Below are 115343 nucleotides of genomic sequence, written 5' to 3' on the forward strand. Positions count from 1 at the left end.
AATATTTCATTAGATATTATTCGCGCCCTAAAAATTGAGGGTGGCTGTAACGTACAGTTAGCACTTGATCCATATAGCTTCAATTACTATGTAATCGAAGTAAACCCACGTGTATCACGTTCATCAGCGTTAGCATCAAAAGCAACAGGCTATCCAATTGCCAAGCTAGCAGCAAAAATCGCAGTTGGTTTAACATTAGATGAAATCAAAAACCCTGTAACAGGTTCTACGTATGCTTGCTTCGAGCCAGCTTTAGACTACATCGTGGCGAAAATCCCACGCTGGCCGTTCGATAAGTTTGAATCAGCAAAGCGTAATCTAGGGACACAAATGAAGGCGACTGGTGAAGTGATGGCACTTGGTCGTACATTTGAAGAAGCTATGCTAAAAGCAGTGCGCTCTCTTGAAACAGGACAAGTTCACTTAGAGCTGAAACATGCAGAAGAAAACACGGATTCTTGGATTGAAAAACGTATCCGCAAAGCAGGTGACGAGCGTCTATTCTTTATCGGTGAAGCACTTCGTCGCGGTGTTACAATTGAGCAAATCCATGAATGGTCTGCCATTGACTTATTCTTCTTAAATAAATTCAAAAACATCGTAGATATGGAGCAAACACTTGCTGACCATAAAAACGATAAAGATGTGTTACGTACAGCAAAACGTCTAGGCTTTGCAGATAAGAAAATTGCCGAGCTTTGGGAAACAACTTCAGAAGAAGTATATGCGTATCGTAAAGAAAATGGCATTATTCCAGTATATAAAATGGTTGATACTTGTGCAGCGGAGTTTGAATCTGAGACACCATACTTCTATGGCACATATGAAGATGAAAATGAATCAATTAAATCCGATAAGCCGTCAGTCGTGGTACTTGGTTCTGGTCCAATCCGCATTGGTCAAGGGGTAGAATTCGACTATGCTACAGTACACTCAGTATGGGCAATTCAAGAAGCAGGTTACGAAGCAATCATTATTAACTCGAATCCAGAGACCGTTTCAACTGACTTCTCGATTTCAGACAAATTATACTTTGAGCCATTAACAATTGAAGATGTTATGCATATTATCGACTTAGAGCAACCAATTGGCGTAGTTGTACAATTCGGTGGTCAAACAGCTATTAATCTGGCTGATAAATTAGCTGCCAATGGTGTGAAAATCTTAGGTACATCACTTGAAGATATCGACCGTGCGGAAAACCGAGACAAATTCGAGCAAGCATTACGCGACTTGGACATTCCACAGCCACAAGGTGAAACAGCTGTATCTACGGAGGAAGCTCTTGCTATAAGCGATCGTCTAGGCTTCCCTGTACTAGTTCGTCCTTCATACGTACTAGGTGGACGTGCGATGGAAATTGTCTACAACCGTGAGGAATTACAACATTATATGGAGAACGCAGTAGAAGCATCTCCAGATCACCCAGTATTAGTTGACCGCTACTTAACTGGTCAAGAAATTGAAGTTGATGCCATTTGTGACGGTGAAAATGTATTAATACCAGGTATTATGGAGCATATCGAGCGTGCAGGGGTCCACTCTGGTGACTCTATCTCTGTATACCCACCACAAAAATTAACACAAGCGCAAAAAGATACGTTAGTGGATTATACAACTCGCCTTGCAAAAGGTCTTGGCATTATAGGCTTAATGAACATTCAATATGTCATTTCACAGGGCGAAGTATATGTCATCGAGGTTAACCCTCGTTCATCTCGTACAGTACCGTTCTTAAGTAAAATTACAAATATTCCGATGGCAAACATTGCAACGAAAGCGATTCTTGGTAAATCAATCGTAGAACAAGGCTATCCAACAGGTTTAGCGCCAGAGCAAAAAGGTGTCTTCGTGAAAGTACCAGTATTCTCATTCGCTAAATTACGTCGTGTTGACATTACACTAGGACCTGAAATGAAATCAACAGGTGAAGTAATGGGTAAAGATGCAACATTAGAAAAAGCACTTTACAAAGGCTTAGTTGCAGCAGGTATGGAAATTCGTACAGAAGGCACAGTATTGTTCACAGTTTCAGATAAAGATAAAGAGGAAGCCATTGCACTTGCAAAACGCTTCTCAACAGTAGGCTATCGTATTGTTGCTACTGAAGGTACAGCTCAAGCGTTTGAAGCGGCTGGCGTACGCACAGATGTAGTTGGTAAAATCGGTGCAAAAGGTGAAACATTAATCGATTTAATTCAAAACGGTGAGGCACAGCTTGTGGTCAATACGTTAACGAAAGGTAAACAGCCGGCACGTGATGGCTTCCGAATTCGCCGTGAGTCTGTAGAAAACGGTGTACCTTGCTTAACTTCATTAGACACAGCAGAAGCGATGGTCCGTGTTATTGAATCAATGACATTCACAGCAGAACAAATGCCAAAAGCGGAGGTAGTACATTAATATGATTCGTCAAGAGAAAATGACGGTCGTCTCTCAAAAGCAAATAGCGACAAACATTTTCGAATTGACACTTCGTGGAGAACTGGTTCAGGATATGACACCTGGCCAGTTTGTCCATGTAAAGGTGTCAGATTCATTGGAGCCGCTTTTACGTCGACCAATTAGTATTGCAAACATAGATAAAGACAACAACAAATTTACAATGATTTATCGTGCGGAGGGTCGTGGAACAAGCGTGTTAGCGACAAATCGTGAAGGGCAGCTTGTCAATGTCCTTGGTCCAATCGGTAATGGCTTCCCTGTAGAAGCAGTAAAAGAGGGAGGCACAGCCCTACTAGTTGGTGGGGGAATTGGGGTACCTCCATTACATGAGCTTTCTAAGCAATTGAACGCACGAGGTGTTAAAACAATTCATGTGCTAGGCTTCCAATCGGAAGATGTATGCTTCTATGAAGAAGAATTCAGCGCCCTTGGAGAAACACATTATGTAACAGTTGACGGCTCTAAAGGAACAAAAGGCTTTGTCACAAATGTTTTAGAGTCACGAGCACCCGAATTCGATGTCTTTTATTCTTGTGGTCCGCTACCGATGTTAAAAGCACTTGAAGGCTTTTATCCAGAAAAAGAAGGTTATTTATCATTTGAGGAGCGTATGGGCTGTGGTATTGGTGCTTGCTTTGCATGTGTATGTAAAACAACAGATCAAGTAGCAAAAGACTATGTCAAAGTATGCTCTGACGGTCCAGTTTTCCCGAAAGGTACGGTGGCATTATGAGTCGTTTAAACATTCAATTACCAGGCTTAGACTTGAAGAATCCAATAATGCCAGCATCCGGCTGCTTTGGCTTTGGACGTGAATACGCACAGCTTTATGATTTATCAAAGCTCGGCGCTATTATGATTAAAGCTACGACTGTAGAAACACGTCCCGGCAATCCAACTCCACGCGTCGCAGAAACAGCAGCAGGGATGTTGAATGCCATTGGTTTACAAAATCCCGGAATCGAAAAAGTAATGAATGAAGAATTAAAGTTTTTAGAAGCGTATGATGTGCCAATCATTGCAAATGTTGCGGGTACGGAGACAGCGGATTACGTAGAAGTAGCGCAACGCATTTCTACTGCACCAAATGTGAAAGCATTAGAGCTTAACATTTCTTGTCCGAACGTTAAATGTGGTGGTATTCAATTTGGTACAGATCCTGCAACTGCACGAGAGCTAGTGAAAGCTGTGAAAGCTGTTTCAGAAGTGCCTGTATACGTGAAATTATCGCCAAACGTTACGAATATCGTAGAAATTGCACAAGCTGTTGAAGCCGGTGGTGCAGATGGCATTACCATGATTAATACACTAATTGGCATGCGTTTAGACGAGCGTACAGGTAAGCCAGTGATTGCCAATGGTACAGGCGGCTTATCAGGTCCTGCCGTAAAGCCAGTTGCAATTCGTATGGTCTATGAGGTGTATAAGGCTGTCAATATTCCGATTATTGGTATGGGTGGGGTGACAGAAGCGCAGGACGTTATTGATTTTATGTCGGCTGGCGCATCTGCAGTTGCTGTTGGAACAGCAAACTTTGTCGATCACTTCGTTTGTCCAACTATTATTGATGAACTACCAGCAAAGCTCGATAAATTAGGCGTAGAGCATATTTCAGAAATTATCGGAAGGAGCCATCGTTCATGAATACAAAACCAATACTTGCACTAGATTTCCCTGGAGAAGCAGAAGTATTCAGCTTTCTAAAGCACTTTAATGAACCTCTTTTCGTGAAAATTGGTATGGAATTATATATGCAGGAAGGGCCAGATATTGTACGCAAGGTAAAGGATCTAGGTCATGATATTTTTCTAGATTTAAAATTACACGATATTCCTAATACAGTGGGCTCTGCTATGAAAGGCCTAGCAAAATTAGGCGTAGATTTAGTCAACGTTCACGCGGCGGGCGGTCGTCAAATGATGGAGGCAGCACTTGAAGGACTTGAAGCGGGTACTCCGGCAGGGCGTGAACGTGCGGCATTAATTGCCGTAACACAGCTAACTTCTACAACAGAAGAGCAAATGCAGGTGGAGCAAAAAATTGCGTTATCTTTACAAGAATCTGTATTACATTATGCAAGCTTAACAAAACAAGCTGGTTTAAACGGTGTAGTCTGCTCCGTACATGAAGCAAAAGCAATTGCTGAAGTGTGCGGTGAAGATTTCTTACGTGTGACACCTGGTATCCGATTAGCGGGTGGCGATGCACACGACCAAAAGCGCATTGCAACACCAGATGGCGCAAAACGTGACGGTTCTTCGTTAATCGTCGTTGGACGTGCCGTTACAGGTGCACAAGATCCAGTAGCAGCATATAAAATCGTAAGTGAATTATGGGAGGCATAACTATGACATTACAAAATGAAATCGCACACGCTATGTTAAAAGTAGGCGCAGTAGAATTAAATCCAACTGAACTATTCACATGGGCATCAGGCATTAAATCACCAATCTACTGTGATACACGTCTAACAATCTCTGACCCTGTAATTCGTAAGCAATTAGCAAACGGTCTAGCATCTCTTATTAAAGAACACTTTGGCGCAACAGAAATTGTAGCAGGTACTGCAACAGCGGGTATCCCACATGCAGCTTGGGTAAGTGATATTTTAGAGTTACCTATGGTTTACGTACGTTCAAAAGCAAAAGAGCATGGCCGTGGTAACCAAATCGAAGGGAAATACGCAGCAGGTCAAAAAGTCGTAGTCGTAGAAGACATCGTTTCTACAGGCGGCTCATCGATTACAGCTGTAGAAGCCTTACGTGCAGTAGGATGTGAAGTACTAGGCGTTGTGTGCGTCTACACATACAATCTTCCACGTGCTGAACAAGCATTTGATGAGGCGGGCATTAAATATGTATCTCTAACAAATTTCGATTATTTAATTGAAGCAGCAAATGAATCCGGTGCTATTAAAGAAGAAGATATTCCATTCTTAAAAGACTGGCATGGGAAGTTAAAAGCAGGAGAGCTTTAATTAAAAAGAGGGTGGTATGATAATTTTTCATACCACCCTTTCATTTGTTGAAAAACTATTGTTTCAAAGAAATTAAGGTGTCCTATTAAATAAAGTGTAGTTCTTGTTCAAAACGAGGGGTTGATTTCCGTTCCGGCTGGCGCTTTGTAGCTGACGCTGCGCTTTCGCTACAGAAAACATTTGCCGCTGACGCTGCGCTTTCGCGCAGAGCAGAGCTTCCTGGGGGCGTCGGGGCAACACGATGTTGGTCACGAAGGCGTTATCACAGGACGTGATGTTCTTAGCCTTCGTTCCCCTATCGCTAATCCCCAAGGAGTCGCCAGCCTCCACTCCAATCAACAATTCACATGACATGCGTTTTAACAAAATGACATTCAACTTTTTAGTTTTATCGAAACACTTTCAGGAGTTATCGCCCAACTTTCACGTTTTATCTACCAACTTCTGAATTTTATCTACCAACTTTCACGTTTTATCACCTAACTTTTCATTTTTATCGACATCCACCTTCCAAAGGGCAAAAAAGGATTCATACACAAAACTGTGTGTGAATCCTTTTACTTTTACAGTCTTTTTTAATCATTTTTACAGCAAAGGAGAAATGAGTCGCGTAAGAGATTCAAGCATGCGTTTTTGAATACTCCGCTTTTGGAAGGACGCCCATGTAATTTCTATGGAGTCTTTAAAATCCTGTTCAAAATCATTTTTAATATTTAGAACCGTGTTAGATTCATAGAGGACCGCAATGATTTCATAATTAAGCTCAAAACTACGAATATCCATATTGGCTGTACCAATGGATGCAACTTCATCATCAACCAGTACAATCTTGGCGTGCATAAAAGCATCTTTTAAGCGGTAAATGGAGACACCCGCTTTTAAAAGTGGTGTAAAGTATGATTGGGATGCTTGATCACTAATGATACTATCGCCTTTTCCAGGATATAAAATACGGACATCTACCCCAGAAAGTGCACTCAAACGTAATAATGTTAATGTTTCCTGATCAGGAATAAAGTATGGCGTAGCAATCCAAATGGATTTTTTTGCGGAGCTCATCATTTTCAATAACGCATTGCGAATATTTGTATCATCTGAGCTAGGTCCACTTGCAACGATTTGTACGGCACCTTCAGCCTGATGGATTCCTTGGCTTGGAAAGTATGTGCTATCCATAAAATGATTCCAAGACTCAGTATTTAAACTACTAGTAGCATAGAGAAAATCTTCTAGGAAAATGGCCTGCAGTTTATATAATGCTTTTCCTTCTATTTTTAAATGACTATCTCGCCAAATAGGAAACTTCTTTGAACGACTAAGATATTCATCTCCAACATTGAGTCCGCCTGTAAACCCAATTGTCCCATCTACAATAACAATTTTACGGTGGTTACGATAATTGACGGTTTCTAATAGCCAAGGGGAAAGAATTGAATCAAACTCGACTACTTCAATTCCTACATCTTTCATTGGTTGTAAGAAACTTCTTCGTAATTTATTACTACCGAGTCCATCATAAAGAAAGCGGACGATAACCCCAGATTTTGCTTTCTTTATTAAGGCATCGCGAATTTCTGTACCGATTTCATCTGATCGATAGATATAGTACTGAATATGAATGTGATGTGTGGCATTTTCAATTGCTTGTATGATTTCAGTAAATGTTTCATCCCCGTTTGTTAAGAGCTTTGTTGCTGTTTCATTCGCAACAGGACCGCCGCCAAATTTTTGGATAACATGTGTTAAATAGGTGGATCGTTCATTTAAAGGAGAAGACATTTCCAAATGAAAACTTTTCCCTGCTAAAATTTCACGGAATAACATCCTTTGTTCTTCGGAACGGCGTAAATGTTTCTTTCTTCTCCAGCGACTTCTTCCAAATAGTAAGTACAGAAGTAAACCGATACCGGGGAGAATGGCTAATATTAAAAACCATGCTAATGTACTTTGTGGGGAACGATTTTCAATAAAAATAATGAAGGCAATCCCTATAATTGTGATAGGCATGATAAAGCCGATTAAAGTATAGAAGGAAATAACAGATTTATTTAAGACTATGAGTATAATTGCTGCAATTGAAATGACGAATAGCAACTGGGCAACGCGATTTTTCATATGTATACATTCACCTATTCTATAAGATTCTTGGGAGGAGACTATAATTTAATAGTTTTATGATAGATTGTTTTCTTCTTTTTTACAATATAGACATTTCTGCACACTTTTCCCGCGCTAAATACCAAAGTTTCTTCATTAATTTCTTCAGTAAATCAAGTTCTTGTTAAATACTCCCATATAAAATAGTGTTATTCCGTTTTAATAGTTTTTTATTTGAAAGTTTTAGAATATATCACCTTTGCTGTTGCATATACTTTTTATAAAGCTAATTTTTTTAGGAACAATATAATTAAGAGGTACGTAAAGGGTTAGGTAAATAAAAATGAAAAAATTAATTTTTTAGTATATTGAAATTTCCGTTTAATTTTTAACACTTTAAACGAAAAAACTATTTTTAAAAAATAAATAGTTTGGATTTCAATTTCCTTATTTTTAAAGAGAATTCATAATTATTAGCTGTTATATAAAACAAGATTATTATAAAAATATTATATTTTAAAAATAAAAATAGAAGAGTATAGATAGAAGGTTGAAAAAGGAACAAGCAATTAAGTAAAGAAAAAATTAAGTTTAAAAAATTATTTTGTAAAGATGTATGGAACTTATTTGTTTGTATCTTTGTAATATTCCGAAAAATTTGCTTGATTTAATGTATTATTTCCATATAAAATAATATCACAGTTAATTTTCAGACAATTCAATTAGCGATTGTAGTTGTATGAAAAAGTAAAAAAACAGTAAAGGTATCAATAAATATTATTGGAGGTGTAAATGAATCTTTCAATAAAATATAATTCTGAAATACATTTTAAAGTGAAGTACAATCATTTTTCAGAATATTGAATATAGGAGGGGGAGATTGTTTGGATACAGCAAATGACCTACTAACAATTAGAAATCTAACTACCAGTTTCCGCATTAAAGAAACTTACCACGCTGCTGTAGAGGATATCTCACTTTCGCTTAAAAAGAATGAAGTATTAGCAATCGTTGGGGAATCGGGTTGTGGTAAAAGTACGCTAGCAACTAGTATTGTAGGCTTGTACAATCCTGTAAATACAAAAGTTTCAGGCGAAATCTTTTATAATAATCAAAATTTAACGCAACTAAATGACGAACAATTTAATAGTTTGCGTGGCAATCATATTGGTTTTATTTTTCAGGATCCTCTGTCAGCTCTTAATCCATTAATGCGGATTGGAGAACAAATTGCAGAGGGGTTAATGTATCATACAAAGCTCTCAAAGCAACAGCGCGGTAAAAGGGTACTAGAATTATTGAATCAGGTGGGCATCGCTAAACCAGAGCGTGTGGCAAGACAATTCCCGCATCAATTGTCCGGAGGGATGAGACAGCGTGTTGTGATTGCCATTGCATTATCGTGTAAACCGTCTATTTTAATTGCGGATGAACCGACAACAGCTTTAGATGTAACGATCCAAGCTCAAATACTGGACCTACTAAAAGCACTACAGTCGGAAACCGAAACAGGCATTATTTTAATTACCCATGATTTAGGTGTCGTGGCAGAAATGGCTGATCGAGTTGCAGTCATGTATGCAGGTGAAGTAGTAGAAGAAGCACCTGTTCAAGAATTATTTACGAACGCTAAACATCCTTACACGCGTTCTTTATTGAATTCTATTCCACAAACACATAGTGAAAATGAACGACTTGAAGTGATTCAAGGTATGGTGCCATCGTTGATGAATTTGCCTCGGGAAGGCTGTAGATTTTCAGCACGAATACCCTGGATTGATGCAGCTGCACATGAAAGCAAACCACAATTACACGAAATTGCACCAGGTCATTTGGTTAGATGTACCTGCTGGAAACACTTTCATTTCGAAGGTGAAGAAGGAGGCGGGACTGTATGAGCTTTATGCAAATTAGCGATTTAAACGTTCATTACCCAATTCGAGGAGGCTTTTTTAATACTGTAGTCGATAAGGTATATGCGGTTGATGGTGTCTCAATGGAGTTTGAAAAAGGAAAAACATACGGTTTAGTAGGAGAATCAGGTTCTGGAAAATCAACAACAGGGAAGGCCATTATAGGTCTAGAGAAGATCACGTCGGGTCAAATTTTCTATGAAGGTGAGAATGTTACTAACCAACGCAGAAATCGTGATTCAGCTTATAACAAAGATATTCAAATGATTTTTCAAGATTCCCATTCAAGTATGAATCCTAGAAAACGTGTTTTAGACATTTTAGCAGAGCCTATTCGGAATTTTATGAAGCTTAGTGATCAAGAGGAACGTAAGCGCATTAAAGAGTTACTAGCGATAGTAGGTATGTCGGAAGATGTATTGTTAAAGTATCCACATGAATTTTCAGGTGGTCAAAAGCAACGTCTTGGGATCGCGCGTGCGGTTGCTTGTAATCCAAAAATGATTATTGCTGATGAACCTGTATCTGCACTAGATTTATCTGTACAAGCACAAGTGCTAAATTTTATGAAAGACATTCAGCGTGAATTTGGCCTTAGTTATTTATTTATTTCGCATGATCTTGGTGTCGTGAAGCATATGTGTGATCACATAGCTATCATGTACAAAGGACGCTTTGTTGAAACAGGTACTCGAAATGATATATACATGAATCCACAACATATTTATACAAAGCGCCTATTATCAGCTATTCCTAATATTGAGCCAGAAACACGTTTGGAGCGTAAAGTAATACGTCAAGATGTCGAAGCGAATTATCAAAAAGAGCAGCATAAATATTATGACGAGCATGGCAAAGTATACCCATTAAAATCCATCTCGGATACGCATAAAGTAGCGATGTCTGACATTGAACGGGGGGGTATATAAATGTGGAAAACAATAGTTAGACGTGTATTACTGATGATTCCTCAGCTTTTTATATTAAGTCTCTTTATCTTTATATTGGCAAAACAGATGCCGGGAGATCCATTTACAGGGCTTATTACACCAGAGACAGACCCTTCAAGGATTGAGGAACTCCGTATAAAAGCTGGTTTCTATGACCCTTGGTATGTTCAGTATTACCATTGGATTACAAACGCTTTTCAAGGTGATTTTGGACGAAGCTATACATATAAAATTGCAGTGTCCACACTTATTGGTGAGCGCGGATTAAATACATTTTGGCTTTCATTACTCAGTGCAATTTTTGTTTATTTGATTGCGATTCCACTTGGGGTGTTAGCAGGTCGTTATCAAGAATCATTTTTAGATAAATCTATCACCCTGTACAGTTTTATAAGTTATGCTATTCCAACTTTCGTATTATCACTAATATTCGTCTATATATTCGGATATAGACTCATGTGGTTCCCAACTAGTGGAACTGTTGATGTAGGTCTTGAATCAGGCACAATGGAATATTATTGGAATAAAATCCATCATTTACTACTACCTGCTATCACGTATGCTATTTTAGGCACAACCGCTATTATTCAGTATTTACGCTCAGAAATAATAGATGCAAAAACTCAGGATTATGTGAAAACGGCTCGAAGCAAAGGGATCCCAATGCGAAAAGTCTACACTAGACATATTTTCCGTAATTCTCTGCTACCAATCGCAGCCTTTTTAGGGTTTACAATAACAGGTTTATTAGGTGGCTCAATTTTCATTGAAACAATTTTTGGTTTCCCAGGAATGGGTCAGTTGTTTATCAATTCAATCATGAGTCGAGATTATAGTGTTATTACGGCACTAGTTATGCTTTATGGCTTCTTAACATTATTAGGTAGTCTACTGTCTGATATTATTATGAGCATTGTTGATCCACGTATCCGCATAGACTAATGACTAAAATAATGTTTAAGGAGAGGTGAATTCAAATGGAGCAACAAAATAACGAAATGGTCAAATTTGATAACTCTCCACCGACGGGGATACAAGTCGTTTTGCGAGAGTTTAAAAAAGATAAATTAGCGATGATTTCCTTTTTAGGGATAACTTTTCTTATCATTGGATTTCTAGTCGCTGCCATGCTTTTAAATCAAGATGAAGTGTTAAAGATTAAACTGTTGGAGCGTTACACGGAACCCGGTGTAAATGGTTATACACTTGGAACAGATGAAGCAGGTCGTGATATGCTGGGGCAACTAGTAATAGGGGCAAAAAACTCTATTTTAATAGCATTTGCCATTACGATTATTACTAGTATTGCAGGGATAGGTCTTGGTATTGTCATGGGTTATTATGGAGGATTTATTGATAATTTGTTTATGCGAATTACTGAATTCTTTATGACATTACCTAATCTAATGGTGATCATTGTTTTTGTTACTATCATTCCCAAATATGGCATACTTGAATTGATTTTGATCATCAGTTTATTTCAATGGATGAGCACCGCCCGCTTAGTCCGAAGTAAAGCACTATCGGAGGGGCGAAGGGATTATGTGAGTGCTTCTAAAACAATGGGGACAAGTGATTTCGCTATTATGTTTAAAGGCATTTTACCAAATTTAAGTTCTATTTTAATCGTTGAACTAACGTTGAACTTTGCTGGTAACGTTGGGATCGAAACAGGATTGTCCTTCTTAGGATTTGGTTTGCCGCCATCGACTCCGAGTTTAGGAACACTTGTAAACTATGCGAGAAATCCAATCGTTTTGTCAGAAAAATGGTGGGTATGGTTGCCCGCATCAATATTAATTTTAATCTTGATGCTTGGTATAAATTATGTCGGTCAAGCACTTCGTCGTGCAGCTGACGCAAAACAAAGAATGGGATAAAGGGGAGGATGTACTATGAAAAAAAATTGGTTATTACTATCCGTTATTTTTGCAGTGATGTTTGTCTTAGCAGCCTGCAATAACGAGGGTAAAGAGGCAGCTAAAACTGGGGATGGCAACAAAGAGAAACCGACACAAACTGAAACAGATGCAACTAAGTTTCCAATGGAAATAACAAATGAAGGGGACGCTATTAAAGGTGGTACATTAAAGGTAGCGCTTGTAACAGACACTCCTTTTAAAGGGGTTTTCATTCCGGAATTATCTGATGATGCCTACGATAGTACAATCTTGGATTACGCAAAAAATGAAATTTTTGAATTGGATGGGGATTTCCAAGTAAAAGATACAGGTATTGCAAAATTAGAGGTTGATAAGGACAATAAGAAAGCGAAGATTACTATTCAAGGTGACGTTAAGTGGTCTGATGGTCAACCTTTGACAGCTGAGGATTTAATTTATCCATACGAAATTATTGGTCATCCTGATTACGACGGAAAACGCTACGATGACGATTTCCAAAATATTGTTGGTGCAAAAGAATATCATGATGGAAAAGAGAAAACAATTTCTGGTATTAAAAAAATTGATGAAAAATCCATTGAAATTACGTTCAAAAAAGTATCACCAGCTATTTATTCAGTTGGGGATGGGTTATGGGGTTATGCAGCACCGAAGCATCAGCTAGAGTCAATCCCTGTTAAAGATGCCCTAATTGCTTCAGATGCAGTTCGTAAAAATCCTGTAACACTGGGTGCATTTAAAATTGATAAAATTGTAAATGGAGAGTCAGTTCAGCTTGTAGCAAATGAACATTATTTTAAAGGCAAGCCGAAATTAGATAAAGTGGTAATCGAAGTTGTTCCTTCAAGTTCAATCGGTGAAGCTTTGAAAACTGGGAAATATGATATTGCAGAACATTACCCAACAACTCAATTTGATAGCATCAAGGATTTATCCAATATAACAATTGCAAGCCGTCCAGAGATGTCATACTCTTATTTAGGGTTTAAAGTAGGGAAATATGATAAAGCAAATCGTATTAATATTTTTGATAAGAAGTCAAAAATGAATGATGTAAATTTACGTCAAGCGATTGGCTATGCGATGGATATTGAGTCTGTTACAGAAAAGTTCTATCAAGGTCTACGTGTAAGAGCAAATTCATTAATTCCACCAGTGTTTGCATCTTACTATGATGGTACATTAGAGGGTTATCACTATGATCCTGAAAAGGCTAAGGAATTACTAGATAAAGCTGGCTATAAAGATGTAGATGGGGACGGAATCCGTGAAGATAAAGACGGCAAGAAATTCACAATTCGTTTAGCATCTATGGCTGGTTCAGATACTGATGAAGCAATTGTTGAGTACTATCGTCAAAACTGGAAAGAAGTTGGATTAAATGTTGAACTGACTACTGGTCGTTTAATAGAATTCAACAGCTTCTATGATAAAGTTGAGGCTGATGATCCAGAAATCGATATGTATATGGCTGCATGGAAAACAGGTACGAATCCATCTCCGGTAGGTTTATATGGTGAAGGGGCAGAATTTAACATGAGTCGTTACGTTTCTGCTGATTTAACAAAAATGTTAAAAGACATTGATTCGGAAAAATCGATGGATCCAAAACATCGTGCAGAAGCATTCCGTAAATGGCAAGAATACATGAGCAAAACAGCAACGACAATGCCAATGTACTTCCGTACAGAGCTTTTCCCAGTCAACAAACGTGTGAAAAATTTCAATGTTGATTATGCAAATGAAACAAAATCAGAACTTCAAACTATTGAATTAACAGCAGATGCTCCAGTAAAATAAGCTAATCACTGACAAAACAGTCTTTCTTCATATAGGGGAAAGGCTGTTTTTCATAACTGATTTAGTTATACGTTCTGATATCGAATACCGTGATAGGGGGATTGGAGTGGAGGGACAAACTTGACGATTACCTTGTAGCGAGCAGAGGAAAGGGATCATATCGTGTGATAATGCCTTCTTGACCAATGATCAAAGTTTCTCATCGGATCCCAAGAAACACTCAGTGATGAGCTGTATTCATAGAAAAAATCCACCCACTGTAAAATAACAATGGATGGATGTATAAGTTATTATCGATTAGCAACCCAAGTTTTCGCAAGATCTGCAGTACCATAAACATAATGCTGATCGCCTACTTCATGGTATGTTGCGCTATCGTCAACTTCCGTATGCTTGTACGGAATACGTTGACGGTGTTTTTCTGACATTGGGTCAGGAAGTGGAATTGCTGATAATAATGATTTTGTATACGGATGAACAGGGTGATTGTAAATATCATCTGCTTTACCGATTTCCATAATTTTACCACGGTACATAACAGCGATACGGTCACTGATATACTTAACCATTGATAAGTCATGGGCAATGAAAAGATATGTTAAGCCTCGTTCTTTTTGCAGTTGTTTTAATAAGTTAACAACTTGCGCTTGAATCGATACGTCAAGTGCAGAAATCGGTTCATCGGCGATAATAAACTTAGGATCTAAGCTTAGCGCACGGGCGATTCCGATACGTTGACGTTGACCACCGGAAAATTCGTGTGCATATCGGTTTGCGTGCTCTTTGTTTAAGCCAACAGCCTCTAGTAGTTGATTAACTTTTTCACGACGCTCTTTTTTATCTTTGTAAAGACCGTGAATCGTAAAGCCTTCACTAATGATTTCTCCAGCTGTCATACGCGGATTTAATGAAGCATATGGATCTTGGAAAATCATTTGCATTTGACGATTAAATTTCTTTAAATCATTTTTAGATTTCTTCCCATGGACATTTTCACCATCGAAAATGATTTCACCATCTGTAATGTCGTACAGGCGGATAATGGAACGACCAGTTGTCGATTTACCACAGCCCGATTCTCCAACAAGACCAAGTGTCTCACCTTCGTATACATCGAAGCTAATACCGTCGACAGCTTTAATAGGGTTACCTGCTGAACCGAAATGCTGCTTTAAATTTTTAATTTCAAGAATTTTTTTTGCGCCCGATTTAGTCATTTGAATGTGCCTCCTTTGCTAAATATCCTTCAATACGTTTAGCAACCGCATCTGGAAGCGGAATTTTTGGCGCGTCAGGATGCATCAACCAAGTTTTTGCGTAGTGTGTTTCACTTACTTGGAACATCGGTGGCTCTTGCTCATAATCAATAGCCATTGCAAATTCATTACGAGCGGCAAACGCATCGCCCTTTGGAGGGTTAATAAGATCTGGTGGTGAACCAGGAATTGTGCGTAATAGCTCATCCGTATCGTTATCTAAGTCAGGCATTGAACCAAGCAGACCCCATGTATATGGATGCTTAGGATTATAGAAAATATCATTAACAGTACCGTATTCAACGATTTGTCCGGCATACATAACGGCAACTCGGTCAGCAATGTTTGCAACGACACCTAAATCGTGAGTAATGAAAATGATAGATGTTTTCGAATTTTTTTGGATTTCTTTCATTAGCTCTAAAATTTGCGCTTGAATGGTAACGTCTAATGCTGTTGTTGGTTCATCGGCAATTAGAAGCTTAGGATCAGCTGCCAGTGCAATGGCAATAACAACACGCTGACGCATACCGCCTGAAAATTCATGCGGGTATTGGTTATAACGTTTTTCAGGGAAGGGGATACCTACCTGCGTTAAAAGTTCGATTGCACGTTTTTTAGCATCGGCTTTTGATACTTTTTTATGTTGTAAAATCACTTCAGTTATTTGACGTCCGACCTTCATCGTCGGGTTTAAGCTTGTCATTGGATCTTGGAAAATCATTGCAATTTCATTTCCGCGTACTTTTGACATTTCTTTATCACTTAAAGGTACTAAATCACGGCCATTAAATAAAATTTGTCCTGACTCATAAATACCAGGTGGCTGTGGAATTAGTTTCATTAATGCGTTACTCGTAACACTCTTACCAGAACCGGATTCACCAACGATTGCGAGTGTTTCACCTTCTTTTAAGTCAAAGGTTACACCACGAACAGCATGAACAAGCCCTGCATAGGTTTTAAAATTTATTTTTAAATCTTTTACTTCTAAAATTGTTTTACTCATTTTCGGCCACCTCCTTATTTACGTAGTTTTGGATCTAATGCATCACGTAAGCCGTCACCAACTGCGTTAAACGCAAAGATTGTTAGTGAAATGAACAATGCTGGGAAAATTAAACGCCAAGGAGCATTTGTAATTGCACCATTACCTTCAGAAGCCATTGTTCCCCATGATGCAAGTGGAGCAGGAACTCCAAGACCTAAATAACTAAGGAAAGACTCTGTAAAAATAGCAGATGGCACTGTTAATGTCATGGTTACTAAAATTGCACCAAGTGCATTTGGCACTAAATGTTTTAGTATTAAATGTCCTGTTCTTGCACCTAAAGTACGCGCAGCCAAAACATATTCTTGATTTTTAATAGATAGTACTTCACCACGTACAATACGAGCCATATTAATCCAGCCTGTAATGGATAATGCGATAATCATTGGTACGATACCTTGTTCTAATACTACTAATAGCACGATTACAACTAAAAGGTAAGGTATAGCTGTTAGGACATCGGCAATACGCATCATAATATTGTCAACTCGACCGCCTGCTAAACCAGAGATACTTCCCCATAATACGCCAATGATTAAGTCAATGATGGCAGCAGCAAACCCGATGAATAAAGAAATACGAGCACCAGCCCATATTCGAACGAAAATATCCCGACCTAAATCATCTGTACCAAACCAAAATTCTGACGATGGTGGAGCGTTAAAAACACCTAATTGGTCTTTATAGTGGTATTGAGAAAACATCGGCACAAAGATAGCCATTAAAAAAATAGCAATTAAAGCAATTAAACCGAAAATCGCCATTTTATTATGGGAAAAACGCATAAATACTTCCTTCCAAAAGGAGACTGATGTATCAGCTAATTTTTCAGTTGCTTCATGATTTCCGCCAACGATTTTAAACTTATCTTTTTCGATTTGTTGCTGTGTCATTACTTTTTCGCTCCTTTCAGCTTAATTCGCGGGTCGATTACGCTATATAAAATATCTACGATGAAGACCGCAAATAAAAGAATGATTGAGAAGAACACAGTTGTTCCCATAACAACTGTATAGTCACGGTTCGTAATACTTTGCACAAAGTGTTTACCTAAACCAGGAACCGCAAAAATTTGCTCTACAATGAAGCTACCTGTAACAACCCCAGCTGATAATGGAGCTAAATAAGTAACGACTGGTAAAAGGGCGTTTCGTAAAGTATGGCGGAAAACGACTGTCCATTTGCCTAAACCTTTTGCTCGAGCCATTTTAACGTAATCACTATTATTTTGTTCAAGCATACTTGAACGTGTCAGTTTAGCAATAAAACCCATATGCGTTATTGCAATAGCTAAGGCTGGCAATATACTATAACTAAAGCCTTTCCATCCGCTAATTGGGAATAACTGAAGTTTATAGGCAATGAAATACTGCATGAGTCCAGCTAAAATAAAAGATGGAACGGAAATTCCGAGCACCGCAAAAGTCGTTGCCAAATAATCTGGGAATCTATTATGATAAAGCGCTGCCACTACACCGATTAATACTCCCAATCCAATCGCTAGTAGCATCGCTTCAATTCCTAATGTTAAAGATACAGGAAAGCCTTCTGCAATCATATCATTCGTAGAACGCGCTTTATACTTCATAGATTCACCGAAATCAAAAGTGGCCGCATCGATTAAATAATCTTTGTACTGAATATACCAAGGGTTATTTAATCCATACGTTTCGTTTAACTTTTCCTCTATTTGAGGAGGGAAATTACGCTCAGATGCAAATGGGTTACCAGGTGCAAGACGCAATAGGAAAAACGTAGCCGATACGATGACGAAAAGCGCGAGAAGTATATACATCAGCCTTTTCAAAATATAATTAATCACATAAAACTCCTCCTTCTACTTGTCAATTATCTGACAAATAAGTGCTTTCGTATTTTAAAAAGAGCTGACCCGCGCCGTGGCTACGAGGCAGCTCTTCGCTTTAGAGCTTTAAACAATTATTTCATTTTTACATATTTAAGGTGAATATCACCAGTATCGTTAGGATCTAAGTTTTCAATACCTTTTTTAACTACTGAAGGGTGTGTATAGTAGTAAATAGGCGCAACTGGGAATTCAGTCATAATGATTGATTCTGCTTTTTTTAGATACTCAAGACGTTTAGCTTCATCTGCTTCAGCAACAGCCTTATCTAAGAAGCCTTTGTATTCAGCGTTTTCCCAACCAGTATCGTTGTTACCGTTTTTAGCAGTATCGTACATTTCAAGGAATGTATATGCGTCTAGATAGTCTGCTACCCAACCATAACGACCAGCTTGGTAGTCACCAGTGTTTAGTTTGTCAAGATAAACTTGCCATTCTGAATTATCAAGCTTAACATTAATGCCTAGATCTTTGCTCCATTGTTCTTGAACAAATTGAGCGACTGCGGCATGTGCTTCAGAAGTATTAAATGAAATGTTAATTGTGATATCTTTAGGATCCTTAATGCCAAGTTCTTTCATACCAGCTTCAAGAGCAGCTTTTGCTCCTTCAACATCATTGTCCTTAAAGTAACCACGATCTTTTTCAAATCCAGGAACTACGATTGGAACCATACCTAGAGCTGGTTTTTGGTCCGCTTTCGTTACGTTGTCAACTAATTTTTGACGATCAATTGCTAGAGTTAGAGCTTTTCGAATATTTACATTAGCCATAAGTTTGTCTTTTTTTGTATTGAATTTATACATATAAACACTTGCTTGGTCCTTGTTACTTAAAGAACCATCTTTTTTGAATTCATCAAGAGCATTAAGGTCTACTGTTTGGAATGGCGCACCAATATAGTCAAGCTCGCCACCTTTAAACTTAGTAGCAACAGTTGCTTCTTTTTCAACCATAGAAATATTTACAGTTTTAACATCAACATTTGATGCATCCCAATAGTCTTCATTTTTTGTAAGAACGATAGAATCACTATGTTTCCAATCACTTAATTTATAAGCACCATTTGTTACGTAATTTTCGCCTGCGTCTGCATACCATTCTTTATTAGCTTCAGCCGCTTTTTTGTTAATTGGTAAATAAGTTTTGAATGCTGCTAATTCTAAGAAATAAGGTGTTGGGTTTTCTAAAGTTACGACTAAAGTTTTGTCATCTTCAGCTTTGATACCAACATCATCTACAGAACCCTTTCCATCGTTGTATGCTTGAGCACCTTTAATTGGGTAGAAAATTGAAGAATACTCTGAAAGGTTTTCTGGGTTTAACACCCATTTCCAAGCATATTCGAAGTCTCCTGCTACAACTGAATCGCCATTTGACCATTTTGCATCACGTAAGTGGAAAGTATAAGTCTTTTTATCATCACTTATATCCCACTTCTCAGCCATACCTTCAGTAAGGTTACCTTCATTATCTACAACTGTTAGACCTTCGAAAACGTTAAGTAAGATTGCACTAGATGTAGTATCTGTTGCAAGCCCTGGGTGTAAAGATGGTGGTTCTGAAGCGACTGCTAATCTAAGCTCTTTAGCTTTTGAACCAGAATCTTTTGCGCCGTCTGAAGATGAAGAATTATCAGAATCTTCACCACCGAAGCCACATGCAGCTAATACTAGTGAAAATACTGCAAGGACAGTTAATAATAAAAACTTTTTGTTTTTAATCATGTGAATCCCCCTTATACAATTTTAAGCCTTTTGTGAAGCTCTTATTTAATATACCAAAAAATCATTGTGTACAAAATAAAAAAGATTCAAATTTATATAGTATTATCTGACATTTAAGAGGATGATAATTTTTTTCGATTCATTACATTGAAGAGAGAAAGCGCTTTCGTAGTAAAAAAATGATGTTTATTTGTTCGTGATATCAAAAAAGAATTAAAAACAGAGAAATAACTCACTAGAATGAAAATTCGTATTCTTCAGATAATGATATTATTATCAGAAAAATGAGTCAAAGGTCCTTGAGGTGATGCTTGTAAGGGGTTTGTATAAATTTGTAGAAAATTGAGGTAAAACTGAGTGATTTATATTCTTGGGCGGGCATTTTTTTTTTGTAATTTATAATCTCGAAGAATGATTGTTTGTATCTAATAATGATATATAAGAATCTTGTTTTGTATTTATTTATGATTACCGAGTATAAGAGAGAAAAAAGAAGAATTAGAGTAAAATGTGCCTTTCTTACAGAATAAATGCACAGCATTTAAGTAAAGTATATTTTTTTGAAATAATTTACACATTACTTGAATATACGATAATGTATAAAAAAATAGTACATATATGAGTTTGAAGTGAATGGAAGAAAATCTTATAGGTTGTTGTGATGTTGTTTAATGTAGAAATCCATTTGTATCTCTTAGGAGGAAAACTTCTACATATAATTACTAAAAAATAAGGAAGTCGAACTTGCTTCATTTCGTTGTGTGGTCAATTTTACCATATTTTTACGACCAAGTGGTAGTCTTCCTAAAAATAAACAGTAGTTAAAGATAAACATTTCCTAAGAAATGTGAAGGTATCGTGGTGCTATAAGATGTTTCTTTCTAATGCTACGTACCGTTGCACTGACGCTTTCACTATCAGGAATGATGAAAACATAAATAAAGCAGAGCATGTCGATATGCTCTGCTTGAATGTTTAAAGCTTGAATTGATTAATTTCAGTTTGTAAGTCCGAGGATTTTCCGCTTAAATCTGTAGCAACATGATTTACTTGTTGAGGACAGATTAGGTGGTAATCACCACAAAAAAAGGAATACGATATAGTTCATACCGTATTCCACTCTTTAAGACTGTTTTTTTAACTGTAAAATGACAGCCTCATCTGGATCCATATATAAAGTCTTTTGTTCGAAGTAAATAACAAAACCAGGTTTAGCGCCATTTGGTTTTTTTACCTGACGTATTTCTGTGTAATCTACTGGAACAGAGGAAGAGTCTCTTGCTTTAGAAAAATAGGCAGCAAGTGTTGCAGCTTCTCGTAATGTTGTTTCGTCAGGTTCACTTGTATGAATGACAACATGTGAGCCTGGAATATCTTTTGTATGCAGCCAAATATCTGTGCGTTTAGCCATTTTAAAGGTAAGCATGTCATTTTGTTTGTTGTTTTTCCCAACAGAGATTGCTACACCTGTAGAAGAGACATAACGTTCGGGCTCAGGCTTCGCTAGTTTTTTCTTTTTTCTTGAATGACGTAGTTTCAGATAACCTTGTTCTGCTAATTCTTCGCGAATTTCTTCTATATCTCCTGGTGCAGCCTGTTGTACCTGCTGAGCAAGCATTTCGAAATAGGCTATTTCTTCCTTCGTTTTTTCTAACTGTTCTTGAACCATAATTAGGGCATTTTTTGCTTTTGTGTATTTTGTGTAATAGCTTTGTGCATTTTCAATAGGTGTTTTACGTTCACTTACTGGAATGGTGATTTCTTCATCTCCTGTTTCGCTATAATAGTTCGTAACAGTTACTTCCTTTACACCTTTTTCAAACGCGTAAATATTCGCCATCAGCAACTCCCCATATAATTGGAACTGATCTAGCTTAGACGCACGTTCGTAGTCTTTATTTAACTTTTTAGTTTTTAATAGAAGTTTGTCAATTTCATTTTGCAGCCATCGTTCTAAATCACCTGCCTGCTGTTTGACACGATCACGCTCAGCTCGAGCAAAGAATACGCGGTCAAGTAGCTCGTGAACATTTGGATAAGTTGTTATATCCCCTTGTAAATGTGTTAGCTCGATTGGTGAGAAGTAAGTTTTATTATTTGCATTTACATACATCGGCTTTGTTCCACCGTTATTAAAGGAAGCTATAAAATCTTTAAAGCAACTAACACGATCAGCAGTGTTGGTTAATCGGAATAATAGTTCCTCGGCATGTATAGGTGAGAAACCAATAAATTGCGAAACAACTTCCTTAGCCGTTTTAGGTTCAGAGAAAAACAGTGCTATCTGTTCGTCCGTTACTGCTAGAGGGTGCCATTTATTCTGTGCGGGCGGTGCGATATAAGGCTGACCAGGTAAAACTGTACGGAAACTATTCACGGAAGGCGGCAAATGTTTTAAGCTGTCGACTATTTTTCCCTGTTCCTTATCTATTAACAACAGGTTACTGTGACGGCCCATAATTTCAGCATGTAACTCCCTTACAATAGGGTCCCCAATTTCATTTTTACTTTCGATTTCTACTATTATAATACGATCAAAATCGTGCTGTTTAATAGAAGAAATAAAACCACCCTCTATATGCTTTCTCAACAGCATACAAAACATCGGGGGTTCTGCTGGATTGTCAATTGAATGCTCAGTAAGGTGAACGCGTGCGTAAGAAGAATGAATCGAAAAAAGTAATTTATGATTGCTTCCGTTCGCACGGATATGTAGTACGACTTCCTGAGCGTTTGGTTGATGTATTTTAGTGATCCGACCTGATACTAATTGTTGTAGGTCGGCTGTCATTGAATAAGTAAATAAGCCGTCAAATGCCATATGAATCCCTCTTTCCAACGATATAAGCATCCTTGGTACTTTCGTATTTTTTATTTTAACAGGTGCATTGATTAACCGTTTTTATCTACACAAATTACATAGAAGGTGCAGATTTCCGTTACGGGCTACTTGCTTTGTTGCTGTCTCTACGCTTTCGCACAGAGCAAAGCTTCCTGCGGGCGAGCGTCGAGCCGCTTCCTCCGCTTCGCTCCGTGCAGGGTCTCGTCTGTCTCGCTTTCCCGCGGGAGTCAAGTAGCCCTTCACTACAATCAGCTGCAAAATAACAAAAAAAATCACTCGATAGCAAAACGAGGTTTTCTTAATCAACACACCTTATAGTTAAATCCATTTATATGCTCATCACAATAAAGTGTGGTTGATTCCGTTCCGACTGGGCGGTATGTGGGGAACTCCAATGTGCCGCTAATCCCAAGGAGTTACCTAGTCGTAACGAAAATCAACTTCTAGATAGGGCGTACATTTTAACAAACACCAACTATATCTTTTAGTAATGGGCTTTTCTTATGTTTATCATAGCATTTTTTAGGTGAATATTAAAATATAGCTTCTATTGTGGTAGAATTAGCTTTTGCTTTATCTTCATTCAGTGGATGTCGTGGATTTTGAAAGGAATGAATTGTGCGGGCACAAATCAAAATCCGGACGCAATTACACCAAGGCGAAATTGATCTATTTTTTACGTCATAAATGACAGAGCTTATGTTATAATAATCCCAGTATGCAAAGAAGGGTGTGACGAACCTTGGTGCGTAGTATGACTGGTTTTGGCAGAGGTGTCACAACAACAAGAGACTTTCAATTAACCGTAGAAATGCGCTCGGTCAACCATCGATTTTTAGAAATTAATGCAAAGTTCCCGAAAGAATGGCTTGAAGCAGAAATTTTTGCTAAAAAATTAATTTCGCAAGATTTGTCACGTGGCAAAATTGATGTGATGGTTTATGTTAAGGATTTAGAGAACGTCGAGCAATCTATTGAAATTAATTGGTCATTAATTGAAGCGTATCGTAAGGCAAAAGAGCAATTAGCAAATAAAGTACCATTAGAAGAAAAATGGACAATGCAAGAAGTACTATCGCTTGAACAAGCACTTGTACAGAAAAAGCCACAGCTTACACCTGAGGATTTACTCTATGCTGTTGAAAAGGCTATATCACAAGCACTTGAACAGCTAATACAAATGCGTGAGCGTGAAGGGCAAGAATTGCATGATGTTGTTGTACAATATAAAGAACAGTTAATAGAACAAGTGAACCAGATTCGTTCATGCGCTTCTCATGCTGTTGCAAAATATCGTACACGATTATCAGAAAGAATTACTGAAGTGGCGGATGGAGCGTTGTTAGAAGATCGTCTATTTGCTGAAGTAGCGATATTTGCTGAACGTGTGGACATCACTGAAGAATTAGATCGATTAGATAGTCACTTTCATCAACTGGAAGAAACATTACAAGAAACAATTTCAGTTGGCCGTAAATTAGACTTTTTAATGCAGGAAATACATCGCGAGATCAACACGATTGGTTCAAAAAATCAATCAACAGAGGCGTCCGTTGCAGTCGTTCAGGCGAAAACAATTTTAGAAAAGATGCGCGAGCAAGTTCAAAATATCGAATAGCTTGCTTGTATCTGTTATAAATTAAGGGAGATATAGAGAATAAATGATAAAAGAACGTGGATTATTAATTGTTCTGTCTGGCCCATCTGGTGTAGGTAAAGGGACAGTGCGAAAAGAATTATTTTCTCAGCCGAATACGAATTATGAGTATTCCATCTCGATGACAACACGAAATCCTCGCGAAGGTGAAGTAGATGGTGTAGACTATTTTTTCAAGACACGTGAAGAGTTTGAAGCGTTGATTGAACAGGGTGGCTTATTGGAGCATGCTGAATTTGTAGGGAATTATTACGGAACTCCGTTAGCCTACGTAAATGAAACACTTGATGCAGGACGTGATGTGTTTTTAGAAATCGAAGTGCAAGGTGCTGCGCAAATCCGCAAAAAGGCACCAGATGCATTATTTATTTTCTTAGCCCCACCAAGCTTAACGGAATTAAAAGATCGTTTAGTTGGTAGAGGGACGGAAACAGCAGACGTAATTGCGAAGCGTATTGCAACTGCAAGTGAGGAACTCGAAATGATGAGTCTTTATGATTACGTAGTTGAAAATGATGAAGTGACAAATGCTTGTGATCGTATCAATGCGATCATAAAAGCGGAGCATTGTCGTAGAGAACGTGTTGAAAAAAGATATTTGTCAATGTTGAGAGGAGAATAAACCTATGTTATACCCATCAGTAGATACATTAAAAAAAGAAATCGATTCAAAATACTCTTTAGTAAGCCTAGCATCTAAACGTGCTCGTCAAATGCAAGAGGAACAAGACACTGAACGCTTACACAAGTATGTTTCCCATAAATACGTAGGGAAAGCACTTGAAGAAGTAGCAGCAGGTGTACTTACGAAAGTGTCACAGGATGAGTCAACTGTGTACGAAGACGAAATCTAACATTGATATAAAGAAGCTTTTGCGAAATTAATGTTAACGTCTGCAGTGGATTTTTGATTATACAGAATGTCGAGAGCTCCCGAGGAATGTTCCTTTGGGAGCTTATCATTTGAAAGGACGATTGTGCATGAATAAAAATATTTTACTTTGTGTTTCAGGTGGTATAGCGGTTTATAAGGCCGTTGCTCTAGTTAGCAAGCTATCTCAGGCAGGAGCAAATGTAAAGGTTATCATGACAGCATCAGCAAGACAATTTGTGAATCCGCTGAGCTTTCAAGTTATGTCCAAAAATGATGTTTTTTTCGATACTTTTGATGAAAAGGATTCGAGTGTTATTGCCCATATTGAGTTGGCGGATTGGGCAGATTTAATTTTAGTTGCACCAGCTACAGCAAATATTATAGGAAAACTGGCGAATGGAATTGCAGACGATATGGTAACAACGACCTTGCTTGCAACAACAGCCCCTGTATGGCTTGCACCGGCGATGAATGTACATATGTATGACCATCCAGCGGTAAAACGAAATTTAGCACAGTTACAATCTGATGGCTATCAATTTATTGAGCCTTCGGAAGGATTTTTGGCATGTGGCTATGTTGGTAAAGGCCGTTTAGAGGAGCCAGAAAAAATAACGGCGATCGTGCAAGAATTTTTTTCAGAGAAGCTTAAGCCTTTAGCAGGTAAAACGGTAGTGATTACAGCTGGAGCGTATTATGTTCCATTGGACGAGCACCATGTGATTAGCACACAATCAAATAGTAGAATTGGTCAGGCAATAGCAGAGGAAGCAAAAACGCTTGGGGCAAATGTAGTCCTTATAGATAAGAATGAAACAAGCGTGTATAAGCTCTTTGATCAGCTTGCAGATTATAAAAAACAATATCCATCTGCATTTTTTATCCATGCAGCAAATACACCTACAATTGAAGGAGCACCAATATTATCCGTTGAAGGAATGACCTCAATCACTTTTGGGCAAAAAGTGATTGGTAAACCAATGCTAACAATCAAGTCTGACACGTGGATTGATTTTAGTGACACAGCGGAAGTAAAAGGTCAATTGTGGGATACGACAAATGCCATGCAGTTTGCGCAAGCATTTTGGACATATGTATTACAGGGTGAGAAGCAATGATTGCTGAGGTTATAGTGGATGTTTCAACTTACCATGTGGATCGTCCATTTGACTATGAAGTGCCTACAGAATGGACGCATATTATCGAAATGGGATGTCGCGTAAAAGTACCGTTTGGGCCAAGAAATGTTCTAGGATTTGTGGTTGGGTTAAAAAATGAAACAGATGTACCATCTAATAAATTAAAGTCGATCGCGCAAATTTTAGATATAGAGCCTGTATTAACAGAAGAAATGCTATTAATGGCAAAGTGGCTGAAAAACGAAACGATTTGCTATGAAATTGATGCCTTACAGGTCATGCTCCCATCAGCGCTTCGTGCGAAGTATGAGAAAATCATAACGCTACTAGTGGAGAAAGATGCTTTGCCAGATGAGGCTCAAGCTATTTTTGGGAAACGACAACAGGTTAATTTCAAAGAATTCGAGCGTGCTGAGTCACTTCCGTTATTAAAACAACTTATCACTAATAAAATTGTAAAAATCGAAAATGTTGTTAAGCAGCAAGGGAATGTGAAAGAAATACGGATGGTCAAAATTTCAGATAATCAGCAAGATATCGCTAAGGCTATGGAAGGTGCAGCGAGAGCAGCTAAACAACGCCAGCTGATTGAATGGATGGGCAGGCACCTAGGAGAGGTGCTATTGCCACAAAAAATCTATGAGGAAACAGGTGCATCCTCCGCGGTATTACAGTCAGTTATTGAAAAAGGAGCCGCCCATTTTATACAAGAAGAGGTGTATCGTGACCCCTTTACGAAGGAGGTTTCCCGAACTCAATCTTTACAATTGACGGATGAGCAGTACAATGCATTAAAGGCTATTACAAGTTCAATGGAAAATCAGACAGCGCAAACTTTTTTACTACACGGCGTCACGGGAAGTGGTAAAACTGAAGTGTATTTGCAAGCGATACAAAAGGTGTTAGATGAAGGTAAGGAAGCCATTATGTTGGTGCCTGAAATATCATTAACACCACAAATGACAGAACGTTTTCGTAGTCGTTTTGGTGAGATGGTTGCTGTAATGCATAGTGGTTTATCTGTCGGTGAAAAATATGATGAATGGCGTAAAATTCAGCAAGGAAAGGTGAGCGTCGTTGTTGGGGCACGCTCGGCAATTTTCGCACCTTTTACAAATATAGGTCTTATTATTTTAGATGAAGAACATGAATCGACATACAAGCAAGAAGATTCACCGCGTTATCACGCTAGAGATGTAGCGATATGGCGAAGTGAATTTTATAAATGTCCTGTTATTTTAGGTAGTGCAACGCCCGCGCTTGAGTCATTTGCGAGAGCAAAAAAGGACGTGTATAGTTTGCTATCGTTAAGGCAACGTGCTTTGCATCAACCATTGCCAACCGTTTTTATTGCTGATATGCGAGAAGAGCTTCAAAAAGGGAATCGTTCTATGTTTTCGGAGCAGCTTGTTGAGGCTATACGTGTAAGACTTGAGAAGAAAGAACAGATGGTGCTCTTTTTAAATCGTCGTGGCTATTCTTCTTTTGTGCTTTGTCGCGATTGTGGAACGGTTGTACAATGCCCGAACTGTGATATTTCGTTAACGTATCATCGAACAACAGAGAAATTAAAATGTCATTATTGCGGATATGAGGAGCATGTTCCTCAAATATGCCCACAATGCCAAAGTGAGCATATTCGTTATTTTGGTACAGGAACCCAAAAAGTCGAAGAAGAAATTTATAAGCTATTTCCTGAGGCAAGAGTTCTCCGAATGGATGTTGATACAACAAAGCACAAAGGTGCACATGAAGAAATTTTACAAGCATTTGGGGAAGGACAAGCAGATATTTTGCTAGGGACACAAATGATTGCTAAAGGTCTTGATTTTCCTAATATTACGCTTGTGGGTGTACTTAGTGCTGATACATCACTGCATTTACCAGATTACCGTGCAGCGGAGCGTACATTCCAATTATTAACGCAGGTTAGTGGTAGGGCTGGACGTCATGAAAAGCATGGTGAGGTGATTATTCAATCGTATACACCAGAGCATTATGCAATTGAATTGGCAAAAATACAAGATTATGAGCCATTTTACGAACGTGAAATGTTTTTACGCCGCCGTTCAAGCTACCCGCCGTATTATTATGTAGCACTTGTTCAACTATCTCATGAGGATGTTATGATGGCGGCAGAATATGCTGGACGTGCGGTGGATTGGCTAAGGGAAAACTTATCTAACCGGGTAGCAATTATTGGTCCAACAACCGCAAGCATTAGTCGTCTCCAAAATAGATATCGTTATCAATGTTTGATAAAATATAAAATTGAACCAAATCTCATTCCTGTATTACAGCGCCTTCTAGCGATGTATCGAGCGGAATGGATTAAACAGGGTATATTAATGACGGTAGATTTAGATCCGTCAACTATATAAAATAGTTCATCTCCATATTGGACATGACATTTTGTTAAAACGTATGCAATGTATAATAGTTGATTGGAGTGGAGGTTGGGCGACTCCTTGGGGATTAGCAATAGAGGAACGAAGGCTAAGAGCATCACATCCTGTGATACCGCCTTCGTGACCAACCTCGGTGCTGCTGCCGCTACGTTAGCACTACGCTTTCGCGCAAAAAACATCTGTTGGCCCGAGACCCTGCAGCGAAGCGAAGCGGCTCATCGTATGCCCCCAGGAAGCTTTGCTCTGGGCGAAAGCGAAGCGGCAGCAGCAAATGTTTTCTGTAGCGAAAGCGCAGCGTCAGCTACAAATGTTTTATCTGCGCGAAAGCGAAGCGGCAGCAGCAAATGTTTTCTGTAGCGAAAGCGCAGCGTCAGCTACAAAGCGCCCAGCCGGAACGGAAATCAGCCCCACATTATGACGTAGTGTTACAAATAGACAAGGTATAAGCCTTAAATATAGAAATGAGGAACATAATATGGCAATTAAAAAAGTTGTAGAACATCCAGCAAAGGTACTATCAACGCCGTGCGCGGAAGTAACAGAAATTAATGAAGAAATTATTACATTACTAGATGATTTATATGACACAATGGTTGAATACGATGGCGTTGGTATTGCAGCCCCACAAATAAATGTAGGATTACGAGTTGCAATCGTTGAGCTTGGCGAGGAACGCGATATTTTAGAAATGATTAATCCAACTGTTATTAAAACAGATGGTGCTGAAGTAGATATTGAAGGATGTTTAAGCTTTCCGGGATTATACGGTGAGGTTGAACGACCTGACTATGTGAAAATTGAAGCGTGTGACCGTGAAGGACGTGTATATGAGCTAGAAGCGGGAGGCTTTGATGCACGAGCAATTTTACACGAAATCGATCATTTAGATGGCGTTCTATTTGATTCAAAAATCAAACGTATTCTAACTGAAGAAGAGCTTGAAGCATTGTACGCTGAAGAGGAGGAATAATATGACTTCAATAATTTTTATGGGAACACCTGATTTCTCCGCACCAATTTTGCGTATGCTACATCATGAAGGTTATGACATTAAAGCTGTAGTTACACAACCAGATCGTCCAGTTGGGCGTAAGCGTGTGCTAACACCACCACCTGTGAAAGCAGCAGCGATGGAGTTAGGTTTACCTGTTATTCAGCCTGAAAAGCTACGTGGTTCTGAGGAATTACAGCAAATTATTGATTTACAGCCTGACCTAGTCGTAACGGCTGCTTTTGGACAAATTTTGCCGAAAGAATTGCTAGATGCACCACCTCTTGGTTGTATTAACGTCCATGCGTCACTTTTACCGAAGTATCGTGGTGGAGCACCTATTCATCAAGCAATTATTGATGGTGAAAAAGAGACTGGCGTAACGATTATGTACATGGCGCAAAAGCTTGATGCAGGTGATATTATTTCTCAAAAGGCTATTCCAATCGAAGAGGATGATCATACGGGTGGACTATTCGATAAGCTAAGTGTTGTAGGTTCTGATTTATTAAAAGCTACACTTCCTTCTATTATAAATGGAACAAATAATCGTACCGTGCAGGATGAAGCACAAGTAACATTTGCCAGCAATATTTCGCGTGAACAGGAACGTATTGATTGGACAAAGGATGCTACAACTTTATACAATCAAGTGCGTGGTCTTCACCCTTGGCCAGTAGCCTACACAACATTCGAAGATGGCAATTTTAAAATTTGGTGGGCACAGGTTGGCAACACGAAGCATGATGTTAAAACTGGTGAAGTTGTTGCGATTGCAAAGGATCATTTTGAAGTTGCAGCAGGAAATGGTACAACACTTGCCCTGTATGATGTACAACCAGCTGGTAAAAAACGCATGACAGCAGAGGAATATTTACGTGGTACAGGTTCTAAATTACAGATTGGGGACCAGTTTAAATGAGTAAAAAAAGCGTAGTAATTTGGGATGGAAATGTGCGTGATGCTGCACTTTCTATTCTGCTAGCAGTAGATAAAAATCAAGCCTATAGTAATTTACTTTTAAATGAAACGATCAAGCGACATAAAATTGAAGCGAAGGATCGTGCGCTTTTAACAGAAATTACGTATGGGACACTCCAATATAAAATGACGCTTGATTACTATTTAGAGCCATTTATTCGTGGTTCAGTGGATCATTGGGTGCGCTGGCTTTTACGTTTATCTTTATATCAAATGCATTATTTAACACGTATTCCACCACATGCAGCCGTAAATGAAGCTGTAGAAATTGCTAAGCGTCGGGGTCACCAAGGTATTGCCTCAATGGTAAACGGTATTTTACGATCTATTTTACGTCAGGGTGTAGCTTCTACCGATGACATTAATGATCCAATCGAGCGCCTTGCTATTGAAACGAGTCATCCCGAGTGGTTAGTGCAACGCTTTGTCGATAACTATGGTATTGAAGTAGCTGCTGAAATGTTACATGAAAATAATGTGCCTCCTGTGCAAACTGTACGTGTCAATACAACGAAAGCAAGTGTTGATCAAGCGATTGCTAGTATAGAAGCGGAAGGTTTAACAGCGAAAAAAAGCGACCTAATGCCTGAATGCTTATATGTAACAAACGGTCAGCCCGCTCGGACAAAGGCATTCCAAGAAGGACTTATTACCATTCAGGATGAAAGCTCAATGATTCCTGCGAATGTTTTGCATCCATCTCCAGGTATGCGCGTCTTAGATATGTGTGCAGCTCCAGGTGGAAAGACAACACATATAGCTGAAATCATGAAAAATGAAGGTTCGATTTTAGCGACTGACCTTCACCCTCATAAATTAGATTTAATCGACCATAATACGGAACGTCTAGGGATTGATATAGTAGAGACTGCTCCGATTGACGGGCGTAAAGCTCCAGATTTTCTAAAAGCAGAATCATTCGACGCTATTTTAGTCGATGCGCCATGTAGTGGTTTAGGTGTTATGCGTCGTAAGCCGGATATTAAATATACAAAACGGGAGGAAGATTTAGCAAACCTCCAAAAAATACAATTGGCGCTATTAGATGCTGCAACAAAAGTATTGAAAATAGATGGCAAACTTGTGTACAGTACATGTACAGTCGATAAAAAAGAAAATGAAGGCACTGTAGAAGCCTTTTTATCAGCGCATCCAGAAATGGAAGCTATACAACTAGAATCTTTACCAACAAAATTAGCGGAAAAGCAAGCAAATGGCATGCTTCAAGTCTTTCCACAAGACTTTGGCAGTGACGGTTTCTTCGTTGCCGCCTTTCGTAAAAAAGGAGAATCCAACTAATGGTGGATCAAGAGAAATTTAATGAGCGTATAAACGACTTAGTTGACGAAGCAGAAGAAAAGCCAGTTCGACGTGCGAAAAAAGAAAAACCAAATTTAAAGGAATCGGTCTATTCATTACAGCCGAAACAGTTAGAAGAATGGTTAAAGGAAAATGATGAAAAACCGTTCCGAGCAGCTCAAATTTATGATTGGCTTTATAATAAACGTGTCAAAACATTTGCTGAAATGTCTAACCTTTCAAAAGGATTACGCGAAAAACTTGAAGCAAGTTTTTCATTAACGACATTATCAACAATTATTAAACAGGAATCTAAAGATGGTACGATCAAGTTTTTATTCCAGTTACAAGATGGCTATTCTATTGAAACTGTATTAATGCGACATGAATATGGGAACTCTGTTTGTGTAACGACACAGGTAGGCTGCCGAATTGGCTGTACGTTTTGTGCGTCAACTTTAGGTGGGTTAAAACGTCACTTACTAGCAGGGGAAATCGTGGAGCAAGTTGTTAAAGTGCAGCAAACTTTAGATGAAGTGGGCGAGCGTGTTTCACATATTGTCATTATGGGTATTGGAGAACCTTTCGATAATTATGATGCGATGATGAACTTCTTAAAAGTCATCAACAATGAAAAAGGATTAAATATTGGTGCGCGTCATATCACTGTATCAACATCAGGGATTGTTCCAAAAATTTATCAATTTGCAGATGAACAGCTCCAAATCAATTTTGCAGTATCTTTACATGCACCAAACCAAGAGGCTCGTCAAAAACTGATGCCTATTGCACGTGCTTACAAATTGGATGAATTAATGGAAGCTGTCCGTTACTATACTAAAAAAACTGGCCGACGTGTAACTTTTGAATATGGTTTAATGTCTGGCGAAAATGATTCAGTTGAAATTGCCGAAGAGTTATCGGCATTAATAAAAGGAATTAAATGTCACGTAAACTTAATTCCGGTAAACTACGTACCAGAACGTGATTATGTTCGCACATCCCGTAGTCAAATTTTTGCCTTTGAAAAAACTTTAAAGAAGAATGGTATTAACGTAACGATCCGCCGAGAGCAAGGTTCTGATATTGCTGCTGCGTGTGGACAATTACGTGCGCAAGAGAGATCTGAAGAGACGAGGTGACCAGTGTTGGAATACACAGTCGAAAGTGATATTGGGTTAAAACGAGCAATTAATGAAGACCGTGCGGCATTTTTTATTCGTCCAGACGGGCTTGCACTAGCACTTGTAGCAGACGGCATGGGTGGTCATAATGCTGGCGATGTAGCGAGTGATATGGCGATGAAACAGATAGAATCCGTTTTTTTACAGGCAGAGGCACATCATTTTGCATCAACAACATCAAAAAAAGAGTGGTTATTACAAGCAGTCAAGCAATTGAATAAAAGTATATACGACTATTCTTTATCACATGAAGACTGTAAAGGAATGGGCACGACGTTTATTGCAGTGTTAATTGAAAAGAATCATTGCTTTATCGCCCATGTTGGCGATAGTCGTGTGTATTATTTCTTTGAGGATGGTGCACAACAAATAACAAGAGATCACTCCTATGTAAATGTTCTGGTTGAAAATGGTGAAATTAGTGAAGAGGAAGCGCTGACACATCCGAAGAAAAATTTCATCTTAAAAGCAATTGGTACAGAAGAAACGATTGAACCAGACTTTTATGAAGTAGATTTAGCATCAGAATCGTATTTACTCATTTGCTCTGACGGTTTAAGCAATAAACTTACAGTATATGAAATGGCATCAATTATTACGTATCCAGATTCAGTAGAAGAAAAAGGACGAAAACTTGTGGAATTAGCAAATGCAAGCGGGGGAGAAGACAATATCTCCCTCGTGTTGCTCACAAGGCAAGATGAGGAGGTGTAAGTATGCTTGTAGGTAAACGAATTAGTGACCGCTATAAAATTATAGGGCTTATTGGTGGCGGTGGTATGTCTAATGTTTATTTAGCACATGACATGATTTTAAACCGTGATGTAGCGATCAAAATATTGCGCTATGATTTTACCAATGAGGATGAATTGTATCGCCGTTTTCAACGTGAAGCACTTTCAGCCACAAGCCTTACACACCCGAATATCGTTAGTGTTTATGATGTAGGTGATGATGGTGATCTACATTATATTGTGATGGAGTATGTCCAAGGAAAAACATTAAAGCAGTACATACAGGAATTTGCACCAATTTCCCCTGCCAGATGTGTGCATATTATGAAGCAGTTAACGTCAGCAATTGCCAATGCTCATGAAAATCATATTATCCATCGTGACATTAAGCCTCAAAATATTTTAATGGATGCAGAGGGCAATGTAAAAATAACTGATTTTGGTATCGCAATGACGCTAAGTGCAACATCATTTACACAAACGAACTCCGTGCTTGGAACGGTGCATTATTTATCGCCTGAGCAGGCTCGTGGTGGTACGGCAACAAACAAATCCGATATTTATGCACTTGGCATTGTTTTATATGAATTATTAACAGGGGAATTGCCATTTTCAGGCGATTCAGCTATTTCTATCGCACTTAAACATTTACAATCAGAGACGCCATCAGTTCGTGCCTTCGATGCTACAATTCCACAAAGTGTGGAAAATGTTGTGCTAAAAGCTACAGCCAAAGATGCTTCTCATCGTTATTCGACTGTAGAAGAAATGCAAGCAGATTTGGAAACAGTGTTATCACCAAATCGTATGAATGAACCGAAGTTTGTTATACCGGTAGATAATGATGTGACAAAGGCTATTCCGATTATAAAGGAACCAACTGTACGTCAAGATGAAGATTTAATGCAGACAAGAGCAATCGAACCAATTACACAATCAAAGCCGAAACCCGAAGCGAAGAAGCCTGTTGAAAAGACAGTGCCTGTAAAGAAAAAGAAAAAATGGCCAATAGTTGTTGCTGGACTAGTAATAGTAGCCATCGCCATTTTCCTATTTGTTTTTTTTGCTACAGAGCTTTTTAGCCCGAAAAAGATACCTGTACCTAGTGTGGCTAATTTGACAATTGAGGAAGCTACGAAGAAATTAGTGGCTGAAGGTTTTACTGTTAGTAAAGAACATCAGGAGCGCTATGATGAGGATGTTGAAAAGGATAAAGTCATTGAAACGGACCCTGCGGAGGGTACGGAACGTGTAAAAGGTACGGAAATAGACTTAATCGTTAGTCTTGGGATAGAAACGACGAAAGTGGAAGATTATAGAGGAAAGCAAATTAGCCAAGTCGAACCAATGATAGAAGGTAAATTTTCAAATATTGAAGTTAACCCTGTGCATTCAAAAGAACCTGAAGGAAAAATCATTGAGCAAGAGCCGAAACCTCAGGAAGAAGTAATTGCAAAAGATACAACGATGAAATTTACGGTAAGTGCAGGTGTACAAATGGTTACCGTAGATAATGTTGTGAATTACACAAAGGCTGAAATGGATGAGTATGTAAGAAGAAAAGGCTTAAATTGGCGTATTGTTCGTGAAGAACATAGTGATACAGTAGCTGCCGGAAGTGTTATTTCCCAATTGACAAGAGAAGGGGCTGAAGTTGAAGCAGGCTCTACAATAGCTGTTGTTATAAGTAAGGGACCAGCCGAAAAACCTGTGAAAACTTATTTGAGAACTGTGAAAATTCCATATGAACCATCAGAGGAAGGTATCGAACAAAAAATTCGAATTGAAGTTCAAGATAAAATCCATTCAATGGCAAAACCATATGATGAGTTTTCTATTACGAGTGATAGGGAATACAAAATACAATTTGTTGTTGAAGAAGGTCAACAAGTAGCCTATAAAATTTTACGTGATTCGCAAATCATTGATGAAGATAGTTTCAATTATGCTGATATTAAATAAGGGGGAATTGGATGGCTCAAGGCCAAATTCGTAAAGCATTAAGCGGTTATTATTATGTATATGATGGACATCAGCTTATACAATGTCGAGGACGTGGGGTATTTCGCAATCGCGGGGAATCCCCCCTCGTTGGCGACATTGTAGAATATACATTGGAAATAGAGGGATCTGACGGTACTATTCAAAAAATTATGGAACGTCAAAATGAATTAGTACGTCCTCCGATAGCCAATATTGATCAAGGAATTCTTGTATTTTCTGTAAAAGAACCTAATTTTAATACAATTTTGCTGGATCGTTTTCTAGTGGTTTTAGAGTCATTTCATGTGCATCCGATTATTTGTTTAACAAAGATGGATTTGCTAGAAGACGATGAACGTGAGGAATTGCAAGGTTATATAGCAGATTATGAACGTATGGGTTATACCGTGTTACAAACCTATAAGGATGAGGAAGAGTTAGTTGACCGTCTACAGCCTATTTTAAAGGATAAAACGTCAGTATTAGCTGGGCAATCTGGAGTTGGGAAATCTACACTATTGAATACATTGATTCCAGATTTAAATTTAAAAACGGGGATTATTTCACAAAGCTTAGGTCGTGGAAAACATACGACTCGCCATGTCGAATTAATAGAGGTATGTAACGGCTTATTAGCAGATACTCCAGGATTTAGTTCATTTGATTTTGATGAAATAGAAAAAGAAGAATTAGGCGCATGCTTCCCTGAAATGGCCCGTATCGCAGATGATTGTAAATTTAGAGGCTGTTTACACTTAAAGGAACCAAAATGTGCAGTAAAAGCAGCTGTTGAGACGGGAGAAATTCGTGATTACCGTTATAAACACTACGAACAATTTATGCAAGAAATTATGGATCGAAAGCCGAGGTATTAATGATGATACAAATAGCACCATCAATTTTAGCAGCTAACTTTGCTAAATTAGGAGAAGAAGTAAAGGAAGTAGAAAAGGCAGGGGCACAGCTTATTCATATCGATGTTATGGACGGTCATTTTGTGCCGAATATTTCATTTGGCTCGATTGTATTAGACGCCATTCGTCCTTTAACTGATTTACCGCTAGACGTTCATTTAATGATCGAAAATCCTGATCAGTATATTGAACAATTTGCCAAAGCAGGTGCAGATTATATTACCGTGCATGTAGAAGCTTGCCGTCATTTACACCGTACAATTCAATTAATTCGTTCATTTGGAGTTAAACCTGGTGTTGTTTTAAACCCACATACACCAATAGAATCTATTCAACACATTTTAGAAGATATTGATATGGTGTTGTTCATGACAGTGAATCCAGGTTTTGGTGGGCAAAAATTCATTCATTCTGTTGTGCCAAAAATTGAAGCATTAGCAACTATTATTAAAGAACGTAATCTCGATATTGCTATAGAGATCGACGGTGGCATTAATGCAGAGACTATTATTCCTTGTGCTAAAGCAGGAGCAACGATTTTTGTAGCTGGTTCTGCAATTTACAGTAAAGAAGATCGTTCCGCGGCCCTACAGGAAATTTTAGCTGCTGGTGAGGCTGCGGTTCAAGGATGACAGTAGTCGTTGTTTGTGCAGGAGGGCCGAGAGAGGAACTCTGTTCATTAAGTCCGTATAAAGAGCAAAATGATGTGTTATTTATCGGAGCAGACCGAGGAGCGCTATATTTAATCGAGCAAGGAATCACCCCACATGCCATAGTAGGAGATTTTGACTCACTATCGCAAGAGGAATATGAACTGGTGATGGCACATACAAATGATAGACAACGATTCCAGGAAGAAAAAGATGAAACAGATACGGATTTAGCGTTATTAAAAGCCTTGACCTTTACACCGCTAGAAATTGTCCTTACAGGTGTTACTGGAGGTCGTCTAGATCATTATGAGGCGGCGGTTCGTTCGATTTATCGTTTACAAAAAGAGCATCCGCAAGTAGTATTAAAGATTATTAATCATGCAAATATGTTGCAATTTTTAATGCCGGGCACACATATCATTGAAGCAAACGAACAATACCGTTATTTGTCTTTCTTTGCACATGAAGAGCCGATTAAAGATGTGACATTAAGGCAAGTAAAGTATGAAACAACAAATGAAGAAATCTCTCTCGGTACGTCTCGCTTTACAAGTAATGAAATAATAGGGCATTCAGGGTCTATATCTTTCACGCAAGGCATATGTTTAATGATAAGAAGCATAGATTAGCGTAAGGGGGAGAGAGTCCTGAAAGTATATACGTTCCAACTGCCGAAATTTGTAAGTAGTATTACGCGTACATGTATCAACATTTTTAAAAAAGACAAGAAAGTAAAAAAATCCGACTAAAACTAGTCGGATTTTTCTGTAGTGTTGAAAATATAGTTCTTCGTCAACGAAGAATGTAAAGAAAGCCGCAATCAATTACATTCCTTGCAATTGATTGCGGCTTAGTCATATTATATAAAAATTCACAAAGGCGGTTGGTAGTTTGCCCAGTTAATAAGACAGAAAAAAATCGATTTGCGCCAAATGCGAAATCGATTTTTTGGAAGCGACGATTAAACGCGCTCGATTTTACCTGATTTTAATGCACGAGCAGAAACCCATACACGTTTTGGTTTACCGTCTACTAAGATACGAACTTTTTGAAGGTTAGCACCCCAAGAACGTTTGCTAGCGTTCATAGCGTGGGAACGGTTGTTACCAGTACGAGCTTTACGCCCAGTGATTACACATTGTTTTGGCATGTTGTATTCCCTCCTTACTGTCAATGCTGAAAGATTATTATTTCAGTTCGGTATTTCACATACCATAATAATTTAACATACGATGACGTTCAGTGCAACAGTTTTCATATAACCTTTCAAGAAAAAAACCTTTACAGACGAAAATTACTTGTTAAATAATGGTTATTAATTCCTAGGTAATACAATTTTTGGTGTATAGTATTTTGCGATAAACCCGCATTAACGCCCAATTGAAGAAGACTAATAATCAGTGGGGATAAAGAGAAATGGATGGAAGCTTCAATTTATTTTCCTCGGTAGCCAAGCTTCGTAGAAACACGTTTACCAGTTGCCACTAAACGCTCTGTAAGGGTATTAATATGGTCCGCTGAAACATTAAAGCTAACAAATCCTATACTTACTGCACCTACTACTTCATTGAAGCCATTTAAAATAGAAACCGCAATGGAGGATGTTCCTGCTGTTCTTTCGCCATGACTAATGGCAAATCCTTGTAGTCTTATTTGCTCAAGCTGTGCCTCTAATTCAGCAATTTCTTCATGAGGCGTAAGCTGATCCATAATTTCCGTTGCTTGAGAAAACGGCATTGTGGCTAATATGGCCTTATTGGCAGCCCCAATGGGCATCGGTATACGAATTCCTAACTGATCGTAAATACGAATTGGATTAGCTGCACTGTCTATTCTTTCGATAATAATTGTATCTAAACCAGCAGGCTTACTTAAATAGACACTTTCCTCGACTTCTCTTGCTAATCGCTCTAACTCTGGCCTAATTTTACTAATATAGTCCATCGTATCATACACTTGTAAGCCAAGTTCCATCCATATTGTACCGAGCCGATATTGTTTAGTTTGATCGTCTTGTTCAATCATTCCTTCCTTAATCATCGCTTTTAAAATTCTATGTAATGTACTAAGTGGTAAATTGCATTTTACCGAAAGCTCTGAAATGGACAAGCTGTTGTCGCTTGCAGAAGCTAAAACTTTTGCAATTGTCATAGCTCGTTCTAATAATTGCATGGATGTCCCACCTCCCCTACATTTATTTTATTTTTAAACCTTGTCTACGTCTAGCTACATCATCGTGAAGCTCTATTTCATTACGCTTCCAACTTTGAAAAAGAGCGAATATAGTAATTTTTCAAAATATATTGACAGTATACCTTAAAACACATATATTTTTCATATAAACTTTCCTCTTAACGGAAACGTTTTCCACTATGCGGAAAAAGGGGTGAAAGGAATGCATTATTGTTCATCAATGTATGCACCTTTGAAACATGTAATAGTAAAACATCCAAAAGATGCTTTCCGAAGCCAAGCGTATCTTAGCGATGAATGGAAAACATTTAACTACTTATCAGAACCTAATTATAAGGAGGCTCTGAAAGAATATGCTGATTTTATGAGCATTCTAGAAAAGTATGTTGAGAAAATTGATTTTTTACCAGAATCAGATGAAATAGGGTTGGATTCGCTGTATGCACATGATCCTGTAAAATTCACACCAAATGGCGCCATTATATTGAAATCTGGCAAAAAATTAAGACAGCCAGAAGCAGCGGTTTATAAAGCTTTTTTAATGGAAAAGGATATTCCACTTATCGGAGAATTGACTGGAGAGGCTGTATCAGATGGTGGCGATATTGTTTGGCTTGATGATCGGACACTTGTTGTAGGTCGAGGTTATCGAACGAATGATGAAGCTATTCGACAGCTAAAAGACTTGACCAAGGATATTGTCGATGAATTCATTGTTGTACAGCTACCACATGATTTAGGGGAAGCAGAATGTTTACACTTAATGTCCTTCATTAGTATGGTGGACAAGGATTTAGCGGTTGTACATTCAAGATTAATGCCAGTTTTTTTCCGTCAGCTTTTAATCGAACGAGGTATTCAATTAATTGAAGTTCCGAAAGAAGAGTACGATGCGCTAGGTTGTAACGTGTTAGCTCTTGCACCTAGAGTATGTATTATTCCAAATGGAAATCCAATGACAAAGCAACAATTACTTAATGCAGGCGCAACGGTGTATGAATATGAAGGGAATGAGATTTCGATAAAAGGAACAGGTGGACCAACATGTCTAACTTGCCCAGTAGTAAGAGGATAAAAGGAGATGGAGTAAAATGTTTAAAAATGTTATTGTGAAAAATCCAGGAAATAGCTATTTAAATGGCTTAACGACTAGTGATTTAGGAAAACCAATTTTAGAAAAATTATTTGAGCAGCATGAAAAATATATAGAAGCTTTAAAGAAATGCGGCGTAGAGGTTACACTGCTCCCAGCGAACGAAGCCTTCCCAGATTCAACATTCGTAGAGGATACAGCTGTTTTAACACCTGAATTTGCTATTATTTCAAATCCAGGTGCAGAAGATCGTAATCGAGAGATTGAGGAAATCGAACCAGCAGTTAAAAAGTTCTATGAAAATATTTACTATATCAAAGGTCAAGGAACGCTTGATGGAGGAGATGTATTACAGGCAGAAAGGAAATTTTATGTCGGCATCTCTGACCGTACTAATGAAGAAGGAGCTCGACAATTTAAAGAAATCGTTGAAAAAGAGGGTTATGAGGCAACGATTATTCCGTTAAAGGAATTTTTCCATTTAAAAACGGGCATTGCATATGTTGGTGAAAATCGAATGGTGCTAGCTGGAGAGTTTATCGATCACCCCGCATTCGAATCCTATGAAAAAATTATTATTCCGAAAGAGGATGAGTATTCAGCAAACTGTATTCAAGTAAATGATTATGTCATTATTCCAGCGGGCTATCCAGAAACAAATCGTAAATTAAATGATTTAGGCTACCAAACAATTGAACTTGAAATGTCTGAATTTAGAAAACATGATGGTGGTCTAAGCTGTTTGTCATTACGTTTTTAACTTCTTTTAGCGGGTGTAAAAACATCCGTTGAAATAGAGGAACCCAGCCCAAGAACGCCACGTCCTGTGATAATTTATCTGTGCGACAGCGAAGCGACAGTAACAATAATAACAACAACACAAGGCTAAGTGACCTACATCACGTTGGCCCAAAGCCTCTAGGCGGATGTCATGGAATATGCCTAGGCATCATTGATTTCAATGTAAAAATACCCAATCAATTTATATGAGATAAATTGATTGGGTACTTTAGTAAATAAAATATCAGAATATTCCATATATTAACAATTAGAGAGTGGGGATGGATGTTGAGTAAAGGGGAACAACGGCAAGATCATCAATTAAACCGTTCAATGAAGAGTCGTCATTTATTAATGCTATCGCTTGGTGGCGTTATTGGAACAGGACTATTTTTAAATGTTGGCTATACAATTAATCAAGCAGGTCCTGGAGGCGCATTAATTGGTTATCTATTTGGTGGCTTAATATTGTACATGGTCATGAATTGTCTTGGAGAATTAGCTGTTTACATGCCTGTAACTGGTTCTTTCCAAACCTATGCAACACGTTTTATTAGTCCTTCGGCCGGATTTTCTTTAGGATGGATGTATTTTGTCGGGTCAGCTGCCACAGCGGGGGTAGAATTTACTGCAGCGGGAATTTTGATGCAACATTGGTTCCCACAAGTCCCTATTTGGATATGGTGCGCTGTATTTATGGTGCTGTTATTTACTTTAAATGCACTGACAACTAGAGGCTTTGCAGAAGCAGAGTTTTGGTTTGCCAGCATTAAAGTCATTGCGGTGATTGCATTTATCGTTATAGGAGTTGCAGCAATTTTTGGATTGATTCCGTTAGCTGATCGACCAACACCACATTTTACGAATTTAGCACCGTCTGGTTTATTCCCGGCCGGTATAACGATTATATTTGTCACAATGATGAATGTTATCTTTTCCTATCAAGGTTCTGAACTTGTCGGTATTGCAGCAGGAGAAACTGAAAATCCAGAGAAAAATATTCCTCGGGCAATAAGAACCATTCTATTTAGAATTATAGTCTTCTATATTGCTTCTATTATCGTTTTATCTGCAATATTCCCGTCAACGGAGCTAGGACTACTGGAAAGCCCTTTTGTCACATTGATGAATTTAGCTGGCGTTCCATATGCTGCTAGTATCATGAACTTTGTTATTTTAACGGCGATCCTATCAGTAGGCAACTCATGTCTATATGCTTCAACACGTTTATTATGGTCAATGTCAAAAGAGGGAATGGCTCCTAAATTATTTGGACGACTAACGAAAAATAAAGTGCCATTAAATGCACTCATTTTCACGATGCTTTTTTCGCTACTTTCTTTATTAACGAGCGTGATGGAAGCAGATGCAGTATTTGTTTTACTCATGTCTATTGCAGGAATTTCTGTAACCATCTCGTGGATGGGGATTTGCGCATCTCAATTGATGTTCCGACATCATTTTGTGAAAGCAGGTGGAGATGTAGCTAGCTTAAAATTTAAAACGCCATTTTATCCATTGATTCCAGTGTTCTGTATTAGTTTTTGCATGCTAATTCTTATCTTTTTAGCATTCGATGCAACACAAAGAGTTGGTTTACTTTATGGTATTGGATTCTTTATCGCTTGCATGATTTTTTATAAATTAAAATTGAGTAAAACAAATACAGTTTCTTCTGAGTTTAAAATGGAAAATGAGGAATCACTTGATATACATTGATATGTATTTGCGTTGAGAGGATCGGGTAAAGGAGAATTTTTATGAATGTTTATCTTTGGAATACATCTGAAAAGCTACGTGCATTATTATGTGAAATTGTCAGTTGGGAAAGCAGGACATTAACAAAAGGTGAACATGAATTTGCCTATAAATTAAAAAATAAATTACTAACGCTTTCTTATTTTCAGAAAAACCCAGAACTAATTGAATTACATGATGCCGGCCTTGAGCGTAATGCTGTGACTGCCTTGTATAAGCATCCATCTGCAACAGAAACGGTTGTGTTAATTAGTCATTTTGATACGGTCCATACTGAAGAATACGGTGAGCTAGAGCCATTAGCCTTCTATCCTGAAGAGCTGACAAAAAAGCTAATGGACCCTAAATACAAAAAGGATTTACCGGAAGCGGCAAGAATTGATTTGGAATCAGGTAATTATTTATTTGGTCGTGGGACGATGGATATGAAAATGGGGCTTGCTTTACATATGCAGTTGATTGAAAAGGCAAGTGTCGAAGAATGGCCCATCAATCTTGTTTTAACTGCTGTGCCAGATGAAGAAGTAAATTCTGCTGGTATGCGTGCAGTAGTTGTTGAGCTTGTCAGACTTCGTGAACAGCATGGACTTTCTTATAAACTATTTTTAAATAGTGAACCTTCTTTTTCACAAGGACCAGCTGATAACAACGAATATATTTATTCCGGAACGATCGGTAAAATTATGCCTGCTACCTTATTTTACGGAAAAGAGACACATGTGGGTGAGCCGTTAAAAGGAATGACAGCGAATTTTATTGCTTCATACATGACGCAGCATATGGAGTGGAATCCAATTTTCCGTGAAACAGATCTTGGTGAAAGTACCCCATTACCAGTATCCTTACAATTAAAAGATTTGAAAATGGAGTATTCTACACAAACACCCTATCGTGCAGCAGCACTTTACAATGTGTTTTTATTAAAGCGCACAGCGTCGGAAGTAATGGATATTTTTGAACAAGTGGCATTGGAAGCAATGACAGCTTGCAATGAACAATATAAACGAATTTGTGAGCGAGAAAAGGTAAATGGAGTAGGTGAAGTAAAAGTACTTCGTTTCGAGGCACTTTTAGAGTATGCGACCAAGAAATTGGGCGCTGAGGAGGTAAATAGAATAAAAAGTCATGTTCTTGAAAATAGTGCATGGGACGATCGTGAGAAATCTATTCGCATCGTAGATCAGCTAATGATTCGTTGCCAGGAACTTACACCAGCGACAGTGCTGTTATATGCACCACCTTACTATCCAGCGATTAATTCATCCGATCATCCCCTTGTCATTCAATCGATTGAATTAATGAAAAAAACAGCCAAAACATTTAATATTGAAGTGGAGCAAATTCACTATTTTAATGGTATTTGTGATTTGAGCTATGTCAATTATTCGGATGACTCAAACGAATGGACAGCATTCGAGCGTAACACACCGGTATGGGGGGACACGTATAGTATACCATTTGAAGCTATGTCCGCATTACAGGGGCCTGTTTTAAACGTTGGACCTTTTGGCAAGGATGCCCATCAAAAGACGGAAAGATTACATGTCGATAGCGCATTTAAAGAAATGCCTGTGATGCTTGATACACTTATTAAGAGCCTATTTTAATATAAGCTATTGGATAGATTCATATATTTGTTTTAAAAGTATTTGTTGTTGACGCTTTCCTTCCATAAATTAGAGATGAATGTACGGAACGGAAATCAATTCCTCGTTGAATAAGACTCCATTAACATAATAGTTTTTCAGACACATAAAAGCTGATACTTTTCATAGCATCAGCTTTTTTATCGTTCATTTTTCAACAATTTTGCAAAGGCTACTTGTATTTTAAATGATTTAGACGATAAAAATAGAACAAATTATTGCAAGATTGTTATTAGGAGCGAAGTTATGGGAAATCAAGAAAAGCTAACCCTCTCTATTCAAATAGAAATGCTTCAATTTAATGTAATGCGAATGCGAACGGTAGCGTGGACATTGATGTATGTATCAGCCATCATTACTATTATTCATTATGGTGAGCTCTTCTTTACAAAAACAGAAAGAGAGATGGTCCCAGCTTATATAGGCATTCACATTATATTGTTTTATATAGATTTAGCGGTGTTATTATTTGTGACGGAAAAGAGGATAAAGGTTACATCTCTTAATTTACGAAAATACGAAACGATCTTACTGGCTTATATTTATACAATATTATTATTAATCACTGTCATAACCTTAATGGATGTTCATTTCTTTAAACATGCGGCTCTTTATGAAGTGCTATTTTTAATGATTTGTACTTTTTTTTCCCTCCCTTTCAAGAAAATTTTTTGGATTATGTTATTAACATTACCATCCATATTGATAAGTGCTTATTTAAGTGTCGGGATATCTGGTGAAAGTATTAAAATATTTTTACCGATGTCCCTTATTATTCCGATGGGGATCATTATTCAGCGTCATAACTTTAAAATAAAAAGACAATTTACGAAGCAACATATTTTATTACAAGAAGAAATGACAAAATCCAAAAATTTGTCGAAATTATTAGCTGAAAAAAATAATGAACTGTCAGAGCAAGTACTTCGGGATACTTTGACAAATTTGCCTAATCGACGAGCTTTTAATAATAAATTAACACAAATAGGGCAACAACTTAGTAAACCAAAATCTTTATCTGTCATGATGATTGATATAGATTTCTTTAAAAATTTAAATGATTATTATGGTCATTTACAAGGTGATGAAGCATTGATCAAGGTAGCTGCTCTGTTAGATGAAATTGCAGAAAAGTATAATGCATTTGCGGCGCGGTGGGGAGGCGAAGAGTTCGTAATCGTTAGTCAGCATGCCGCAAAGTTTTCAGAGCATGTTTGTGAGGAAATTTTAGAGGAAGTACGCAACTTAAATATTCGTCATGAGCGTTCGGCAGTAGCTGATGTTGTAACAGTCAGCATCGGGTTGTGTCATGCTAAAATCTCGAATAGCGAGCAATTGAAAGCATGCTGTGTATTAGCCGATCAAGCATTATACACAGCAAAGCAAAACGGTCGTAACAACTTTTTCAGCAAAAATGGAAATTTCGATAATGACTTATGATAACTTTGATAATGTTAGAAAACGTTGATACAGTGCGCTTTCATGCCTTACAAGGTTGCTTAATGTATAACGAAAGTGTTACAATATAATTTAGTCAAAAAGAGCCAAGGGGGCATTTCTATGTCAATTGAATTAAACAATGAATTCGGCCAAATTGATATTTCAACAGATGTACTTGCACAAATAGCTGGTGGCGCTGCTATAGAGTGCTACGGTATTGTCGGCATGGCATCTAAACATCAAATTCGTGATGGTCTAACTGATATTTTACGTAAAGAAAATTTTGCTAAAGGTGTTGTCATTCGAAAACAGGACGACGATTTACATATTGATATGTACATTATTGTTAGTTACGGGACAAAAATTTCGGAAGTTGCTTATCAAGTACAATCGAAAGTGAAATATACAGTGGATAAAACATTAGGTATGAGCGTAAAATCTGTCAATATCTTTGTGCAGGGCGTTCGTGTAGCGAATGATTAAGAGGAGGAACTAAATCTAATGCAGTCTTTAGACGGAATAAAGTTTGCAGAAATGGTGCAAATGGGTGCCCATCACCTATTCCAAAATGCAAATTATGTTGATTCATTAAATGTATTTCCAGTACCAGATGGAGATACAGGAACGAATATGAACTTATCGATGACATCTGGGGCAAAGGAAACGGAGCTTAATGCTTCAGAACATATCGGCAAAACAGCTCAAGCTTTATCAAAAGGTTTACTTATGGGGGCACGCGGAAATTCTGGTGTTATTTTATCGCAGTTATTCCGTGGTTTTGGTAAATTTATTGAAAAAGAAGCGACAATTGATGCTAAGGGCTTTGCAGGTGCCTTCCAAGCAGGCGTAGAAACTGCCTACAAAGCAGTAATGAAGCCAGTTGAAGGAACAATTTTAACAGTTGCGCGTGAAGCGGCGAAAAAAGGTGTGGAAGTGGCAGAAACTGAAACTGACATCATTGCGGTGATGGAAGCATTTACTGCTGAAGCACAGGCTTCGTTAGCGCGTACACCTGAACTTCTACCTGTTCTTAAAGAAGTCGGTGTTGTAGATAGTGGCGGTCAGGGTCTTCTATTCGTATATGAAGGATTTTTAGCATCCTTAAAGGGCGAGCCTTTGCCAGTGAAAAATGAAGCAACTTTAGACGATTTAATTAATGCAGAACATCATAGAGCACAAGATTTTATGAATACTGTAGATATTGAATTTGGTTATTGTACTGAAATCATGGTACGTTTTGAAGAAGGAAAAGAGCCATTTAACGAAGAACAATTCCGCAATGAATTAAACCCGCTTGGTGATTCTTTACTCGTTATTTCAGATGAAGAGATTGCGAAAGTGCATATTCATTCTGAACAACCAGGCTCCGTTTTAGCAATGGGTCAAAAATATGGTAGTCTTATTAAAATTAAAGTTGACAATATGCGTGAACAGCATTCTGCTATTGTTGGTGAGGATCATAAAGCACCTTCTCCAGCTAAAAAAGCTGAAAAGCATCCATATGCAATTGTAACAATTGCAATGGGCGAGGGTGTTGCTGAATTACTTCGTTCAATTGGTGCCTCTTATGTTATTGAAGGTGGTCAAACAATGAACCCTTCAACAGAAGATATTGTGAAAGCAGTACAAGAAATTGGTGCTGAAAAAGTATTAATTTTACCAAATAACAAAAATATTGTGATGGCAGCAGAACAAGCAGTAGAGCTTTTAGATATAGAAGCTGCTGTAGTTCCAACGAAAACGATCCCTCAAGGTATGGCGGCGATTTTATCGTTTAATCCAGAGGCGGCAGTTGACATGAACCAAGCAACAATGACAGAAGCCTTTGCAAATGTTAAAACGGGCCAAGTAACTTATGCTGTGCGAGATACATCTATTGATGGTGTGGAAATTCATAAGGATGATTTCATGGCCCTTGCGGAAGGGAAAATTGTATTATCTACTCCAGCATTAAAAGATGCTGCTGAGAAGGTAATTACTGATTTAGTGGATGAGGATGCAGAAATTGTAACAGTCATCTACGGTGAGGATACAACGGAAGAAAACGCCTCAGAATTAGTGAAATTTATTGAAGAGAAATATCCAGAGGTCGAAGTAGAGTTATTTAATGGTAAACAAGGATTATATCCATATATTATTTCAGTAGAATAATTCAATGCTACTTTGCGTATAAGTAGACAAAGCAGTGCACAAGCCGTGTACTGCTTTTGTTTATGGTAAAAGGAGAGTAGGGGATTATAGGCGATATAATTCCGCTAAAAATGAATGATTCAGTGTATGTATCCAGTGGACAATAAACTTGAAAATGCTGTGGAACTAGCATTTTGAAATCATTGTATATATAGTGTGGACAATAGTTCATCTGTATTTCCATTGTGTAAATTATAGTCGTGTAAATTTTCTGAAAGTTGATAAAGAAGTGCTTTACTTTTATAGTAACTATCAAGCATGATATAAATAAAAAATCGATATTATTATTTAGATATGATAGAGGGGTGTTAGTATGAAGTTTACTTCAGTATTTGATATTATTGGACCAGTGATGATTGGGCCTTCTTCTTCACATACGGCAGGCGCTGCACGAATTGGACGCGTTGCCAGAGATTTATTTGGAAGACAACCAAAGTGGGCAAAAATTCACTTATATGGTTCTTTTGCTGAAACGTATAAAGGACATGGAACAGATGTAGCTTTGATAGGTGGCCTATTAAATTACGATACATTTGATGAGCGTATTAAAACAGCTTTTGCCGATGCAGAAAAGGCAGGCTTAGATTACGAATTTATCCCTGAAACAGCAAATATGGAGCATCCGAACACAGCTCGCCTTGTGATTGGTGATGACGAAGGGGAGATGTCTGTTGTTGGTATTTCAATCGGTGGCGGTAAAATTGAAGTCAGTGAAGTGAATGGCTTTAAGTTGCGCTTAACAGGTGGCATGCCAGCAATCCTTGTTGTCCACGATGATCGTGCTGGTTGTATTGCCAATGTGGCAAATTGCTTAGCGATGCATGCCGTCAACATTGGGCATATGGAGGTTTCTCGTATAGAACGTGGTTTAACGGCTCTTATGGTGATAGAAGTCGATCAAAACATCGAGGATAAAGTATTACAACAAATTTCTTTAATACCACATATTTCGAAGGTTTCTAAAATTAATAACTAAGGAGGTGTCTAAATATGGATGTATTGTTTCATAATGTTCGTGAACTAGTTGAACGAGCGGAACAAGAAGGAAAATTCATTTCTGAAATTATGATTGAGCAGGAAATGTTAATAACTGGACGTACAAGAGAAGAAATTATACAACAAATGGACAATAATTTAACGGTGATGGAGGAAGCTGTTGAAAGAGGCTTGAAGGGTGTGAAATCTGTAACAGGCTTAACAGGCGGTGATGCAGTATTGCTTCAAAATTACATTGCACAAGGAAATTCATTGTCAGGGGATTTGTTATTAGACGCAGTGAGTAAAGCGGTTGCTACAAATGAAGTGAATGCGGCTATGGGTACAATCTGTGCTACCCCAACTGCAGGCTCAGCTGGAGTAGTGCCGGGGACGCTGTTTGCAGTGAAAAACAAGCTGAATCCAACGCGTGAGCAAATGATTCGTTATTTATTCACGTCGGGTGCTTTCGGTTTCGTAGTTGCCAATAATGCGTCGATATCGGGTGCAGCTGGTGGGTGTCAAGCAGAGGTCGGCTCGGCTGCGGGTATGGCCGCAGCTGCGATTGTAGAGATGGCTGGTGGTACACCAAAGCAATGTGCAGAAGCATTTGCTATTACACTAAAAAATATGCTAGGGCTTGTATGTGACCCGGTAGCTGGGTTAGTAGAGGTTCCTTGTGTTAAGCGCAATGCGATGGGAGCTGCAAATTCCCTTGTGGCAGCGGATATGGCGCTTGCAGGGGTCACAAGTCGCATTCCGTGTGACGAGGTGATTGGTGCGATGTATCGAATTGGACAATCTATGAGTCCGAATCTAAAAGAAACTGCGCGCGGAGGCCTTGCGGCAACACCAACAGGTAGAGCGATTAGCAAAGCCATCTTTGATAATGGCAATTTAGAAAGTATCAAGTCACTCCAAAAATAACAATAGTAAACACGCTTTCCAAAGGGAGGCGTGTTTTTTTAGGTGAAAGTGAAAAGCATAATGGTGGTACAAGTGGATATTTGAGACAAAGAGTATAAATTCTCTTGGTGATACCCTGCATTCATTCCACCATTTATAAGGGTAAGAGATTTTTGTATCTGCCGTTTTACCTACGTTACATAATGCATATACCTATCGGATACGCTTTCGGTACAATATACATTCGCTGAAAGTAGCTAAAATGTATGCTATGTAGATATGTTGATTGGAGTGGAGACTGGGCGACTCCTTGGGGATTAGCGATAGGGGAACGAAGGCTAAGAACATCACATCCTGTGATAACGCCTTCGTGACCAACATCCTGCTGTTGCTGTCGCTGCGCTTTCGCACAAACAAAACCCTCTGCTGCCGCTGCGTTAACACTACGCTTTCGCGCAAAAAACACCTGTTGCCCCAAGCGGCTCATCGGACGCCCCCAGGAAGCTCTGCTCTGCGCGAAAGCGAAGCGTCAGCGGCAATGTTTTATCTGTAGCGAAAGCAAAGCGACAGCTACAATGTTTTATCTGCGCGAAAGCGAAGCGTCAGCGGCAAAGCGCCCAGTCGGAACGGAAATCAACCACGCGTTAGGGTGATGAAACCAGAATGAATAAGGAAATAGGATGAAAAAATGATGATTCATTCGATATAATTAACGATCAATCAATTATTAATGAATTGAATGGCTATCTTACTGAATGAAAAGTTATATAATAATATTGAGAATAATAATGCGAGCGTTGTTCAAAGGTGTTAAACGCTAAGAGTAATCGTATGAAGGGGGACAACTCATATGCTGAAAAATAGTATGGTTAAACGAATAACTGCAGGTAAAGTACTTGTGGTGAAAAATTTTGGAGGAGTTGTCGTGCAAGGTGACTGATTTAACGAATCCCGTTACTGATTTAAAGGGAATCGGGAAAGAAACAGCAGGACATTTAGAGGCATTGGGCATCGGGACGATAGAGGATTTGTTATGGACGTTTCCGCATCGACATGAGGATTTTCGTTTGAAGGATTTGGCGCAAACACCACACAATGAACGTGTCACTGTTGAGTGTAAAGTGGAACGTGAGCCGACCATATTGTTTTTAGGGCGCAACAAATCACGTTTACAAGTCACGGTGCTTGCAGGTAGGCATTTAGTGAAGGTAGTTTTTTTTAATCAAGGCTATTTGAAGCAAAAGCTTGTACCGGGAGCTATTATTACAGTAACAGGTAAATGGGATCGCGGCAGACAAGTTATTAATGGAACATCCGTTACATTTGGTCCTAAGACAGATCAGGTCGACTTTGAACCTGTTTATAGTTTAAAAGGGTTGATTCCACAAAAACGTTTCCGTAAATATATGCGCCAAGCATTAGATGAGTTTGGTACAGAAATACCAGATGCAGTTCCGCAACATTTACAGGCGGAGTATAAGCTTGCTTCAATGCGTGATGGGCTTGAGGGAATTCATTTCCCTATTGATGCAGGGCATGCCAAGCAGGCTAGAAGACGATTTGCCTATGAAGAGCTACTAAACTTTCAACTACGTATTCAAGCGTTGCGTAAAATTAGGAAAGATAGCGAGCAAGGAACCGTTATAAAGTTTGATTTGCAAAAGTTGCGTGTCTTCATTGCCTCATTACCTTATGAATTAACGGGTGCACAAAAACGCGTCGTCAATGAAATTTGTAAGGATTTGAAAGAGCCACATCGTATGAACCGCTTACTTCAAGGTGATGTAGGGTCGGGGAAAACTGTTGTTGCTGCAATATGTTTATACGCAGCTGTAACTGCTGGTTTTCAGGGAGCTTTAATGGCGCCGACGGAAATTTTAGCAGAACAGCATGCTGAAAGTTTGAAGGAATGGTTTGAGCCATTTGGCGTACGTGTAGCTTTACTATCTGGATCGACGAAAGCCAAGGAGCGTCGTTTGCTTTTAGAAGAATTAGAAAACGGAGACATAGATATTTTAATTGGTACACATGCGCTAATTCAGCCTGATGTCGTTTTTTATAAGCTTGGTTTTGTTATTACAGATGAACAGCATCGTTTTGGTGTAGAGCAACGTAGAATACTACGCGATAAAGGAGAAAATCCAGATGTGCTCTTTATGACTGCGACACCAATACCACGTACATTGGCGATCACAGCATTTGGAGAAATGGATGTTTCCATGATAGATGAAATGCCAGCGGGGCGTAAGCAAATTGAAACGCATTGGATGAAAAAAGAGCAATTTGGCTCTGTTATGTCAAAGTTAGAATTAGAGCTTGCTGCTGGTAGACAGGCTTATGCTATTTGCCCGTTGATTGAGGAATCAGATAAATTGGATGTACAAAATGCAGTAGAAATCTATGAACAGCTTGCCGCATATTTTAATGGACGTTACAATGTTGGTTTAATGCATGGTCGCCTATCCGCGGATGAAAAAGACGCTGTCATGCGTGCCTTTAGTGAGGGAACAATCCATGTGCTTGTATCTACAACCGTTGTTGAGGTTGGAGTGAACGTACCGAATGCAACTTTTATGATTATTTATGACGCTGAACGCTTCGGCTTAGCTCAGTTGCATCAGCTACGTGGGCGCGTAGGGCGAGGTGAACATCAGTCATATTGTGTGTTGTTAGCCGATCCTAAATCTGATGAAGGCAAAGAGCGAATGCAGTCGATGACGGAAACGAATGATGGCTTCCGTTTAGCGGAAAAGGATTTGGAACTACGTGGTCCAGGTGATTTCTTTGGGCGTAAACAAAGTGGTTTGCCTGATTTTAAAGTAGCGGATTTAGTACATGATTATCGAATACTTGAAACCGCAAGAAAAGATGCAACGGATATGATGGAGACTGATGCTTTTTGGCATGATGAAGAATACAAATGTTTACGTGAAATGCTTGAAAATTCAGGTGTTTTACAGGGAGAACGCTTTGATTAGCTGATTTTGATACCCAATTTGGAATGTAAGCACTTGTTTTGAAAACAAGTCTTGCATTCTTTTTTTATACTCTATATACTGATATTAGTACCAAGTGCTAATAACAACTAAAAAGGTGGCGAATGATGTTGAGACGAACGAAAAAAGAGCGACAGCGACTATTATCCGAAACGATAGCTGATAATCCATTCGTCACAGATGAACAGCTAGCAACACAGTTTCAGGTTAGTGTCCAAACTATTCGTTTAGATCGTATGGAATTAGCGATTCCAGAATTACGAGAACGAATTAAAGATGTTGCTTCGAAAACCTATGAAAATGAAGTGAAATCACTACCGATTGATGAAGTCATCGGAGAAATAATTGATATTGAATTGGATAATCGTGCATTATCTATTTTTGACGTAAAAGAAGAACATGTTTTTCAGCGCAATGGCATCGCGCGTGGACATCATTTATTTGCGCAAGCAAACTCATTAGCGGTTGCGGTTATTGACGACGAACTTGCATTAACAGTACATTCTAACATTACCTTTGTGAAACCTGTTAGAGCTGGAGATCGTGTTATTACAAAAGCAATCGTTATAGGACGTGATGAAAAAAGTCATCGTACAAAAGTTGAGTTAACATCCACTGTTAACGGTGAAACAGTTTTTGTTGGTGAATTTGATATGTACCGCACGAAAGGTAAAGGTGAACAACAATGAAATTAGCGCTTGATGGAATGGGTGGCGACAACGCACCAAAATCAGTTGTCGAAGGTGCTTTATTAGCATTAGAACAAATCCCGAATTTAGAAATTCAATTATATGGTCAGCAGCAAAAGCTCGAACCATTTTTAAAAATACATGATCGATTAACTGTAGTACATTGTGATGAAGTTGTTGAAGGAACAGACGATCCAGCACGCGCTGTTCGTCGTAAAAAGGATTCGTCCATGGCAAGAATGATGGATGCAGTTGAAGAAGGAAAGGCAGATGCTTGTCTTTCTGCAGGTAATACAGGTGCTTTAATGGCGGGAGGCTTATTTAAAGTAGGCCGGATTGAAGGGATTGCTAGACCTGCTCTAGCTACTACACTTCCTACTTTAGATGGTAAGGGCTTCTTAATGCTTGATTTAGGGGCAAATGCAGACGCGCGACCTGAGCATTTATTGCAATATGCGATTATGGGCGATATTTATGCGAAAAAGGTGGGTGGCTTACAAAAGCCACGTATCGGCTTGTTAAATATCGGTACTGAGGATAAAAAGGGCAATGAATTAACGAAGGCCGCTTTCGGATTATTGAAAGAAGCGGATTTAAACTTTATCGGCAACGTTGAAGCTCGAGATTTGCTTGAAGGGGTAGCGGACGTTGTTGTAACGGATGGTTTTACAGGTAATATGGTGCTGAAGTCAATCGAAGGTACAGCTGGTGCGTTATTTTCAATGTTAAAAGAGGCGTTTATGTCTTCAACGAAAACAAAAATTTCAGCAGCACTTATGAAAAATAATTTGCGTGATCTAAAAAATAAAATGGACTACACAGAGTACGGCGGTGCAGGCTTATTTGGTTTACAAGCACCTGTTATTAAGGCACATGGCTCATCTAATGCTAAAGCGATATACAGTGCAATTCGCCAAGCAAATACGATGGTTGAGCATACAGTCATTTCGACGATTACAGATACAGTACGTCACTTAGAAATGGATTAAATGTTTACTGTTGCAAAAGTAAAGCGACAGCAACAGGGTTTTCTGTGCGAAAGCGATAACATTTCCGTACAAAAAACATTTGCTTACCTAAGCACAAATCCGATGCAAAATTGATCAAAGGGGATGAATGAAAAATGACGAAAATAGCATTTGTTTTTCCAGGCCAAGGTTCTCAAGTAGTTGGAATGGGGCAGGAGTTTATCGAGAATGCGGCAGAAAGTAAAGCATTTTACGAGCGTGCAAATCAATCACTTGGCTTTGAGTTATCTAAGCTTATGTTAGAGGGACCAGCCGAGGAACTTACATTGACTTACCATGCACAGCCGGCACTCTTAACTACTGGCGTAATGGTTGCAGAAAAATTACGTGCAGCAGGTATTAAGCCAAATTATGCAGCTGGACATTCACTTGGAGAATATAGCGCGTTAGTAATTGCGGGTGTGTTATCGTTTGAGGATGCAGTTTCAGTTGTGCATAAGCGTGGACTTTATATGAATGAAGCTGTACCTGCAGGGCTAGGTGCCATGGCAGCTATTTTAGGGATGGAGCTTGAGACGCTGCATGAAGTAACTGAACAAGTATCTGCGGCAGGTGATCCTGTTCAGGTAGCGAATGTAAACTGTCCGGGGCAAATCGTTATTTCTGGGACAAAGGAAGGCGTTGAAAAGGCTTCTCTAGCGGCAAAGGAAGCTGGTGCAAAACGAGCAATTCCTTTAGTTGTTAGTGGTCCGTTCCATTCAGAACTAATGCGACCTTCATCTGAAAAGTTAAAAGAAACGTTGGCGGATATATCGTTGTCAGCGCCACAAATTCCTGTAATTGGTAATGTTATGGCGAAAGAATTAGAGGATGTTTCTGCTATTCAGCATGAGTTAGTAGAACAAGTATATAGCGCTGTACAATGGGAAGCATCTGTGCGTGAAATGATTGCACAAGGTGTGGACGTCTTTATTGAGTGTGGACCAGGCAAAGTATTAAGCGGATTAGTGAAAAAAATCGATCGATCTGTAACGACATACTGTGTTTATGATGAAGCATCATTAGAGGCTGTACTGGAAGCGGCGAAGGAGTGGACAATTAATGCGTAAATTAGAGGGTAAAGTAGCTGTTGTAACTGGTGCTTCACGTGGAATAGGGCGATCTATTGCATTAAAACTTGCGGATGAGGGTGCGAAGGTTGTCGTTAACTACAGCGGTTCACAGGCAAAGGCAGAGGAAGTAGTCGCTGCAATTCAAGAGAATGGTGGCGAAGCTATAGCTGTTCAAGCAAGTGTTTCGAAAACAGAGGAAGTTACAGCCTTAATGGAAGCAGCGGTGAAAACATTCGGCTCACTAGATATTTTAGTAAATAACGCGGGTATTACGCGTGATAACTTGATAATGCGTATGAAAGAAGACGAATGGGATGATGTGCTAGATACGAATCTAAAAGGCGTTTTCCTTTGTACAAAAGCAGTAACACGTCAAATGATGAAGCAACGTGCAGGCCGTATCATCAATATTTCATCGATTGTTGGAGTAGCAGGAAACGCAGGGCAAGCTAATTACGTAGCTGCTAAAGCAGGTGTTATAGGATTAACTAAAACGACTGCCAAGGAATTAGCATCACGTAATATTCTAGTAAATGCCATTGCACCTGGCTTTATAGAAACTGAAATGACGGAGCAACTACCAGAAGATCTTAAGCAAGGTATGCTTACGCAAATTCCTCTAGCAAAACTTGGGCAGCCTGAGGATATCGCAAAGGCAGTAGCTTTTCTAGCTTCAGATGATGCTAACTATATGACTGGTCAAACGTTACATATAGATGGCGGCATGGTAATGTAATTTCAATTAGTCATAGATAATGATTTTTTGTATAATCATTTGAGGGGAGGTGAATGTTTTGTCTACAGTATTAGAACGCGTAACAAAAGTAATCGTGGACCGTTTAGGTGTTGAAGAAAGTGAAGTTACTCTAGAAGCTTCTTTCCGTGATGATTTAGGTGCTGACTCATTAGACGTAGTTGAGCTTGTTATGGAGCTTGAAGACGAATTCGATATGGAAATTTCTGATGAAGATGCTGAAAAAATCTCAACAGTTGGTTCTGCAATTTCATACATCGAAAGTAAATTAAACTAATCGTTTAACTTTATTAAGCATAAATTAATCATCCCTATTGGTGCTGATATGAATGCGGTCATTATACAATAATTATGATTGAATAAAGTTAAAGGCTTTGGCAGAAATTGTCATGCTTTTCTGAGTGTGAAGATAGATATATGCTGAGGTATTAAAAGGGGCGAAATGGTTCGTTTGTGCGAACTATGAACGTCCCTTTTTTTATTTTGGAAAATAAATTTCCAAAACATTGTATTTAAGCTGAAATACTTTTGCATAAATGCCTTGAAAAAGGTACACTTAAACGGTAGAAACTATTAGGAAGGCAGATTGTTCAATGGCTATGAAAAGAAAAGGAACTATGCAGAAATCTGGCGTGCTTCCTGAAAAAGTGCGCAATCAATTCGAGCTGTTACAGCATGAATTAAATATCACATTTATTAATAAAAATTTATTGTACCAAGCATTCACGCATTCATCTTATGTGAATGAGCATCGCCGTAAATTGTTTACGGATAATGAGCGTCTTGAATTTTTAGGAGACGCAGTACTTGAACTGTCTGTTTCTAAATACCTTTTTGAGAAATACCCTAATATGAGTGAAGGTGAGTTGACGAAGCTACGAGCATCCATAGTATGTGAGCCGTCACTTGTTATCTTTGCAAATGAATTAGGATTTGGTCGCTTTGTATTACTTGGAAAAGGTGAAGAATTAACAGGTGGTCGGGAACGCCCAGCGTTACTTGCAGATGTATTTGAGTCATTTGTAGGTGCCCTTTATTTAGATCAAGGCTTACAAACGGTTGTGTGCTTTTTAGAACGAATCGTATTCCCGAAAGTAGAAGTCGGTGCTTTTTCGCATGTGATGGATTTTAAAAGTCAATTGCAAGAAATGGTACAGCAGACAAATAACGGCCTTCTTCATTATGAAATTATTGATGAAAAGGGACCTGCACATAACCGTACCTTTGTATCAAGCGTACTATTAAATGGACTAGAGCTTGGTATTGGGCGTGGGAAATCAAAAAAAGAAGCCGAGCAGCAAGCAGCGCAATGTGCAATGCGTACAATGCGAGAGCAAGCAGCAAAAGAGGAGGCTTAATAGATGTTCCTAAAACGACTCGAAGTGATTGGCTTTAAATCTTTTGCGGAGCGCATTGGAATTGATTTTGTACCCGGTGTTACAGCAGTGGTTGGACCAAATGGTAGTGGGAAAAGTAATGTCACTGATGCCATTCGTTGGGTGCTTGGGGAGCAATCGGCAAAGTCGTTACGTGGGGCAAAGATGGAAGATGTTATTTTTGCTGGTAGTGACTCACGTAAGCCGCTAAACTTTGCAGAGGTAACATTAATTTTAGATAATACAGATGAACAGCTTGCTTTTTCATATACGGAAGTCAGCGTAACAAGACGCGTATACCGTTCAGGTGATAGTGAATATTTACTCAATAACCAGCAGTGTCGCCTGAAGGATATTACGGACTTGTTTATGGACTCAGGACTTGGGAAAGAGGCCTTCTCCATTATTTCACAAGGTCGTGTCGATGAAATTTTAAATAGCCGACCTGATGATCGTCGCTCGATTTTTGAAGAGGCAGCTGGCGTGTTAAAGTATAAACTGAGAAAGAAAAAGGCAGAACATAAGCTTGTTGAAACAGACGAAAACTTGTATCGTGTTTTAGATATTTTACATGAGCTAGACAGTCGTCTAGAGCCGTTAGAAGTTCAGGCATCAAGTGCAAGAGATTATGTGCAAATGTCAACAGAGTTAAAGGATTTTGATATTGCTATCCTTGTGCACGATTTAAAAAATTGTGCACAATCTTTGCATGCTCTGAAAGCTGAATACACAGAGCTTTATGAAGCAGAGCAAAAACAAGCTCATCATATTTCTTCGATAGAAAAGCAAACTACAAGTGTTCGTAAACTTTTAAAAGAGCTAGATGATTATCTAGATACGACTCAGGCTGAGTTTGTTAATGCAACGATGGAAGTGGAACGTTGGGATGGTCGTAAAGCGTTAATGGCTGAAAAGCGACAAAATGCTTCTAATCAACTGCTTCAATTGAATACAGCATTACAAGAAGCAAAAGATGAGGTTGAAGCGCTTATAGCTCAAGAGCAAGAGAAAAAAGAATTGTTCACTGAAAAACAACAAGAGGTTTCTGAACTGAAACAAAGCATTAAGCAATTAGAACAATCTTTAAATCGCTCTGTTACTGAAATCGAACAAGAAATTGAAGAACAAAAAAATCGATATATCGACTCTTTAAACGAAGAAGCAACGGTTAAAAATGAATTAAAAAACATTGAACAACAATTAGTGCAGCAAAAAGCAATGGCGGCAAGAATGTCTGGCCAAACTGATGAAATCGGGCAAGAGCTTGCGCAAATTCTTGCGGAAAAAGAGAAGCTAGTTGTTGCTCATACTACAACAACTAACGAATTGCAGGGAAAACTAGAGCAATATGAAGCATTGCAAATACAGCTTAAAAACGTTAATGCATCATTCAATGAAAAGCAGGATATGCTGTATAAAGCTTATCAGCATCAGCAGCAACTAAAAGCTAGAAAAGATACGCTAGCTGAGCTTGAAGCGGATTTCTCTGGGTTCTTCCATGGTGTCAAAGAAATATTATTAGCACGTGATAAAGGTGAATTAGCTGGAATTGAAGGAGCCGTTGCCGAGTTAATTCAAGTGGATGGTAAGTATTCCCAAGCTATCGAAACAGCATTAGGGGCTGCCTCTCAGCATATTGTGACAACCAATGAACAATATGCTCAACAGGCAATTCGTTGGTTAAAACAAAAGCGAGCTGGACGCGCAACATTTTTACCTAAAACAGTTATCAAGTCACGGAAGATCAATCTATCTATGATTCAGCTAGCCACTGAGCACCCAGCATTTGTTCAAATGGCTGATGCACTTGTTACGTTCGATGAAAACAACCGCACAATTGTAGAAAACCTTCTTGGTAATGTTATCGTTGCATCAAGCTTAGAAGGTGCTAGCCAAATTGCTCGATTATGTGGATTTAGATATCGTGTTGTAACACTTGATGGTGATATCGTCAATGCAGGCGGTTCATTAACAGGTGGTGCAATGAAGCAACAATCTTCACTTTTTACAAGAAAAGCGGAATTAGATGGTTTAATCGTAAAGCTAGAATCATTGGAGGCATCTATTTATAGTGCTGAACAGGCTGTGTCAGCTGAAAAAGAGAAGCTTGCATCATTACGAGACAAAGTAGAACAATTAAAGCTTGACGGTGAGCAATTGAGAAAAGATGAAATACAACAGGCGAGTCGTATACGTGAGCTAGAGGTTACTGAAAAAAGCTTATCGGCACGTGTATCTTTTGCTTCTAATGAAACACAAGATGTAAAAACACGCGAAGAAGCATTGTTAGCACAAAAGGAAACGGCTACAGAGCGTTTAAATGCATTAGCAACAGAACTGTTAGAGATCAACGAAACAGTGGAACAACTAAGCAAGGTTAAGCTCCAAAGTGAGTCGGAGAAAGATGTACTTCGAGAGCAGTCAGCAGAAAAACGTTCGCAATTGGCGGTAATGCAGGAGCAAATGTCGCAAGTACAAATTGCTTCAGCAGAGATAGCACTACAATTAAACAAAGCTCGACAAAAAGTAGAAAATATTTCTCAGGAAATAATCTGGCTGCAATCTGATGAATCGACAAAAGTTTTAAGTGATGAAGAAGTGGATGAGCAGGTTGCTACATGGAAATCGAGAAGAGATTCTCTACAAGACACTATTTCTCAGAAAAAAGATGAAAAAGTAGCAAAACAACAAGAGCTTACTACTTTAGAAGAACAGCTAAAGGAGTTGCAACGTACACATAAAGGATACCTTGAAGCGATACGTGCAAATGAACTTAAGCGAAGTCGCGTAGAATTTGAAATCAATAATTTCAATGAACAGCTAGAAGAAAACTATCAGCTAACAATGGAAGAAGCCGAGGAGCTAGCCCTTGAAATTGAAGATGAAGAGCATATGCGACGTCGAGTGAAATTACTGAAGAAATCGATAGAGGAGCTAGGTCCTGTTAATTTGAGCGCTATTGAGGAATACGAACGCGTGCTTGAACGTCATTCATTTTTAACAGAGCAACGCGAGGATCTACTTGCTGCACAGGAAACATTGCATGAGGCTATTAAAGAAATGGATGAAGAAATGACGCTACGATTTAGTGAAACATTCTATGCCATTCGAGAGCAATTTAAACGCGTATTCCGTGAATTGTTTGGCGGAGGTCAGGCTGATTTGGTATTATTGGACCCTCAAAATCTGCTAGAAACAGGTATAGAAATTGTAGCACAACCACCAGGAAAAAAATTACAAAATCTGAGCTTGCTTTCGGGTGGAGAACGTGCATTAACTGCCATCGCTTTATTATTCTCTATCCTAAATATACGTCCTGTACCATTCTGTATTCTCGATGAGGTAGAGGCGGCTTTAGACGAGGCGAATGTTGTTCGATATAGCCAATATTTGAAAAAATTCAGCCGTCATACGCAGTTTATTGTGATTACACATCGTAAGGGAACGATGGAGGGCGCAGATGTGTTGTATGGTATTACAATGCAGGAATCTGGTGTTTCTAAACTTGTATCAGTAAAATTAGAAGATGAACCCGTACTTGCGGAGCAAAGGAGCGAACAAGCATGAGTTTTTTTAAACGTTTAAAAGATAAATTGGTAGGCAACCCCACCGAGGAAGAAAAAGTAGTAGCAATGAACGAAGAAGAAGCTACTGAACAGGAGCAAGACGACGTAACAGTGCCTGCTCAAATTGAAAAAGTAGAGGAAGTTTCTGTAACGGAAAGCCCAATTGAAACAGAAATTCCTGGAACAATAGAAGACCAAGAACAACAAGAAGTTGCGATTGTGGAAGAACCTGAAGTGGAGAAAAAACCTTCTGCATGGTCTATTACACAAAAGTTCAAGGCTGGACTAGAAAAAACGCGTAATTCCTTTACTTCTAAAGTAAACGACTTGGTTGCTCGTTATCGAAAAGTGGACGAAGATTTCTTTGAGGAATTAGAAGACTTATTATTACAGGCAGACGTTGGCTTTGAAACAGTAATGGAGCTAATGGACAAATTACGCTTCGAGGTTCAGCGTAAAAATATCAAAGATACAAATGGTATTCAGGCGATTATTTCTGAAAAACTTGTAGAAATTTATGAGCAAGGAGAAGAAGATTTAATCGAGCTTAATATGCAACCTAAAGATGAGCTTACTGTCATTTTATTCGTTGGGGTAAACGGTGTTGGGAAAACGACAACCATCGGTAAACTTGCCCATCGTTTAAAATCACAAGGTAAAACAGTTGTTTTAGCGGCAGGTGATACTTTCCGTGCTGGTGCCATTGATCAGTTACAAGTATGGGGAGACCGTGTCGGCTGTGAAGTGATTAAACAATCAGAAGGATCAGATCCAGCGGCGGTTATGTATGATGCAATTCGTGCGGCGAAAAATCGGAAAGCAGATGTGTTAATTTGTGATACAGCAGGCCGCCTGCAAAACAAAGTAAACTTAATGAATGAGCTTGAAAAAGTTCATCGAGTAATCTCTCGAGAGGTACCGAATGCTCCACATGAAGTACTGTTAGCATTAGATGCAACAACAGGTCAAAATGCACTTGTCCAAGCTCAAACATTTAAGGAAGCTACAAATGTGACAGGGATTGTTTTAACAAAACTTGATGGTACTGCAAAAGGCGGTATTGTTCTTGCTATTCGAAATAAATTACACATCCCTGTGAAGTTTGTAGGTCTTGGTGAACAAATGGATGATTTACAACCATTCGATGCAGAACGCTATGTGTATGGCTTATTTGCGGATGGTTTAGATAAAGAATTACAAAATAATGAGGATTAGGTTTCATCCCCAAAGGTTGTAGATGACTTTTATTAAAACGTATACTATGTAAATAAGTTGATTGGAGTGAAGGCTGGACGCCCCCAGGAAGCTCTGTGCGAAAGCGAAGCGACAGCAACAAATGTTTTATCTGTGCGAAAGCGAAGCGACAGCAACAAATGTTTTCTGTAGCGAAAGCAAAGCGTCAGCTATAAAGCGCCCAGTCGGAACGGAAATCAACCACACGTTTTGGTGATAGTCCGAGGATCAACATTTGAGTAAGTAAATTTGTAATTGCGCTCGTCTGTGCAGGTGAATCGCATTGTTTAAAAGAGAAATACTAGCTATAGGTGAAAAACACCTAAAAAGCAGTTAATTAAGGCTTTTAGACAAGGAGATTACCTTGACACAGACGGGCGCTTTTCGTTATGATACAAGGGACTAATAACGGGAGGAGAAACATTCGATGCTACTTGAAAAAACAACACGCATGAACTTTCTCTTCGACTTTTATCAAGCATTATTAACAGATAAGCAACGAAGTTATATGGAACTATATTATTTAGATGATCACTCGCTTGGAGAAATCGCTGAATCGTATGGAGTTTCACGCCAAGCTGTTTATGATAATATTCGTCGAACAGAAGCGATGCTTGAAGAATATGAAGAAAAACTATGTTTATTGGAAAAATTCCAACAACGTACACAAATGCTTGCGCAGCTAACAACAGGGATTACTGAAAAAAGTATGACGGTTGAAGAGCAGCTGGCGCTTATAGAACAGTTGAAAGAATGGGATTAGGAGGCGAAAGCAATGGCTTTTGAAGGATTAGCGGAACGACTCCAAGGAACGATCCAAAAGATTAAAGGTAAAGGTAAAGTATCGGAACAAGACGTTAAAGAAATGATGCGAGAAGTCCGATTTGCTTTAATCGAGGCGGATGTTAACTTAAAAGTAGTCAAAGAATTCGTTAAAAAGGTCAGTGAACGTGCTGTCGGTGTGGATGTTATGCAAAGCTTAACACCAGGTCAGCAAGTTATTAAAATCGTACAAGACGAGTTAACAGAATTAATGGGTGGCGAGCAAAGCCCAATCAAATTTAATACTAAGCCACCAACTGTTATTATGATGGTCGGTTTACAAGGTGCCGGGAAAACAACAACTACTGGTAAATTAGCAAATGTATTACGTAAAAAATATAATCGTAAGCCATTACTAGTTGCTGCAGACGTGTATCGCCCAGCGGCTGTTCAACAGCTACAAACATTAGGAAAGCAGTTATCCCTACCTGTTTTTGCGTTAGGAACTGATGTATCTCCAGTAGAAATTGCACGACAGGCAATTGAGTTGGCCAAAGAAGAACATCATGATGTTGTGATCATCGATACAGCTGGGCGCTTGCATATCGATGAAGAATTAATGCAGGAATTAAAAGATATTCGTGCATTAAAAGAACCGGATGAAGTGTTCCTAGTTGTAGATGCTATGACAGGTCAGGATGCTGTAAACGTGGCAGAAAGTTTTAATGAAGCAATCGGCATTACAGGGGTTGTTTTAACAAAACTTGATGGTGATACACGTGGTGGTGCGGCGTTATCAATTCGTTCCGTTACACAGAAGCCGATTAAATTCGTCGGTATGGGTGAAAAGATGGATGCGCTCGAACCTTTCCATCCTGAGCGTATGGCGTCTCGTATATTAGGTATGGGTGACGTTTTATCGCTTATTGAAAAAGCTCAGGCAAATGTTGACGAAGCAAAGGCTAAAGAACTAGAAGAAAAATTTAAAACGCAGAGTTTTACGTTTGATGACTTTGTTGAACAATTGCAGCAAGTAAAGAAAATGGGTCCGCTTGACGAGATTTTGAAAATGATACCAGGTGCCGGCAAAATCAAAGGCTTAGACAATGTTAAAGTTGATGATAAGCAAATGGGCCGCGTAGAAGCGATTATTTATTCGATGACACCAGCTGAAAAGACGAATCCAGAAATCATTAATGGTAGCCGTAAAAAGCGCATAGCGAAGGGTTCAGGGACGTCAATTCAAGAGGTAAATCGATTAATAAAGCAATTTGATGAAATGAAAAAAATGATGAAGCAAATGACAGGCATGGCAAGTGGCAAAGGTAAGAAAAAGATGAAACTACCAGGCTTTGATTCATTGTTTAAATAATAATTTATAGGTGTTAAGAAAAAACACTTTACAAACAACCTAAACATTGATAATATACTATCTTGTGTGAAACTTATTCGGAGGTGCTATTAAAATGGCAGTTAAAATTCGCTTAAAACGTATGGGAGCTAAAAAATCTCCTTTCTATCGTATCGTAGTTGCAGACGCTCGTTCACCACGTGACGGTCGTTCAATCGAAACAGTTGGTACTTACAACCCACTAACTAAACCAGCTACTGTAAACATCGATGAAGAGAAAGCTCTTAAATGGTTAACTGACGGTGCAAAACCATCAGATACAGTACGTAACTTGTTCTCAGAACAAGGTATCATGGAAAAATTCCATAACCAAAAATTCAGTAAATAATCGGGGGCGACGTCTTTGAAGCAGCTGATTGAAGCAATCGTTTTACCGTTAGTCGATTATCCAGAAGAAGTTCGTATAGAGACGGATGAAAATGCAAATCGAATTGTTTATAAACTTTTTGTTCATCCAGAGGATCGAGGGAAAGTCATAGGCAAGCAAGGGCGAGTAGCGAAAGCGATTCGTACAATTGTTTATTCAGCGGCGGGTAGTCACCATCAAAAAAAGACCTACGTCGATATATTGGATTGATAGAAAAGATTTTCACGCTCTTTTACATGCGACAAGCACTGGAGAGTCCTAATAGGTATGTTTACATGCGGTTAGGAATTTAAAGTGGCCTTGAGGTAAAGCGTAAAATCTGGACTAAAAAGGAAGGAGCTTGCCAGTTCCTTCCTTTTTTCATTATCATAATTACATGGAGAGATTATTGAACATAATGACATTGAGGAAAACAAGTCAACGTCAAAGTTAAAACTCCATCCACCAAGAGTTAATCTGCTTTTGTAGGTGAAAGGTGAGAGAAAAGTCACTTTTTAATCGGTTAGCAAGTAGCTTGATGGGGATGAGATGTTTTAACATTTTTTATCTTCATTCAGTAAAAACTCCCGCCTCTTAAGGTGGTGAGATGAATAAGGTGTAATTCCTTTTCAGTGGATGTCAAGCACCTGCTGAAATAGAGGAACTTAGTCTAAGAACGCCACATCCTGTGGCATTTTATCTGTGCGAAAGCGAAGCGACAGCAACAATGAATGATCGACCAACATCGTGTTGCTGCCGCTGTGTTAACACTACGCTTTCGTATAAAAAACATCTGTTGGCCCAAAGCCTCTGGCGGATGTCATGGATTTTGAACGGAATAGGTGTTAGGCTAAAATATTCGCATCTGCGAAAGCGGCTAACTGACCGACATCGTGTCGGTCATTGTGCAGGCCTGAGCACAATTCAAAATCTGGACGAAATTACGCCAAGGCGAAATTGATACGAGGTGAGATTTGAATGGAATGGTTTAATGTAGGTCGTATTGTCAATACACACGGTATTCGTGGTGAGGTACGTGTGTTATCAACAACAGATTTCGAAGATGAGCGCTTCGAAGTTGGAAATAAGCTTGCAGCATTTAAAAAAGACGATAAAAAACCAACGTGGGTAACAATTGAATCAATGCGTCGTCATAAAAATTTTATTTTATTGACTTTTGAAGGAATGAATAACATCAATCTTGTTGAGCATTTCAAAGAAGGAATGCTTAAAATTACAAAAGATCAAATGACAGAGGATTTATTAGAGGAAAATGAATTTTTCTACCATGAAATCATTGGCTGTACAGTTGTTTCTGAAGAAGGCGAAACAATCGGAGCGGTGATCGACATTCTTCAAACAGGTGCAAACGATGTATGGGTAGTCAAGGGCGCTAAAAAAGAGCACTACATCCCATATATCGAGGATATCGTCAAGGAAATTGACGTAGATGAGAAGAAAATAGTGATACACGTAATGGAAGGTCTGCTATGATGAATATTCATGTGTTAAGTTTATTTCCGGATATGTTTACAGGCGTCTTTGGTGCATCCATATTAAAGAAAGCGCAGGAAAAAGGTGCTGTAAATCTGGAAGTAACTGATATTCGTGGATTTTCGGGTAATAAGCATAATCAAGTAGACGATTATCCATATGGTGGTGGTGCGGGAATGGTGTTAAAACCAGAGCCGATGTTTAGCGCAGTAGAGGCCATCACTGAAGGAAAAAATCCTCGGATTATTTTGATGTGTCCACAAGGTGAGCGCTTTACGCAAAAAAAAGCAGAAGAGCTAGCTCAAGAAAAAGAACTAGTATTTTTATGTGGCCATTACGAAGGTTATGATGAACGCATTCGTCAGCATCTTGTTACAGATGAGATTTCAATTGGAGATTTCGTATTAACGGGTGGAGAGCTAGGGGCTATGACGGTTATAGATAGCGTTGTACGACTTCTACCGGGGGTTTTAGGACAAGCAGATTCCCACATACAAGATTCGTTCTCAACGGGCCTCCTAGAGCATCCACATTATACACGTCCTGCTGAGTTTCGCGGGATGAAAGTACCTGATGTTTTACTATCAGGTAATCATGCAAGGATTGAGCAATGGCGTGCGGAAGAATCTCTGAAACGAACATTCGAGCGTCGCCCGGATTTACTTGAGAATTATCCATTAACAGACAAGCAAAAATTGTATTTAGAAAAACTTAAAAACAATAATAAAGATGCTTGATTGCTATCTATATTTATGATAACATCTATTCTGTACTTCTATGTGAAGTACTGAATTACGGTGTTCCGCTGTGGCATAGATTGCGTGCAAGAGCATCTGTCTAAGGAGAGAAAAACAATGTCAAACATTATTACAGAGATTACAAAAGCTCAGCTTCGCACTGATCTACCAACTTTCCGTCCTGGTGATACTGTTAAGGTACACGTGAAAGTAGTAGAGGGTACTCGTGAACGTATCCAAGTATACGAAGGTGTAGTAATTAAACGTCGTGGTGGCGGTATTAGCGAAACTTTCACAGTTCGTAAAATTTCTTATGGTGTAGGTGTTGAACGTACATTCCCTGTACACACACCAAAAATCGCTAACTTAGAAGTTGTACGTCGTGGTAAAGTACGTCGTGCTAAACTTTACTACCTACGTAACCTACGTGGTAAAGCTGCTCGTATTAAAGAAATTCGATAATTATGACTTAAAAGTGAGGGGCTTGTGCAACAAGCCTCTTTTCTTTTTGCTTGTCATCTTAAATAGCTATCAACTAAAATGAGGATAGACAAGGGGGCAAATCTCAATGGAAAAACAAGTGAAGGAAAAGAATGAACTATGGGAATGGACAAAGGCGCTTCTAATTGCATTTGCGATTGCAGCAATTATTCGTTATTTTTTATTTACACCCATTGCAGTAGATGGCCAATCCATGATGCCAACCCTTGAAGATGGCGACCGTATGATTGTGAATAAAATTGGTTATAAAATAGGTGAACCAAAACGCTTTGATATTGTTGTATTCCATGCTCCTGAGAAGAAAAACTATATTAAACGTGTTATCGGGCTACCAGGAGAGACTTTGGAATATAAAAATGATCAATTATACATTAACGGTGAACCGATTGATGAACCGTATTTAGATGCCTACAAATCAGAAATTACAGAAGGTACTTTAACCGAGGATTTTACGTTAAAAGACATTGATGTAAACCTAAAAGATAATGTAATTCCGGAAGGCTATGTGTTCGTTATGGGAGATAATCGTCGATACAGTAAGGACAGTCGTATTATTGGAGTCGTCGATCAGAAAGAGATTATTGGTAATACAAGTCTGATTTTCTGGCCGTTTAGTGAAATTAAAATTGTAAAGTAATTCTTGAAAGGGAGAGATCAATTATGCCTTGGCATAATTGCGTCTGGAATCGGCTTTGTGCTTAGGCCTGCATGACGCAGGTCAGTTAGCCGTTATCGCATGGATGCGATGATTTTAGGCTAACATCCTCTGTGAACTCCTTTCCGATTCCATGACACCCGTCGGAGGCTTTAACTTCTTTCAGCAGGCGTTTGGACACCTGCTGAAAGAAGTTAAAACTCCCTTTTTCTTTTAGTTTAGGAGGTATAGATATGACTATACAATGGTTTCCAGGGCATATGGCAAAGGCTCGCAGGGAAGTAACAGAAAAATTAAAGCTAGTTGATATTATATTTGAATTAATAGATGCTCGTTTACCTCTATCTTCACGAAATCCGATGATAGATGAAGTGATTAATCAAAAACCGCGTCTCCTTATCTTAAATAAGTCAGATATGGCAGATGAACATGAAACACGTAAATGGGTTGAATACTTTGCACAAAAGGGTCATAAGGCAGTAGCAATCAATTCCCTTGAAGGTAAAGGATTACAGCAGGTTACAAAGGCTGCTCAAGAAATATTAAAAGAAAAATTTGAGCGTATGAAGTCACGTGGGATGAAGCCAAGAGCCATTCGTGCAATGATTGTTGGGATTCCTAACGTAGGGAAATCGACGCTAATTAATCGCCTAGCAAAGAAAAATATAGCAAAAACGGGGAATACCCCAGGGGTTACTAAGGCTCAGCAATGGATAAAGGTTGGTAAAGAGCTTGAGTTACTTGATACACCAGGTATTTTATGGCCAAAATTTGAAGATCAAGAAGTAGGTTTTAAATTAGCCTTGACTGGTGCTATAAAGGATACAATAACGAATATGGAAGATTTAGCTGTTTATGGTCTACGCTTTTTATCCACTCATTATCCGTCACGAATGGAAGAACGCTATGGCTTACAGTTTATCCATGAAGATTTAGTAGATACCTTCGATCATATTGGTAAACTTCGTCGTGTTTTCGGTCCTGGAGGAGAAATCGATTATGATCAAGTAGCTCAACTAATCGTACGTGATATTCGTGGGTTACAATTAGGCAAGCTAACATTTGACTTTGTTGACGAACAACTTGAAAAAGAAACAGAGCAGCAATAAAGAAAACTGTCATACTCACGCCAGAAATCGTGAGCATGACAGTTTTTCTTTTAGGAATACTTATTCTTGCCGATATAGGATATAGAACGAGAAAAAGAAGCAAAAATATTTTTGAATCAATAGGAGCTTTTCATTATAAAGTAGGATTACTTTCCGTTTCAACTGGGCGCTTGGTAGCTACCGCTTCGCTCTCGCTACAGCAAACATCCGTTGGACGAAAGCCTCTGGCGGATGTCACGGAATAATTACCGAGGTATAATTGATCTGATGAACCAAAAAGGGAGTAAATAGATGAAAACGATTAAAGAAATTACTGCAGCATTGAAGGAAGCGGAGGGATGGCAGGACTGGATGACAGGGGTAGCAACTGATGAACGTACAGGTGTGCAAAAGGCTTGGCAAAGCTGGAATAAGCGCCAAGAGAAAAAACAACAGTTACTCCAGGATCATCAAGCGAAAGTCAATTTTGACCAAAGTTATGGCGGAGAAGATACCTTAATCGCAGGGGTAGATGAAGCAGGGCGTGGACCGTTAGCAGGGCCAGTAGTAACAGCCGCTGTTATTTTACCAACAAACTGTGAGGCTCTAGTCGGATTAAATGATTCAAAGCAATTATCAAAAGATAAACGCAATGCCTATGCGGCTTTAATAAAGGAACATGCATTAAGCTATTTTATCCATTTTCAATCGGCACAACAAATTGATAATTTGAATATTTACGAAGCGACGAAGCAGTCGATGAAGACAAGTGTAGAATCGTTATCTATTAAACCTAATTATGTATTAGTTGATGCTATGACGCTACCAATATCTATTCCACAGGATCCAATTATTAAAGGGGATGCGAAAAGCTTAGCTATTGCAGCTGCATCGATATTGGCGAAAACGGCTCGAGATGACTATATGGATCAATTAGATGAAGAATTTCCTATGTATGGTTTTGCTCAGCATGCAGGTTATGGAACAAAGCAGCATTTAATAGCACTTGAAGAGTTCGGACCAACTATTCATCATCGCAAGTCATTTGAACCGATAAAGTCAATGCTTTAAAGAATTTTGAAAACAGAATACGAAAAATAAGAGGCACATCACCTAAAGTTCAGCATGCTATTTGATAAAACGTATATCATGTGGATAAGTTGATTGGAGCGGAGACTGGGCGACTCCTTGGGGATCAGCGAGAGGGGAACGAAGGCTAAAACCATCACATCCTGTGATAACGCCTTCGTGACCAACATCCTGCTGTTGCTGTCGCTGCGTTTTCGCACAAGCAAAACCCTCTGCTGCCGCTGCGTTAACACTACGCTTTCGCGCAAAAAACATCTGTTGCCCCGACGCCCCCAGGAAGCTCTGCTCTGCGCGAAAGCGAAGCGTCAGCAACAAAGCGCCCAGTCGGAGCGGAAATCAACCCTATGCTATGGTGAAGAACATGAGCGAAAAATAAAAAGCCAATTACGCCAAGAAGTAATTGAGGAAAGGAGTATGTATATGACAGCCACATCTTTTAATCCGATTCAAATGCAACAAACTGCTTCAACCTCCGTTAATCAGCCACTCACTTTAAAACAAGGTCAAGTTTTTCAAGGAACCATCAAGCAATTATATCCAGATCAAATGGCAGAAATACAAGTTGGACACCAAAAGTTTGTTGCTAAACTTGAAGTCCCGCTAAAAGCAGGTGACAGCCATTTCTTTCAAGTAACGGGTACAAGCCCGCAAACAGAACTAAAAGTTGCTACAGGTCCTATGGCACAAACGGCTACCCAAGGTCAACAAATTAATCAGTTACTGGAGTCAATGAATTTACCAAAAACAGCGGAAATGCAGCAGCTTTTAGCTCATTTTATGAAAGCTCAGCTGCCAATTTCAAAAGAACAGCTAATGCAGGCAGAAGTTTGGTTAAAGGCTTTACCGGAGGGCGTTAATAAAATAGATGCCTTACAAGCCATTCAAAAAATGGTGGAGTTAAAAATGCCAATGACAAATGATGTTTTTCAAGCTCTTATTAGCGGACAAAAAACTGCTGGCATGGTTTCCGTAATGGAAAACTTTACACAACTTTTAACGAAGGATATAGCTTTACCAGAAATGCTAAAGCAAAATTTAATGCAGCAGGTACAGGCAATTGCGAAGCCTTTTGAAGTAGAAACAGGTGGTTTAGTACTTGCTAAACCCATCCAAATATTAACTAATAATACTGCTTCTATGAGTGAAAAGATTCAAGCCTTGAATATTTTAAAGGAGGCAGGGATACTTCCACAGCAGGCAACCTTGCAAAATTGGTCTAGCTTAAGCGATGTAAAGTCTATGCCGTCAAATCCGCTGCAACAGGCTGGACAAGTTATTCAAACAATTTTAACGACAAAATCTGACAATATCAATCATCTTGTAGACCAGCTTAAATCATGGACTGCGAATCAAAGCTTATTAACCAACGAACAAAAGCAGTCCGCCAATCAACTGATCGATCGCTTTAATCAGCTACCTGCAACTAAACAAACTCTAGAAATTTTTGCAAAACAAATGCAAGAACAACTTATAAAGGCGTTTGCAGAAAATTCCTCGGGGCGTTTATTTACACAAGATGCCAATGCTCTTTCGGTGAAAGACCATTTATTATCACTTATAAAGCATGAAGCAACCACTCCGCTACAAAACGAAGCATTCATGCGAAATCTTATGAGAAATAGTGTTGAATCACCGCAATCCATGATTCAGCAGATCGTTACTCAAGCAGATGCCCATGTACAAAATTCTATGGACAGTAAAGCAATGGAGCATGCACTTAAAACGGTTTTAAAAAACCTAGGAGTTAGCTATGAAGCGACACTTAGTGATAAGTCAACAGATATGCAGCAGATTGCACATCAATTAAAACCGCAGCTACATACATTATTGCAAGAAACACATATTGCTCCCCAGCTAAAGGAAGCAGCAGAAATGTTAATGACACGTATGAACGGTATGCAGTTAGCATCAGGCGAGAATGGTCATCAGCATCAGCTTATTATGCAAGTACCATTAGAATTCTTCGGCAAGAAAATGGATGCCACATTACAGTGGAATGGACGCATGAAGAAAGACGGTAAAATTGATGCGAATTACGCGCGGATATTATTTTATTTACAAATGGAATCTATGAAAGAAACGGTTATTGATATGCAGGTTCAAAATCGTGTAGTTTCTGTGACAGTTTTTAATGAAAATGATGATATCATTCCGCTTGCAGAACCACTAAAAGCAGCGTTAAAAATAGGTTTAGCTGAAAAAGAATATCAACTTTCAGGCGTTTTTATTAAGCAATTTGAAAAAGCCCAACCTGCAAAAACAACCCCTGTAGTAGAACAGCAGGAGGAACATAGTGGGGTGGATTTTCGCGTATGAGTGAAGAAAAATTTACTCGAAAAGAGGCTATTGCTCTCACTTATAAGTTAGGCAGTTTTGATAGTCCAACAGTAGTAGCGAAAGGAAAAGGCAAAATAGCAGAAAATATATTAGCGCGCGCGAATGAGCATGATGTCCCTATTTATGAGGATCCAAACCTTGTTCAATTACTTGGACAATTAGATTTAAATGAGTCAATCCCAGAAGAATTGTATGAAGCTGTTGCTGAAGTTTTTGCATTTATTTATCGATTAGATCAACAATATGCTCAAAAATATAGAAAAAACGAATAATTCTGATTATCATAAAACTCTGTTTTAGTACACAAAGCAGAAAAAAGCGTCATATTAATAGATAAAAAACGAATAAGAGACAAGGTATAGACTTTATCAGAATCTTTCGTTAGAATAGATTATGTTAGTAAAACAATTTTGCAAATGTTTGATGGGAGGATGTATTATGAATATCCATGAATATCAAGGGAAAGAGATTCTTAGAAAATATGGTGTAGCAGTACCAAACGGAAAAGTTGCTTTTTCCCCTGATGAAGCAGTGAAAGTAGCGAAAGAACTTGGCTCTAATGTGACTGTAGTCAAGGCGCAAATTCATGCAGGTGGGCGCGGAAAGGCAGGAGGCGTAAAAATCGCTAAAAACCTTGACGAGGTGCGTACATACGCAAAAGAATTACTAGGTAAAATTTTAGTAACTCATCAAACAGGTCCAGAGGGAAAAGAAGTAAAACGCTTATATATTGAAGAGGGTTCTGATATTCAAAAAGAATACTATTTAAGTTTAGTATTAGACCGTGCAACATCCCGGGTAACGATGATGGGGTCTGAAGAGGGTGGCATGGATATTGAAGAAGTAGCGGAATCAAATCCAGAAAAAATCTTCAAAGAAGTTGTGGATCCTGTTGTTGGATTAACAGGTTTCCAGGCACGTCGCATGGCGTTTAATATGAATATTCCGGCTAACCTAGTAGGGAAAGCTGTTAAATTAATGTTAGGCTTGTATCAAGCATTTATCGACAAAGATGCTTCTATTGTTGAAATTAATCCACTTGTTATAACTGGACAAGGTGAAGTCTTGGCATTAGATGCTAAATTTAATTTCGATGCAAATGCGTTGTATCGTCATAAAGATATTGTCGAATTACGCGATTTTGATGAAGAAGATCCAAAGGAAATCGAAGCATCAAAATATGACCTTAGCTATATTTCTCTAGATGGCAACATTGGCTGTATGGTTAATGGAGCTGGTCTTGCAATGGCTACAATGGACACAATTAGTTATTATGGCGGAAGCCCTGCTAACTTCTTAGATGTAGGTGGCGGTGCAACGGCAGAAAAAGTAACAGAAGCTTTCAAAATTATTCTGTCTGATCCACATGTAAAAGGTATTTTCGTAAACATTTTTGGCGGAATTATGAAATGTAACATTATTGCCGAGGGTGTTGTGACAGCTGCCAAAGAAATTGGCTTAGCTGTACCGTTAGTTGTACGTTTAGAAGGTACAAATGTGGAACTTGGAAAAGAAATTTTAAATGCATCTGGTTTAAACATCGTTGCAGCTGATTCAATGGCTGACGGTGCACAAAAAATTGTGGGACTAGTAGGCTAAGGAAGGCAGGGAGAACAATGGCTGTATTTATTGATAAAGATACGAAGGTAATTGTACAAGGGATTACGGGCGAAACAGCGCTTTTCCATACGAAGCAAATGCTTGAGTATGGTACTAAAATTGTAGCTGGTGTAACACCAGGTAAAGGTGGTCTTGAAATCGAAGGAGTGCCTGTATTTAACACTGTAATGGAAGCTGTAGCTGCAACAGGCGCAACAACTTCAGTTATTTATGTACCTGCACCATTCGCGGCAGATGCTATTTTAGAGGCAGTTGATGCTGAATTAGAATTAACAATCTGTATTACTGAACATATTCCTGTCCTTGATATGGTTAAGGTTAAACGTTATATGGAAGGTAAAAAGACACGTCTAGTTGGTCCGAACTGCCCAGGTGTTATTACGGCAGATGAATGTAAAATTGGTATTATGCCTGGTTATATCCATACGAAAGGGCATGTAGGAGTTGTTTCTCGCTCTGGTACGTTAACATATGAAGCTGTACACCAATTGACACAAGCTGGTATTGGCCAAACTACAGCTGTAGGTATCGGTGGTGACCCTGTCAATGGTACGAACTTTATCGATGTTTTGGAAGCGTTTAACAACGATCCGGAAACATATGCAGTTGTTATGATCGGGGAAATTGGGGGTACAGCTGAAGAAGAAGCGGCTGACTGGATTAAAGCGAATATGACGAAACCTGTCGTTGGCTTTATCGGTGGACAAACAGCGCCTCCAGGAAAACGTATGGGTCACGCTGGTGCTATTATTTCAGGTGGTAAAGGGACAGCAGCAGAGAAAATTAAGGCCATGAATGCTGCTGGTATTGAAGTAGCAGAAACGCCATCTGTCATTGGTGAAACCCTTATTAAAGTCATTAAAGAAAAAGGGCTATACGAAAAATGTAAAACCCATTAAAATGGAAGATGTAGCACGTTGTGGCTACATCTTTTTCTTTAACTTCTTTCAGCGGGTGTGTGGACACCCGCTGAAAGAAGTTAAAGCCTCCGGCGGATGTTATGGAATCAGAAAAGAGTGCTTTGCAGGCAAAGTACAATGCAGATTCCAGAGAATTATGCCAGGGTATAATTACTTTAGACACGGCTTTCATATGCTTCTAACGGAATTGTGTTCAAGAGATGAAAAACTTCCTACTTACTTTTTAAAAGGACCTTTCCTAAAAAAGCTGTGTCATTAAAGATGCGGTCATTTAATTTCTTCTATATAAAAGGAGGTTTTTAAATGATTTTTTCAGTCGATACACAGAGATTACTAGCCTTACATTATATTTACCCATTACCACTTCAAAAACTTCAACAATTATTGTCCCCGGTGGATATACTAAGTTATTTTGAAGAAGCGCCCCCCTACGAGATTTCAAAAGCACTGCAAATTCCATCGCACAAAGCAATGGAAATATCCCAAAGGTTTCGACAAATTATGACAACGTCGTTTGAAGAAGCTTATGAGCGGGCAAATATTTTCCCTATACCTTTTCATCATCCTTTTTACCCGGCGCAATTATTTGAAATATCAAGTCCACCTACTGTATTGTATGTGAAAGGTCGGTATTCGCTAATAACGAAAGAAAAACAAGTAGCCATTATAGGTTCTAGAAAGGCTACCGTCTATACAAAGACTGCGATGGATCTAATCGTTCCACCTCTTATTGAACACGAATATACAGTTGTAAGCGGGCTAGCAAGAGGGGCTGATACGATAGCTCATGAAACAACGATAAAATTCGGTGGGTCCACAATTGCAGTACTTGGCCACGGGTTTAATTATATATATCCTAAGGAAAATGAGTCTCTCAATAAGCATATGGCGGAGCATCAGTTACTTATCACAGAGTATCCGCCATATATGAAACCTGAAAAATGGCATTTTCCAATGCGTAACCGAATCATTAGCGGATTGTCCAAAGCTTTGGTTGTAACAGAAGCGGCATTAAGAAGTGGTACGCTTATTACAACAGAATATGCATTAGAGCAGGGAAAAGATGTATTTGTAGTACCGGGTCCAATTAATGCAGAACAATCAAAAGGCACAAATAAACTACTATTAGAAGGAGCTATTCCAGTGTGCAATGGTCACGAAATCGTTGAAACACTTACGCTCTTTTCTAACAAAAATTGAAAAAAAGTTGCATTATCTTAAAATCTGTTATACATTTTGCAACAGGTAACTTAAAAAAATTAGCAATAAACCTCTCTAAGGGGGAGACATAGATGGCGGATTATTTAGTGATTGTAGAATCACCAGCAAAAGCAAAAACAATTGAACGATATTTAGGGAAAAAATATAAAGTGAAAGCGTCTATCGGGCATGTTCGTGATCTACCACGTAGCCAAATGGGTGTTGGTCCTGAAAATGATTTTGAACCTAAATATATTACTATTCGTGGTAAAGGTCCTGTTTTACAGGAATTAAAGTCTGCAGCTAAAAAAGTGAAGAAAGTCTTCCTAGCGGCCGATCCAGACCGCGAGGGAGAAGCGATTGCTTGGCACCTTGCGACTGCGTTAAATATTGATATCAATTCAGATTGTCGTGTGGTTTTTAATGAAATTACAAAGGATGCAATTGTAGAATCGTTTAAAAATCCACGTCCTATTAATATGGATTTAGTAGATGCACAGCAAACACGCCGTATTTTGGATAGACTTGTTGGTTATAACATTAGTCCGATCCTTTGGAAAAAGGTTAAAAAGGGATTATCAGCGGGACGAGTACAATCTGTAGCACTACGCATGATTATTGATCGTGAAAATGAAATTAAAAATTTCCAACCGGAAGAATATTGGACAATTGAAGGATCTTTTGAAAAAGGTAAGAAAACGTTCGATGCGCTTTATTATGGTAATGGCAAAGAAAAAATTAAATTAACAAATGAAGAACAAGTAAAATCTATTTTAAAAAATGTTAAAGGTACAAGTTTTGAAGTTGTCAATGTATCTAAAAAAGAACGTAAACGAAATGCAGCACCTGCTTTTACAACATCTTCTTTACAACAAGAGGCCGCACGTAAGTTAAATTTCCGTGCTAAGAAAACGATGATGCTTGCCCAACAATTATATGAAGGTATTGATGTTGGTAAAAAAGAGGGGACAGTCGGTTTAATTACTTATATGCGTACCGATTCTACACGTATTTCGGACACAGCAAAAACTGAGGCGATTGCCTACATTGAATCTAAGTACGGTAAAGAATTCATCTCCACGGAGTCGAAGCAAGCTAAAAAAGCATCCAATGCACAAGATGCCCATGAGGCCATTCGTCCAACTAGTACGATGCGAACTCCAGATGAATTAAAAACAGTGCTTAGTCGTGACCAATTGCGCTTATATCGTTTAATTTGGGAGCGCTTTATCGCTAGTCAGATGGCGCCGGCTATACTTGATACAGTTGCTGTTGATTTACAAAATGGGGATGTTTTATTCCGTGCAAACGGCTCACAAGTTAAATTTGCTGGCTTTATGAAGTTATATATTGAGGGTACAGATGATCAAACAGAAGAAACAACAAAGCTTCTACCTGTAATGGAAGTTGGCGATCAAGTAAAATCTCTTGAAATTGAGCCGAAGCAACATTTTACACAGCCACCACCACGCTATTCAGAGGCGCGTCTTGTAAAGACAATGGAAGAGTTAGGTATAGGGCGCCCGTCCACATATGCACCGACCCTCGATACAATACAGCGCCGTGGCTATGTCGTATTAGATGCAAAACGATTTATGCCGACTGAGCTAGGAGAAATCGTGCACCAACTCGTACTAGAGTTTTTCCCTGATGAAATAAATATCGAATTCACAGCACAAATGGAGCAAGATTTGGATGATATTGAAGAAGGTAGTCGTCAGTGGAAAGAAATTGTCCGTGAGTTTTATAAGGATTTTGAGGTCCATGTAAAGCATGCAGATGAGGCTATGGAAAAGGTTGTTATAAAAGATGAACCCGCTGGCGAGGATTGTGAGCTTTGTGGATCTCCAATGGTCTATAAGCTTGGGCGATATGGGAAATTTATGGCTTGTTCAAACTTCCCAGATTGCCGCAATACAAAAGCAATTATGAAACCTATTGGCGTAAAATGTCCTTCATGTGAAACAGGTGAAATTGTAGAACGAAAGAGTAAAACAAAGCGTTTATTCTATGGTTGCAATCAATACCCTGAGTGTGAATTTGTTTCTTGGGACAAGCCGATTAGTAGACCATGTCCGAAATGTAGTGCATTATTAGTAGAGAAAAAAATTAAAAAAGGTGTTCAAATTCAATGTACGAAATGTGACTATGAAGAGACACCTACTCAATGATAGAAAGATGGTAAGAACATGACTGAACAAGTAGTAAATGTAATAGGCGCAGGTCTTGCAGGTAGTGAGGCTGCTTGGCAAATTGCTCAACGTGGTGTGAAAGTTAAACTTTATGAAATGCGTCCAGTAAAGCAAACACCAGCTCATCATACTGATAAATTTGCAGAGCTTGTTTGTTCAAATTCACTACGTGCAAATGGACTAACAAATGCCGTAGGTGTAATTAAAGAAGAAATGCGTATTTTAGATTCCGTAATTATGAAGGCAGCAGATGCATGTTCAGTACCAGCAGGCGGTGCCTTAGCGGTGGATCGTCATGAATTTGCGGGCTATGTGACAGACTCAGTGAAAAACCATCCTCTAGTGGAAGTCATTCATGAGGAAGTCACTGAAATTCCAGAAGGCATAACTGTTATTGCAACAGGACCCCTAACATCGAAAGCTTTAGCTGAAAAAATTCAAGGCTTAACAGGTTTAGATTATCTATATTTCTATGATGCTGCAGCACCAATTATTGAAAAAGACAGCATCGATATGGAAAAGGTTTATTTAAAATCTCGTTACGATAAAGGGGAAGCAGCTTATTTAAACTGTCCTATGACAAAGGAAGAATTTGATCGTTTCCGTCAAGCGTTAATCGAAGCAGAGGTTGTGCCATTAAAAGAATTTGAAAAGGAAATTTACTTTGAAGGCTGTATGCCGATTGAAGTAATGGCTGCTCGCGGGGAGAAAACAATGTTATTTGGACCGATGAAGCCGGTAGGTCTAGAAGATCCAAAAACAGGGAAACGACCTTATGCAGTTGTTCAATTACGTCAAGACGATGCTGCAGGAACTCTTTACAATATCGTTGGCTTCCAAACACATTTAAAATGGGGCCCACAGAAAGAAGTATTGCAGTTAATTCCGGGATTAGAGAATGTTGAAATCGTTCGTTATGGAGTTATGCATCGAAATACGTTCATTAATTCACCAAAGGTTCTAGAGAAAACTTATCAGCTTCGCGAACGAAAAAATATTTTCTTTGCAGGCCAAATGACAGGTGTCGAAGGATATGTTGAATCTGCTGGTAGCGGATTAATTGCTGGTATTAATGCAGCTCGATTAGCGCTGGGACAAGAACAAATTATCTTCCCATTCGAAACGGCATTAGGAAGTATGGCGCGTTATATAACAGAAGCACAATCGAAAAACTTCCAGCCGATGAACGTTAACTTCGGAATTTTCCCTGAATTACCACCGGGACGTCGTTCAAAACCAGAGCGTGCAGAGATGCATGCTACACGTGCAATAAGCACAATTCGTAATTTTGTGAATTCACAAACAATTTGATTGCAAAAAGCCTCTAAATGTTGATATACTCTTAGAGGCTTTTTCTTTTTGTAGACAAAATGCTGATTTACACGTATTTTATTATTTTGTATGGAGATTTTCTCAAAATATAAACATTTCCACTTGCTATATGATGAAGATAGGTATAGTGTCAATATGTATGTTTTCTACATTAACGATACCCAAAGTGACAACCTAAAGAGGATAAATGAAAATTGACATGCTTTTAATGGCAAGTGAAAGCAATTCAGGCTCATCAGCCAGTGGTGGCATTTGTAAAAAACCACGTTGGCGACGACCTGTAATTTGAGAAGGTTATCAATAATTCATTGGTGGTGAATCTTTTAATGTTAGTTTCGTCCCAAGATGCACTTGAGCAGTTTATGCTTTATATTCAAATTGAAAAAAACTTCTCTGTTCACACAGTGCGAGAATATGAATCGGACCTACTAGATTTTTTAGCGTTTTTGCAGGCAGAGGGCGTAAATGATTTAGCTAGTGTTGAGTATATACATGCACGTCTTTATGTAACGAAGTTGTACGATGAAAAGAGAGCAAGATCATCTGTATCAAGGAAGATCTCCTCAATACGCTCCTTCTTTCGCTTTCTAAATAGACAGCACGGATTAGACGATGGGGCCTTTCGATCACTATATCATCCCAAAAAAGAATCACGCTTACCAAGTTTTTTCTACGAAGAAGAATTGAAGCAGCTATTTGATGCGAATGTTGGCGATGATTTGAAATCATTAAGAAATACGGCTATATTAGAGCTGTTATATGCGACAGGTATTCGTGTAAGTGAGCTTACCTCGATTCAAGTAGAAGATGTTGATTTCCATTATTCAATTATTAGAGTAATGGGAAAAGGGCGAAAAGAACGTATTATTCCATTCGGGCAATTTGCGAGTTTAGCTATGCAGGATTACATAGAACAAGCTCGTCCACGATTGATGAAGAGCACAAATCATCAGCAATTGTTTGTCAACATGCGCGGTGGGGAACTTACTCCTCGAGGTGTACGTCATATTTTAACTGAAATGATTGACAAGGCCTCGCTCCATACGAAAATATATCCACATATGCTTCGCCATACTTTTGCTACACATTTATTGAATAATGGCGCAGATTTACGTACAGTGCAGGAGTTATTAGGCCACGCTCATTTAACTTCTACACAAGTTTACACACATGTAACAAAAGAGCATCTTCGTCAAACATATATGAATGCTCATCCAAGGGCATAATAAGCTAAGGAGGAAGGCAAATGGGACAATTACATGCGACAACGATATTTGCAGTTCATCATAATGGAGCTTGCGCTATGGCAGGTGATGGTCAAGTAACCCTAGGGAATGCGGTTGTAATGAAGGGTACAGCAAGGAAGGTCAGACGTCTGTTTAATGGGCAGGTACTTGCAGGATTTGCGGGATCGGTTGCCGATGCATTTACACTTTTTGAGATGTTTGAAGGAAAGTTAAATGAATACAATGGTAATTTGCAACGTGCGGCGGTTGAAGTGGCTAAACAGTGGCGCGGTGATAAAATGTTACGTCAATTAGAGGCCATGCTACTTGTAATGGATAAAAGTACACTCCTTCTTGTTTCGGGTACTGGAGAAGTAATTGAACCGGATGACGGGGTTTTGGCAATTGGTTCTGGGGGTAACTATGCATTATCAGCAGGTCGTGCCCTGAAAAAATATGCGGGTGACACAATGTCTGCTCGTGAAATTGCAGAGGCAGCATTAGAAACCGCTGCTGAAATCTGTGTGTTTACAAATCATAATATTATCGTGGAGGCGCTTAACTAATGACAAAAAATAATTTAACGCCAAGACAAATTACTGAGCATTTGGATCGTTATATCGTTGGACAAAATGAAGCGAAGAGAGCGGTAGCGATTGCGCTACGTAACCGATATCGTCGCTCGCTATTAAGTGATGAGATGAAGGCTGAAGTAATTCCGAAAAATATTTTGATGATTGGACCTACAGGTGTCGGAAAAACAGAAATTGCCCGAAGAATTGCAAAGTTAACGAATGCACCATTTGTGAAAGTAGAAGCAACAAAGTTTACAGAAGTAGGGTACGTTGGACGCGACGTAGAGTCAATGGTACGCGATGTAGTAGAAGCTTCTTATCGTCTTGTAAAAGAAGAGATGATGGAGTCTGTGAAGGACCAAGCAGAAGAACTGGCAAACGAAGCTATCGTTAAGTTATTGGTTCCGTCCTTACGAAAAAAACAGTCCATGCAAAATCCATTTGAAATGTTATTTGGTGGGAAAGAACAGCAAACCAATGACGATTCCTCTGAAGAAACTGAAGTGCGCTCCAAACGTGCGCAAATCGCTATCGATTTACGTAATGGTAAATTAGAAAATGAATGGGTTACAGTTGAAGTAACTGAACAAAACCCTTCTATTTTTGATGCGTTACAAGGAACGGGCATGGATATGTCTGCAAACAGTGGCATGCAGGATATGCTATCTAGTTTGATGCCTAAAAAGCAGAAGAAACGTCGTGTACAAGTGAAAGACGCGCGCCGTATTTTAACAATTGAAGAAGCGAACAAGCTTATAGATGCAGATGAAGTTGCACAAGAAGCTATTTCAAGAGCTGAACAGTCAGGTATTATTTTTATTGATGAAATTGATAAAATTGCTAGTAAGGACAGTAACTCCTCTGCGAATGTATCACGTGAAGGTGTGCAACGTGATATTCTGCCAATCGTTGAAGGTTCTACTGTAACAACGAAGTACGGTGCTGTTAAAACAGACTTTATGCTGTTTATTGCTGCTGGAGCATTTCATATGTCAAAGCCATCTGATCTAATTCCTGAGTTGCAAGGTCGATTCCCGATTCGAGTAGAGCTTGAAAAACTTACAAAACAAGATTTTGTACGTATTTTGAAAGAGCCAGATCAATCACTTGTTTTGCAATATAAGGCGTTATTAGAGACAGAAGGCGTGGAAATAAACTTTACGGAAGATGCAATTGAACGGATTGCAGAGATTGCAACCGAGGTCAATCAGGAGACTGATAATATTGGAGCTCGCCGTTTACACACAATATTAGAACGTTTATTGGAAGAATTATCGTTTGAAGCTGCAGAAATTGCACCTGCAAATATTCCAATCAATGCTGCATATGTAGATCGAAAACTTGCGGGTATAGTAAAAAACAAAGATTTGTCACAGTTTATATTGTAAGAAAAGGCTGAATAGTTTCATTCAGTTGTAAAAAACTTTAGAATATTAAGTAAATACTCTTCGGATTATTTATAGGAGGAACATATAATGAATTTATTAGAAAAAACGCGTAAAATTAACTCAATGCTTCAAGCTTCTGCTGGTAAGCCAGTAAACTTTAAAGAAATGGCAGATACATTAGGAGATATTATTGACAGTAATGTTTATATTGTAAGCCGTAAAGGGAAACTTTTAGGCATTTCAATTCACCAACAAATTGAAAACGAACGTATGAAAAAGATGTTCGAAGAGCGTCAATTCCCAGAAGAATATACACATAGCTTGTTCACAATTTCTGAAACTTCTTCAAACTTAGATATTAATGACGAGCATACTGCTTTCCCAATTGAAAATAAAGAACTATTCCAAAATGCATTAACAACGATTGTGCCAATCGTTGGTGGTGGTGAGCGTCTTGGTACATTAATTCTTGCTCGTTTATCTTCACAATTTGAGGATGATGATTTAATTTTAGCTGAGTATGGTGCTACAGTAGTTGGTATGGAAATTTTACGTGAGAAATCTGAGGAAATTGAAGAGGAAGCTCGAAGCAAAGCTGTTGTACAAATGGCGATTAACTCTCTTTCATACAGTGAGTTAGAGGCTATTGAACATATCTTTGAAGAACTTGATGGACATGAAGGCTTACTTGTTGCTTCAAAAATTGCAGACCGAGTTGGCATCACACGTTCAGTAATCGTAAACGCATTACGTAAACTAGAATCTGCAGGTGTAATCGAATCTCGCTCTCTAGGTATGAAAGGTACTTACATTAAAGTACTTAACGATAAATTCTTAAATGCATTAGCTGAAATTAAAATGAAATAATAAAAACGTTCTCTGGGAACGTTGTAAGGCATGTGGAATAATTTTATTCCACATGCCTTTTTACTTTTTTATCAATGTTTTGTGTATCGAAAGCGAAACAAAAACTCATTACGGAGTGATCAATAATATGTTGCTGCGCTACGTTTTTAAGACATTGGCCTAAAGCCTTTGGAAGGTGTTGCGGAATCGTAAAGCAGTTCTTACAGGTTCTTACAGGATGTTAGCCTAAAATTATAGCATTCATGCGATAAAGGCTATTGGGACCTGCAACGGTAAAACGTCGCGTCCGTTGGCATTACCGAAATGACCGCCATCGTGTTGGCCATCCTGTTTTGTTGATGTAGTTGCTTCGCTTTCGCACAGGCAAAACCAGGCTATTGTATACTGCCGCTACGTTAGTACTGTCCTTTCGAGCAAAAAAACATCTGCAGACTAAGCATAAAGCCGATTCCGGATGTAATATTCCGAGGTGCAATGACACAAAAATTTCATAAGTAACATGAAGGCGGCTGGAATATTTGTGAATCAGCTGCCTTTTCGTACTTTTCTATTATTCGACGAAATTTTTGGCTGTTTGACATTACTTCTAATTATGTCAAACTATGTTATAGTACTAAATGTGGGGGGAGAATCGTCTGTGTTTTAATCTTTTTCCTTAACTCCTGTAGGTAAGATTTTAACCATCGTATATGCTATTATTAAAGCTTTATCCCTAGGTTAAGTTTTTGGCATTCGCATTACTTATTGCATAAATAAAAAAAGTGTATACTCCTATTGTTTTACTTATAAGACAGTATGGAACTACTATTCTGAATTTTTGAAATATTAATCTTTAACTCTTGGTAGTAAAAAGGAACTTTAATTTAGACACTGTGTCTACCGTTATTTTGTCAAAAAAAGGAAAAAAATCAATCATAAAACCGAAAACACTGCCTATATAGTGTAAATTGACTAGAAGTAGTTTGGGTGCCGTAAAGCTATGTGGCACAAGGGGTGCGGAAGTATTGTCCTGGTTATTTGTGTATAAAAATAGGTCTCGTGAACTAGTAAAAAGTGACAAAAGACAATAGACACTACGTATCATCTTAATTACAATTGTAGTATTGGATAAAAAAAGAAGTACATAAAATGAGGTGGATGTTTTGGATTTGTTTGGAGGAACTATTAGTAGCCTGGAGAATGGACTTTCCTATGCAACTTTGAATAATAAAACAATTGCTAATAACATTGCGAATGTCGATACGCCAAACTATAAGGCGAAAAATGTAAGTTTTAAAGATATGTTGGAGAAAGAAAAACAAACGTCGATTTCTGCGTATCGTACTGATCGTAGACATTATGATTTCGAGATTCGACAATCTACACCTGGTGTGAATAATGTTAATGGCTTACGTTATCGAAATAATGGTAATGCTGTGGATATGGATACGGAACAGACGAAGCTTGCGGAAAATCAAATTTATTACAACGCATTAATTGAACGCATGAACGGTAAGTTAAACACATTAAATACTGTTATTAAAGGAGGTAAGTAATAGATGTCAATTTTTCATGGAATGAATACCACTGCCTCGGCTTTAACAGCACAGCGTTTACGAATGGATGTTATCTCTTCAAATATGGCAAACATGGATACAATGCGTGCTAAACAAGTGAATGGGGAGTGGGAACCATACCGCCGAAAGTCTGTGACATTTACAGCGCAAGAGGGACAGTTTTCAAAGTTTTTTAATGTCGCACTCGGTAAAAATGCAAAAAGTGGTGTCGGTAACGGCGTAAAAGTAACGCAAATAAAAGAAGATAGAGAAACACCTTTCAAACTTGTGTATGATCCAACTCATCCAGATGCAAATGCAGATGGTTATGTAAATATGCCAAATGTAGATCCATTAAAAGAAATGGTAGATTTAATGTCAGCTACTCGTTCCTACGAGGCAAACGTAACTGTATTGAATGCAAATAAATCTATGCTGACAAAGGCTTTAGAGATTGGAAGATAAATAACAAGAAAGGAAGATACATAATGACAATTTCGTCCGTTTCACAAATGACACCTACGCAGGTTGTAAATGAAACAAATAAACTAAATACGACACCTTATGAAGCACAACAGAGCTTTGCGAACTCGTTAAAAGAAGCAATATCGAAAGTTAATGATCAACAAATTACTTCTGACAATCTAACCCAAAAGTTAATTAATGGTGAAAATGTAGAGTTGCACGAAGTGATGATAGCATCACAAAAAGCGAGCATTACATTAAATGCAACAATTGAAGTTCGCAATAAGGTGATTGAAGCTTACCAAGAAATAATGCGAATGAGTGTCTAACTTTATAAAACAAGTGATAAAGTCACTGTTAAATAAAGATATATCCTATAAATTAAACATTTTTTAAATGAGAAATTGAAAGGCTCATTACCAAAAGTTTGGGATAACATTTGTTACTTGATTGGAGTAAAGGCTGAACGCCCTAAGGACCAGTCAGAATGGAAATCAGCCTGTTATGATTGAATGTATGGGATATCACTGTTTTCGCGAATTATTAGATGGATAGGTTATTCACTATAACCGGAGGATTCATAATGAATGAACGATTGACGAAAATAAAAGACGACACCAGCCAATTTTGGACAAGTCGTAGTAAAAAACAAAAAATTGTAATGATAGGTTCTGTATTAGGCGTTATAGCACTTGCTATAGCTATTACAATCTTTGCTACAAAAACTACATATGTACCACTTTATAAAGATTTATCGACAAGAGAAATCGGACAAGTGAAGGAAGCGTTAGACACCCAAGGTGTAAAATACGAAATTGCACCGGGAGGGACTTCGATTTTAGTACCCGAAGAACAAGTAGATTCATTGTTAGTGCAGTTAGCATCTGAAGGATATCCGCAAACTGGATCAATTGACTATTCTTTTGCAAATAGCTCTGGATTCGGTATGACAGATAATGAGTTTAATCTATTAAAAAAAGCAGCAACTGAAACAGAAATTGCAAAGCTCATTAAAAATCTAGATGGTGTAAAAGACGCAAAGGTAATGATTAACCTTCCAGAAGAGGGAGTATTCTTAAAGGATGTTAAAGATGAAGCGACGGCATCTATTGTTTTGAATACAGACCCTGGTTATAAATTTACAGAGCAACAAATTGCTACTATGTACAATTTAGTAGCAAAAAGTGTTCCGAATTTAAATACGGATAATATTGTGATTTCTAACCAATTTTCTGATTACTTTGATCTGCATGCTGCGACGACTGATGGAATGTCGACAACGACAGCTGAAGGTCAGTTACAAGCGAAGAAATTAGTTGAGCGTGACCTACAGCGCCAAGTTCAAAATATGCTAGGTACGCTTATGGGGCAAGATAAAGTAATAGTTTCTGTGACAACAGACATTGATTTCAAAAAAGAAAATCGTGAAGAAAACCTTGTTACACCAGTCGACGAAGAGAATATGGAAGGCATCGCAATAAGTGCTCAACGTATTACCGAGCAATATTCTGGTACAGGGGCTGCAGCCACTGGTACACCTGAAGCTGAAACGACGACAGACAACTTTACAACTTATAACGAAGGTGCAAACGGTAATGGAGATTACGAGCGTACTGAAGAGACAATAAATAATGATGTAAACCGTATACGTAAAGATATCCAAGAGGCACCATATAAAATTCAAGATATTGGTATCCAAGTAATTGTTGAACCACCGACGGCAACTGATGCAGCAACATTACCAGATGGCGTTCAAGAGGATATCCAGAAAATTTTAAGTACTATAGTTCGTACGACGATTTCTAAAGATGTAGCAGCTGAACTTACTCAAGATCAAATCGATGAAAAAGTAGCTGTTTCGGTGCATCCATTGAATGGGAAAGCAACAGAGACGGCTAGTGAAAAATCTGTTATTCCATGGTGGATATGGGTAGTAGGTGGCATATTACTTGCTGTAATACTATTGCTTGCATTCTTTATTATTCGTTCACGTAAACGTGCGCAAGAAGAAGAAGAACTTAGTATCCTAGATGAACAAGAAGAACTAATTATTGAAGATATTAATGAAGAAATTGAAACGGAAGCTACAATGCGTCGTAAGCAGCTTGAAAAAATGGCTAAAGATAAGCCAGACGATTTTGCGAAGTTACTGCGTAGTTGGATTGCGGAAGACTAACTAGGAGGTTCGACTGTGTCCAAGAAAGAAAAGGAATTAACCGGAAAACAAAAGGCCGCTCTCTTATTAATTTCATTAGGGCCTGAGGTTTCAGCTTCTGTCTATAAACATTTAACAGAAGAAGAAATTGAACGTTTAACATTAGAGATTTCAAGTGTTAAAAAAGTAGAATCAGATGTTAAAGAGGAAATTATTGAAGAATTCCACAATATTGCACTTGCGCAAGATTATATTACACAGGGTGGTATTGGTTATGCGAAGACGGTATTGGAAAAAGCACTTGGTGTAGAACAGGCGCAAACAATCATTAATCGTCTAACATCTTCTTTACAAGTACGTCCCTTTGACTTTGCACGTAGAGCTGATCCAGCACAAATTTTTAACTTTATTCAAAATGAACATCCACAAACAATTGCCCTTATTCTATCTTATTTAGAGGCTGGGCAAGCGGGTGTTATTTTATCTTCATTGCCACAAGAAGTACAGGCTGATATCGCTAAACGTATTGCTGTGATGGAATCAACTTCACCAGAAGTTATTAGCGAAATTGAATCAGTTTTAGAACGTAAATTATCATCAACGGTTACACAAGATTACACGGAAACTGGTGGCATTGACGCAGTTGTTGAAGTATTAAACGGTGTAGATCGACAAACAGAAAAAACGATTCTCGATGCACTCGAAATTCAAGATCCAGAGCTTGCAGAAGAAATCAAAAAACGTATGTTTGTATTCGAGGATATTGTTACGCTTGACAACCGCTCGATTCAACGAGTTATTCGTGATTGTGAAAATGAAGACTTACTACTGTCTATGAAGGTTTCAAGTGAAGAAGTAAAAGATATTATTTTCCGTAATATGTCACAACGTATGGCTGAGACATTTAAGGAAGAAATGGAGATTATGGGACCTGTACGTTTACGCGATGTAGAGGAAGCGCAATCCCGAATTGTTGCAGTTATTCGTCGCTTAGAGGATGCTGGTGAGATTATTATTGCACGTGGTGGAGGAGATGACGTCATTGTCTAGAATCATCCGTTCTGTATACACACAGTCCAATGGCGATCATGTCAAAAAGATTCAAATCCGTGACATGTTTGAGATGCAAGAGGTAGAAGATGGAGACATTTTACCTCAAAAACAAATAACTATGGAAGAAGTGCTAGAAGAGCGGGAACGTTTACTGGCCGAGGCTAGAGCTACCTTACAGGCTGAACGTGAGGCTTTTGAACAAGAGAAGCAAAAGTTCTTTCAAGATCTTGAGCATTTAAAGCAAGGGTGGGAAGAAGAACGACCTAACCGAGTGCAAGAAGCTTATGATGAAGGATTCGGTCAAGGCTATGAGGATGGGATAAACAAAGCGAATGAAGCGATGGAACAATCTCTCCAAACGGCCAATGAAATAATCATTCATGCGAGGGATAATGCTCGAAAATATATTGAAGATCAAGAATCGATTATTTTAGAGTTAGGCTTAACGGCAGCAGAGCGAATTATTGATGCATCCTTAGAGCGAGACAACGAATTATTTGTTTCAATCGTTCGTAGAGGACTTAAAGAAGCACGGGAAATGAAAGAAATAAAAATTTATGTTTCACCTACCTACTATGCATTAATGACCGCTAATCGGGATGAACTGGCTGAAATGTTCCCAACTGACGTACCATTTATGATTTTTGTAAATGAGGAGTTAGAAAATGAAACAGATTGTTATATTGAAACAAATCATGGCCGTATTGTTGTAAGCATTGATGGGCAATTGAACGAACTAAGATTGAAGCTATATGAAATATTAGAAAGTAAGGAATGATCTAGATGAAAACGGCTCAATTAATCGAACAAATTCCTCAAATACCAACCTTTAAAAAGTTTGGTAGAGTAACTAGAGTTGTCGGCTTGATGATTGAGTCGCAAGGTCCAGATAGTTCCATTGGTGATGTCTGTAAAATTCATGTGGAAACTTCTAAAAATGGCCATCAAATTATCTTAGCAGAGGTTGTAGGCTTCAAAGATGAAATTGTCGTCTTAATGCCGTTTACTTCTCTTCGGGAAATATCGATTGGCTGCCTAGTCGAAGGTACGGGGGCACCACTTGAGGTAAAAGTGGGCCCTGAGCTAATCGGTAAGGTACTTGATTCAATGGGGAATCCGATAGATGGAACAGGATTACCGAAAGGATTAAAGACGGTTCCAACAGAGCAGGATCCACCCAATCCGCTAACACGCCCACCTATTAACGAGAGACTTGAAGTAGGTGTGAAAGCAATTGATGGCATGCTAACAGTGGGCAATGGTCAACGTGTTGGTATTTTCGCTGGTTCTGGGGTCGGGAAAAGTACATTGCTCGGTATGATTGCGCGCAATACCCAAGCGGATTTAAACGTAATTGCGCTAATTGGAGAGCGTGGTCGTGAGGTTCGTGAGTTTATAGAGCGTGACTTAGGGCCAGAGGGTTTAAGTCGATCAATAGTAGTAGCGGCTACTTCTGATCAGCCTGCACTAATGCGAATTAAAGGGGCCTTTACCGCAACAGCAATTGCCGAGTATTTTAGAAATCGCGGCTTAAATGTCATGTTGATGATGGACTCTGTGACTCGTGTTGCTATGGCACAGCGTGAAATCGGTCTTGCGACAGGTGAACCACCAGCTCAAAAAGGATATACGCCATCTGTGTTCGCAATTCTACCTAAACTATTAGAACGCACAGGGACTAATGAGAAAGGCTCTATCACTGCCTTTTATACAGTGTTAGTAGATGGTGATGATATGAATGAGCCAATAGCAGATACAGTACGGGGGATTTTAGATGGACATATAGTCCTTGATCGAAATCTTGCCAATAAAGGTCAATATCCAGCTATTAATGTATTAAAAAGTGTTAGCCGTTTGATGAATCATGTGGCAGAGCCAGAGCACAAAAAAGCTGCAGAGCGATTAAGAGAGCTCTATTATACATATGACAAGTCAGAGGATCTAATTAATATCGGTGCCTATAAGACAGGAACATCAAAGGAAATTGATGAAGCCATTTACTATGAACCTCTCATTACCGCTTATTTAAAGCAGGGCTATTTAGATAAAGTGACCCTAGAGGAAAGTAAGAATGAGTTAATTTCATTATCGAACGGTGGTGGAAAATAGGATGGTAAGCTATATATATCGTTTTGAAAAAGTGTTAACCATTCGAGAGCAGGAAAAAAATGAAACCGAAATTGCCTATAAAGAATCTGTACGTTCTTTTGAAGAAATTGCAACGAAGCTATATGAGTTGTTAAAAAAGAAAGAAGATTTAATAGAGTTTCAGCAGGAGCGTTTAGCTGTAGGTTCATCAATAGAGGAAGTTCATCACTACGCACGATTTATTGATAGTCTTGAAAAAACAATTGCTGATGTACAGCAGAAAGTTGTTCAAGCTCGTGCAAAAATGAATTGGCATGAAGAAAAATTATTAGAAAAAAACTTGGAAGTACGTAAATTTGAAAAAATGCGAGAGAAGGATTTTAACGTGTTTCAGCAGGAACAAGATCGTATTGAGGGCATTTTTTTAGATGAGATTTCATCGCTTACGTATAACAAGAGGGAAATCAGGTGATTTCATGGCGAAAACAGATAATCGACTTAAAACAGAATTAGTAGAACAACCGCCTAAACGTAAAGGAGGCTTTCGAAAGTTTTTTTTATGGTTTGTAATACCTATCATGTTTGTAGCGGCGGTTTTACTTGTTGTTGCAACCCTAATGAATACGAATGTCTTTGATTTAGGGAAGAAAGCATTTGAAAGCTTACCATTCGTTCCTTCAGAAGAACAACAAGCAAAAGATGCTGTAGTTAATAATGATTCAAAGGTTTTAAAATTACAGGCTGAAGTACAAGAAAAAGAAGCGGAAATCGTACAGCTACAAAAAAAGTTGGATACAGCTACCACTGAAAAAGAAAAGCTAACGACAGAAAATGAACAGCAGAAATTTGAAAATGAAAAATTAAATAGGGAGCAAAGTGACGTAAAGCGTGACTTTAATGATATTTTAAAAACATTTGATAAAATGTCCCCTAAAGCCGCAGCGCCGGTTCTTGTAAAAATGAGCGATACGGAAGCGCTACGAATTTTAACAAACTTAAAACCAGACAAATTGGCTGCGATTCTAGAAAAAATGAATCCACAAGATGCAGCGAAATATACAGAAATGATGGCTAAACAATAAGGAAATCTGAAGGGAGGTGAAATGATGAATGTAGCAATGATGCAAATGATGTCTAAGGCTATACCAACTAATACTGCAACTTCGAAGCCTTCAATGTCAGGCGATCCCAATGTAAAAGTAAATGGAACGTCGAACAAAGAAAATTTAGCAACATTTGGTTCTGTTTTTGGACAGATAGTTTCTTCTTCAAACAAAACACAGCAGCCTACACAGTCGGCAGATCAAATAGATACCTCTGAGTTAGCAGCTGTTTTAAATGCTGATTCTATAGAAGACGTACTAGATGTACTAGGAATTTCACATGACGATGGCCTGTTAATGCTTCAAATTGGTGAAGAAGGCAAAGCAGTCGCTATAGATGAAATGTTAAATCTTGATAACCTAATGGATGCATTGGGAATTGATGCCGAGCAACTTCAGAAATTAGTACAACAGTTGCTAGGAGAGGATAAAGAAGCAAAAGATGTATGGGAGCTTTTATCACTAGTAGATGCTCAAGCACCAATGCTTCAAACACAAATCGTAGCAGCTTTACAAGGAGAAGGACAAGTGACTCCGAAAGAAGTAACGCCATTGGTTCAAGTGTTAAAGTTAGCACAATTAGTTGGACAAAAAACGGACTTAACAGCTTCACAAGAAAACGTGCTAACGGACATAAAAAGTCTTTTGACAACGATGCAAACACAAGTTGAAACGACTCTATCTGAACAGCAAGTAACAACTAAAACAACGGTAACGCTTCCGTTGCAGGGCTTCCAGAAAGTGGTTCAACAAGTTCAAGTGACAAAGCAGGCGGACACAAGTGCTAATGAAATGGTGACTTCTAATACAGTTCAAACAAAAGCAGACACGTTCCAAGTAACACTGCCAGCTGCAAAGCCAGCACAATCTGAGGCATTTTTGAAAGAGATGCAAGCTATTATCAATAAAGCCCAAATCTCGAATGCACAAGGCATTACACGCTTATCATTGAAATTGTATCCGGAAAATCTAGGAACAATACGTATCGAGCTTGTGCAAAATGACGGTGTCCTGACAGCCCGTCTACTCGCTTCAACGGCTCATGGACGTGAATTACTTGATAGTCAGGTACATCAACTAAAGCAAGCCTTTGTACAGCAAAATATTCAAGTAGATCGTCTCGATATTGCTCAATCATTGCAAGACGCGGATCGCCAACAACGCGACCAAAACTTCTTCAATAATTTCTTTAGGCAACAACAGGAAGATGAGCAAGAGCAAAAAAACGACGATGATGATGAAGGTAAATCGTTTAGTGAATATTTAATAAGTGAGGAGGTGTAAGAATGGCAGATGCAACGACAAATAAAATGAGTGGGAAAATTACAGATGACTTATACTATTCGAATTATAAAAAGCCAGTAAGGCAAACAGGTAGCAATGAACTTGGTAAGGATGCTTTTCTACAATTATTAATTAAGCAATTGCAACATCAGGATCCAACAAACCCTATGGACGACCGAGATTTTATTGCTCAAATGGCTCAATTTTCTTCATTAGAGCAGATGCAGAATATGTCAAAGGCAATGGAATCACTACTTGTTTCTCAGCAACAAACACAGATGATGAGTTATTCAACCTTTATTGGTAAGGAAGTAAAATGGCATGAGATAACAGATGAGAAGGATGATAAAGGTGATTTCATAGTTAACGAAGGAACTGGCATTATTGAGTCATTAAAATTTGTCGATGGCAGTGTAGAGTTCGTATTAACTGATGGTAAGAAAATAACACCTGGTAATATATCAGCAATTTTAGGTGGTTCAGGTGAAAATAATGCAGGAAAAGAGTCTCCTCTTGTACAAGCAAGCAAACTAATTGGCAAAAAAGTTACCTATAAAGACGGCGAGCAAGAGCTGCAAGGGCGTATCGTTTCTGTCTCGAATAAAGATGGCGTAATTCATTATGTCTTAGACAATGATAAAAAATTAACAGATAAAGAGTTTACCGTAATTAGCGAATAGAGGTGGAGAAGGATGATGGATCAGTTTTCAATACACCGTGTACCATTGCATCCATCTATTCGCCAGACACAACCAACGCCAATAAAAAACTCACAGCAATCGTTTAAAACTCATTTACAGAAGGCTACCAATCAGCAAGAATTAAAAGTGAGCAAGCATGCGAATGAACGTATTATCGAGCGTAAGATAGCGATATCTGAACAAGAATGGCAGGCTGTATCGGATAAGGTATTTGAAGCGCACTCGAAAGGTGTCAAACAACCATTAGTCTTGATGGATCAAGCAGCTTTAATTGTCAGTGCTAAAAACGCAACTGTCATTACCGCAATGGACCGCACGGAAGCAAAACAGCAAATATTTACAAATATTGATGGCACAATCGTGCTGTAAGGGCTGGACCTTTGATAGGAAGCCCCAGTGTGCTGATTGATAGAAGCACACAATTAAAAGACGAAGGGAGAACGACATTATGTTACGTTCTATGTATTCTGGTATTTCAGGTTTAAAAAACTTCCAAACGAAGCTAGATGTAATTGGGAATAATATTGCTAACGTTAATACTTACGGCTTTAAAAAAGGACGTGTAGTATTTAAAGATTTAATGTCTCAAACGTCAGCGGGTGCCTCTTCACCTACTCAAACTCGTGGTGGTGTTAACGCGAAACAAATCGGATTAGGCTCACAACTTGCTGCAATCGATACAATTCACGGTGCAGGTTCAATGCAAAATACTTTTCGCGAGTTAGACTTAGCTATAGCTGGTGATGGATTCTTCATGGTGGGTGATGCAAATGGTGCACCTGATGAGGATGGTGCACTTGATGCAGAAGGGTACAGCAATATTCTCTATACACGCGCCGGCAATTTCTATATGGATAGAAATGGATACCTAGTGAATGCCGATGGTAAATATTTAGTAGGTCACGCAAATGATGAGTTATCGATTTCTGCTGATGAGTCAATCGATGGTGCTGCAGCTGAGGAACACAAAGCAGGGAATGGACTAGCTGATATAGAAGGCAATATCGCAGAGGAAATGGATTTCGCATCAGAAATTTCACCAATTCGTATCCCTACAACGGCGCAATCAATGTCGATTGGCCAAGATGGTACAGTTACCTATACAGACTATAAAGGTGAACGACAATATGCAGGTCAACTTATATTAGCGAAGTTCCCAAATGCTGGTGGTCTTCAAAAGGTGGGGGGTAACTACTACCAACCTACAGCAAACTCTGGAGAACCATACGCCCAAGTTGGAACAGTCGGAGGGATTGGTGCCGTTGAAGCTGGCTTCCTAGAAATGTCCAACGTAGACCTTTCAGAGGAGTTTACTGAAATGATTGTAGCGCAACGTGGTTTCCAATCAAACACACGTATTATCACAACTTCTGATGAAATTCTGCAAGAGCTTGTAAATTTAAAACGCTAGGTTTTCATCAGTAGATTTTAGTATGAGAAACATACTTAATATGTAGGTAAAGAAAATACCGGTTAAGATTACAAAGTGCTCAAAACTAAAAACATAATTTCATATGAGGGAGGGTCGGGCCGGCTCTCGTGCTAGACCCGGCCCTATTTCAATGATTGAACTAACACGTTTAAATGGCAAAGCATTTACATTGAATGCTTTATACATAGAAACGGTCGAATCTTTTCCGGATACGACCATTACATTAACGACTGGAACCAAAATCATTGTTTTACAGAGTCAAGATGAGGTGCGACAAAAGGTAAATACCTTTTATAAAAATATACAAATACTATCAAACCCGCATCTACGAGGTGAAGAAGATGAAGAATAACAAAGTGTTAACGATAATTATCATCCTACTAGTAGCAATCATACTTATTGGGGGTATTGCGTTTGTTTTGTTTACCCAATTTAATAAGCCTGCTGGATCTCAAGAACCAACTATTGATGAAATCGTAAAAGCTTCTGTTGAAGTTCCGGAAATTACGACAAATCTGGCTGATAACAAAATTGTCCGCTTTTCATTAAAAATTCAAACATCAAATGAAGATGCTGCTGATGAATTAACGAAGCGTGATTTCCAAGTGAAAAATATTGTTATTCAAGAGCTTTCAGAACTGGAGCAAAAAGATTTAGAAGGTAAGCAAGGTAAACAAGTATTCCAAAAATCATTAAAAACTAAAATTAATGAATTGATGCAAGAGGGAGAAGTTCAGGAAGTTTATTTTACCTCCTTCATCACTACCCAATAATAAAGAAACTGCTTGAAATGGAGGTGGGCAAATGGCAGGAGATGTGTTATCTCAATCCGAGATAGATGCGCTGCTTTCCGCAATATCAACTGGGGAAATGTCAGCGGACGACATAAAAAAAGAGGATGAGGTGCGCAAGGTTAAAGTATATGACTTTAAACGAGCACTACGTTTCTCAAAAGATCAAATCCGAAGTTTGACCCGAATACATGAAAATTTTGCACGATTACTGACAACCTTCTTTTCTGCACAGCTAAGAAGCTATGTGCAGATTACTGTTGCATCAGTGGACCAAATACCATTTGAGGAGTTTGTACGTTCGATTCCGAATATGACACTCATTAATGTGTTTGAAGTGCCACCATTAGATGGTAATATTCTAATGGAAATAAACCCGAACATTGCCTACTCGATGCTAGATCGTTTAATGGGCGGTAGTGGGGCGAGTCATAGTAATGTAGATAACTTAACAGAAATTGAAACAAAAATTATGACAAACCTTTTTGAACGTTCATTCGACAATTTGCGCGAAGCGTGGGAAAATGTTGCGGAAATTGATCCAATTTTAGTAGAGCTTGAGGTTAACCCTCAATTTTTACAAATGATTTCACCAAATGAAACGGTTGTCGTTATTTCCTTGAATACGATTATCGGTGAGACAAGCGGTATGATTAATATTTGTATTCCGCATGTTGTATTGGAGCCAATTGTTCCAAATCTTTCTGTTCGCTACTGGATGCAGACAAATACAAAAGAGATGTCTCCAGAGCAAACAAAAATGCTTGAAACACGTGTGAAACAAGCACAACTACCTGTTTCGGTTGAACTAGGTGTTACAGACATTACCATTGAGGATTTCCTCACAATGCAAGTTGGAGATGTTATTCAATTAGAGCAAAAAATTGAAGATCCACTACTGTTAAAAGTAGGAACATTACCGAAATTTACAGTTCAACCAGGTAAGCAAGGCAAAAAATTAGCAATCCAGATTATCGACCCTTTGAAAGGAGGAGACGAAGATGAGTGATGAAATGCTCTCCCAAGAAGAAATTGAAGCGTTATTAAGGGGCGAGACGTTGGAAGATAAAAACAGCGACACTGAAGCTTCTACAAATGAGGAAATTAATGATTTAAGAGTAGAGGATTACCTCGATTCGTTTGCGCAAGATGCGTTAGGTGAGGTAGGGAATATATCTTTTGGTAGCTCTGCTACAGCGCTTTCAGCGTTACTAGGTCAAAAGGTTGATATTACTACTCCAAGTATTTCAATGATTAACCGTAATAAATTAGAAGAGGAATTTCCTCATCCTTATGTAGCCGTACAGGTTGAATATACAATCGGGTTAACAGGTATGAATTTGCTTGTTATTAAGCAATCCGATGCAGCGATTATCGCTGATTTAATGTTAGGTGGAGATGGCTTAAACCCGAAACCTGATTTGGGAGAAATCCAGCTAAGTGCCGTGCAAGAAGCTATGAATCAAATGATGGGTTCAGCGGCTACGTCAATGTCGACAGTATTTAATAAAAAAGTGGATATTTCGCCACCTACTATTGATTTAATGAACATTTCCCAAAACGAAGGAAGAGAAAATATTCCTGAAGATGATTTACTCGTAAAAGTATCCTTCAGATTGAGAATTGGTAATTTAATTGATTCGAATATAATGCAGTTATTACCGCTGAAATTTAGCCAAAACATTGTAAAATCTCTGCTAGGTGAAACAGAATCAGTTGAGGAACCTGTGGCTGCAACAATAGCACCTGAAGCGCCAGTAGCACAAGCACCTGTACAACCACAAGCACCTGTGCAGCAACAAGCGCCTATGCAACAACAAGCGCCTGTAACACCACCGCCTGCGCAGCCAGTATATCAACAGCAGGAAGTGCCTGTGCAGCAACCGATGTATCAAGAGCAACAACAGATTCCTCAAGCAACAAGACCTGTTCAACCGGTCAATGTACAACAAGCACAGTTTGCTAGTTTTGATTCAAATGTTATCTCGCAATCTGAAGCTAGAAATTTAAATATGCTACTTGATATTCCATTGCAAGTTACTGTAGAGTTAGGACGTACAAAGCGTTCTGTAAAAGAGATTTTAGAACTATCAAGTGGTGCGATTATTGAACTAGATAAATTAGCCGGCGAACCAGTTGATATTTTAGTTAATAGCCGTTTAATCGCTAAAGGTGAAGTCGTTGTTATTGATGAAAACTTCGGTGTCCGCATTACAGATGTTTTAAGTCAAGCAGAGCGTTTAAATAATTTAAGATAGTTTTCAATTGGAGGAGTTAACCATGTCTAAAAGAATTTTGATTGTAGACGATGCTGCATTCATGCGCATGATGATCAAGGATATTTTATCGAAAAATGGATTTGAAGTTGTTGGAGAGGCTGCAGATGGTTTACAGGCAGTTGAAAAGTACAACGAATTAAAACCAGATTTAGTAACAATGGATATTACGATGCCAGAGATGGACGGTATTGCTGCTCTTAAAGCAATTAAAGGTTCAGATCCAAATGCCACTGTAATTATGTGTTCAGCAATGGGACAACAAGCGATGGTAATCGATGCAATTCAAGCTGGTGCGAAAGACTTTATTGTTAAACCTTTCCAAGCTGATCGTGTAATTGAAGCGATCCAAAAAGCGCTAGGATGATTGAATGCAAATGTTAAAATCATTTCGTCTAACGATGATTTTCGCATTTCTTGTATCCTTTCTGTTTTTGTACCCTACCACGACGCCTGTGTATGCAGAATCTGACACAAATTTTGTAAACGACTGCATCAAAAAGGATTGTAAAGAAGATAAAACTCCAGCTGCTGAGAAAGAATCAGATGTACAAGCGGCTGGAGACATATCTGCGTGGGAATACATAAAAATGGTTTTGGCGCTTATTTTTGTTGTAGCTTTATTTTATGGATTAATGAAGTTTTTAAATAAAAGAAATTTAAACTTTCAACGTAATCAATTAGTACAAAATTTAGGCGGTTTATCGTTAGGTGCTCAAAAGTCGGTACAACTATTACAAGTAGGTAAAACACTCTATTTAGTTGGGGTCGGTGAGGATGTTCAGTTACTACGTGAAATTACTGATCCTGAAGAAGTTGCGGCACTTTTAGCACTATATAATGAACGACAAGAACTTGCAGCAACATCACCGTATATTGCAGAAGTATTATCTAAATTTAAGAGAAAAAGTAATGTAAGTTCATCAGCACAGCAAAAACAAGACTCTTTTGGTGTGCTATTTGAAAAAAAGATATCCGAAATTAAACAGGAGCGCAGTGAAGAGCTGGAGAAATGGAAGCAAAAGGAGAATGATGATAAATGAATGATATAATCAGTGTTTTTTCCAACAGCGATCCGACAAATGTCTCTAGCGCTGTTAAACTTCTCTTGTTGTTAACAGTTCTTTCACTAGCACCGAGTATTTTAATTTTGATGACATCGTTTACACGAATAGTAATAGTATTATCGTTTGTTCGTACCGCTTTAGCGACACAGCAAATGCCACCGAACCAGGTCATTGTGGGCCTTGCTATGTTTTTAACATTCTTTATCATGGCCCCGACATTTCAAGAGGTCAATAAAGAGGCATTACAGCCGTTATTTTCTGAGAAAATTGGAATTGAAGAAGCGTATGATCGTGCCAGTGTGCCGTTTAAAGAGTTTATGAGTAAGCATACGAGGCAAAAAGATCTTGATTTGTTTTTAACTTATAATAAAGCAGAAAAGCCAGCTTCTGTAGAAGAAATTCCTCTTACAATGCTAGTGCCTGCTTTCGCATTGAGTGAGCTTAAAACTGCGTTTCAAATTGGCTTTATGATTTTTATTCCATTCCTAGTAATCGACATGATTGTGGCAAGTACCTTAATGTCGATGGGGATGATGATGTTACCACCGGTTATGATTTCATTGCCGTTTAAGATTTTATTATTTGTACTCGTGGATGGTTGGTATCTTGTGATGAAATCATTACTACAAAGTTTTTAGGGGATGATACAGTATGACAAGTGAATTGGTTATTTCCATTGCAGAGCGTGCCATTATGATTATCCTTCTAACAAGCGGGCCGCTACTATTAGTTGCTTTAATCACTGGTTTAGCGGTAAGTATTTTTCAGGCAACAACATCTATTCAAGAGCAAACTTTAGCATTCGTTCCCAAAATCATCGCTGTTTTAGCAGCCATCGTATTTTTCGGTCCTTGGATGTTATCACAAGTGACTAGCTATGCGAGAGATATTTTTGAGAATTTAACGCGTTATATAGGGTGAGTAGATGAATGAATTAATCCCGCATTTTACGGTTTTCTTATTAGTGCTTGTGCGCGTATCGGCATTTTTTGTCACTGTGCCTTTTTTCTCATACAGAACAATTCCGCCGCAAGTTAAAATAACTCTCGCATTAGTTTTAGCTTGGATGATGTATTACACAATTGACGTCGAACCATTTGTATTTAATGGTGATTACATACTTTTAGTGATGAAAGAAGCGCTTATTGGACTGTTGCTAGGTCTAGTTGCTTATGTCATCATGTCGGCAATTCAAATTGCCGGAAGCTTTATAGATTTTCAGATGGGTTTTGCCATTGCCAATATTATTGACCCGCAAACAGGTGCACAAAGTCCATTGATCGGACAATTTTTTAATACGCTAGCATTACTTTTCTTACTAGCTATAAATGGACATCATATGATTCTCGATGGAATTTATTATAGTTATCAATTCTTACCGATGGATCAAGGATTTCCTAATTTCGCAAAAGACAATTATATAGAGTTTATCATCACAACATTTACGGCTGTGTTTGCGATTGCCTTTCAAATGGCTGCGCCTGTTGTAGCAACTTTATTTTTAGTCGACTTGGCACTAGGAATTACAGCGAAGACTGTACCACAATTAAATATTTTTGTTGTTGGTTTTCCTATTAAAATAGGTGTTAGTTTTCTAGTGTTATTTACGATGATGGCTGTAATGGTTCAAGTTATACAAAAGCTGATTACAATTATGATTTATGCGATGCGTGATTTTATGGCTATTTTAGGTGGTGGGTAAAATGTTGCTACTGCTGGAACTAGATTTACAGTATTTTGCGGGAGAAAAAACGGAAAAGGCGACACCCAAAAAACGACAAGATGCACGAAAAAAAGGACAGGTTGTCAAAAGTCAGGATATTTCCAGTGCGATTGTCATGCTCATGGTATTTATCTTTTTATTCTTCTTTGCAGGTTCAATGCGTGACGATCTGTTAGCTTTTTTTAGGCAAACTTTTATTCATAACGTACGCGTAGAATCACTAACAATTGATAGTGTGATGCGCCTATTTACAGAAACATTAATACAAATGGCTTTTATTATTGTTCCAATTATGGGAATTGCATTTGTTGGAGCATTGGCAGGTAACTTTCTACAGTTCGGTTTTCTATTTACATTAGAACCGATGAAGTTTGATTTAAAAAAAATGGACCCGATAAAAGGGTTGAAAAAAATATTTTCAGTGAAAGCCATTATAGAGCTTCTAAAATCAGTATTAAAGATTAGCTTTATCGGTGGGGTTACAACTATTATCGTTTGGACGAATTTACCGGAAGTTTTGGCGTTATCCTTTAAAAGCCCCTGGATGACTCTTATTACAGTGGGTAAGCTTGTTGGTATCATGGGGATTGCTGCTTCTGTCGTCTTACTTTGTGTATCCCTTTTAGACTGGATGTATCAAAAACATGATTACGAAAAAAATCTTAAAATGTCTAAACAAGATATTAAAGATGAATATAAAAATAGTGAGGGCGATCCGCTGATAAAATCGAAAATAAAGCAACGCCAACGCGAAATGGCGATGCGTCGTATGATGTCAGAGATTCCAAACGCCGACGTTGTCATAACTAACCCAACTCACTATGCGATTGCTCTCAAATATGATGAGGAAAGTATGGATGCCCCACGCATTGTTGCTAAGGGTACAGACTTTGTCGCTCAAAAGATTAAACTGATTGCGAAAGAACATGATGTGATTATGGTTGAAAACAGGCCATTAGCACGAGCAATGTACGATCAAGTTGAAATCGGTGATCAAGTACCAGAAGAGTTTTTCAAAGCAATAGCAGAAGTGCTTGCTTATGTATATCGAATTAAGCGGAAAATTTAAAGCTTTTTGTAGGAGGGACACAAATGAAAGTTCGCGATATAGGGGTATTAGGTGCGGTTATTTTAATCGTTGCCATGCTCATCATCCCTCTTCCTCCGTGGATGTTAAGTTTCTTAATCGTCATTAATATTACATTAGGATTAATCGTATTGTTAACAGCAATGAGTATGAAGGAAGCGTTAGACTTTTCTATTTTTCCTTCAGTTATTTTATTGTTAACTTTGTTCCGACTCGGACTAAGCGTTTCTACAACACGTGCCATTTTAGCCAAGGGTGATGCTGGTGCTGTTGTCGAAACGTTTGGTGACTTTGTGGTCGGGGGAAATGTACTAGTTGGTTTAGTTGTATTCTTAATTCTTGTGTTAATTCAGTTTATCGTTATTACAAAAGGAGCGGAACGTGTAGCGGAAGTAGCAGCACGTTTCACACTTGATGCGATGCCAGGTAAACAAATGAGTATTGATGCTGACTTAAATGCGGGAGTTATTTCTGAACGGGAAGCACGTGAACGACGCGATAAAGTAGCGGGTGAAGCGGACTTCTACGGGGCGATGGATGGTGCCACGAAATTCGTAAAAGGGGATGCCATTGCCTCAATGGTCATGGTAATTATCAACTTATTATTTGGTATCATCATCGGTGTTGTGCAGATGGGTCTTTCATTTGCAGATGCAGCAAACCATTTTTCTAAGTTAACAGTTGGGGATGGTATTGTCTCACAAATTCCTGCGTTACTGATTTCTACAGCGACAGGGATTGTCGTAACACGTGCATCTTCTAAGGGAAGTCTTGGTGAAGATATTACTGGGCAGCTATTTGCACAGGCGAAACTGCTCTATGTAGCAGGTGGTACAATTGTTTTACTTGGATTATTTACACCAATACCTAATTTAATAACACTTCCAATTGGTATTTCACTAATTGCTGGTGCCTATATGATGGATCATAAGAAACCTGAGGATGAAGAAGAATTACTTGAAATTGAGGAAGAAGTGGCAACAGACGGCATGAAGAGCCCTGAGAATGTTGTGAATTTATTAAATGTGGACCCAATCGAGTTTGAGTTTGGCTATGGTTTAATACCATTAGTAGATGCTGCTCAAGGCGGAGACTTATTAGATCGTGTCATTATGATACGTCGACAGTTAGCATTAGAATTAGGGATTGTCATTCCGGTTGTCCGTATTCGCGATAATATTCAACTACAACCAAATGAATATCGAATTAAAATAAAGGGTAACGAAATGGCGCGTGGTGAACTTTTACTGGATCATTATTTAGCAATGAGTCCAGGAGATGATGATTCCATTGAAGGAATTGACACAGTTGAACCGTCATTTGGCCTACCTGCAAAATGGATTACGGAGCAAGTGAAAGAGGATGCTGAAATGTTCGGCTACACAGTTGTTGACCCACCAAGCGTAGTGTCGACTCATTTAACCGAAATGATTCGTGCAAATGCTTATGAATTACTCGGTCGTCAAGAGACGAAGCAGTTAATTGATCATTTACGTGAAACGCATCCAATTTTAGTAGAAGAGTTGACGCCTACACCGTTATCGACTGGGGAAATTCAAAAAGTACTAGGTAAACTTCTACGAGAAAATGTTTCAGTCCGAAACTTACCAATTATTTTTGAAACTCTAGCTGACTATGCAAAGTTAACGAGTGATACCGATATATTAACTGAGTATGTACGGCAATCATTGGCACGTCAGATTACTTCTCAATACGTAGGAGACAGCTCGTCATTAAAAGTTATAACGGTTTCGGGTAGAGTAGAGAAAATGATTGCAGATAGTATTCAACAAACTGATCACGGAAATTACTTAGCGATGGATCCACAAGATTCTCAAACTATTTTAGAAATTATTGCTGCCGAAGTAGAGCGCGTTTCCTTTATGGAACAATCTGCTATTATCTTATGCTCGCCAGCAGTTCGTATGTATTTACGTCAACTAACGGAGCGTTATTTCCCACAAATTCCAGTTCTATCATACAACGAACTTGATGCTTCGGTTGAAATTCAAAGTGTTGGGGTGGTGAATGTTGAATGAAAATGAAAAAATATTATGCATCTTCCATACCAGAAGCTATGAAGCTTGTGCGTGCTGAATTAGGTGAGGACGCTGTCATTTTGAATTCAAAAGTAGTAGTGACCAAAAAGTTTTTTGGAATCATTAAAAAGAAAAGTTTTGAGGTTGTTGCAGGGGTAGATTCAATGGGGCCGAGCAATTCGGCTCCAGCACCTGCGGCTTTACCTATAACAACAGCTAAAAAAGAACATGTAAGTTTACATGAGATGACGAAGGCTGTGCAAGCTAACATGCTCCAAGTACCGAAGAATGATGTGTCCTTACATGAGGAAACTGGCATCTCTGAAGATTTGAGGAAGGAAATTGCAGATTTAAAATCTTTAATGCATTCTATGCATAAGAAGACTATCCAAGATCAATATCCCGATGAACTCTTACCCTTCATTGAATACTTAAGACAGCAAGAGCTAAGTGAGGAGCTCATCACAACGATTGGTGATGAGCTTTTTACGCATTTCAAAGAAGCATCCGAAATCAATTTTTCTCAATGTAAGATGGTTACGAAAAATTTATTGCGCAAAGAGCTAGAAAATCTCCCGATTGGGGGCTTATCCTATGAAAAAAAATATATTAATGTTCTAGGTCCAACCGGTGTCGGAAAAACTACAACAATTGCTAAAATGGCAGCTAGAGCCGTTTTAGAAAAAAAGAAAAAAATAGGATTTATCACGACAGATACTTACCGTATTGCCGCAATTGAACAATTAAAAACGTATGCAGGATTGTTACAAGCTCCTGTCGAAATTGCCTATAATGCGACTGATTTTGAACAAGCAATCCATCGATTGTCTCATTTAGATTTAGTGTTTATAGATACAGCGGGCCGAAATTATAAAGAAGTAAAATATGTAGACGATTTACAGCGTCTCATAAAATTTGATGATCAAGCTGAGTCTTTCTTAGTACTTGCTATGACAACAAAAGAAAAGGATATGGCCAACATTGTAGAGCAATTTAAGCAATTACCAATTGAAAAATTTATTTTTACAAAGATTGATGAAACAAATTCTATTGGCACAATGGTTAATTTAATGATTAAATATAATAAGGGACTTGCTTACTATACTAATGGTCAAGAAGTACCAGAGGATATTGAAGAAGCTGATCTAGAAGCAGTACTAAATTTATTTTTCCAAGGTGAAGAAAAATGAGAGACCAAGCTGAAACATTACGCTTGAAAATGTTGAGACAGCAGGGCGAACTAGGAAGGGCAATTGCGGTTGTAAGCGGTAAAGGTGGGGTTGGTAAAAGTAACTTCACTATGAATTTTGCAACTACATTGGCCAATAAAGGGAAAAAAGTTGTCATCGTTGATATGGATATTGGCATGGGCAATATCAATATATTGATTGGAAAAAATGCATCTTATAGTTTAAAAGATTACTTAGAAGGAAATAAGTTACTAGATGAAGTAATATTTGCAGGTCCTTACGATTTAAAGTTTATTTCAGGTGGGTCTGGTATGTCGGGCGTCCTAGAATGGTCAGAGGTTTTGTTTGAACGACTCATTCAGGCTTTTGAGCAGCTTCAAAAAAGCTTTGATTACATCTTATTTGATATGGGCGCAGGAGCTACTAACTGGTCATTAGATTTACTAGCTTCTATAGATGAAATTATTGTTTTATCAACGGCAGAGCCAACATCTATAACAGATGCGTATTCAATGATGAAATATATTCATACGAGAGATGCAGACAAGCAATTTTATATACTCTGTAATCGAGCTCATAGTAAAGAAGAAGGACTGGAAACTAATGAACGACTAAAGCGTACGATGAAACGCTTTTTGGACAAAGAGGTGACGATATTAGGCGCATTACCTGAAGATTCTGTTGTGCGAAAGGCTGTGCGTGAGCAAGTGCCTTTTTCACTAGCTTTTCCAGATGCATTAATTACAAAGACACTTCATCTTATAGTGGCGCGTTTCATGGAACACCGCGCGGAGGAAGTTCATGCACATGATCAGTCAGCGGGTAAATTCTTAACTAAATTAAGAAGTATTTTTTCGAAAGGACGTGATTAATTGGACTTTTTACATAAAAGCAAACTATTAGTTGTGGATGATTCTGCTTTTATGAGAAAGCTAATTAGTGACTTTTTTGTTGGCAACTCGAAGGTTGAAGTAGTTGGAACAGCACGAAATGGGAAAGATGCGATAAAAAAGATTCAATCATTGCAGCCAACAGTTGTGACAATGGATATTGAGATGCCTGAAATGAATGGGCTTGAGGCTTTAAAAGAAATTATGACGATATGTCCAGTACCTGTTGTTATGCTCTCTAGTACAACTCAACGAGGAGCAGAAAATGCCTTATCAGCAATTGAACTTGGGGCAGTAGATTTTGTCGCTAAGCCGAGCGGAACAATTTCTCTTGATTTACATAAAATCCAAATCGAACTTGTCCACAAAGTTGAACAGGCATCATTGGTACCTATTTCAAAATTAAAGAAACCTTCTAGCAGTAAAAGACAACAAGAACAGCCATTTATAGCGAGTACCATTAGAAGAGAGTCATTTAGTGAAAGTAGGGTAACTCCTCCTGTCAATATTTCCTCGACAAGGGCAGAATTATCAAAGCCACATGTCGAATGGAATAAAGTAGGCCGGAAAATTGTACTGATTGGGACTTCTACTGGCGGACCTAGAGCATTACAAGAAGTTATAACAAGAATCCCAAAATCAATTCAAGCACCAATATTAATTGTCCAGCATATGCCAGCAGGGTTTACAAAATCTCTTGCTACCCGTTTAGATCAATTGAGTGAGATTACTGTAAAAGAAGCTGAGCAAGGAGATATTCTTCAAAATGGAGTGGCGTATGTTGCACCTGGTGGGTATCATTTAAAACTTAGAAAAATAGGTACCTCCTTTGGCATTGTCCTTGATAATAATGAACCGCCTAGATCTGGACATCGCCCTTCTGTAGATGTGATGTTTGAAGATGTAAGTCAATTTAAAGATTTTGATAAAGTGGCAGTTATTATGACAGGTATGGGCCATGACGGCTCTAATGGACTAAAAGCACTAAAAAGTACTGGAAATGTGATTGCAATCGCAGAGTCAGCTGAAACTTGTATAGTGTATGGTATGCCGAAAGCAGCAGTGGAAACGCAGCTTGTCGATGAAGTAGCAGATGTAGATGATATCGCACAAACAATAATGAAATATTTGCCTTAAAGGGGTGTCCTCTTATGGAAGTCAATCAATATTTAGAGATGTTTATTGAAGAAAGTAAAGACCATTTACAAGCGTGTAGTGAACATTTATTAGAACTAGAAAAAAACCCAAAAGATTTAGCGATTGTTGGGGAAATTTTCCGCTCTGCGCATACATTAAAAGGGATGTCTGCGACAATGGGCTTTGAAGATTTAGCGGATTTAACTCATAAAATGGAAAATGTGTTGGATGCGATCCGAAACGAGAAAATCCATGTATCTCCTGAAATTTTAGATGTTGTTTTCGAATCAGTAGACCATCTAGAAGAAATGGTAATGGATATTGCCAATGGCGGAGATGGAAAACGTGATGTATCTTCAACTGTTGCTCAATTAAAGCGTATTGAATTAGGTGAGGAAGCAATTCCTGAAGTGGTAACCACTACTGAGACATCAGCAACTGCTACAGCAAGTACGTTAGAGTTTGACAGCTTTGAACAAACAGTTATTTCACAATCTGCCGAACAAGGTTTCAATGCATTTGAAATTTCAGTGAAATTACGTGAAGATTGTCTTTTAAAAGCAGCACGAGTATTTATGGTGTTTGAGATTTTAGAAAAAGATGGGGATGTTATTAAATCAAGTCCATCTGTAGAAAAGCTTGAAGACGAACAGTTCGATCAACAATTTTTTGTAGCGTTCGTCACAAAAGAATCTGCTGAAGATATGCAGAAAAAGATTATGAAAGTTTCAGAAGTCGAAGAAGTCATTGTCTCAACTATCGAAGAACAGCAATACGGTGAGAAAGAACAAGCAGTTCAAGAGGTAGCAGTAACAGCTACAGCAACGGTAGAAGCGGAGGTTCCACCTGCACCTGCAACAAATACTGCAGCTTCTACACCTGCAAAAGCAGCGACTCCTGCTAAGGCTGATAAAAGTCATGCGCCTGTTGGAAATAAAACAATTCGAGTAAATATCGAACGACTTGATATTTTAATGAACTTATTTGAAGAGCTTGTTATAGATCGAGGACGACTACAGTCTATTGCAACAGATGTTAATCATGGAGAGTTAAATGAAACAGTGGAACGTATGAGCCGCGTCATGGGTGATTTACAAACAATTATTTTAACGATGCGCATGGTTCCAGTTGAAACAGTATTCAATCGATTCCCTAAAATGATTCGTCAGCTATCCCGTGATCTAAACAAGAAAATTAACCTTGAAATCATTGGTGCAGAAACAGAACTAGATCGTACAGTAATCGATGAAATTGGTGATCCACTTGTTCATTTAATACGTAATTCTGTTGACCACGGTATTGAAAATCCGACAGCTCGTCTTGCAAAAGGTAAACCAGAAGAAGGAACTGTTGTACTGCGTGCTTATCATAGTGGTAACTATGTCTTTATCGAAATTGAAGATGATGGAGCCGGTATTAACCGTGAAAAAGTTCTGGCGAAAGCTATATCTAAAGGTATTGTTACCCAAGAACAATCATATTCAATGTCAGATAAGCAAATCAATGAGCTTATTTTGGCTTCTGGGTTCTCAACGGCAGATGTTATTTCTGACGTATCAGGCCGAGGCGTTGGATTAGACGTTGTTAAAACAACAATAGAATCATTGGGTGGAAATATTTCAATTGAATCTACTCAAGATGTAGGCTCAGTATTCTCGATTCAATTACCACTAACATTATCGATTATTTCTGTCATGTTAGTAGAAATCGAAAAAGAGATTTATGCAATTCCACTTTCATCAATTATTGAAACTTCAATTATCCGTTCATCTGAAATTATGAATGCGCATAATCAAAAAGTAATCGACTTCCGAGGAAAAGTAGTACCATTAGTATTCTTAGAGGAGATCTTTGAGGTACCTCGCAAAGAATCACAAGGTGACGAATTCCATTCAGTGGTTATCGTTCGAAAAGGTGAGAAGCTTGCTGGTTTAGTTGTGGATTCATTCATTGGCCAACAAGAAATTGTGCTGAAATCATTAGGAAACTACCTAACGAATATCTTTGCCATTTCAGGTGCAACTATTTTAGGTAACGGAAAAGTAGCCTTAATTGTGGATTGTAACGCACTTATTAAATAAGGTGAATGAATAAGAGAGGTGTAAACAATGACAAACGTAGTGGAACAAGAAAGTATAAAAGTAATTGTTTTTCAACTAGCAGATAAAGAATATGCGATTCCAGTGTCACATGTACAAGGGATTGAGAAACTAATGCATATTACACGCGTACCGAAAACGGCGAAATATGTAAAAGGTGTCATTAACCTACGCGGTGTCGTAACGCCAATTGTAGATTTACGTGAACGATTTGAATTACCTGCCTCTGAGCATGAAGAAACAACACGCATTATCATTATTTCATTAGAAGATATGGAAGTAGGTTTCGTTGTAGACTCTGCAAATGATGTGTTAGACATCCCTGCTGACTCAATTGAACCCCAACCCGAAGTAGTAGGTTCACTGGAAGAGGAATATATTTCAGGCGTGGCTAAAATTGATAAACGATTATTAATTTTATTGCATTTAGAGAAAGTACTAAATCCACTAAAGTAGGGGTCGATATGACATATAATCAAAAGATTACATCACTACATTTAGATGTTTTAAAGGAAATTGGCAATATAGGTGCTGCGCATGCAGCGACAGCACTTTCCAATTTACTTGGTAAAAAAATTGATATGCGGGTACCGAAGGTTGAAATGGTGTCATTTAATGACATGATGGAGCTTGCTGGAGGATCTGACAATGCCGTAGTTGGAATCTTTCTACGCATAGAAGGCGATGCTGAAGGTAGCATGTTCTTTATCCTGCCAATTGAGCAAGCAAATCGCTTTATTCGTCGTCTCATTTTTGATGATGCATTCGACTTCAAAAAACAACCTGTATCAGAGTTAGGTTTATCAGCTATGCAGGAAATGGGTAATATTTTATCTGGTTCTTATTTATCGGCGTTATCTGACTTTACGAATTTGAAAATTTATCCAACTGTACCGGGACTAAGTGTTGACATGTTTGGTGCTATTATTAGTATTGGTTTGATTGAACTATCACACGTTAGCGACAATGTTATCGTAATAAACACATCCATTTTTGAAGACGGTGTAGAGGATCAGGAAACGGTAAGAGGGCATTTCTTCTTATTGCCAGATCCAGACTCATTTGATGCTATTTTTAAAGCATTGGGAGTTTCATAGATGATTAGTAGTAATGGGCAAGTGATAAAAGTTGGAATTGCGCAAATGGATGTAGTAAAGTTACCAAATACGATTAGAACATCAGGTCTTGGATCTTGTGTGGGTGTTATTTTATACGATGAATCAAAAAAAATTGCTGGTTTAATTCATGTGATGTTGCCAGATTCGAGTTTAGGTAGACAAGAGTCAATAAATGTGGCTAAATTTGCTGACACAGGCATTGCGGCAATGATTGACTTATTAAAGTTAGAAGGCGTTCAAAAATTCAAACTAAAGGCAAAAATTGCGGGTGGTGCGCAAATGTTTCAATTCACTTCTGATAAAGATTCCATGCGCATCGGCCCACGTAATGTAGAAGCTGTAAAGCATGAGCTAAAGAGTCATGGAATTCGTTTAGTTGCCGAAGACACGGGCGGTAATAGTGGTAGAACAATTGAATTTAATCCTGCGACTTCAACATTACATATTCGAACGGTTAACCAAGGAGTGAGCGAAATATAATGTTCGGTTCTATTTTTTATAACCTATGGGGAGCGTTAATTGCCTTTTCTCTCTATTTCTTTATTACATTTCAAAAACCCTTTACACCACTACGTATTATCGTAGGATCATTTGTGGCAGGCATAATTGTGTTTTTCGTCATGTATATTGTAAGATTTTTAATCTCTTACGTTTTATTCACACCTGAGGGCGATGAAGAAGTCGTTGAAGGTGAGCATGAAGAAAATGAATCCGCCAATCACGAGGAAGACCATCAGGAAACACCGACAGCTAACTCAACAGTTGAGTTTCAAGATGAAGGCTCAGAAGAAATTGCTCAGGTTGTACGGACGATGATGAATCGTGAGGATGTCTCGCAAGTAAATAATGGTTAAAATAGGAGTCGCGAGCAGCGGCTCTTTTTTTATAAGGCGTATGGATTGGGAAAAAATAAGTTTATGATGGAGCGATAAAAGGATTTTTTTGTTGCCATGTTTACTGATTGTAGCGTAGGGCTACTCGGGGGTGCTCTGCCGTTTCACTTTCGTCGCAGTGCAAAGACGAGTAGACTGTAGCAAAAATCAGACTCCCTGAATTAATTTGCATGTATAAATATAGTTAATGCCACACCCGTTCTTACCTAGTTTTGGGTGTCTTAGTGAGATTGGACTAAATCCCAACAAAAAAATGCCCGACACATAAATTTCAAGAATCTGTGATAGCGTACGAGAAACAAATGAAATTATAGTCGATTCTTGTTATAATATAGGAAAGAATTACAATGGTTTTATCCTGGAAACTCTTCGGTGTTTTCAACTATTGAACTAAAATTTTCAGGAAGAAGCACACATAAAAATATCAAGGTAATGGTAGTCAGTGGCAAACAGGCGCGTAGATGCGTTTTTCTTAGAGAGGTGGATAACATGACACAACCAATTCTGAACGATGAACACAAGCTGTGGAACCGCTGGATAAATGAACGTGATCCAGATGCTGGTGATTTACTTATAAAAAAATATATTTCCCTAGTATCCTATCATGTACAACGCATTGGAGCGAGCTTACCAAAAAGTGTATCGCGAGATGATTTAACGAGTTTAGGTATGGTAGGTCTTTTTGATGCGTTAAATAAATTTGATATTAATAGAGACTTGAAATTTGATACATATGCTTCTTTTAGAGTAAGAGGAGCAATTATTGATGGTTTACGTAAGGAAGATTGGTTGCCGCGTTCCGCACGTGAGAAGGCAAAAAAGTTAGATGCACAGATTGAACAGTTAGAACAACAATATATGCGCCATGTAACACCTGAGGAACTTGCGGAACATATGGCGTTACCCGTTGAAGAAGTTTACCAAACTGTACAAGAGCATTTCTTTTCAAATGTTCTTTCCATAAATGAGCAGCAAGATCAAGATGAGACTGATGGAAAGTCATTTGTGATTCGTGATGATACAACTAAGACACCTGAGCAAGCTGTCGTTAAGTCAGAACTACTAGGGGATTTAGCGGAAAATATCCAAAAGCTCAATGATAAGGAGCAGCTAGTGCTTAGTTTATTTTATACAGAGGAATTAACATTAACAGAAATTGGGGAAATGCTTGAATTATCCACATCTCGCATTTCACAAATCCATTCTAAGGCGCTATTAAAGCTACGGAAATTATTATCCAATGAAATGATTAATGCATAATCATCCTTAAATACATATCGTTGAAGGAGGGGTCCTATGAGTTTAAAGGGTGTCGAACTACAAATAGCTATTCCAAAAACATTTGAAGCAGGAAAAATGGCAGATCAGGCACAGCAGCAAACTTTGGCTCAGCAAGCACATGCAAATGAAGCGTTAAAAAAAGAAATAGAACGCAAGCAAAAAGTTGTGAATACTTCAGAGGGTATGGATGAGATTAGTGAAGATGAAGAAGCAGGTGGCGAGTATATAAAAGGCACTCGAAAAAAGAAAAATAATGATAAAGAGAAGCGAGAAAAACATTCGCAGCATCCGTTTAAAGGAAATTTCGTGGATTTTAGTGGATAGGAGTTTACTATGACAACCATACTAATTGCGGTTCTTTTTATTTTACAGCTACTTTCATTTTATTTTCTTATCATATTAAATACGAAGCTAGCAAAATTTAAGGACTTAGAAAAAAAACAGGAGCGCTTAATGCGTGAAATGGATGATACAATCAGTGTCTATTTAGCTGATATGAAAGATGAAAATGATCGCTTAATCCAAGAGTTGCAAAGAGTTTCAAAGTCTGAAATTCAAAATGCTGTGAAACAAGGTAAGCAGATAGTGAGACAAAAAGAGCAGGAGCAACCTCCTGCTCTAACAAAGGACGAAAGTACAGAGGACGGTTCAAGTAGTCTTGATCATGAACCGCGTGTTTATGTGCCCAAAAATATCGTAGCCAATGCTTATTCCCGACAACAGCAAACTGGGGCTAAAACTGAGGCTAAGGTGGTACATTCAGCCCAGCAATCAACCGATGCAATCCAAAAGGAAAATGCGAAGCCATTAACACTAGAACAACAAGCAGTTGAATTAGCGAAACAAGGTAAAACCGCAGAAGAAATTGCCAAGCAGCT

Annotated in this window: 111 protein-coding genes (2 of these 111 only partly in view); 100 read left to right on the forward strand and 11 right to left on the reverse strand. The window is 38.5% G+C overall.

What is annotated here, in order from left to right; genetic code table 11:
• The 5 genes in view from carB to pyrE are tightly spaced (at most 2 nt apart) and all read left to right on the forward strand, a layout consistent with a single transcriptional unit that may run on beyond the window.
• Positions 1–2403, forward strand: partial view of a carbamoyl-phosphate synthase large subunit gene (gene carB, locus MWJ95_RS07205; RefSeq protein ID WP_249073198.1) — the 3' portion only. Its footprint begins 795 nt before the window's first position; 2403 of the gene's 3198 nt are visible here — the last part of the coding sequence; its start codon lies off the left edge, out of view; it ends in the stop codon at positions 2401–2403.
• Position 2404: 1 nt separating this feature from the next.
• Complete coding sequence (locus tag MWJ95_RS07210; RefSeq protein ID WP_249104884.1) at positions 2405–3178, forward strand: dihydroorotate dehydrogenase electron transfer subunit; 774 nt, start codon at positions 2405–2407, stop codon at positions 3176–3178.
• A complete protein-coding gene (locus tag MWJ95_RS07215; protein ID WP_249073196.1) occupies positions 3175–4089 on the forward strand; it encodes a dihydroorotate dehydrogenase in 915 nt (304 codons plus the stop codon). Before MWJ95_RS07210 ends, MWJ95_RS07215 begins: the two co-directional genes overlap by 4 nt.
• Complete coding sequence (gene pyrF, locus MWJ95_RS07220; RefSeq protein WP_249104885.1) at positions 4086–4790, forward strand: orotidine-5'-phosphate decarboxylase; 705 nt, start codon at positions 4086–4088, stop codon at positions 4788–4790. The genes MWJ95_RS07215 and pyrF overlap by 4 nt, the downstream gene beginning before the upstream one ends.
• Before the next feature lie 2 nt (positions 4791–4792).
• Positions 4793–5422 carry an orotate phosphoribosyltransferase gene (gene pyrE / locus MWJ95_RS07225; RefSeq protein WP_249073194.1) on the forward strand — a complete coding sequence of 210 codons (630 nt, stop codon included), beginning with the start codon at positions 4793–4795 and terminating at the stop codon, positions 5420–5422.
• 585 nt (positions 5423–6007) lie between these two features.
• Here the strand turns inward: pyrE and MWJ95_RS07230 are convergent.
• Entirely contained in the window at positions 6008–7537 is a 1530-nt protein-coding gene (locus tag MWJ95_RS07230; protein WP_249073192.1) for a cardiolipin synthase, read from the reverse strand.
• Positions 7538–8403: 866 nt separating this feature from the next.
• Between MWJ95_RS07230 and MWJ95_RS07235 the strand changes: the two genes are divergently transcribed.
• Genes MWJ95_RS07235 through MWJ95_RS07255 form a run of 5 tightly spaced genes read left to right on the forward strand, consistent with a single transcriptional unit; the run spans position 8404 to position 14086 of the window.
• Positions 8404–9417, forward strand: a complete 1014-nt coding sequence (locus MWJ95_RS07235) for an ABC transporter ATP-binding protein (RefSeq protein WP_249073191.1) — start codon at positions 8404–8406, stop codon at positions 9415–9417.
• Positions 9414–10361, forward strand: a complete 948-nt coding sequence (locus MWJ95_RS07240; RefSeq protein ID WP_249073190.1) for an ATP-binding cassette domain-containing protein — start codon at positions 9414–9416, stop codon at positions 10359–10361. Before MWJ95_RS07235 ends, MWJ95_RS07240 begins: the two co-directional genes overlap by 4 nt.
• Positions 10362–11324, forward strand: a complete 963-nt coding sequence (gene opp4B / locus MWJ95_RS07245; protein WP_249073189.1) for an oligopeptide ABC transporter permease — start codon at positions 10362–10364, stop codon at positions 11322–11324.
• A gap of 35 nt (positions 11325–11359) precedes the next feature.
• On the forward strand, positions 11360–12262 hold the full coding sequence (locus MWJ95_RS07250) for an ABC transporter permease (RefSeq protein WP_283164638.1): 903 nt from the start codon (positions 11360–11362) through the stop codon (positions 12260–12262).
• Between the two features lie 15 nt (positions 12263–12277).
• Positions 12278–14086: an oligopeptide ABC transporter substrate-binding protein gene (locus tag MWJ95_RS07255; protein ID WP_249073188.1), complete on the forward strand. Its 1809-nt coding sequence runs from the start codon at positions 12278–12280 to the stop codon at positions 14084–14086.
• 290 nt (positions 14087–14376) lie between these two features.
• Here MWJ95_RS07255 and MWJ95_RS07260 read toward each other — a convergent pair whose 3' ends face one another.
• The 6 genes from MWJ95_RS07260 to MWJ95_RS07285 form a co-directional block, all read right to left on the reverse strand.
• Positions 14377–15303 carry an ABC transporter ATP-binding protein gene (locus MWJ95_RS07260; RefSeq protein WP_249073187.1) on the reverse strand — a complete coding sequence of 309 codons (927 nt, stop codon included), beginning with the start codon at positions 15301–15303 and terminating at the stop codon, positions 14377–14379.
• Positions 15296–16351: an ABC transporter ATP-binding protein gene (locus MWJ95_RS07265; protein WP_249073186.1), complete on the reverse strand. Its 1056-nt coding sequence runs from the start codon at positions 16349–16351 to the stop codon at positions 15296–15298. Before MWJ95_RS07265 ends, MWJ95_RS07260 begins: the two co-directional genes overlap by 8 nt.
• 14 nt (positions 16352–16365) lie before the next feature.
• A complete protein-coding gene (locus tag MWJ95_RS07270; RefSeq protein WP_249073185.1) occupies positions 16366–17286 on the reverse strand; it encodes an ABC transporter permease in 921 nt (306 codons plus the stop codon).
• On the reverse strand, positions 17286–18215 hold the full coding sequence (locus tag MWJ95_RS07275) for an ABC transporter permease (RefSeq protein WP_249073184.1): 930 nt from the start codon (positions 18213–18215) through the stop codon (positions 17286–17288). Before MWJ95_RS07275 ends, MWJ95_RS07270 begins: the two co-directional genes overlap by 1 nt.
• 116 nt (positions 18216–18331) lie before the next feature.
• Entirely contained in the window at positions 18332–19984 is a 1653-nt protein-coding gene (locus MWJ95_RS07280; RefSeq protein WP_249073183.1) for a peptide ABC transporter substrate-binding protein, read from the reverse strand.
• Positions 19985–21107: 1123 nt separating this feature from the next.
• On the reverse strand, positions 21108–22805 hold the full coding sequence (locus MWJ95_RS07285; RefSeq protein WP_249073182.1) for an Rqc2 family fibronectin-binding protein: 1698 nt from the start codon (positions 22803–22805) through the stop codon (positions 21108–21110).
• A 763-nt stretch (positions 22806–23568) separates the two neighbouring features.
• Between MWJ95_RS07285 and MWJ95_RS07290 the strand changes: the two genes are divergently transcribed.
• The 16 genes from MWJ95_RS07290 to spoVM all read left to right on the forward strand — a co-directional run bounded on the left by MWJ95_RS07290 (position 23569) and on the right by spoVM (position 38392).
• On the forward strand, positions 23569–24444 hold the full coding sequence (locus tag MWJ95_RS07290; RefSeq protein WP_249073181.1) for a YicC/YloC family endoribonuclease: 876 nt from the start codon (positions 23569–23571) through the stop codon (positions 24442–24444).
• A 43-nt stretch (positions 24445–24487) separates the two neighbouring features.
• On the forward strand, positions 24488–25105 hold the full coding sequence (gene gmk / locus MWJ95_RS07295; RefSeq protein ID WP_132357484.1) for a guanylate kinase: 618 nt from the start codon (positions 24488–24490) through the stop codon (positions 25103–25105).
• 4 nt (positions 25106–25109) lie between these two features.
• On the forward strand, positions 25110–25337 hold the full coding sequence (rpoZ, locus tag MWJ95_RS07300; RefSeq protein ID WP_053483349.1) for a DNA-directed RNA polymerase subunit omega: 228 nt from the start codon (positions 25110–25112) through the stop codon (positions 25335–25337).
• Between the two features lie 127 nt (positions 25338–25464).
• Positions 25465–26475, forward strand: coding sequence for a bifunctional phosphopantothenoylcysteine decarboxylase/phosphopantothenate--cysteine ligase CoaBC (gene coaBC, locus MWJ95_RS07305; RefSeq protein WP_249073180.1), 1011 nt, complete (start codon positions 25465–25467; stop codon positions 26473–26475).
• Entirely contained in the window at positions 26472–28877 is a 2406-nt protein-coding gene (priA, locus tag MWJ95_RS07310; RefSeq protein WP_249073179.1) for a primosomal protein N', read from the forward strand. The genes coaBC and priA overlap by 4 nt, the downstream gene beginning before the upstream one ends.
• Positions 28878–29142: 265 nt before the next feature.
• Positions 29143–29322 carry a hypothetical protein gene (locus MWJ95_RS07315; protein ID WP_249104887.1) on the forward strand — a complete coding sequence of 60 codons (180 nt, stop codon included), beginning with the start codon at positions 29143–29145 and terminating at the stop codon, positions 29320–29322.
• Positions 29323–29379: 57 nt separating this feature from the next.
• Positions 29380–29874: a peptide deformylase gene (def, locus tag MWJ95_RS07320; RefSeq protein WP_249073178.1), complete on the forward strand. Its 495-nt coding sequence runs from the start codon at positions 29380–29382 to the stop codon at positions 29872–29874.
• Between the two features lies 1 nt (position 29875).
• Positions 29876–30817, forward strand: a complete 942-nt coding sequence (fmt, locus tag MWJ95_RS07325; protein ID WP_249073177.1) for a methionyl-tRNA formyltransferase — start codon at positions 29876–29878, stop codon at positions 30815–30817.
• A complete protein-coding gene (gene rsmB / locus MWJ95_RS07330) occupies positions 30814–32175 on the forward strand; it encodes a 16S rRNA (cytosine(967)-C(5))-methyltransferase RsmB (protein WP_249104889.1) in 1362 nt (453 codons plus the stop codon). Before fmt ends, rsmB begins: the two co-directional genes overlap by 4 nt.
• Complete coding sequence (gene rlmN / locus MWJ95_RS07335) at positions 32175–33317, forward strand: dual-specificity RNA methyltransferase RlmN (protein WP_249073175.1); 1143 nt, start codon at positions 32175–32177, stop codon at positions 33315–33317. The genes rsmB and rlmN overlap by 1 nt, the downstream gene beginning before the upstream one ends.
• Before the next feature lie 6 nt (positions 33318–33323).
• Positions 33324–34073, forward strand: a complete 750-nt coding sequence (locus MWJ95_RS07340) for a Stp1/IreP family PP2C-type Ser/Thr phosphatase (RefSeq protein ID WP_249073497.1) — start codon at positions 33324–33326, stop codon at positions 34071–34073.
• 2 nt (positions 34074–34075) lie between these two features.
• Entirely contained in the window at positions 34076–36055 is a 1980-nt protein-coding gene (gene pknB / locus MWJ95_RS07345) for a Stk1 family PASTA domain-containing Ser/Thr kinase (RefSeq protein WP_249073174.1), read from the forward strand.
• 11 nt (positions 36056–36066) lie between these two features.
• The gene (gene rsgA / locus MWJ95_RS07350; protein WP_249073173.1) at positions 36067–36951 is read left to right on the forward strand and encodes a ribosome small subunit-dependent GTPase A; all 885 of its coding nucleotides are present in this window, start codon (positions 36067–36069) and stop codon (positions 36949–36951) included.
• 2 nt (positions 36952–36953) lie between these two features.
• The gene (gene rpe, locus MWJ95_RS07355; RefSeq protein WP_249073172.1) at positions 36954–37622 is read left to right on the forward strand and encodes a ribulose-phosphate 3-epimerase; all 669 of its coding nucleotides are present in this window, start codon (positions 36954–36956) and stop codon (positions 37620–37622) included.
• A complete protein-coding gene (locus MWJ95_RS07360; protein ID WP_249073171.1) occupies positions 37619–38272 on the forward strand; it encodes a thiamine diphosphokinase in 654 nt (217 codons plus the stop codon). Before rpe ends, MWJ95_RS07360 begins: the two co-directional genes overlap by 4 nt.
• 18 nt (positions 38273–38290) lie before the next feature.
• On the forward strand, positions 38291–38392 hold the full coding sequence (spoVM, locus tag MWJ95_RS07365) for a stage V sporulation protein SpoVM (RefSeq protein WP_139376952.1): 102 nt from the start codon (positions 38291–38293) through the stop codon (positions 38390–38392).
• 212 nt (positions 38393–38604) lie between these two features.
• Here the strand turns inward: spoVM and rpmB are convergent, their stop codons facing one another.
• A complete protein-coding gene (rpmB, locus tag MWJ95_RS07370; RefSeq protein ID WP_079560418.1) occupies positions 38605–38793 on the reverse strand; it encodes a 50S ribosomal protein L28 in 189 nt (62 codons plus the stop codon).
• A 284-nt stretch (positions 38794–39077) separates the two neighbouring features.
• Positions 39078–39815: an IclR family transcriptional regulator gene (locus tag MWJ95_RS07375; protein WP_249073170.1), complete on the reverse strand. Its 738-nt coding sequence runs from the start codon at positions 39813–39815 to the stop codon at positions 39078–39080.
• Positions 39816–40038: 223 nt separating this feature from the next.
• On the opposite strand from MWJ95_RS07375, the gene MWJ95_RS07380 reads away from it, so the two are divergent.
• The 9 genes from MWJ95_RS07380 to sdaAA all read left to right on the forward strand — a co-directional run bounded on the left by MWJ95_RS07380 (position 40039) and on the right by sdaAA (position 50645).
• On the forward strand, positions 40039–40911 hold the full coding sequence (locus MWJ95_RS07380; RefSeq protein ID WP_249073169.1) for a dimethylarginine dimethylaminohydrolase family protein: 873 nt from the start codon (positions 40039–40041) through the stop codon (positions 40909–40911).
• Between the two features lie 16 nt (positions 40912–40927).
• Positions 40928–41689 (forward strand): dimethylarginine dimethylaminohydrolase family protein, encoded by a 762-nt coding sequence (locus tag MWJ95_RS07385; RefSeq protein ID WP_249073168.1) that lies wholly within the window; start codon positions 40928–40930, stop codon positions 41687–41689.
• A gap of 305 nt (positions 41690–41994) precedes the next feature.
• On the forward strand, positions 41995–43428 hold the full coding sequence (locus MWJ95_RS07390) for an amino acid permease (RefSeq protein WP_249104891.1): 1434 nt from the start codon (positions 41995–41997) through the stop codon (positions 43426–43428).
• 41 nt (positions 43429–43469) lie between these two features.
• Complete coding sequence (locus tag MWJ95_RS07395; protein WP_249073166.1) at positions 43470–45074, forward strand: M20/M25/M40 family metallo-hydrolase; 1605 nt, start codon at positions 43470–43472, stop codon at positions 45072–45074.
• Positions 45075–45359: 285 nt separating this feature from the next.
• On the forward strand, positions 45360–46553 hold the full coding sequence (locus tag MWJ95_RS07400) for a GGDEF domain-containing protein (protein WP_249104893.1): 1194 nt from the start codon (positions 45360–45362) through the stop codon (positions 46551–46553).
• 120 nt (positions 46554–46673) lie between these two features.
• The gene (locus MWJ95_RS07405) at positions 46674–47036 is read left to right on the forward strand and encodes an Asp23/Gls24 family envelope stress response protein (RefSeq protein ID WP_249073165.1); all 363 of its coding nucleotides are present in this window, start codon (positions 46674–46676) and stop codon (positions 47034–47036) included.
• Between the two features lie 18 nt (positions 47037–47054).
• Positions 47055–48704, forward strand: a complete 1650-nt coding sequence (locus MWJ95_RS07410; protein WP_249073164.1) for a DAK2 domain-containing protein — start codon at positions 47055–47057, stop codon at positions 48702–48704.
• 352 nt (positions 48705–49056) lie between these two features.
• Positions 49057–49719, forward strand: coding sequence for an L-serine ammonia-lyase, iron-sulfur-dependent subunit beta (gene sdaAB / locus MWJ95_RS07415; protein ID WP_079560428.1), 663 nt, complete (start codon positions 49057–49059; stop codon positions 49717–49719).
• Between the two features lie 14 nt (positions 49720–49733).
• Positions 49734–50645, forward strand: a complete 912-nt coding sequence (gene sdaAA, locus MWJ95_RS07420) for an L-serine ammonia-lyase, iron-sulfur-dependent, subunit alpha (protein WP_249073163.1) — start codon at positions 49734–49736, stop codon at positions 50643–50645.
• A gap of 175 nt (positions 50646–50820) precedes the next feature.
• Here the strand turns inward: sdaAA and MWJ95_RS07425 are convergent, their stop codons facing one another.
• Positions 50821–51111: a hypothetical protein gene (locus tag MWJ95_RS07425; protein WP_249073162.1), complete on the reverse strand. Its 291-nt coding sequence runs from the start codon at positions 51109–51111 to the stop codon at positions 50821–50823.
• A gap of 445 nt (positions 51112–51556) precedes the next feature.
• On the opposite strand from MWJ95_RS07425, the gene recG reads away from it, so the two are divergent.
• The 19 genes from recG (at position 51557) to MWJ95_RS07520 (ending at position 71383) form a co-directional block, all read left to right on the forward strand.
• On the forward strand, positions 51557–53602 hold the full coding sequence (recG, locus tag MWJ95_RS07430) for an ATP-dependent DNA helicase RecG (RefSeq protein WP_249073161.1): 2046 nt from the start codon (positions 51557–51559) through the stop codon (positions 53600–53602).
• A gap of 128 nt (positions 53603–53730) precedes the next feature.
• Positions 53731–54309, forward strand: coding sequence for a transcription factor FapR (fapR, locus tag MWJ95_RS07435; protein WP_049668746.1), 579 nt, complete (start codon positions 53731–53733; stop codon positions 54307–54309).
• Entirely contained in the window at positions 54306–55298 is a 993-nt protein-coding gene (plsX, locus tag MWJ95_RS07440; protein WP_249073160.1) for a phosphate acyltransferase PlsX, read from the forward strand. The genes fapR and plsX overlap by 4 nt, the downstream gene beginning before the upstream one ends.
• 134 nt (positions 55299–55432) lie before the next feature.
• A complete protein-coding gene (gene fabD / locus MWJ95_RS07445; protein WP_249073159.1) occupies positions 55433–56386 on the forward strand; it encodes an ACP S-malonyltransferase in 954 nt (317 codons plus the stop codon).
• On the forward strand, positions 56379–57125 hold the full coding sequence (gene fabG, locus MWJ95_RS07450) for a 3-oxoacyl-[acyl-carrier-protein] reductase (protein ID WP_249073158.1): 747 nt from the start codon (positions 56379–56381) through the stop codon (positions 57123–57125). Before fabD ends, fabG begins: the two co-directional genes overlap by 8 nt.
• Before the next feature lie 58 nt (positions 57126–57183).
• A complete protein-coding gene (gene acpP / locus MWJ95_RS07455) occupies positions 57184–57420 on the forward strand; it encodes an acyl carrier protein (protein ID WP_036124798.1) in 237 nt (78 codons plus the stop codon).
• A 316-nt stretch (positions 57421–57736) separates the two neighbouring features.
• Entirely contained in the window at positions 57737–58501 is a 765-nt protein-coding gene (gene rnc / locus MWJ95_RS07460; protein WP_283164636.1) for a ribonuclease III, read from the forward strand.
• Positions 58502–58504: 3 nt separating this feature from the next.
• A complete protein-coding gene (smc, locus tag MWJ95_RS07465) occupies positions 58505–62086 on the forward strand; it encodes a chromosome segregation protein SMC (protein ID WP_249073157.1) in 3582 nt (1193 codons plus the stop codon).
• Positions 62083–63300 (forward strand): signal recognition particle-docking protein FtsY, encoded by a 1218-nt coding sequence (gene ftsY, locus MWJ95_RS07470; protein ID WP_249073156.1) that lies wholly within the window; start codon positions 62083–62085, stop codon positions 63298–63300. The genes smc and ftsY overlap by 4 nt, the downstream gene beginning before the upstream one ends.
• A 445-nt stretch (positions 63301–63745) precedes the next feature.
• Positions 63746–64081: a putative DNA-binding protein gene (locus MWJ95_RS07475; protein WP_249073155.1), complete on the forward strand. Its 336-nt coding sequence runs from the start codon at positions 63746–63748 to the stop codon at positions 64079–64081.
• Positions 64082–64093: 12 nt separating this feature from the next.
• Positions 64094–65452, forward strand: coding sequence for a signal recognition particle protein (gene ffh, locus MWJ95_RS07480; protein WP_249073154.1), 1359 nt, complete (start codon positions 64094–64096; stop codon positions 65450–65452).
• Positions 65453–65546: 94 nt separating this feature from the next.
• Positions 65547–65819: a 30S ribosomal protein S16 gene (gene rpsP / locus MWJ95_RS07485; protein ID WP_049668417.1), complete on the forward strand. Its 273-nt coding sequence runs from the start codon at positions 65547–65549 to the stop codon at positions 65817–65819.
• 15 nt (positions 65820–65834) lie between these two features.
• Positions 65835–66068: a KH domain-containing protein gene (locus MWJ95_RS07490; RefSeq protein ID WP_004269410.1), complete on the forward strand. Its 234-nt coding sequence runs from the start codon at positions 65835–65837 to the stop codon at positions 66066–66068.
• 747 nt (positions 66069–66815) lie between these two features.
• Complete coding sequence (gene rimM, locus MWJ95_RS07495; RefSeq protein ID WP_249073153.1) at positions 66816–67331, forward strand: ribosome maturation factor RimM; 516 nt, start codon at positions 66816–66818, stop codon at positions 67329–67331.
• A complete protein-coding gene (gene trmD / locus MWJ95_RS07500) occupies positions 67331–68068 on the forward strand; it encodes a tRNA (guanosine(37)-N1)-methyltransferase TrmD (protein WP_249104934.1) in 738 nt (245 codons plus the stop codon). Before rimM ends, trmD begins: the two co-directional genes overlap by 1 nt.
• 117 nt (positions 68069–68185) lie before the next feature.
• Positions 68186–68530 carry a 50S ribosomal protein L19 gene (gene rplS, locus MWJ95_RS07505; protein WP_010858422.1) on the forward strand — a complete coding sequence of 115 codons (345 nt, stop codon included), beginning with the start codon at positions 68186–68188 and terminating at the stop codon, positions 68528–68530.
• A gap of 106 nt (positions 68531–68636) precedes the next feature.
• Complete coding sequence (gene lepB, locus MWJ95_RS07510; protein ID WP_249073152.1) at positions 68637–69206, forward strand: signal peptidase I; 570 nt, start codon at positions 68637–68639, stop codon at positions 69204–69206.
• 251 nt (positions 69207–69457) lie between these two features.
• Entirely contained in the window at positions 69458–70333 is an 876-nt protein-coding gene (gene ylqF / locus MWJ95_RS07515; protein WP_249073151.1) for a ribosome biogenesis GTPase YlqF, read from the forward strand.
• A gap of 291 nt (positions 70334–70624) precedes the next feature.
• The gene (locus MWJ95_RS07520) at positions 70625–71383 is read left to right on the forward strand and encodes a ribonuclease HII (RefSeq protein ID WP_249104896.1); all 759 of its coding nucleotides are present in this window, start codon (positions 70625–70627) and stop codon (positions 71381–71383) included.
• A 57-nt stretch (positions 71384–71440) separates the two neighbouring features.
• On the opposite strand, the gene MWJ95_RS07525 is transcribed toward MWJ95_RS07520, so the two are convergent.
• Positions 71441–71656 (reverse strand): hypothetical protein, encoded by a 216-nt coding sequence (locus MWJ95_RS07525; RefSeq protein ID WP_249104898.1) that lies wholly within the window; start codon positions 71654–71656, stop codon positions 71441–71443.
• A 165-nt stretch (positions 71657–71821) separates the two neighbouring features.
• Here MWJ95_RS07525 and MWJ95_RS07530 point away from each other — a divergent pair, with 165 nt between their 5' ends.
• From MWJ95_RS07530 to MWJ95_RS07755, 46 genes are all read left to right on the forward strand, one after another.
• Positions 71822–73717 carry a hypothetical protein gene (locus MWJ95_RS07530; protein WP_249104900.1) on the forward strand — a complete coding sequence of 632 codons (1896 nt, stop codon included), beginning with the start codon at positions 71822–71824 and terminating at the stop codon, positions 73715–73717.
• Positions 73714–74010, forward strand: a complete 297-nt coding sequence (locus tag MWJ95_RS07535) for an EscU/YscU/HrcU family type III secretion system export apparatus switch protein (protein WP_249073147.1) — start codon at positions 73714–73716, stop codon at positions 74008–74010. The genes MWJ95_RS07530 and MWJ95_RS07535 overlap by 4 nt, the downstream gene beginning before the upstream one ends.
• Before the next feature lie 166 nt (positions 74011–74176).
• Positions 74177–75337 (forward strand): ADP-forming succinate--CoA ligase subunit beta, encoded by a 1161-nt coding sequence (gene sucC / locus MWJ95_RS07540; RefSeq protein WP_249073146.1) that lies wholly within the window; start codon positions 74177–74179, stop codon positions 75335–75337.
• A gap of 17 nt (positions 75338–75354) precedes the next feature.
• Positions 75355–76257, forward strand: coding sequence for a succinate--CoA ligase subunit alpha (sucD, locus tag MWJ95_RS07545; protein ID WP_249073145.1), 903 nt, complete (start codon positions 75355–75357; stop codon positions 76255–76257).
• A gap of 324 nt (positions 76258–76581) precedes the next feature.
• Positions 76582–77478 (forward strand): DNA-processing protein DprA, encoded by an 897-nt coding sequence (gene dprA, locus MWJ95_RS07550; RefSeq protein WP_249073144.1) that lies wholly within the window; start codon positions 76582–76584, stop codon positions 77476–77478.
• A 92-nt stretch (positions 77479–77570) separates the two neighbouring features.
• Positions 77571–79649, forward strand: a complete 2079-nt coding sequence (gene topA / locus MWJ95_RS07555; protein WP_249073143.1) for a type I DNA topoisomerase — start codon at positions 77571–77573, stop codon at positions 79647–79649.
• 18 nt (positions 79650–79667) lie between these two features.
• Positions 79668–80981, forward strand: coding sequence for an FADH(2)-oxidizing methylenetetrahydrofolate--tRNA-(uracil(54)-C(5))-methyltransferase TrmFO (gene trmFO, locus MWJ95_RS07560; RefSeq protein ID WP_249073142.1), 1314 nt, complete (start codon positions 79668–79670; stop codon positions 80979–80981).
• Positions 80982–81328: 347 nt separating this feature from the next.
• On the forward strand, positions 81329–82228 hold the full coding sequence (gene xerC, locus MWJ95_RS07565) for a tyrosine recombinase XerC (RefSeq protein ID WP_249073141.1): 900 nt from the start codon (positions 81329–81331) through the stop codon (positions 82226–82228).
• A gap of 20 nt (positions 82229–82248) precedes the next feature.
• A complete protein-coding gene (gene hslV, locus MWJ95_RS07570) occupies positions 82249–82794 on the forward strand; it encodes an ATP-dependent protease subunit HslV (RefSeq protein WP_249073140.1) in 546 nt (181 codons plus the stop codon).
• Positions 82794–84191, forward strand: coding sequence for an ATP-dependent protease ATPase subunit HslU (gene hslU, locus MWJ95_RS07575; protein WP_249073139.1), 1398 nt, complete (start codon positions 82794–82796; stop codon positions 84189–84191). Before hslV ends, hslU begins: the two co-directional genes overlap by 1 nt.
• A gap of 87 nt (positions 84192–84278) precedes the next feature.
• Positions 84279–85058, forward strand: coding sequence for a GTP-sensing pleiotropic transcriptional regulator CodY (gene codY / locus MWJ95_RS07580; RefSeq protein ID WP_249073138.1), 780 nt, complete (start codon positions 84279–84281; stop codon positions 85056–85058).
• A 1142-nt stretch (positions 85059–86200) separates the two neighbouring features.
• Positions 86201–86593, forward strand: coding sequence for a flagellar basal body rod protein FlgB (gene flgB, locus MWJ95_RS07585; protein ID WP_249073137.1), 393 nt, complete (start codon positions 86201–86203; stop codon positions 86591–86593).
• A 3-nt stretch (positions 86594–86596) separates the two neighbouring features.
• Positions 86597–87058 (forward strand): flagellar basal body rod protein FlgC, encoded by a 462-nt coding sequence (gene flgC / locus MWJ95_RS07590; RefSeq protein ID WP_249073136.1) that lies wholly within the window; start codon positions 86597–86599, stop codon positions 87056–87058.
• 23 nt (positions 87059–87081) lie between these two features.
• Entirely contained in the window at positions 87082–87387 is a 306-nt protein-coding gene (gene fliE, locus MWJ95_RS07595) for a flagellar hook-basal body complex protein FliE (protein WP_481817343.1), read from the forward strand.
• 254 nt (positions 87388–87641) lie between these two features.
• Positions 87642–89234 (forward strand): flagellar basal-body MS-ring/collar protein FliF, encoded by a 1593-nt coding sequence (gene fliF, locus MWJ95_RS07600; protein WP_249104901.1) that lies wholly within the window; start codon positions 87642–87644, stop codon positions 89232–89234.
• A gap of 15 nt (positions 89235–89249) precedes the next feature.
• A complete protein-coding gene (gene fliG, locus MWJ95_RS07605) occupies positions 89250–90263 on the forward strand; it encodes a flagellar motor switch protein FliG (RefSeq protein WP_249073134.1) in 1014 nt (337 codons plus the stop codon).
• Positions 90256–91044, forward strand: a complete 789-nt coding sequence (fliH, locus tag MWJ95_RS07610; protein WP_249073133.1) for a flagellar assembly protein FliH — start codon at positions 90256–90258, stop codon at positions 91042–91044. Before fliG ends, fliH begins: the two co-directional genes overlap by 8 nt.
• Positions 91045–91049: 5 nt before the next feature.
• Entirely contained in the window at positions 91050–92375 is a 1326-nt protein-coding gene (gene fliI / locus MWJ95_RS07615) for a flagellar protein export ATPase FliI (protein ID WP_249073132.1), read from the forward strand.
• Position 92376: 1 nt separating this feature from the next.
• Positions 92377–92826, forward strand: a complete 450-nt coding sequence (gene fliJ, locus MWJ95_RS07620) for a flagellar export protein FliJ (protein WP_249073131.1) — start codon at positions 92377–92379, stop codon at positions 92824–92826.
• A 4-nt stretch (positions 92827–92830) separates the two neighbouring features.
• A complete protein-coding gene (locus tag MWJ95_RS07625; RefSeq protein WP_481817345.1) occupies positions 92831–93436 on the forward strand; it encodes a MotE family protein in 606 nt (201 codons plus the stop codon).
• Positions 93437–93457: 21 nt separating this feature from the next.
• Positions 93458–94741, forward strand: a complete 1284-nt coding sequence (locus MWJ95_RS07630; protein WP_249104903.1) for a flagellar hook-length control protein FliK — start codon at positions 93458–93460, stop codon at positions 94739–94741.
• Positions 94742–94743: 2 nt separating this feature from the next.
• Positions 94744–95421, forward strand: coding sequence for a flagellar hook assembly protein FlgD (gene flgD / locus MWJ95_RS07635; protein WP_249073128.1), 678 nt, complete (start codon positions 94744–94746; stop codon positions 95419–95421).
• 15 nt (positions 95422–95436) lie between these two features.
• On the forward strand, positions 95437–95811 hold the full coding sequence (locus MWJ95_RS07640) for a TIGR02530 family flagellar biosynthesis protein (RefSeq protein ID WP_249073127.1): 375 nt from the start codon (positions 95437–95439) through the stop codon (positions 95809–95811).
• 79 nt (positions 95812–95890) lie between these two features.
• Positions 95891–96853, forward strand: coding sequence for a flagellar hook-basal body complex protein (locus tag MWJ95_RS07645; protein WP_249073126.1), 963 nt, complete (start codon positions 95891–95893; stop codon positions 96851–96853).
• A gap of 151 nt (positions 96854–97004) precedes the next feature.
• A complete protein-coding gene (locus MWJ95_RS07650; protein ID WP_249073125.1) occupies positions 97005–97226 on the forward strand; it encodes a flagellar FlbD family protein in 222 nt (73 codons plus the stop codon).
• On the forward strand, positions 97216–97647 hold the full coding sequence (fliL, locus tag MWJ95_RS07655) for a flagellar basal body-associated protein FliL (protein ID WP_249073124.1): 432 nt from the start codon (positions 97216–97218) through the stop codon (positions 97645–97647). The genes MWJ95_RS07650 and fliL overlap by 11 nt, the downstream gene beginning before the upstream one ends.
• 31 nt (positions 97648–97678) lie before the next feature.
• Positions 97679–98674, forward strand: coding sequence for a flagellar motor switch protein FliM (gene fliM / locus MWJ95_RS07660; protein ID WP_249104904.1), 996 nt, complete (start codon positions 97679–97681; stop codon positions 98672–98674).
• A complete protein-coding gene (gene fliY, locus MWJ95_RS07665; RefSeq protein ID WP_249104906.1) occupies positions 98667–99923 on the forward strand; it encodes a flagellar motor switch phosphatase FliY in 1257 nt (418 codons plus the stop codon). Before fliM ends, fliY begins: the two co-directional genes overlap by 8 nt.
• 22 nt (positions 99924–99945) lie before the next feature.
• Complete coding sequence (locus tag MWJ95_RS07670) at positions 99946–100308, forward strand: response regulator (RefSeq protein WP_049668450.1); 363 nt, start codon at positions 99946–99948, stop codon at positions 100306–100308.
• Positions 100309–100312: 4 nt separating this feature from the next.
• Complete coding sequence (locus tag MWJ95_RS07675) at positions 100313–100984, forward strand: flagellar biosynthetic protein FliO (protein WP_249104908.1); 672 nt, start codon at positions 100313–100315, stop codon at positions 100982–100984.
• Positions 100981–101646 (forward strand): flagellar type III secretion system pore protein FliP, encoded by a 666-nt coding sequence (gene fliP, locus MWJ95_RS07680; RefSeq protein ID WP_249073120.1) that lies wholly within the window; start codon positions 100981–100983, stop codon positions 101644–101646. Before MWJ95_RS07675 ends, fliP begins: the two co-directional genes overlap by 4 nt.
• 13 nt (positions 101647–101659) lie before the next feature.
• Positions 101660–101929, forward strand: a complete 270-nt coding sequence (gene fliQ / locus MWJ95_RS07685) for a flagellar biosynthesis protein FliQ (protein ID WP_053483288.1) — start codon at positions 101660–101662, stop codon at positions 101927–101929.
• Between the two features lie 4 nt (positions 101930–101933).
• Positions 101934–102710, forward strand: coding sequence for a flagellar biosynthetic protein FliR (fliR, locus tag MWJ95_RS07690; protein ID WP_249104911.1), 777 nt, complete (start codon positions 101934–101936; stop codon positions 102708–102710).
• A gap of 1 nt (position 102711) precedes the next feature.
• The gene (gene flhB, locus MWJ95_RS07695; protein WP_249073118.1) at positions 102712–103800 is read left to right on the forward strand and encodes a flagellar biosynthesis protein FlhB; all 1089 of its coding nucleotides are present in this window, start codon (positions 102712–102714) and stop codon (positions 103798–103800) included.
• A gap of 23 nt (positions 103801–103823) precedes the next feature.
• On the forward strand, positions 103824–105857 hold the full coding sequence (gene flhA, locus MWJ95_RS07700; protein ID WP_249073117.1) for a flagellar biosynthesis protein FlhA: 2034 nt from the start codon (positions 103824–103826) through the stop codon (positions 105855–105857).
• Entirely contained in the window at positions 105854–107047 is a 1194-nt protein-coding gene (gene flhF / locus MWJ95_RS07705; RefSeq protein ID WP_249073116.1) for a flagellar biosynthesis GTPase FlhF, read from the forward strand. The genes flhA and flhF overlap by 4 nt, the downstream gene beginning before the upstream one ends.
• Complete coding sequence (locus MWJ95_RS07710) at positions 107044–107919, forward strand: MinD/ParA family protein (RefSeq protein WP_249073115.1); 876 nt, start codon at positions 107044–107046, stop codon at positions 107917–107919. Before flhF ends, MWJ95_RS07710 begins: the two co-directional genes overlap by 4 nt.
• Complete coding sequence (locus MWJ95_RS07715; protein ID WP_283164635.1) at positions 107920–109074, forward strand: protein-glutamate methylesterase/protein-glutamine glutaminase; 1155 nt, start codon at positions 107920–107922, stop codon at positions 109072–109074.
• Between the two features lie 14 nt (positions 109075–109088).
• Positions 109089–111155: a chemotaxis protein CheA gene (locus tag MWJ95_RS07720; protein ID WP_249104914.1), complete on the forward strand. Its 2067-nt coding sequence runs from the start codon at positions 109089–109091 to the stop codon at positions 111153–111155.
• Positions 111156–111182: 27 nt separating this feature from the next.
• On the forward strand, positions 111183–111629 hold the full coding sequence (locus tag MWJ95_RS07725) for a chemotaxis protein CheW (protein WP_249073113.1): 447 nt from the start codon (positions 111183–111185) through the stop codon (positions 111627–111629).
• An 8-nt stretch (positions 111630–111637) separates the two neighbouring features.
• The gene (locus MWJ95_RS07730; RefSeq protein WP_249073112.1) at positions 111638–112270 is read left to right on the forward strand and encodes a chemotaxis protein CheC; all 633 of its coding nucleotides are present in this window, start codon (positions 111638–111640) and stop codon (positions 112268–112270) included.
• Positions 112271–112771: a chemotaxis protein CheD gene (locus tag MWJ95_RS07735; RefSeq protein WP_249073111.1), complete on the forward strand. Its 501-nt coding sequence runs from the start codon at positions 112271–112273 to the stop codon at positions 112769–112771.
• A complete protein-coding gene (locus tag MWJ95_RS07740; protein ID WP_249073110.1) occupies positions 112771–113145 on the forward strand; it encodes a hypothetical protein in 375 nt (124 codons plus the stop codon). Before MWJ95_RS07735 ends, MWJ95_RS07740 begins: the two co-directional genes overlap by 1 nt.
• A 528-nt stretch (positions 113146–113673) precedes the next feature.
• Positions 113674–114444 carry a FliA/WhiG family RNA polymerase sigma factor gene (locus MWJ95_RS07745; RefSeq protein WP_249073109.1) on the forward strand — a complete coding sequence of 257 codons (771 nt, stop codon included), beginning with the start codon at positions 113674–113676 and terminating at the stop codon, positions 114442–114444.
• 36 nt (positions 114445–114480) lie between these two features.
• Positions 114481–114789 (forward strand): RNA polymerase subunit sigma, encoded by a 309-nt coding sequence (locus MWJ95_RS07750; protein ID WP_249073108.1) that lies wholly within the window; start codon positions 114481–114483, stop codon positions 114787–114789.
• Positions 114790–114798: 9 nt separating this feature from the next.
• A protein-coding gene (locus MWJ95_RS07755) for a hypothetical protein (RefSeq protein ID WP_249073107.1) crosses the window boundary here: on the forward strand, positions 114799–115343 show its 5' portion. Its footprint extends 49 nt past the window's final position; the window shows 545 of its 594 coding nt (coding positions 1–545); it begins with the start codon at positions 114799–114801; its stop codon lies off the right edge, out of view.

This window comes from Lysinibacillus sp. Bpr_S20, from assembly GCF_023337835.1.
Lineage (GTDB): Bacteria > Bacillota > Bacilli > Bacillales_A > Planococcaceae > Lysinibacillus.

Bases quoted from the DNA above. Each gene is read 5' to 3' on its own strand.
- pyrE (WP_249073194.1), top strand. From the start codon at position 4,793: ATGACATTACAAAATGAAATCGCACACGCTATGTTAAAAGTAGGCGCA.
- codY (WP_249073138.1), top strand. From the start codon at position 84,279: ATGAATTTATTAGAAAAAACGCGTAAAATTAACTCAATGCTTCAAGCT.
- flgC (WP_249073136.1), top strand. From the start codon at position 86,597: ATGTCAATTTTTCATGGAATGAATACCACTGCCTCGGCTTTAACAGCA.
- pknB (WP_249073174.1), top strand. From the start codon at position 34,076: ATGCTTGTAGGTAAACGAATTAGTGACCGCTATAAAATTATAGGGCTT.
- rpe (WP_249073172.1), top strand. From the start codon at position 36,954: ATGATACAAATAGCACCATCAATTTTAGCAGCTAACTTTGCTAAATTA.
- MWJ95_RS07395 (WP_249073166.1), top strand. From the start codon at position 43,470: ATGAATGTTTATCTTTGGAATACATCTGAAAAGCTACGTGCATTATTA.
- lepB (WP_249073152.1), top strand. From the start codon at position 68,637: ATGGAAAAACAAGTGAAGGAAAAGAATGAACTATGGGAATGGACAAAG.
- rpmB (WP_079560418.1), bottom strand. From the start codon at position 38,793: ATGCCAAAACAATGTGTAATCACTGGGCGTAAAGCTCGTACTGGTAAC.
- plsX (WP_249073160.1), top strand. From the start codon at position 54,306: ATGAAATTAGCGCTTGATGGAATGGGTGGCGACAACGCACCAAAATCA.
- MWJ95_RS07260 (WP_249073187.1), bottom strand. From the start codon at position 15,303: ATGACTAAATCGGGCGCAAAAAAAATTCTTGAAATTAAAAATTTAAAG.
- MWJ95_RS07640 (WP_249073127.1), top strand. From the start codon at position 95,437: ATGGATCAGTTTTCAATACACCGTGTACCATTGCATCCATCTATTCGC.
- smc (WP_249073157.1), top strand. From the start codon at position 58,505: ATGTTCCTAAAACGACTCGAAGTGATTGGCTTTAAATCTTTTGCGGAG.
- MWJ95_RS07375 (WP_249073170.1), bottom strand. From the start codon at position 39,815: ATGCAATTATTAGAACGAGCTATGACAATTGCAAAAGTTTTAGCTTCT.
- sucD (WP_249073145.1), top strand. From the start codon at position 75,355: ATGGCTGTATTTATTGATAAAGATACGAAGGTAATTGTACAAGGGATT.
- MWJ95_RS07735 (WP_249073111.1), top strand. From the start codon at position 112,271: ATGATTAGTAGTAATGGGCAAGTGATAAAAGTTGGAATTGCGCAAATG.
- flhF (WP_249073116.1), top strand. From the start codon at position 105,854: ATGAAAATGAAAAAATATTATGCATCTTCCATACCAGAAGCTATGAAG.
- flhB (WP_249073118.1), top strand. From the start codon at position 102,712: ATGTTGCTACTGCTGGAACTAGATTTACAGTATTTTGCGGGAGAAAAA.
- MWJ95_RS07630 (WP_249104903.1), top strand. From the start codon at position 93,458: ATGATGAATGTAGCAATGATGCAAATGATGTCTAAGGCTATACCAACT.
- sucC (WP_249073146.1), top strand. From the start codon at position 74,177: ATGAATATCCATGAATATCAAGGGAAAGAGATTCTTAGAAAATATGGT.
- fliE (WP_481817343.1), top strand. From the start codon at position 87,082: ATGACAATTTCGTCCGTTTCACAAATGACACCTACGCAGGTTGTAAAT.
- MWJ95_RS07405 (WP_249073165.1), top strand. From the start codon at position 46,674: ATGTCAATTGAATTAAACAATGAATTCGGCCAAATTGATATTTCAACA.
- priA (WP_249073179.1), top strand. From the start codon at position 26,472: ATGATTGCTGAGGTTATAGTGGATGTTTCAACTTACCATGTGGATCGT.
- MWJ95_RS07475 (WP_249073155.1), top strand. From the start codon at position 63,746: ATGCTACTTGAAAAAACAACACGCATGAACTTTCTCTTCGACTTTTAT.
- MWJ95_RS07210 (WP_249104884.1), top strand. From the start codon at position 2,405: ATGATTCGTCAAGAGAAAATGACGGTCGTCTCTCAAAAGCAAATAGCG.
- fmt (WP_249073177.1), top strand. From the start codon at position 29,876: ATGACTTCAATAATTTTTATGGGAACACCTGATTTCTCCGCACCAATT.
- hslU (WP_249073139.1), top strand. From the start codon at position 82,794: ATGACAAAAAATAATTTAACGCCAAGACAAATTACTGAGCATTTGGAT.
- MWJ95_RS07285 (WP_249073182.1), bottom strand. From the start codon at position 22,805: ATGGCATTTGACGGCTTATTTACTTATTCAATGACAGCCGACCTACAA.
- trmD (WP_249104934.1), top strand. From the start codon at position 67,331: ATGAATATTCATGTGTTAAGTTTATTTCCGGATATGTTTACAGGCGTC.
- def (WP_249073178.1), top strand. From the start codon at position 29,380: ATGGCAATTAAAAAAGTTGTAGAACATCCAGCAAAGGTACTATCAACG.
- MWJ95_RS07750 (WP_249073108.1), top strand. From the start codon at position 114,481: ATGAGTTTAAAGGGTGTCGAACTACAAATAGCTATTCCAAAAACATTT.
- MWJ95_RS07255 (WP_249073188.1), top strand. From the start codon at position 12,278: ATGAAAAAAAATTGGTTATTACTATCCGTTATTTTTGCAGTGATGTTT.
- MWJ95_RS07730 (WP_249073112.1), top strand. From the start codon at position 111,638: ATGACATATAATCAAAAGATTACATCACTACATTTAGATGTTTTAAAG.
- MWJ95_RS07230 (WP_249073192.1), bottom strand. From the start codon at position 7,537: ATGAAAAATCGCGTTGCCCAGTTGCTATTCGTCATTTCAATTGCAGCA.
- fliI (WP_249073132.1), top strand. From the start codon at position 91,050: ATGAAAACGGCTCAATTAATCGAACAAATTCCTCAAATACCAACCTTT.
- trmFO (WP_249073142.1), top strand. From the start codon at position 79,668: ATGACTGAACAAGTAGTAAATGTAATAGGCGCAGGTCTTGCAGGTAGT.
- fliR (WP_249104911.1), top strand. From the start codon at position 101,934: ATGAATGAATTAATCCCGCATTTTACGGTTTTCTTATTAGTGCTTGTG.
- MWJ95_RS07380 (WP_249073169.1), top strand. From the start codon at position 40,039: ATGCATTATTGTTCATCAATGTATGCACCTTTGAAACATGTAATAGTA.
- fliJ (WP_249073131.1), top strand. From the start codon at position 92,377: ATGGTAAGCTATATATATCGTTTTGAAAAAGTGTTAACCATTCGAGAG.
- rpoZ (WP_053483349.1), top strand. From the start codon at position 25,110: ATGTTATACCCATCAGTAGATACATTAAAAAAAGAAATCGATTCAAAA.
- flhA (WP_249073117.1), top strand. From the start codon at position 103,824: ATGAAAGTTCGCGATATAGGGGTATTAGGTGCGGTTATTTTAATCGTT.
- MWJ95_RS07215 (WP_249073196.1), top strand. From the start codon at position 3,175: ATGAGTCGTTTAAACATTCAATTACCAGGCTTAGACTTGAAGAATCCA.
- MWJ95_RS07425 (WP_249073162.1), bottom strand. From the start codon at position 51,111: ATGAGCCGCTTGGGGCAACAGGTGTTTTTTGCGCGAAAGCGTAGTGTT.
- MWJ95_RS07390 (WP_249104891.1), top strand. From the start codon at position 41,995: ATGTTGAGTAAAGGGGAACAACGGCAAGATCATCAATTAAACCGTTCA.
- fliQ (WP_053483288.1), top strand. From the start codon at position 101,660: ATGACAAGTGAATTGGTTATTTCCATTGCAGAGCGTGCCATTATGATT.
- rpsP (WP_049668417.1), top strand. From the start codon at position 65,547: ATGGCAGTTAAAATTCGCTTAAAACGTATGGGAGCTAAAAAATCTCCT.
- fliF (WP_249104901.1), top strand. From the start codon at position 87,642: ATGAATGAACGATTGACGAAAATAAAAGACGACACCAGCCAATTTTGG.
- MWJ95_RS07525 (WP_249104898.1), bottom strand. From the start codon at position 71,656: ATGTTTTTTGCGCGAAAGCGTAGTGTTAACGCAGCGGCAGCAGAGGGT.
- hslV (WP_249073140.1), top strand. From the start codon at position 82,249: ATGGGACAATTACATGCGACAACGATATTTGCAGTTCATCATAATGGA.
- MWJ95_RS07385 (WP_249073168.1), top strand. From the start codon at position 40,928: ATGTTTAAAAATGTTATTGTGAAAAATCCAGGAAATAGCTATTTAAAT.
- MWJ95_RS07740 (WP_249073110.1), top strand. From the start codon at position 112,771: ATGTTCGGTTCTATTTTTTATAACCTATGGGGAGCGTTAATTGCCTTT.
- rsmB (WP_249104889.1), top strand. From the start codon at position 30,814: ATGAGTAAAAAAAGCGTAGTAATTTGGGATGGAAATGTGCGTGATGCT.
- MWJ95_RS07240 (WP_249073190.1), top strand. From the start codon at position 9,414: ATGAGCTTTATGCAAATTAGCGATTTAAACGTTCATTACCCAATTCGA.
- rlmN (WP_249073175.1), top strand. From the start codon at position 32,175: ATGGTGGATCAAGAGAAATTTAATGAGCGTATAAACGACTTAGTTGAC.
- MWJ95_RS07625 (WP_481817345.1), top strand. From the start codon at position 92,831: ATGGCGAAAACAGATAATCGACTTAAAACAGAATTAGTAGAACAACCG.
- MWJ95_RS07535 (WP_249073147.1), top strand. From the start codon at position 73,714: ATGAGTGAAGAAAAATTTACTCGAAAAGAGGCTATTGCTCTCACTTAT.
- MWJ95_RS07675 (WP_249104908.1), top strand. From the start codon at position 100,313: ATGCAAATGTTAAAATCATTTCGTCTAACGATGATTTTCGCATTTCTT.
- ffh (WP_249073154.1), top strand. From the start codon at position 64,094: ATGGCTTTTGAAGGATTAGCGGAACGACTCCAAGGAACGATCCAAAAG.
- MWJ95_RS07670 (WP_049668450.1), top strand. From the start codon at position 99,946: ATGTCTAAAAGAATTTTGATTGTAGACGATGCTGCATTCATGCGCATG.
- MWJ95_RS07520 (WP_249104896.1), top strand. From the start codon at position 70,625: ATGAAAACGATTAAAGAAATTACTGCAGCATTGAAGGAAGCGGAGGGA.
- fliM (WP_249104904.1), top strand. From the start codon at position 97,679: ATGGCAGGAGATGTGTTATCTCAATCCGAGATAGATGCGCTGCTTTCC.
- ftsY (WP_249073156.1), top strand. From the start codon at position 62,083: ATGAGTTTTTTTAAACGTTTAAAAGATAAATTGGTAGGCAACCCCACC.
- MWJ95_RS07265 (WP_249073186.1), bottom strand. From the start codon at position 16,351: ATGAGTAAAACAATTTTAGAAGTAAAAGATTTAAAAATAAATTTTAAA.
- rsgA (WP_249073173.1), top strand. From the start codon at position 36,067: ATGGCTCAAGGCCAAATTCGTAAAGCATTAAGCGGTTATTATTATGTA.
- MWJ95_RS07360 (WP_249073171.1), top strand. From the start codon at position 37,619: ATGACAGTAGTCGTTGTTTGTGCAGGAGGGCCGAGAGAGGAACTCTGT.
- fliY (WP_249104906.1), top strand. From the start codon at position 98,667: ATGAGTGATGAAATGCTCTCCCAAGAAGAAATTGAAGCGTTATTAAGG.
- sdaAB (WP_079560428.1), top strand. From the start codon at position 49,057: ATGAAGTTTACTTCAGTATTTGATATTATTGGACCAGTGATGATTGGG.
- MWJ95_RS07725 (WP_249073113.1), top strand. From the start codon at position 111,183: ATGACAAACGTAGTGGAACAAGAAAGTATAAAAGTAATTGTTTTTCAA.
- ylqF (WP_249073151.1), top strand. From the start codon at position 69,458: ATGACTATACAATGGTTTCCAGGGCATATGGCAAAGGCTCGCAGGGAA.
- MWJ95_RS07410 (WP_249073164.1), top strand. From the start codon at position 47,055: ATGCAGTCTTTAGACGGAATAAAGTTTGCAGAAATGGTGCAAATGGGT.
- MWJ95_RS07280 (WP_249073183.1), bottom strand. From the start codon at position 19,984: ATGATTAAAAACAAAAAGTTTTTATTATTAACTGTCCTTGCAGTATTT.
- rnc (WP_283164636.1), top strand. From the start codon at position 57,737: ATGGCTATGAAAAGAAAAGGAACTATGCAGAAATCTGGCGTGCTTCCT.
- MWJ95_RS07720 (WP_249104914.1), top strand. From the start codon at position 109,089: ATGGAAGTCAATCAATATTTAGAGATGTTTATTGAAGAAAGTAAAGAC.
- sdaAA (WP_249073163.1), top strand. From the start codon at position 49,734: ATGGATGTATTGTTTCATAATGTTCGTGAACTAGTTGAACGAGCGGAA.
- coaBC (WP_249073180.1), top strand. From the start codon at position 25,465: ATGAATAAAAATATTTTACTTTGTGTTTCAGGTGGTATAGCGGTTTAT.
- opp4B (WP_249073189.1), top strand. From the start codon at position 10,362: ATGTGGAAAACAATAGTTAGACGTGTATTACTGATGATTCCTCAGCTT.
- pyrF (WP_249104885.1), top strand. From the start codon at position 4,086: ATGAATACAAAACCAATACTTGCACTAGATTTCCCTGGAGAAGCAGAA.
- gmk (WP_132357484.1), top strand. From the start codon at position 24,488: ATGATAAAAGAACGTGGATTATTAATTGTTCTGTCTGGCCCATCTGGT.
- flgD (WP_249073128.1), top strand. From the start codon at position 94,744: ATGGCAGATGCAACGACAAATAAAATGAGTGGGAAAATTACAGATGAC.
- xerC (WP_249073141.1), top strand. From the start codon at position 81,329: ATGTTAGTTTCGTCCCAAGATGCACTTGAGCAGTTTATGCTTTATATT.
- rplS (WP_010858422.1), top strand. From the start codon at position 68,186: ATGTCAAACATTATTACAGAGATTACAAAAGCTCAGCTTCGCACTGAT.
- MWJ95_RS07710 (WP_249073115.1), top strand. From the start codon at position 107,044: ATGAGAGACCAAGCTGAAACATTACGCTTGAAAATGTTGAGACAGCAG.
- MWJ95_RS07270 (WP_249073185.1), bottom strand. From the start codon at position 17,286: ATGACACAGCAACAAATCGAAAAAGATAAGTTTAAAATCGTTGGCGGA.
- dprA (WP_249073144.1), top strand. From the start codon at position 76,582: ATGATTTTTTCAGTCGATACACAGAGATTACTAGCCTTACATTATATT.
- fliP (WP_249073120.1), top strand. From the start codon at position 100,981: ATGAATGATATAATCAGTGTTTTTTCCAACAGCGATCCGACAAATGTC.
- topA (WP_249073143.1), top strand. From the start codon at position 77,571: ATGGCGGATTATTTAGTGATTGTAGAATCACCAGCAAAAGCAAAAACA.
- MWJ95_RS07645 (WP_249073126.1), top strand. From the start codon at position 95,891: ATGTTACGTTCTATGTATTCTGGTATTTCAGGTTTAAAAAACTTCCAA.
- fliL (WP_249073124.1), top strand. From the start codon at position 97,216: ATGAAGAATAACAAAGTGTTAACGATAATTATCATCCTACTAGTAGCA.
- rimM (WP_249073153.1), top strand. From the start codon at position 66,816: ATGGAATGGTTTAATGTAGGTCGTATTGTCAATACACACGGTATTCGT.
- MWJ95_RS07400 (WP_249104893.1), top strand. From the start codon at position 45,360: ATGGGAAATCAAGAAAAGCTAACCCTCTCTATTCAAATAGAAATGCTT.
- MWJ95_RS07650 (WP_249073125.1), top strand. From the start codon at position 97,005: ATGATTGAACTAACACGTTTAAATGGCAAAGCATTTACATTGAATGCT.
- MWJ95_RS07530 (WP_249104900.1), top strand. From the start codon at position 71,822: ATGACAGCCACATCTTTTAATCCGATTCAAATGCAACAAACTGCTTCA.
- MWJ95_RS07745 (WP_249073109.1), top strand. From the start codon at position 113,674: ATGACACAACCAATTCTGAACGATGAACACAAGCTGTGGAACCGCTGG.
- fabG (WP_249073158.1), top strand. From the start codon at position 56,379: ATGCGTAAATTAGAGGGTAAAGTAGCTGTTGTAACTGGTGCTTCACGT.
- MWJ95_RS07250 (WP_283164638.1), top strand. From the start codon at position 11,360: ATGGAGCAACAAAATAACGAAATGGTCAAATTTGATAACTCTCCACCG.
- fabD (WP_249073159.1), top strand. From the start codon at position 55,433: ATGACGAAAATAGCATTTGTTTTTCCAGGCCAAGGTTCTCAAGTAGTT.